Origin of the sequence: Microbacterium sp. Leaf161 (assembly GCF_001423645.1) — a bacterium.
Taxonomy (GTDB): Bacteria; Actinomycetota; Actinomycetes; order Actinomycetales; family Microbacteriaceae; genus Microbacterium; species Microbacterium forte.
In genome coordinates, this window is record NZ_LMOW01000001.1 from 2,596,636 (window position 1) to 2,677,831 (window position 81,196).

Below are 81,196 nucleotides of genomic sequence, written 5' to 3' on the forward strand. Positions count from 1 at the left end.
GATGGCGGCACCGGCATAGAAGTCCATCTTGCCGCCGGTGGTGTCGTTCAACAGGACGCCCACGTGGGTCTGAGTGTCGTCTTCCGGCAGCGCCCCACCGAGAGTGGACGCGGACAGGATCGCCTCCTCCTCCTCATGAGCGCTCCAGATACGGATGCGTCGCTCATCGGCTGACGCCGAGAGAGCGGCGACGAGATCCTTCGGATCCGCCTCGGTCAGCGCAGCGGAGAGAAGCGCTCCCGCCGCTTGCGAGAAGATCTCGTCCTGTGCGAGAGGATCGGGCACCGCGGCGTAGATCTCGGAGAGCAGCAGGTCGACCACGGTGTCTTCGGTGGCGGTGAACGGCCCGAACGCGAGCGGTCCTGTGGCTGCGACGAGGTTCTCGGTCATCACGGCGTCGACCGCGATGACACCGTCGACGGGCTGCCCGAAGCGGTCCTGCCATCGCTTCGCGATCGCGGGTCCCGCCTCGGTGAAGTCGGGGATGCTCGTCAGGTTCTGCATGTAGCGACCCGGACGATCCTCGAAGAGGGCGACGGTCGATTCGCTGAGCGGGATCGGAGTGTCGAGGGCGGGGAAGTCCGGGACGGAGGCCTGCTGCACGAGCGTGATTCGGCCGTCCTCAGCGTGAAGGAGCGCGATGGCACCGATGATGCCACCGGACGATCGCAGCTCGGCGTTGTTCTGCATGGCGAGCACGTAGTTCCGGGGTCCTTCGGCGCCGAGCATGCTCGGCAGCAGCGCGGATGCGCCGTGCAGCGCTCCGACCACCGTGGCGGCCTGCGTGACGGTCGATCTCATCTCGCGCACTGCATCGGCGAGCGGCGGCAGGGTCGCGTCGGCATCGATCCCTAGGGCCCGTGTCTCAGCCGACGTCAGCGTCGCGCTGGCCTCAGCGAGAGAGGGCTCGATCTGCGCGAAAGGCGTCAGATCGACTGCTCCGCCCGAGAGCCCCAGGCTCGCGAGGTCGAGTGAATCAGCGGCCTCCAGAACGGGGACGAGAGCATCCGAGGCGACGTCGTCGGCGATCTCGGCAACCTCGCTCACCGCCGAGAAGTTCGGACCGAGCCACGGCAGCAGTCCGAATCCGAGCCAGATCGGATCGGATGTCAGGTCGTGGGCCGACTCCGCATGGTGGGCGATGCGGGAGGACAGGGATGCTGCCTTCTCGAGGTCGCCCTGGCGGATCGCCTGCTTGAGCTTCGATGACGACGCCGCGACCTCCTGCAGGTTGTTCACGGCACCGATGCCGCGGATGGCGACCCAGCCGACCGCGAGCACGAGGAAGATCACGATCACGCCGATGGTCCACCGCAACCACCGACGACGTACAGGCAGGCGTCCGTCACTCACCCCTGCATTCAAGCACGAAGCGACATATCGGGGGTGCGGAGCTGTCCGATCCTCGTCGCTCGCGGTCACGCTCCCAGGTTCAGGGCGGTCGGGCGATTACTGTTGTCGCATGGGTGCTCGGCTGCGTGTGGTTCTGGATCAGCTGACGCATGTCGTGCACGCGGATCACGCATCAGCGGCATCCGACCTCACCGCGGCGCTGATCTCGACAGCCCCCTCCGGGTGCGATGTCGAGGCGATCGTCCCCTCCGGCGTCGAGGTGCCGATCCCCGGTCTTGCGGATGTGCGCAGACTGTCGCTCGCGCGCCGTGAGCTCGCGGCGTCGTGGCAGCTGGGGATCGTGCGGGGGGTCGGCGGAGGTCTCATCCATTCGCCGACGCTGATGGCCCCGTTGGTGCGGCACGATCGCCTGCACGACCACGATCAGACGACCGTGACGCTGTGGGATCTGCAGGCGTGGGAAGAGCCGGACTCTCTCTCGAAGACCGCCGTCGCCTGGCAGCGGGCGATGCTGAAGCGAGCCGTCAAGCACGCGGATGCCGTCGTCGTGCCCTCGCACGCCGTCGGCGCGCGCCTGGCGGAGATCGCGAAGCTGAGCGGACGGATCCGCGTCATCCCCGGTGCTGCCCCGTGCGGCCTCGTGGTCCCGTTCGACGCGACCGCACGACGAGCCTCCCTGTCTCTGCCCGCGGGCTATCTGGTGCTCACGGGCTCCGCCGATTCGCTCGAGCACGGTTTCCGGGCGGCGATCGCAGCGGGCAAGGAAGCCGTCGTGCTCGACGCGCCAGAAGGCTCCGAGCCGAGGTTGGCCGAGGTCGCAGCGGCCGCAGGACTGTCCGAATCGAAAGCGCACATCCGCGGATCGCTGTCGGTCGAAGATCGGGCAGCCGTCCTCGCAGGCGCGTCCGCTCTGGTGGCGACGAGCCCACGCGCCGAGTGGCCCTGGCGTGCTGTCGAGGCGATGACACTCGGCGTGCCCGTGGTCGCCGTCGAGAGCGGAGTACACCGCGACGTGATCGCCGACGGGGGAGTGATCGCCGAGCCGACGGACATCGCCGAGGCCGTGGCTGACGCGGTCGGTGACGGCTCGCGTCGCCTGAGCGTGCTCGGCGCCGACCGGTCGCGGTCTTTCTCGTGGCTCGGCGCGGCCGAACGCGTGTGGGGACTGCACGCGGACCTGTGATCCCCGAGAGCTCCGGCCTCGGGCGTCATGGTCTGCTCAGGAGCGCATGACCTCGACGGCCTCCGCGCTCGGGCCGTCGAAGCGCACCTTGCCCTTCTGAAGCAGGATGCCGCGATCGCACAGGTTCGAGACCATGTTGAGATCGTGGCTGACGACGACGAGAGTCTTGCCCTGGGCGTGCAGTTCGCGGACGCGGGCGAGGCATTTCTTCTGGAACGGCTCGTCGCCGACGGAGAGGATCTCGTCGATCAGCAGCACATCCATCTCGGTGTGGATCGCCACGGAGAAGGCGAGTCTGAGGAACATGCCGGATGAGTAGTGCTTCACCTCGGTGTCGATGAACTGCTCGATCTCGCTGAACGCGACGATCTCGTCGTACCGCGCCTCGGTCTCCTTCTTGGTCATGCCCAGGATCGCGGCATTGAGGAAGATGTTCTCTCGTCCGGACAGATCCGGGTGGAACCCCGCGCCGACCTCGATCAGGCCGGCGACGCGGCCGCGAGTGAGCACGGTGCCGGCATCCGGTTCGAGCACCCCGGAGATCAGCTTGAGCATCGTCGACTTTCCGGATCCGTTGAACCCGAGAAGAGCGACGGATTCGCCCTGCTGGATCTCGAACGAGACGCCGTCCAGGGCGTGGAAGTCCGTCGTCAGAGGCTTGCGGCGGATCGCCGCGAGAGCCGTCTCTTTGATCGAGTGCGTGTGCCGGAGCTTGAAGGTCTTGTGGACGTCGTCGATGATGATCCGCGGGAGAGGCTGCGTATCAGAGGTCTTGGGCAAAGCGGCCCTCCAGTCGGCGGAAGACGAGCTGGCCGATGACCAGCGCGATGAGTGACGTCACGAGTGCGATGAGCCCGTACATCCACACGTCGGGGATCGGGGAAGCGTCGGGTCCGAGCGGGAACCAGACTCCGTAGTGGAACAGCTCGACGGCGGCGGTGATCGGGTTCAGTCGATAGAGGACGAAGAGCCACTCGGGGACGACGCGTGCGACCTGGGTCCACTCGTACATCACCGGAGAGGCCCAGATCGCGATCATCACGATGATCTCGACGAAGCTCTGCGCATCGCGGAACGTCACGTTGATCGAACCGAAGAAGAGACCGAGCCCGCTGGCGAGAACGGCGATGATGACGAGCGCGAGAAGGATCGCACCGAGCGATGCGAACGTGGGCGCCCACCCGAAGAACAGCGAGATCCCGATCACGACGATGATCTGCGGCACCGTGTTCACGGCGGCGATCATCATGCTCGCGATCGGGAACATCTCGCGGGGCAGGTAGATCTTCTTGATCAGCGCCGCGTTGTCGACCAGCGAGCGGGTGCCGTTGGAGAACGCCTCGTTGAAGAAGGTCACCACCGTGATGCCCGAGAGCAGGTAGATCGGGAAGAAGTCGACCCGATCGTTCAGACCGAGGAAGACGCCGATCGCGACGAAGAACACGACGAACTGCACGAGGGGCTTCACATACGACCAGAGCCACCCGAAGATGGATCCCCGATAGCGGATCTGCACTTCCTTGCGCACGATGAGCGAGAGCAGATGCCTTTGCCGGAAGACCTCGAGGAGCCCTCGATTCGCGCCAGGAGTCGTCATTCTCTGGTCGTCGGCTGTGCGAGCCTGTTGCACCGCGATTCCACCTTCCGACGCGCCGACGGTCTCGGGCGCACCGAGAGCAATCATACGATCCCTGGCGCATCGTCCCTGGCAGATCGATGGGGAAGCCGCGAACGCACAGCACAGGCTCAACCCAGGGTCACAGGGACGGTCGCTGGTAGGATCGCGGAGGTCTCGTGCGTCCGTCGATCCGAAAGCAAACTGTATCCGTGACACCTCTTCAAGCTCTCGATCAGCCTGCACTCTTCCGATTCGAGGACCCGCAGACGGGTGCGAATCTGTCGGAGCGCGAACGTCGTCTTCTCGTCGGTGCGCTGAACTTCCACGCGCTGATGGCGCCTCAGCGGACGCTTCGGATCCATCTCTACGACGGCTCGGTGGAGACGACGCCTCGACTGACCGACGACAGCACGTTCGACGGACTCTCTCGGAACAACCGTCACCGGATCGAGAGCTTCGACATCGTCAGCTCGGTCTCCGTCGAAGAGCGCGAGCCCGAACGCACGGAGGCTGCCTCAGCCCGACTCGTGGCGTCGCCCACCAGGCATCTCCACGTGTCGTCCGACGGCGTTCTCGACTCCGATCCCTACCGCCCGCAGCGCCCTGGTCTCATCGGCGGGATCGCACGGAGTGTCAAGTCGCGCGCTCCGCTCCTCTATGACGATGCGCGCGATCTCTCGCTGCTCAGATTCCGACGCAAGCTCACGACCGCGATCGAGCCTCGCGACTATGAGGCGGAGTTCCGCCGTGGGGGTGCGCACGAGGACGAGGTGATCGTGCCGGCCGGCCCCGCCCCCGAAGGGGCGCAGAAGGCCGTGATCATCGGCCTCCACTGGTTCGAGCTCGGCGGCGCCGAGCTCTGGGCATTCGAGACCGTGCGTCTCGTGCGCGAGGCGGGTCTGCTCCCGATCGTGCTGACGAATCGGGACTCCCACCAGCCGTGGGTCACTCGTCCCGAGCTCGACGGGGCGCTGCTCATCCCCTTCTCAGAGCCCACCGTCCAGTCTCAGACGGCCGGCGTCGAACCGCTTCTCCGATCGCTGCTGCGCACCTTCGACGTGCGCGGTGTCGTCATCCATCACAATCAGTGGCTGTACGACCGGGTGGCGTGGATCGCGGCCTCGCGCCCCGGCATCCCGATCATCGACAGCACGCACATCGTCGAGTACACGGGCGGCGGCTATCCACTGAGCAGTGCGATCGCATCGAAGTCGATCACCACGCACCACGTGATCTCTCCGAGCCTCGCCCGCTGGATGACGGACGTGCAGCGGATCCCTGCCGATCGCGTGGTCATGGCACCGCTCGGCGGACTCACCGTGAAGCCGAAGGATGCCGTGTTCCGCCCGCGGGCCGCGGGGGAGCAGTTCACCGTCGCGTTCATCGGCCGGATGGCACGGCAGAAGGCGCCGGAGGTCTTCATCACGATGGCGCGAAGGCTGAAGCGGCAGGGGTACTCGCTGCGTTTCATCCTCCACGGTGGCGGGGAGTTGTCGAGCTGGGTCGATGACATCATCGAGGCCGAGGGGCTGGGGACCGACATCATCCGGCGCACCTCAGACACCCCCGTCTCTGAGACGCTCGACGAAGCCCACGTGCTCGTGGTCGCCTCCCACAACGAAGGCCTCACTCTCACGACGCTCGAGGCGATCGCTCACGGAGTGCCGGTGATCTCCACGGATGTCGGTGCCCAGAGAGACATCATTCCGGAGTCGGCTCTGGTTCCTCGTTATGCGCGCCTCGCCGCACGCAGGCTCGCCGACGCGGTTGCCCCGCTCGTCAACGACGAAGAGGCGAGAGAAGCGCTGTGGCGCAAGGAGCGCAAGGCTGAGAAGAAGCTGCTGTCTCAGCAGTCCGCGAGTTCATGGTTCAAGGAAGAGGTGGGCTCGTGGTGAGTGTCGCTGGAGTGGTCGTCACGTTCAATCGGCTCGAGAAGCTGAAGACCGTGATCGCATCGATCGAGGCGCAGACGCACCCGGTCGAGACGCTGTTCGTGATCGACAACGCCTCGACCGACGGCACGGCGGAGTACCTGGCCGCGCTCGAGACAGCGGTGCCCCTCGAAGTGGTGACCATGTCGACCAACTCCGGGGGAGCGGGCGGATTCTCGGAGGGGATGCTGCGCGGATACGCGTCCGGTGCGGATCACGTCTGGATCATGGACGACGACTGCTATCCGAAGCCGGAAGCCCTCGCGAGCCTCATCGCCGGTTTCGACGGGGCGGTCAAGGAGCTCGGCGGCGACGTGCCCTTCGCATGCTCGGTGGTCGAGTTCACCGACGGCAGCATCTGCGAGATGAACAACCCGGTGACCACGTGGGACTGGGGACGCCTGCTCGTCAAGGGGCAGAAGAACGTCATGGTGACCGCGTGCTCGTTCGTCTCGGTGCTCATCCCGCGGTGGGCCATCGCGGAGTATGGACTTCCCTATTCCGATTACTTCATCTGGTTCGACGACCGGGAGTACACGCTTCGCCTCACCGCGCGCTGCCCCGGTGTGCAGGTGCTCGACAGCGTCGTCGTCCATGACATGGGTGACAACCGAGGCGTGAACTTCGCGATGGTCGACCGCAAGAGCCTGTGGAAGTTCTCGTACGGCGTGCGCAACGAGGCTTCCTGGCAGCTGCACCACCGCGGGTTCCTCTACTTCGTGGAGTTCGGTGCGCGACTCTTCGTGAGCCTTCACCGCGGCCGCGTTCCGCTGGATCTGCGCGCGAAGCTGCTCGGCAAGTGGTTGAAGGGCATCACCTTCAACCCGAAGATCAAGTACCCAGAGGCGGAGGCGGCGTGAGCTGGATCTCTGCGCTTCTGCCATTGATCACGGCGGCCGCGCTGCTCGCAGCTCCGGGGTATCTCATCGCCCGGCTTCTCTCCCTGCGCGGCCTGTGGGCCTGGGCGTTCGCTGCGCCGGCGTCGGTCACCGTCATCGTCCTCGCCTCTCTGTGGACCCCGCTCGTCGGGATTCGATGGACGGTGCTCCCCGTCGCCGTGACGGCCGTCGTGGTGATGGTCATCGCTGGCATCCTCGGCAGGCTGCTGCGCAGCTCGGAGCCTGCGACTCCTTCTCCGCACACCCCCCGTGCGACGGTGTGGGCGCTGGTCGCAGCCGGTGTGCTCCTCTCGCTGCAGCTGATCCTGATCGTCGGCGATCCGAACAACATCTCGCAGACGTTCGACAACATCTTCCATCTGAATGCCGTGCGCTACATCATGGACACCGGCTCGGCCTCTCCTCTGACAGTCGGCGGAATGACAAGCCCCGAAGGAGGGCTGTGGTTCTATCCGGATGGGTGGCACGCCTTCGTCGCGCTGGTCGCCGAGACGACCGGCACTTCGATCATGATCGCGTCGAACGCCTCGATGATCGCGGTGGCAGCCCTCGTCTGGCCGGCGTCGGTGCTGCTGCTCACGCGAGTCATGGTCGGAGGCCACCCGCTCGTGACGCTGACCGCCGGGGTGGTCGCTGCCATCATCCCGGTGTTCCCGATCATGCTGATCGACTACGGCGTGCTCTATCCCTACTTCCTCGCGTTGAGCCTCCTTCCCGCTGTGCTGGCAGCGACGATCGAGCTGCTCGGTTTCGGATCTTCCGCGTCAGGACTCAGCAAGGGAACGCTCCTCATCGCGCTGCTGGGCGGGCTGCCCGGCGTCATCATCGCGCACCCCGGTGCTTTCGTCGCATGGATCGTCCTGGCGATCGTGACAGCGGGGTTCGCCTACGTGAAGTTCGTCCTCGGCTCTCCCGCACGCGGAGCGCTCATCCGCAACACTGTCTTCTTCGCGCTGGCGCTGGCTCTGGCGGCGGTCGCTTGGACGGTTTTGAAGCCCGCCGAAGAGGCTCGCGGATGGCCGGTGGATCAGACGATCGGACAGGCGATCGGGCAGGCGATCACACTGTCTCCGACCTACGGAAACGTGAGCTGGGTCGCTGTGGTTCTCCTCGTCATCGGCACGGCGGGTCTCATTCGAAGGCGCAGTCTGTCGTCGGCACTGCCGATCGCTCTGTATCTCGTGGTCGTCGTTCTCTACGTCGTGTCCAGTGCCATGGTGTGGCCGGAGCTGAGGGATCTGCTCACAGGGGCGTGGTACAACAACGCTCCCCGGCTTGCTGCGCTGCTGCCTATGCTCGTGGTGCCGATCGCGGCGTTCGGAGGCCTTATTCTGTTCCGCTGGATCCGCGGTCTGCTCGCCACCGAAGGAGCTCGCCGCAGAGTAGTAGCCGGGGGCATCGTCGGGGTCGGGGTCGTGCTCCTCGGCGGACAGCTCTATGCGAACCAGCAGGCGGTCAGATTCGTGGCAGCCGTCTATGCGTACGGCGACGAGTCCCGGCTGATCTCGTTCGATGAGCTCGAGCTGCTGGAACGACTGTCTGAGGAGACTCCTGAGGATGCCGTGATCGCAGGCAGCGCGTGGACGGGTGCCGGACTCGCCTACGCTTACGCCGACCGCCACGTCACGATGCCGCATACCCTCACCAGTCTCTCGGAGGATCAACAGCTCATCCTCGACGACCTGGCCGATGCGGAGCCCGGCTCGGCAGTGTGCGATGCGGTCGAACGAACCGGCACTAGCTACGTGTTGGACTTCGGTACCCAGGAGATCCACGGGGCGCGCCATGACTTCGCCGGTCTTCGACGTCTGGCCGCATCTGATGCGGTCACGCTCGTCGACGCCGAGGGGCGAGCGAAGCTCTACGAAGTGACAGGATGTTGACACGGTGACTCACGAGATCTTCGTCCCTTTCTGGGGCGAACCCGCACTCCTGTTCGAGACGATCGAATCCGTCCGAGTCCAGAGCGACCCGGACTGGCGGATGGTCGTCATCGACGACTGCTACCCGGATGAGAGCGTCGCCGAGTACTTCGCCACGCTCGGCGATCCGCGGATCGAGTATTCGAGAAATCAGACGAACCTGGGCATCACCGAGAACTACCGGGAGGCGATTCGGCGGGCGTCCAGCGATTTCGTCACAATCCTCGGGTGCGACGATCTCATGCACCCCGAGTACTTGCGAGTCGTGAAGGCAGCGGCGAACCGCGTACCGGGTGTCGACGTCATCCAGCCGGGAGTCCTTGTCATCGACGAGCACGGGCGCGAAGTCGTGCCTCTCGTCGACCGCGTCAAGCAGCGAGTCCTCGCCCCGAAGACCACAGGGGGGATCGCTGTCCTCACGGGAGCGCAGATGGCGACGAGTCTGATCCGGGGGGACTGGCTGTATTGGCCCTCGCTGACCTTCCGCACCTCGACTCTCAAGCGGATCGATTTCCGTGACGGTCTGCCGATCATCCAGGATCTCGCCCTACTGATGGACATCGCCTTCGATGGCGGCTCTCTCGCCTACGTGCCCGAGGTCGTCTTCTCCTACCGGCGACACGGTTCGAGCGCATCGCAGAAGACCCTCCTCGACGGTCGGCGTTTCCGGGACGAGCGCACGTACTACCGGCAAGCGTTCGCGCTGGCGAGAGCTGTCGGCTGGCACGCGACCGCACGTACGGCCCGTGTCCGGCTCATGTCGCGCCTGCACGCGGTCGCCGAGCTGCCCGGCGTCATCATGCACGGCAATCGTGCTGGACTACAATCGACGCTGGCGCACATCTTCACGATATGAGCGCCGGGCTGGCGTGAACTTCGCGCCGGCGAAGGATCCCCGGAGGCCCACTGATGCCTGAGCATGTATTGATCACTGGAGGAGCGGGCTTCATCGGCACGCGTCTCGCCGCCCGGTTCGCGCAGGACGGTCATGCGGTCACAGTGCTCGACTCGCTCATTCCCCAGGTGCATGGGGATGACCCGCAGCAGACATCACCCCTGCTGAGATCGCTGCGGGGTATCGCGGACGTGATCGAGGGCACCGTGACGTCGACCGACGACCTCCGCCGTGCGCTCGAAGGCGCCACTGTCGTGGTGCATCTCGCGGCCGAGACCGGCACGGGTCAGTCGATGTATGAGATCGACCGCTATGTCGAGACCAACGTGGGCGGAACGGCGAAGCTACTCGATGTGCTCGCGAACGAACCCAACTCCGTGCATCGCGTCGTCATCGCGTCGTCCCGATCCATTTACGGGGAGGGCGCGTACCGGACCGGAGACGGACGACTGGTGTATCCAGGTCACCGCGCAGACGCGGACATGGCGGCTGGAGACTTCGATGTGCACCACCCAGGAGAGGGAGTCCTCTCGCTCGTGCCCACCGACGAAGACGCCAAGCTTCATCCGTCGAGCGTGTACGGAATCACCAAGCAGATGCAGGAGTCGCTGGTGATGACCGTGGCGCCGACGATCGGCAAGGACAGCGTCTCTGTTCGATATCAGAACGTGTACGGACCCGGGCAGTCGCTCAAGAACCCCTACACGGGAATCCTGTCGATCTTCTCGACTCTGATCCGCCAGGGCAAAGAAATCAACATCTTCGAGGACGGCGAGGAGAGCCGAGACTTCGTGTACATCGACGATGTCGTCGAGGCGACATTCCTGGCGGCGACCGATCCACGAGCGGCCGGACAGACCTTCAATGTCGGATCCGGGGTCGCCACGACTGTCAACGAAGTCGTCGCCGCGCTCTTCGACGCCTTCGGACGGGACGTCCCGACACGAGTGTCCGGCAACTACCGCCTCGGTGACATACGACACAATGTCGCCGACACGAGTCGTCTCAAGGAGGTGCTCGGCTTCACTCCCCGGACGGAGTTCCGCGAGGGGCTGCGTGCATTCGTCGAATGGGTGCTGTCGGAGCCGATCGAGGTAGACGGATATCAGCGTTCGCTCGATGAGATGAGCAAGAGGAATCTCCTGAAGTGACGCATCCGCTCCTGCGGGCAGAGAAGTTCCCCTACCGTGACAACAGCCTCAATCTCTTTCGTCTGATTCTGGCGTTCCTGGTGCTCTTCGCGCACGCCTTCTACATCGTCGGCCGCTCGGACAGCCCCGGGTTCAACGGTGAGAACCTGGGCGGCTGGGCGGTGATCGGGTTCTTCGTGCTGAGCGGGTTCCTGATCACGCGCTCACGATTCCGATCGGATGCAGGGACCTTCCTCCTGCACCGCATCGCGCGGATTCTGCCCGCGTTCGTGGTCTGCCTGCTCGTGACGGCATTCGTCTTCGCACCGGTGGCTCTCCTGCTGACGAAAGGAACGTTCGACGGGTTCCTCACGACGGGCCCGACGCCCCTGGAGTACGTGTGGGGAAACCTGTTCCTTCACATCGACCAGTACCAGATCGGTGAGTCGCTTGCGACGGTGCCGTATCCGAACGCCTGGAACGGCTCGCTCTGGACGCTGTATTTCGAGTTCCTCTGCTACCTCGTCGTGTGGCTGCTGGGCGGGCTGGCGATCTACCGACGCTCGATCGCTCTCGTCGCGTCGCTCTGGCTGGTCTCGGTGGCACTTCGTGCGACCGTCGCGCTGGGTCATACCGGGGGCCTCGACGAGGACTTCTCGCTTTTCGTGCGCCTCGTCCCATACTTCCTCGGCGGCTCACTGATGTACCTCTTCGTCGAGCGCAGGGGGATCGTCCCCCTGGCCGGCATCCTCGCGATCCCCGCTGCAGCGGCGCTGATGGTCTTCGTGCCTGTGCTGGGCGGACCGTTGGCCGCGCCGCTCTTGGGATACGCGCTGCTCTATCTGTCGACGATCATCCCGCAGCCCTCCTGGATCGCGCACAACGACGTGTCCTACGGCTTCTACATCTACGCGTGGCCCGTCCAGCAACTGGTCCTGATACTGGGTGGCGCGCGTTGGGGACTCGCTGTCTACATCGTCATCACGACGGCCGTGACGTTCGCGCTGGGATGGTTGAGCTGGGTGCTGGTGGAGCGACACTTCATCCGGCTCGTGCGCGGACCACGAGATCGGGAGCGCGAGTCCGTCGAATCCACCTCATCGGTGCCGACGTCCGCGGAGACCACTACAGGCACCTGACCACGCTGCGGTCGACCGCGTGGTCGCGCTGGGACGTCTAGCGGGAGCCCCGCGTTGCGGCCAGTCGGCGTCCTGCCTCTCGCCACAGCCGGACGAGGAGAAGCCTGGAACGCAGGGCGGCGACCAGGCCGCGCGGCCGGGAGGTAGATGCATTGCTGTCGTGGACACGACGGAGCACAGTCGCCTGCTCGAGATGCGTGAGCATGCCGGCGCGGTTCGCGACGGTCGCGATCCACAGGTCATGCGATTCACGGAGGTAGTCCGGGAAGGGCGTGACGAGCGGGAGAAAGTCCCGACGAATCGCCATGGCGCATCCGAAGTACGGAGCATTGCCGGCGAGGATCATGAGCTCGGTGCGCAACGGCCGATGCTCGGCGCTGCCGTGAAGCAGCCACGGGCGACCGGTCAGAGGGGAGCGAAGCGGGGTTCCCGTATCGAGCAACAGCAGATTCGACGCCACGACGCCGAACTTCACCGCGGCGTCGGCGAGCGCGTCGCGTCGACCGGGTACCCAGACGTCGTCCTGATCGCTCAGCAGCAGGACATCTCCGCTGGCGAGGGACAGTGCACGCTCGAAAGAACTGACGTAGCCCAGGTTCTTGGCGTTTCGGAAGACCTCCACGCGCGCATCGCGGTAGGTCTCCAGAAGTGCGACGGTGTCGTCGGTGCTCGCGTCGTCGACTATCACGACCTGATCGTCCGGCCGCAACTCCGCGAGGATCGAATCGAGCTGCTCACGCAGGTACGCAGCGCCGTTGTACGTCGCCATGCAGACGCTCACCGATGGGATGTCCATCACGGAGTCTCCTCTTCGGTCGGGGACCGGGCGTCCCGCGTTGCGGTGGCATCGGATCGGGGAGCGAGGCCGACGCGAGTGGCGAGGGCGATGCACCCGAGCAACGTGGCGGTCTCGCTTGCAGCGAAGCCGATGGCGACGCCGGTCGTTCCAAGCCAGGATCCGAGAACAACCATCAGGGCCACGCCGACGATCGCGGCGAACATGCTGACGGCGAGGACGAAGCCGTCCTTGCGCGCGGGAATGAGGATGTTGCGGATGAGCGGCGTCGACATCGTCACGGCGATGAAGGCGATTCCGAGGAAGTGGAAGGCCGCGGGGTCACCCTGCTTGTCGGCACCGAACAGCAGGCCGCTGAGCAGGGGGCCGAAGATCGCGAGGACGACCCAACCGATTGCCGCGATCACACCCATGACGGCGAAGGCAGCGAGGTTGCGTGAGCGACGGCTCCGAGAATCCGTGGTCTCCAGGACCCACCCCTGAAGCGCGTTCCCGGCGGCGGACACCCCGAGCGTGCCGTAGCGATAGATGCGGTCGCTCGACGCGTAGGCGGCGACATCGACGGGCGAGGCGATGAGCCCGGCGACGGGAACAGGCGCATTCTGGTAGAGGCTGCCGATCGACTCGACGCCCCACGCCGCTTTCATGTCGCCGACGTCCGATCGCAGACGTGCGATTCCCGGCCAGGTCGGCCACAGACGATGCAACACGCGTCGATGGAACGCGAGCGTGCCCAGCACGATCGAGAGGCTCAGCAGTACTCCGTACCAGAGCACGTTCTGCGTCACGAGGACGACGACGATCGCGGCGGCAGTGGCGATGCCCCGTGGCACGACCTCATACCAGAGCGCTATGCGGGGCGATGAGACGCCGACGGCATACCAGCTGAGACCGATGCCGTTGAGGGCTCCCGCGACGGCGAAGGCAGCGGCTACAGCCCAGGACGACGTGGGAGAGATGAGCGAGGCCACGACCGCGCTCAGCAACGACGCCACGATCACGACCGCAGCCCGGATGTAGAAGGAACGGCCGTATAGGGCACGGCGGTCGTCGTCGGAGCTCGCCATTGCCACGAGCGGCGTTCCGAGGATGTTCCATCCGACGAGACCGATCGCGCCCGCGAAGGTTCCGACTCCGAGGCCGATATTGAGTGCGGTCCAGTCGTCGGTGCTCGACGCACGCGACATGAAGGGAAGCGCGATGAGAGGAAGGACCGAGGCGAGGAAGGGCAGCGTTGAGAATCCGATGAGTCGACGAGCCAGTGCGCTCGCCGGCGACGGTGTCGGCCGTGCTCCACTCATAGGGCGACACCGGTCGACGGTGCTGCGAACCGGGCAGTCGCCTCGATCGAGCACGGGTGAGGGAGGGCCCGGGACATGAAATCATCCTACGGCCTCCCGTGCACGACCACCTGGGAGCGCGAGTCGCAGCGGCTCGTTCGGGCATGCCCGTAGACTTGACGAGACCCGACGAGCTCTTGCGAGGAACGATGGCGCATACGCCTGGCCGTGGAGCGATTGTGCTCGCCGCATACGACCCCCACCCCGAGCTCTTCGCTCGGCAGATCCGCTCCCTGCGGTCTCAGACCGTGACTGACTGGGAGTGCATCATCTCGGTCGACGGCGATGATGCGACCGTGCGCAGGATTCTTGATGAGGTCGCCGCCGACGACCATCGCTTCCGCGTGCTCGCCGATGGTGATCGACTCGGGTTCTATCTCAACTTCGAGCGGGGGCTGCGAGCTGTTTCGCCCGGCACCGCCTGGGTCGCGCTGTGCGATCAGGACGACTCCTGGTACCCGGAGAAGCTCGAAGTGCTGCTCCCGCACCTCGAGGACGTCGACCTGGTGTCGGGCCAGGCCCGACTGATCACGTACCCGGACGAGATCGTGACCGGGCAGACGGACCGCCGAGATCTCGGACCGATCATGACGTTGCTCAACAATCAGTTCACCGGGTCGCTCTGCGTCCTCCGAGGCGACCTGATCGAGCCGTCGCTTCCGTTCCCGCGCATGTCCACGCGTGCGGCTGCTCACGATCACTGGCTCGCCGCACTCGCAGGAGCGACCAGGGGGACCCGTGTCATCGATGTCGTGGTTCAGGACTACGTCCAGCACGCGAACAACGTCTTCGGTGACCCGAGCCGCATGGGCGCTACGACGCGGCTCTCTGCGCTCAGAGTGGCTTGGCGCAACGCACGGGCGTTCACCGAGCGCTACGAGGGCTCTTCGAGCCTTCCCGCCATGCTCAGGATGCTCTTCCGGGTCTATGTCGGCTGGCGCCAGCTTCTCGCCGATACCGTGGCGGAGCGGACGGGCGATCCGAGGACTCCCGTCAGTGCCTTCGGCGTCGAGCGTCGGTTCTGGCCGACGGTCCGTTTGCTCCGCCGAGCGCGCAGACGCGGTTACGTTGCCAGTCGGTTCGTGCTCGAGTACCTCGCCAGCTGGATCGCTGGCGTCTTCGTCGACGGTCGCTCCTCCACGAGGATCACTTCGCGACCGACCAGCTGATGCGGGCGGCGGCCACCTGCGTCTTCGCGGGAGCACGTCCGCCACGGCCGAGGCAGCCGTCCACCGCTCCGCGGAAGAGCACGGCCGCCATGAGACGACGCGGTCTCGCGGACGCCGCGACCAGCGCGAAGTAAGCGAGGTCGATAGCCAGATCCGTGACCATGCGCAGCGGCGCGGTGCGCAGGTAGCGACGGGTGAGGATGAGTCGGTTGCGCATCCGGTAGTAATACCGGAAGGGTGTGCTCACCATCGTCGAGATCGTCGGGGGGAGTGGTGAGAAGGGGCGGAGAGGCGCCGGTCGCCCCAGTTCATGGTCGATGCGAGTGGGGGCGGCGATGATGCGGTACCCGAGGGTCATCGACCGCAACTCGTAGTCGGTGTCCACGAGATCGATGAACAGCGCCTCGTCAAACCCTCCGACAGAATCGAAGGCCTCGCGCGGAATCAGCATGCCCGATTGGATGACTCGTCGGGCCACGGGCAGGGCGTCGTCCGATCGGGTCTGTCGAACCTCCGCGAACTGTGCGGGCACCACTCCCGAGACCCGTTGTCCGGCGGAGGACGCCTGCTTCCACGTCGCATGCAGAACGCGGAGGGTGTCGGGCGACGGCGTCGAATCCTGATCGAAGGTGACGACAGCAGCAGCGCCGTCCTCGAACGCGACGGCGATGGCCGCGTTCAGCGCTGCGGCGATCCCGTCGTTCGTGGGCCGACGCAACACTCGGGCTCCCTCGTCGAGGAGCCGGGGGAAGACGTCGTGCGGATCACCACCACCGTCATCGACGACGACGATCGGATGCTGAGGCGCGACACCACGCACCGTCTCGATGAGGGACGGCGTCGGGTTGAAGGTGCTGAAGACGAGTGCGAGATCACTCATCGTCGGTGATCTGACGATCCCTGGCGAGAGCCTTGAGCTCGGCGACATCCGCCTCCAGCCGGCTCTGCGCCAACCGTGCAATGGCCGCCTCCTCCGCCAGGCGGCGGAGGCGTTCCTCGGTGCGAGTCAGCTCCCAGGAGAGGTGCAGTGAGGCGGCGAGCAGCAGCGTTATGGCGAGCGTGAAGATCAGATTCGCGGGCAGCTGGAACCCGAGCGCAAGCGTCAGCCACTGGAGTGCGGCCGGGAAGATCCCCAGCAGAAGGACCGCGAGTCCGATCACCAACCATACCACTGCGTACTTCTCGCGCAGCTGACGTCTGAGCAGCATCGCGGTCACGGCCCCGACGATGAGGAGGCCGAGTACGAGGGCGCCGATGGAGATCATGCGCGGCCTCGCATCGGACGTCGGACCACTGCGAGCGTCATGGCGAAGATCGACCTCGCGAGGTAGACGGCGGAGCCGATGAAACCCTGGCTCGGGTTGCCAGACATCCGCGGACGCATGGCGACGGCCACCTGCGTCACGGTGAGGTTCGCGTGGATCGCGGCGACCAGGCTGTCGATGGTGTCTCCGAGATACTCGGCAGGGTAGTAGGTGACGTACTGGTCGATCGCTCGCCGGTTCGCCGCCCGGAATCCGCTCGTGACGTCTGTGAGCTTCGTGCGCGCGATTCGAGAGATCGCTCCGGCGAGGAACACCATCGCCCATCTCCGCGGTCCGCTCGCCTGGTAGGTCCCGACTTCGGCGAAGCGCGCGCCGATCGAGATGTCGGCCGACTTCAGACCGGAGAGGATCCGTGCGATGTCCTCAGGGTTGTGCTGGCCGTCCGCGTCGACCTGGATCGCGACGTCGTAATCGTGACGCTGTGCGTACGCGTACCCCGTGCGCATGGCCCCGCCCACGCCCATGTTGTAGGGCAGTGTGAGTACATCCGCTCCCGCACTCCGAGCGACGAGACCCGTGTCGTCCGTGGATCCGTCGTCGACCACGACGATGTCGGCATCCGGAAGGGTGGCCCTGATCTCAGCCACCGTGGTTCCGACGTTGTTCGCCTCGTTCCACGCGGGCACGATTATCAACAGTCGTTCGCTAGCCGAGCCCATGGATCCCATTCTAGAGGCATCGCCCTCTCCGAATCCTGGAGCCGGACTCAAGGGATCGGCGTTCCGAACTGGTAGCTCGCGCGGTAGGCGGCGGGCAGCGCTTCTACCGACGGCCAGCGTGGTGCTGCCAGACGGATGAGGGTGGCTGAGGACTGCACGTGCCGCAGGACGCCCTTCTCGACGTAGTACGTCTCGGGAGTGCCGATCGTCACGAAGGTGCCGTCTGCGAGAAGCGGAGCACCCACGCCGAAACCGCCGCGGGTGTCAGCGGTCCACGTGAGGAAATACAGGGGGCGGCCCGCGTTGGCCTCGCTCAGCCGTTGCTGGCTGCGCACGTGTCGGAGCTGAGTGCCCTGGATGAGATAGACGGGGTCGGCGCCGGCGGCTTTTGCGAACACGGCCTCGCTGATGGTGCGTCCGGTCTTGGGGATGCGAGTGCAGAGGGAATCGGGAAGAGCTGTCACGGTCGCTCCAGCCGTCGCCTTCTGGATTCGAGTGAGACCACCACCATCGACGGCGTACTGAGAACCGGCGCAGGACACGAAGGCCGAGAACTTCGCATTCATGGGCTTGTTCTTCGCGAGGGTCCCGCTGGGCACGATCCCCGCGTCCTTGATCCCGGCGTCACGCGCGAGGCCCCAGGCAGGTAGATGGATGATCTCGGCGCCGGTGCCGGCGACGTAGACATCAGGCGAGCCGTTCTCGCGCACCGTCATGCCAGCCGGCAGGATCGCGAGGCCCACAGGGATCGCATTCGCGTTGGCCGTCGGGATCGTCGCGACGTACGCGCGGTCCGCCGCGCTGAGCTGGGCCCAGGCGAACTGGTTCACCACATGCCGCTTGGTCGCGTTCTCCCAGCGGAAGTACCTGTCGTCGTTCTCCGCCTTGAAGTAGGCGCCCACCGGCGTCCCCGTCCGGAATCCGTCGACCAGAGTCGCGGGCAGCGAGGTGTATGCAGACATGCTGAAGCCGAGGCGCGTGACGTGATCTGCAGACGCGAAGTGGTGCTTCGAGCCGTCCGGTTCGACGAGGAACATGCCGCCGTTCCTGCTGTCGCGGATGAACCGGGTGGCGGTGCCGCCGTTCGGGATCGCGGCGACGGCGGCCGCGCTCTCGGTGCGATACCAGCCGAGGACCGCCATGTACGCCGCCAGGTCGGTGCTGTTGGTCACGTGCAGCTTCTTCTGGTCGGCCACGAGATAGATCTCGTTGGCGTTGTTCGCCTTGATGAGGCGGATCGCCGGGACCTGCGTCGATCCGAACCAGTCAGTGAAGTACTGGTAGAAGTTGCGGTTGCCGTAGCTCGAGCAGCCGTCGCCCTTACCGTAGCCCGCCGCCAGTGACGCACGGTTCGGCTGGTACGGCGTGTAGTAGTAGAGCGCAGACGTGGCGACGTTCTCGATGTACACAGGGGCGCGGCCGCAGCTCGCGGTGGGGTGGTAGAGCACGTTCCACGTCTTGCCGGGGGCGTAGTACGTGAACCACCGGCCCTCCGCATAGATCTTCATCTGGCGTGCGGCGCCGTACACCTGATAGAAGAATCCCGCGTACGCGGGGTCGCACCCTGCGGTGTCCGGGCAGCCCTGCCCCATCGCGATGCGGAAGCGTGTGGCGTCCGGATACACGTGGGTGACGAGGCTCTGCTCCTTCTCCAGCATCGTGAGAAGGACCTGCGGGTTGATGCCGCAGGACTGCGCGACCTTGAAGATGATCGTCGACGCATACTCGCTGAGCCCCGCCGTGTACCCGTTGCAGTAAGCGTCGGGTGCCTTGTTCGGTGTGTGCTGCGAGTAGCTCTTCAGACACGCGTAGCTCGAGCGGCAGACCTTCACCTTGCTCTCGAGGAACGCGTTGATCTGTGCGACGTTCATCGTCGAGCTGTCGAAGAAGACGGCGTCCGAGATGATGTTCCCGGGGCGGAACTTCGAGAGGTCCGCCGTCTTGCGGATCGAGGTGTCCACGGGGGTCGCTGCCGCAGCCGATGACGTCAGCGCTGTCGCTGCGGCGGACAGACCGCCGGAGGATGAGGGCGAGACGGCGCTGGCCGGCGTCGCCACGAGCAGGGATGCGGCGAGGACGACAGCCGCTGCACTGGCGAGGAGGCCGAGCAGGTGGGGGGATTTTGAGCCGGTCACTTGCTCATTGTGACGGAAATGTACCCACGATGCCAGTGTGAACGATGTGACGCAAGTAAATCGTGTCTTTCTGAGTCCCAGCTGGGATGTGGCACGATATGGGGGTGAAAGGCATAATTCTCGCTGGCGGCTCAGGCACTCGACTGCACCCGATTACGATCGGCATATCCAAGCAGCTGATTCCTGTGTACGACAAGCCGATGGTCTACTACCCGCTGTCGACGCTGATGCTGGCGGGGATCCGGGACATCCTGATCATCACCACGCCCCACGACGCCGAACAGTTCGAGCGTCTGCTCGGTGACGGTTCGCAGTTCGGGGTGAATCTGACGTTCGCGCAGCAGCAGTCACCGGATGGTCTCGCACAGGCCTTCGTCATCGGCGCGGACTTCATCGGCGACGACAGGGTCGCCCTCGTGCTCGGCGACAACCTGCTCTACGGTCCGGGCCTCGGCACCCAGCTCAAGCGCTATACGGACGTCGAGGGCGGTGCGGTGTTCGCCTACTGGGTGGCAGAGCCCAACGCCTACGGCGTCGTCGAGTTCGATGCCGACGGTCGCGCCGTCTCCCTCGAGGAGAAGCCGGAGCACCCGAAGAGCAACTACGCCGTGCCCGGACTCTACTTCTACGACAACGACGTGGTCGAGATCGCCCGCAACCTGGAGCCGAGTGCTCGCGGCGAATACGAGATCACCGACATCAACCGCGCCTATCTCGAGCGCGGCGGACTGCAGGTCGAGGTGCTCCCTCGCGGAACGGCGTGGCTCGACACCGGGACTTTCGACCAGATGGCGGATGCCGGCGACTACGTGCGCACCATGGAGCGCCGCACCGGCCTGCGCATCGGCGTGCCGGAAGAGGTCGCCTGGCGTCAGGGTTTCCTCACCGACGACGACCTGCGTGAACGGGCCACGAAGCTCGTGAAGTCCGGCTACGGAACCTACCTGCTCGAGACCCTGGAAAGAGGTCGTTGATGTCGAACATCCTCGTCACCGGAGGCGCCGGTTTCATCGGCTCGAACTTCGTTCACTACGCGGTCGAGCACACCGACCACACGGTCACAGTCCTCGACGCACTGACCTACGCGGGCAACCGCGCTTCGCTCGCGGGGCTCCCCGAAGACCGTGTGCGGTTCGTGCACGGCGACATCACCGATGCCGAGCTCGTCGACGGGCTCACCGCCGAGGCGGATGCGGTGGTCCACTATGCGGCGGAGTCGCACAACGACAACTCGCTGCACAGCCCCCGTCCCTTCCTGGACACCAACATCATCGGCACGTACACGCTGCTCGAAGCGGCGCGCAAGCACGAGACGCGGTTCCACCACATCTCGACCGATGAGGTCTACGGCGACCTCGAGCTCGACGACCCCGAGCGGTTCACCGAACAGACCCCGTACAACCCGTCGTCGCCGTACTCGTCGACCAAGGCTGGCAGCGATCTGCTCGTCCGCGCCTGGGTCCGCTCGTTCGGTGTGCAGGCGACGATCTCGAACTGCTCGAACAACTACGGGCCGTATCAGCACGTCGAGAAGTTCATCCCGCGTCAGATCACCAACGTGATCCGCGGCATCCGGCCCAAGCTCTACGGGGCGGGTGAGAACGTCAGGGACTGGATCCACGCGAACGACCACTCGTCTGCGGTTCTGACGATCCTCGAGAAGGGGCAGATCGGCGAGACGTATCTGATCGGCGCTGACGGCGAGCGGAACAACAAGGACGTCGTCGAGCTGATCCTCGAAGAGATGGGCCAGCCGCGAGACGCGTACGACCACGTCACGGATCGGGCCGGTCACGACCTGCGGTACGCGATCGACTCCACGAAGCTCCGGACGGAGCTGGGCTGGAAGCCGGAGTTCGCCGACTTCGAGTCCGGGCTTGCGGCGACCATCGAGTGGTACCGCGACAACGAGTCGTGGTGGGCCCCTTCCAAGGATCAGACCGAGGCGTTCTACGCCTCGAAGGGACAGTGACCCGATGAGCGAGATCGACTTCGGCAAGTCCTTGCGCCGCACCGAGACGACGATTCCGGGTCTGGAGATCTTCGATCTGCCGGTCCACGGCGATTCTCGAGGGTGGTTCAAGGAGAACTGGCAGCGCGAGAAGATGACCGCGCTCGGCCTCGCCGATTTCGGCCCGGTCCAGAACAACGTCTCCTTCAACGATGCCGTGGGGACGACTCGCGGCATCCACGCCGAGCCATGGGACAAGTGGGTGTCGATCGCGACCGGCCGTATCTTCGGCGCCTGGGTCGACCTGCGCGAAGGCCCGACGTTCGGCGCCGTCTTCACCGCCGAGCTCGATCCCTCCAAGGCCATCTTCGTGCCACGAGGTGTCGGCAACTCGTACCAGACCCTCGAGCCCGATACGGCCTACACGTATCTGGTGAACGACCACTGGTCGCCGGACGCGTCCTATTCGTTCCTGAACCTCGCAGACGAGACTGCCGCGATCGAGTGGCCCATCCCGCTTGCGGATGCCGAGGTGTCTGCGAAGGATCTCGCGCACCCGCGCCTCGCCGACGTGCAACCGGTCGCTCCGCGGAAGACTCTCGTGATCGGCTCGGCAGGACAGCTGGGAACAGCGCTGCGGGCCGAATTCGACGGCGTGCGGAGCGTCGAATGGACGACGCGTGACGATTTCGATCTCGGGTCGACGACGCTCGCCGAGGCGCGCCGCTGGCGCGACTACGACACGATCATCAATGCGGCCGCATACACGGCCGTCGATCGCGCGGAGACGCCGGACGGCAGGCGCGACGCCTGGGCGGTCAACGCCGCAGGGCCGGCCGCCCTGGCTCGCATCGCCGCAGAGCACGGGATCACGCTCGTGCATGTGTCGAGCGACTACGTGTTCGATGGATCTGCCGATCTGCCGTACACCGAGGACGACCTCGTGTGTCCTCTCGGCGTCTATGGTCAGTCCAAGGCGGCCGGTGATCTCGCGGTCTCGACGGCGCCTCGTCACTACATAGTCCGCACCTCCTGGGTGATCGGGAGCGGAAACAACTTCGTCCGCACCATGGCCTCGCTGGCAGAGAAGGGCGTGGACCCGAAGGTCGTCGACGACCAGCGCGGGCGCCTCACGTTCGCGACCGAGATCGCCCGCCTCATCCGCACGCTGGTCGAGACCCGTCCGTCGTTCGGCGTCTACAACCTGACTTCCGAGGGCGAGGTCGTCACCTGGGCCGACGTCGCCCGCCGTGTGTTCGAGCTCGCAGGGCATGATCCGGCACGGGTCACAGGTGTCTCGACGGAACAGTACTTCGCCTCCGCGACGTCGCCTGTCGCCCCCCGCCCGCTGAACAGCGTGCTCGATCTGACGCGAGTGCACAGCATCGGCTTCACGCCTCGCACGGGAGACGAACTTCTTCGGGAGTATCTCTCGCCGTGAGCGCGTCGTTGCGGACCGCGGATACTCTCGTCGCGGCTCCGAAGGCGCGGGTCTTCCGCACCGACATCCAGGCGCTTCGCGCCGTGGCCATCGGCTTGGTCGTGCTCAACCACCTCTGGCCGGTTCGCCTCCCAGGCGGCTACGTCGGCGTCGACGTCTTCTTCGTGATCTCCGGCTTCCTCATCACAGGACACCTCGTGGGGGAGATGCGGCGGACCGGGGGAGTGCGACTCGGGGCATTCTACGCGCGACGGATCCGGCGACTGCTTCCGGCCGCGTTTCTCGTACTCGCAGTGTCACTCGTGCTCATGGTCGTGCTGCTTCCCTACCCTCGGTGGGAGCGGGGCGCCTGGGAGGTCGCGGCGAGTGCGGGGTACGTCGAGAACTGGTTCCTGGCATCGATGTCGGTCAACTACTCGGCGATCAACGATGCGGCGAGCGTCGTCCAGCACTATTGGTCGCTGTCGGTCGAGGAGCAGTTCTACATCGTCTGGCCGTTGCTGCTGTTGGCAGCGCTCGCCGTGTCGCGGCGGACCGCGGCCCCGGCCACGAGGCGAGGAACAAGGGCGAGGACCGGCAACGCCCTGATCGCGGTCGTGGCCGGGGTGGGACTGCTCTCCTTCGCCGCCAGCGTGGTCTACACGACCGTCGCGCCATCCCAGGCGTACTTCGCGACATTCACGCGTGGGTGGGAGTTCGCCGTCGGCGGGGCGATCGCGATTTTCGGAAGCCGGATTCCGCTCGGACGTGCGGCCGCTGAGATCGTCAGTCTGTTCGGGTTCGCCCTCATCGTCTTCGCCGCTCTCGTCTACGATCACACGACTGCTTTTCCCGGGTACACCGCGCTGGTGCCTGTGCTCGGCACCGCGGCGGTGATCCTCGCCGGAGGTGGATTCGCATCTCTGTGGCACGCGAAGGTGACGGCTCTGCGTCCCGTGCAGTGGGTCGGCGGGATCTCGTACTCTCTGTATCTGTGGCATTGGCCGCTCATCGTCGTCGCGCCGTTCGTGATCGGGGGCGAGGCGACCACGCTCTCCAAGCTCGCGGTGCTGGCGACCGCACTCGTTCTGGCGGCGCTGACGAAGCGGTTCGTCGAGGACGCGGGCCAGACATGGGGGTACTGGCGTGGCTCCTCGCGCCGGGCGTTCGGGCTCATGGTCACCGGGATGATCATCATCGCGGCTCTCGTGGCCGGCGTGCTCGCGTCGTACAACGGGCAGGTCGAGGGCGACCGCCCGCCCGACGATGTCATCGCATCGACCTGCGAAGGGCCTTCGGCGCTCGCACCGGGGGCCGAGTGCGCCGACCCGTTCGGGGCTGCGGACTACTCGGTGATGACGGAGAAGAATGAGTACTTCTACACCCCTGCCGAGTGCGGCGACTTCATGCCGATCCTCACCTACGGAGATCTGAAGACCACACACGAGTGCGACTTCTCGCGTGGCGTGCAGGATCCGACCCGGGTCTGGCTGGTCGGAGACTCGCACGCACAGCAGTGGCAGGGAGCCGTGTTCGACATGGCCGAGAAGAACGGCTGGATCGTTTACACGAGCTACTACGGGGGATGCCCGGTGGCCGACGTCGAGTTCACCGGATTCCGCAGCGAGTGGGGTGCCGCCGATGTCGAGAGGTGTCGCGAATGGTCCCGCGATCTGGTCGAGACCATCATCGAAGACGACCCCGATCTCGTCATCACCGCGATGGCTTCGCGGCTTCAGCTGGTGGATGACGGGAGCGATAGGCCTCAGATCGATCAGATGTCGCAAGGGCTGTCGGCGTACTGGGCGCGCTGGAACGAAGCGGGCATCAAGGTGCTCGCGATCGCGGATCCGCCGTTCAACGGCGAGGTCAGAAGCCCCGACTGCGTTCTCCTCAACACCGACGAGCCGCAGTCGTGTGCGCGACCGCGCGCTGTGGCGCACCCCGCCGACCCGATCGTCGCCGCCGGTGCAGCAGCCGGATCGGCGTCGATCAGCGTGCTGGATCTGACGGACCGCTTCTGCGACGCGACCTCGTGCTATGCCGTGGTGGGCGGTATCCCCGTCTACTACGACGCGGATCACCTCAACCTCGAGTACGTCAGGCTGCTCGGACCCGAGATCGACGCAGCGACCGAGCGGTTGCTGGCGGAGAACGGATAGGCTGAACGGGGCAGACGGTCGACCCGAGACGACTGCGGCGACACCCACCGCCGATGCGCCCACTCTCCATGAACCCGACGCGACCGATATGGCTTCGGCCTCCCGAGGCTGACTCCGTGCGCTCTGCGACATACCGCGCGGACATCGACGGTCTCCGCGCGCTCGCGATTCTGCTCGTCGTGGCCTACCACGTGTGGCTGGGCCGCGTCTCGGGCGGAGTCGACGTCTTCCTGATGGTGTCGGCGTTCTTCCTCACCGCGTCGTTCGTACGGCGGGTCGAGACCCGGCGCCCGCTCACACTCGGGTCGTTCTGGCTGCGCCGCTTCCGACGGCTGCTGCCCGCAGCCGCCGTGACGATCGTCGGTGTACTCGGCGTCGCGCTCGCGGCGTATCCGCAGACCGAGTGGCCGCGCGTCTGGCGTGAAGCCTGGTCGAGCCTCTTCTACGTCGAGAACTGGATGCTGGCGCTGTCGGAGGTCGACTACTACGCGCGCGAGTCCGTCACGCCCAGTCCGTTCCAGCACTTCTGGTCACTGTCGGTCCAAGGGCAGGTCTTCATCCTCTGGCCGCTGATCATCTCGGCGGTGTGGCTGGTGCTCCGCGGCCGACGCCGCATGATCGTCCCCGCCTTGACGGTGGTGTTCGGCGCCATCTTCATCGCCTCACTCGGGTTCTCGGTCGTCGAGACGATGCGAGCCCAGTCGTTCGCCTACTTCGACACGCGGACGCGATTGTGGGAGTTCGCGGCCGGCTCGCTCGTCGCACTCGCTCTTCCCTACGTCCGTGTCCGTCCGGCGATCGGGGCGATCCTCGGATGGATCGGCATCGTCGGCATCGTGATGTGCGGAATCGTGCTCGACGTGCAGGGCGGATTCCCCGGGTATCTCGCTCTGTGGCCGGTGATCTGCACGGCGCTCGTCATCGTCGCCGGGCGTGACCGCCCGCGAGGCGGCCCTGCGATGATCCTCGAGTCAGCGTCGTTGCGCTACGTCTCACGCGACGCGTATGCGCTCTATCTCGTGCATTGGCCCGTGCTCGTGACGTGGATGATGCTGACCGGCCGCAGCGAGCCGGGATGGCTCGCCGGCGTCGGAATCGTCCTCGTGTCCTTCGTGCTCGCGAGACTCGTGTCGATGCTGGTCGAGAGGCCGGTTCGAGACTCCGCCGTCCTCGATCGCTCGCATCGGCTCGGTGCGCTCGTTCTCGCCGCGTCCGTTCTCGCCGTCGCCGCACCGCTCACCGCGTGGCAGCTCACGATCGAGCAGCGTGAGGCAGCGCTGGTGACCGACCACACAGACGGATACCCGGGGGCTGCGCAGATCGATACGCCGATCGACCTCTCTGGCCAAGATCTACCGCTGATCCCGCTGGCGACGGCGCTCGATGAGGAGTGGGTGGATCTGAAGGGCAGCTGTGCGGGCGAGCTCGAGCCTCTGACGCCGGCGCTGCAGGGCAGCTGCGTTCAGACCGCGAATGCAGGGGCGTCGGATGCATGGCGGGTGCTCGTGATGGGGGACTCGCACGCCCAGCAGCTCATGTCGCCGCTCACGGTCGTCGCCGACGAGCAGGGGTGGGGCGTCGTCGCCCTGTTGAAGGGGGGATGCGCGATCGGCATCGGTGCACCGATCCGGTCCGATGCCGCACCTCCGTGCGAGGAGTGGCGCGCCGCTGCGATCGAGTACGCGACGAGGGTGCAGCCCGATGCTGTGTACCTCGTCGTGACTCGGGCTGATCCCGCGTCTCCCGAGGTGCTCGTGGAGGGAATCCGAGAGATCGCCGACGAGCTCACCGCGCACGGGATTCAGGTGATCGCCGTGCGTGACAATCCGCGCTTCGACTTCGACATGTACCAGTGCGCGCTGGAGGAGTCGGAGATCGCTCCCGGCGCTGATGCAGCATCGTGCGACGTTCCCGAGCCCGGGTTCGCCGTCGGGGAGAATCTCGACGATCTCGCGGCGGCCGAGGGGATCACCGCTGTGGACTTCCGCCCCTGGCTATGCCCCGAGGGCGTGTGTCGAGGATCCATCGGCAACATCGCCGTGTACATCGACGACAATCACATCTCCGACTCATACGGGCGCACTCTCGCTCCGATGCTGCGGGAGATGCTGGGGGTCGGGGAGCCCCGCGGCGCCGAGTCGCGCTGACAGGTTGCTCGGAGTCCGCTGCCGGTAGAGTTGTCTGCTGTGTGCCGCGCGATGCCGTGCGGATCTGAGCCTCGTGGGCAGAAAGCAGCAACATGGATCTTCTTGTCGTCGGGTCGGGCTTCTTCGGCCTCACCATCGCAGAACGTGCCGCCAACGCCGGCCGCAAGGTCACGGTCATCGACCGTCGCCACCACATCGGCGGGAACGCCTACAGTGAGGCGGAGCCCGAGACGGGCATCGAGGTCCATCGCTACGGCGCCCATCTCTTCCACACCTCGAACGCCACGGTGTGGGAGTACGTGAACCGGTTCACGAGCTTCACGAACTACGTGCATCGGGTCTACACGACGCACAAGGGAACGGTCTTCCCGATGCCGGTGAACCTCGGCACGATCAACCAGTTCTTCCAGTCGGCCTACACGCCCGACCAGGCGCGGGCCCTCGTGCGCGAGCAGGCGGGGGAGTTCGACGTCAAGACGGCCGCCAACTTCGAAGAGAAGGGCATCGCCCTCGTCGGGAGGCCGCTGTTCGAGGCGTTCTTCAGGGACTACACCGCCAAGCAGTGGCAGACCGACCCGCAGAAGCTCTCGGGCGACATCATCAGCCGGCTCCCCGTGCGCTACACCTACGACAACCGCTACTTCAACGACACGTGGGAGGGCCTGCCGACAGACGGCTACACCGCGTGGATCGAGCGGATGGCCGATCACCCCAACATCGAGGTGAAGCTGAACGTCGACTACTTCGACGAGAGTCAGCCGCTGAACAAGAAGGCGACGGTCGGGCAGCTGCCCATCATCTACACGGGTCCCGTGGACCGCTACTTCGACTACACGGCGGGCGCCCTCAGCTGGCGCACGCTCGACTTCGAGCAGGAGGTGCTGAACATCGGCGACTTCCAGGGCACCAGCGTGATGAACTACCCGGACATGGACGTGCCCTACACGCGCATCCACGAGTTCAAGCACTTCCACCCGGAGCGCAAGGACGTCTACGAATCCGACAAGACCGTCATCATGCGCGAGTTCTCTCGTTTCGCGAACCGCGAGGACGAGCCGTACTATCCCGTGAACACCCCGACGGACCGCGACGGCCTGCTCGCATACCGTGAGCTCGCGAAGGGGGAGCGGGACGTGCACTTCGGCGGACGCCTCGGCACTTATCAGTACCTCGACATGCACATGGCCATCGGCTCGGCGCTGTCGCTGTGGAACAACTCGCTCTCGTAGACTCGGCACTGTGAGTCACACTGCTGCCGGGGCCCCCGGAACGCCCCGGCGCTATCTCCATTCCCTGTGGCTGCTGTCAGCCAGGGACCTGAAGGTGCGGTACTCGACGAGCCTGCTCGGCTACCTGTGGTCGGTGCTCGATCCGCTCGTGATGAGCGTGATCTACTGGTTCGTCTTCACGCAGATCTTCAACCGTGATGTCGGTGAGGATCCGTACATCGTGTTCCTCATCAGCGCCCTGCTGCCCTGGGTCTGGTTCAACACGTCGGTCACGGATTTCACTCGCGCATTCAAGAAGGACGCGAAGCTGGTGCGCTCGACTGCGATCCCTCGCTCGATCTGGGTGAACCGCATCGTGTTGAGCAAGGGCGTCGAGTTCCTGTTCTCGCTCCCGGTGCTCGCGGCATTCGTGATCATCAACCTGCTGGTGGAACAGGACCCGGCGCACACGGTCCAGGTCGGCTGGGGAATCCTCTGGGTTCCCGTCGCCGTGTTCCTGCAGACCGTTCTGCTCGTGGGCCTGGGGCTCCTGATCGCTCCGCTCTGCGTCCTGTTCGTCGATCTGGAGCGCACGACCGCGCTGATCCTGCGCGCCATGTTCTACGCGACTCCGATCATCTACAACGTCACGGATCTTCCTGGCATCTTTCAGACTCTCGGTGCGTTCAATCCACTCGCCGGGATCTTCATGCTCTACCGGATGCCGTTCTTCCCCGACCAGTGGAACCTCTTCACGCTGCTCGTCAGCGTGGGGATGACCCTCGTCATTCTGGCGCTCGGCGTATGGACGTTCCGGTCCCTCGAGCGCACCGTGCTGAAGGAGTTGGGATGACCGTCGCGATCGAGGCCAGCGGGCTGGGCGTCCGCTTCCGCCGCAACCGCCGTGGGCGCCAGAACTTCAAAGACCTGTTCGCCCCTGCGGCGCGGCGGTCGCGCTCCGGAGAGTTCTGGGCGTTGCGCGACGTCTCGTTCACGGTGCAGCAGGGGGAGTCGATCGGCGTCGTCGGGCGCAACGGCCAAGGCAAGTCCACTCTGCTCCGCCTCGTCGCGAAGGTGCTGCTCCCCGATGAGGGGTCGGTGAAGGTGAAGGGCGGAGTCGCTCCGCTGATCGAGATCACCGGCGGGTTCGTCGGCGACCTGACCGTACGCGAGAACGTCGCATTGATGGCCGGACTGCACGGAATGCCTCGGGACGCGGTCGCAGAGCGCTACGACGGCATGATCGCCTTCGCAGAGCTGGCGGGCTTCGAGGACACCCCGTACAAGCACCTGTCGAACGGTATGAAGGTCCGACTGGCTTTCTCGGTGGTGTCGCAGCTCGACGAGCCGATCCTGCTCGTCGACGAGGTGCTCGCGGTCGGAGACAAGGCGTTCCGCGACAAGTGCTACAAGCGGATCGACGAGCTCCTCGCCGAGGGGCGCACGCTCTTCTTCGTCAGCCACAGCGAGCGCGACCTCCGCCGCTTCTGCACACGCGGTCTCTACCTCGACAAGGGCGGGCTCGTTCTCGACGGTCCGATCGCAGACGTCCTCGACAGGTACAACGCCGACTACAACCGCGGCTGACGCGGGCGGGCGGCCGTCCTCTCGGTCATTCGCCGAGTTTCTTCTGCTCCACGTGTGAGTTGATCGCGGCGAGCTCCGGATGAGAGTCGAGGACGGCCACGATCTCGGAGACGTCCAGCCCGGCAGCACCGTGGTCCTCGATGAGCGCCCGGATGACGGTGAGGTCCTCCGGAGTGTCCAGGGTCACCCGATAGTGCGAGGCATCGACCTGCTGGGTGATCGAGTGGATGCTCGAACGCGGCGATCGTCCTGTGTAGAGGTACGGGGTGACGTGTTCGCGCTCGGCCGGCTTGGTGGCGTTCCTGTCGGCCTCGGCGAGGGCGGACGCAGCGAAGACCTCGAAGTCGAACCCGCGCGGGTACGTCCGTTCGAGGACGTTGGAGACGTGGGCGTGAGGATCATCCAGCTCGACGAACCGGCGGACGCCATCGGAGATCAACGCGGCATCGATCAGAGGGCAGTCCGACGTCACTCTGACGACGACATCGAGCCCTGCGGAAGAGGCCGCCCCCGCGAACCTGCTCAGGACGTCACCCTCGCTGCCGCGGAAGACCTCGATCCCTCGCCGATGCCCCAGGTCCGCGAGAGGGTCGTCAGCGGCGTTCGTCGTCGTGGCGAGGACGACGGGCAGATCGGCGCTGCTGAGCCTGTCGATGTGGTGATCGAGCATCGAGCGGCCGCCAGCCGGGATCAGCACCTTTCCCGGAAGGCGACCGCTGGTCATCCGCGCCTGGGTGATGATCCCGATGCGTGTCAACGCAGAGCCCTGACGAGCGACTCGACGACCTGGTCGACCTGGTCGTCGGTCAGCTCCGGGTGGATGGGGAGCGAGAGCTCCTCGGCGTAGAAGGCTTCGGCGTTGGGGCACATGCCGCGGCGGTAGCCGGCATCCGCATAGACGGGGTGCCAGTACACGGGCATGTAGTTGACCTGTACACCGATGCCGTCTGCACGCATCCGGTCGAAGACCTCTCGACGGCGCTGATCGAGGATGCGCACCGGGTAGAGATGCCGGATCAGTTCGACGTCGTCGCGCTGGATCGGCGTGCGAACCCCGTCGATGCCTGCGAGGGCCGCGTCGTAGCGACGAGTGATCTCGGCGCGTCGCCGTCTGAAGGTGTCGAGCCGTGCCAGCTGGGAGAGGCCGAGTGCGCAGGCGATGTCGTCGAGGCGGTAGTTGAAGCCGAACTCGTGCACCTCCTGATGCCAGGCGCCTTCGGTCGTCACCGCGAAGCGGTCCGCGTCGCGCACGAGCCCGATGAAGTGGAACTCGTGCGCGCGCTGTGCGATCAGCGGATCTTTGGCGACGAGGGCGCCGCCCTCGCCGGTCGTGAGGTTCTTGGTGGGGAAGAACGAGAAGGTCGTCAGATCCGCGAGATCACCGACCGGTCGGCCCTTGTACGTGCTGCCGATCGAATGCGCGGCGTCATCGAGGACGAGCGCGTCGACCCGTGCGGCCGCAGCGGAGAGCCTGTCGTAGTCCGCAGGATGGCCCGCGTAGTCGACGGCGGCGATCACCTTGGTGCGCTCATCGATGAGCGTGTCGACCGCATCCGGGTCGATCAGCGCCGTGTCTTCCTCGACATCGGCGAAGACGATGTTCGCACCGAGGACCGACGCCATCGCCGTCGTTGCGATGAAGGTCATGGGCGTCGAGATCACGGTGTCACCGCGGGTGACCCCTGCGGCGCCGTACGCCATGTGGAGGGCTGCCGTGCCCGAGGTCGCGGTGATCGCCCGGTGCCCTCCGGCGATCTCGCCGAGCCGCGCCTCGAAGGCGGCGACCGCCGGACCCGTCGTGAGCCAGTCGCCGCGGAGCACGTCGACGACGGCCTGGATGTCGTCCTCCGAGATCGACTGACGTCCGTACGGCAGCACGGTCAGATCCCCGCCTCGATGATCTCCGCGATCTCCGCCTGCGAGTACCAGCGGTCGTTGCTGTCCGAGCGATAGGCGAAGCCCTCGGGCACAGGCACGGCGCTGGCGGGCATCTGGTAGCCCCACGAGGCGAGGTCGGGCTGGATGATGAAGTACTTGCCGTCGCTGACCGTCACCGCGCGGCGGCCCTCCTCCGGGCTGATCATCTCCTCGTGCAGCTTCTCGCCCGGGCGCAGACCCACGTCGACGAGCTCGGCTCCCGGCACGACGGCGTGGGCGAGGTCGGTGACCTTCATCGAGGGGATGCGGGGGACGAGCAGCTCGCCGCCCTGCATGAGCTCGAATGTGTCGACCACCATCTCGACGGCCTGGGGGAGTGTGATGAAGAACCGGGTGCACCGCAGATCGGTGATCGGAAGCGGCTTGCCCTCGGCGCCCAGACGGGAGAAGAAGGGGATGACCGAGCCGCGTGATCCCATGACGTTGCCGTAGCGCACCACCGCGAATCGCGTGTCGTAGGCGGCGGCGTAGTGGTTGCCGGTGATGAAGAGCTTGTCAGCGGTGAGCTTCGTCGCGCCGTACAGGTTGATCGGGCTCGAGGCCTTGTCGGTCGAGAGCGCCACGACGCGCTTCACTCCGGCGTCGATCGATGCCTCGATCACGTTCTGGCTGCCCAGGATGTTCGTCTTCACGAACTCGAACGGGTTGTACTCGGCGGTGTCCACCTGCTTGAGCGCCGCGGCATGCACCACGTAGTCGACGCCGTGCAGCGCACGAGCGAGACGTCGTTCGTCGCGGATGTCGCCGATGAACCATCGCAGCCGGGGGTCGTCGCCGAACTGCTGTCGCACCTCGTACTGCTTGAGCTCGTCACGCGAGAAGATGACCAGACGCCGGGGGTTGAGGTGGGCCAGGGCGTGCCGTATGAACGCCTTGCCGAACGACCCGGTGCCGCCTGTGATGAGGATGCTCGCGCCCTCGAGAACCGACACTCTGTCTCCTCAGCGTTGTCGTGATCGCATGGATGCTCGGGTTGTTCCATGCCCGGCCTATCCTATCGGGTGGGCGCAGGCGCGCCCTGGAGGAGAGGGACGAGCGATGAGCGGGCGACGGGTCCTCCTGCACTGCAACGCCGGTGTCGAGTCGGGCATGGGACACCTCATGCGCACGCTCACGGTGGCTCGCATCGCGCGCGACCGCGGGTGGTCGGCGACGGTGTTCGGCGATGTCGACGAGGCAGGTGCGGACACCCTGCGCCGGATGGATCCAGACCTGCCGCTCGTCACGACGCAGGGGGCCGAGGCGAGCATCGGCGACTTCGCCGATCTCGCGCGTGGCGTCGACGTGATCCATCTGGACAGCTACCGGGAGATCCCGGATCTCTCGTCGCTCGGACCGCTGATCAGCAACATGCAGGACGGTCCGTTCGGCGTGCGCGATGCCGATCTCGCGATCGATGCCAACCTGGCATCCGAGCGCACGTTCGTGGACCCGGAGCGCAGCCTGAGCCATCTGGCGGGCATCGACGCCGCGGTCGTGCGCGCGCAGGTGCTGGCGCAGCGCGATGTGCGGATGACACCCTCGGCCGTGCCTCGGGTGCTCGTCGTGATGGGCGGCACGGATCCCCACGGTGTGACCGCTCGTGTCGTCGCCGCCTTCGATCGTCTGCCCTCCGAGGTGCAGATCACCGTGATCGACCCCCGACGCCGCGATGAAGTCGTCTCAGCGGCCGAATCTTCGCGCCACGCCGTCGAGGTCCTGGGTTTCGTCGACGACCTCCCCGCGATCGCCCGAGACCACGATCTGGCCGTGACCGCGGCGGGAACCTCCGTCTGGGACTTCGCGTGCATGGGCCTTCCGATGGCACTGGTATGCGTGGCGGACAACCAGCGCGTCGGCTACCGCCAGGTCGTCGAGCGGGGGCTCGCCATCGGGCTGGGAGAGCCGCCCCATCAGAGCCTCGAGGAGCGTATCGGCCTGCTCGCCGATCTTCTCGAATCGCCGGAATCGCTCGCCGAGACGGCTGCCGCCCTGAAACGCATCGTCGACGGCCTCGGCAGCTGGCGCATCGTGACCTCCTGGGAGCAGCTGCTGAGCACGCCTCCTCGGGTCGGACCTCGGACTGCGCTGAGCGCTCGTCCGGCGATGATCGACGATGGCCAGAAGCTCTTCGAGTGGCGCAACGACCCCACAGTCCGCCTGAATTCCCGCTCGCGCGGCGAGATCGACCGAGGATCGCACGATGAGTGGCTCGCGAGAAGCCTCGAGGATCCCGATCGTCTGCTGCTCATGATCGAGTTGGACGGGATGCCGGTCGCCACGTGCCGCTGGGACAGGAGGTCGGCAGACGCATGGGAGATCTCGATCACGGTCGCCCCCGAGATGCGTGGTCGCGGTGTCGCTGCATCGGCGGTCGAGGCGGCAGAGAGCGCGCTCACTGAGCTGCCCCCGATCCGGCTGCTCGCTGTCGTGCATCGCGACAACGCGGCGTCTCGTCGCCTGTTCGAGCGCGCCGGCTATCTTCCGCATCTGCCTGCGGATGAAGACGGCTTCCTCACCGTGGCGAGATGGCGGCTGTCGTAGCGGCGTGACCTAGAGCACGTCCCAGGTCAGCGGCGTGCCGCGTTCGACGTCTCTCGTGAACGTGCGTCCGCTCACGAGGGCGAAGTCATCGGGGCGGAGTCCTCCGGCCGGGCGGATCGAGCGCACGTTCTCAGGACCCACGCTGTCGCCGGCACGCACGTCGGCGACGACGAACAGAGACCGGCGGAGGGCGAGAACCGCCTCTTCCTGGGCTGTCGGTCCGAACGATACGCCGCTCGCCGACGCGACACGCGCCTGCTCGGAGGCGATGACGAGGGCTTGGAACTCGTCGGGCGTGAGAGAGAAGTCCGCGTCGACGCCGCCATCCGTGCGGTCGAGCGTGACGTGCTTCTCGATCACGACCGCGCCGAGGGCTGCAGACGCGACTGCGACTCCGATGCCGAGCGTGTGGTCCGAGAGCCCCACCGGGACATCGAATGCGTTCCGCAGCGCCTCGATGTTGCCCAACCGCGCCTCCTCGGGAACCGCAGGGTAGGCGGCGGTGCAGGCCAGGAGCACCAGCTCCGTGCCGCCGGCGCCGCGGATCGCGGTGACGGCCGCGTCGATCTCCGAGAGCGTCGCCATGCCGGTGGAAACGATCATCGGCTTGCCGGTGCGGGCTACCTCGCGGAGCAACGGCAGGTCGATGATCTCGGCGGACGCCGTCTTGTACATCTCCACGCCCAGTTCCTCGAGGAACGAGACCGAGCTCGGGTCGAACGGGGTGGAGAATGGGATGAGTCCGTGGCTCCGTGCGCGCTCGAAGATCGGCGCGTGCCACTCCCACGGCGTGTGCGCCTCCTCATATAGGGAGTACAGGTTGCGGCCGCCCCACAGGCCGTGGTCGCTCGCGACCTGGAAGGCGGGCTTGTCCGAATCGATCGTGAGGGTGTCGGCCGTGTACGTCTGGATCTTGAGGGCATCGGCACCCGTGGCGGCGACGGCGTCGACGATGGCCAGCGCGCGATCGAGGTCGCCATTGTGGTTTCCCGACATCTCAGCGATAGTGAACACCGGCGAACCGGCGCCGATGCTCGCGGTGGAGAGCTGGATGGTCTGCGAAGAAGTCACGCCGATAACTCTAGACGCGTCCTGTGGCTGACTCACCGCCGTGCCGCGGGAGTCGCTCTTGGCGTGCCCTAAGCTGAGGTCTCATGGGGCGTGTGACGGAGCTTGTCGGTGATGACACGGCGATGGCCGGTGAGGCGGGGTTCTACGACCGCCTCCGTCCTCTCGTCAGCGCGTACGCCAGGACGGCCCCGGTGCGCCGGATCGCCGTCGTCGGCAATCAGCCGCTCGAGCCGTCCGACCACAGGGCCGAGATGATCGATACGGCGGATGTCGTGTTCCGAGTCAACGGCTTCCGCGTGGATGACGTCGACGGAGCACCGTCGGTCGGGCGCCGTGCCGACGTCGTGGTGTTCAACCGCGGTGTGCGGCCGACCCCCTGGTTCTTCGACGGGTATTCCGAGCGCCTCTATCTCATGATCGAACCGGGGCGCCTGCTCTGGGAGAATCCGAAGCTTCCCGCTTTCTGGCCTGCTGATCTCGGGATCGTGACGATGCCGAACCGCGAGGTGGTGCTGCCCCTCGGTGAGGCGATGGGCGCCGATCCGCGCAGCGGCGGCCAGTGGGCGACGACGGGAACCGTGATGCTGTGGATCGCGACGCGCCTGTTCCCTGAAGCTCGGGTCGATGCCGCCGGATTCTCATTCGTCGACGCCCCGGATCAGACATCCTGGAACCACGCCTACGGCGATCCCTCGGCTGTGGGCGCGGAGCACCGGATCGACTTGGAATCGGAACTCGTGCGAGGCTGGATCGAATCCGGCCGCGTCGGCTATCACCGCTGAACGTAACCGACCATCGACAATCACCCGAATGATTGAGGACTGAATGCTGAACCGACTCCGTCGCAGACTGGACGCCGTCGTCGAACGCCGTGTGGACGCGAGAGTGGACGCCAGGCTCGACCGAGCCGTCGAGCAGTTCGAGAACGCTCAGCGCGATTACGAGGCGCGCCTCGCCGGCACCCAGGCGGACTTCTCGTACATCAGATCCGAGTTCGATCGCATCGCCCCGCAGGTGGCGGCGCTCGAGCAGCGCTTCGAGTGGCTTCGAACACGGCTCGATGCGGGAGACCTGGATCCCGACGGCGCCCTCAGCCGTGCTCAGGCCGAACACGAGCGCGCGCGAATCCGACTCGAACTCGCCGCCCACTATGAGGAGCGCCTACGCCGCCTCGAGTCCGGCGTCGACTGAGCCCGTACCGAGCCGGACCCGGCCTCGCGGTCAGAGTCCGACGATGTCCCGGAGCGCATTCGCCGCGGATCGTGCGCTGTCGACATCCGTCGGCGTGCCCGCTGCCGCGTCCGAGCGCAGAGCGCTGAGCGTCTGGTTGTAGTCATTCACGGCGGCACCCCAGGCGGATTCGATCGAGCTGGGGGGAGCAGTCTCTCCGAGCCGCTGGGCGTCGGCCTGAAGATTCGCGATCACGGCCGTCGCATCCTGGCCGCTGGTCTCGCTCACGATCTGAAGCCCGGTCAGAGCGTCGTCGAGCCACCCGCGCACCTGTCCACGGAACGCATCGACCGAGGGGTCAGCGGCGGGCGGCGGGGTCGTGATCGGCGTCGTCGGTTCAGGCGCGGCGGTCGGCTGCGGAATCTCGGTCTGGATCGGCGTCGGCGAGGCCGAAGGCGACATCGACGGGGACGCCGACGGTGACGCGGAAGGGGACGGTGACCCGCTGGCGCCGGGAGTCGGAGACTCTCCGCGCGGCAGAAGGAAGAACAGCAGCACGCCCACGATGACGAGCGCGGCGACGACGAGTCCGACGATGAGCCAGACTCGACCACGATTGCGCGGCTTCGGCTCCAGAGGGGCCCAGCGGAGGTCCGGCTGCGGTTCGTCGGTCATGCTGTCAATCCTCCAGAGCGGGCATGGGCGTCCAGGAGCGATCGCGGCCGAGCTTGCCGCCCTCCTTGAGTCCCCGGAACAGATTGCTCGTTCCTCGCACCGTGCGCTCGACGAACAGCAGCCTGATGAGCTCTTTCGCGAACGTCATCGACGTCCCGAGTCCGAACAGCACAGGGTTGTAGTTGCCGTGCACGCGGTAGTAGTTCTTGATGTACGCCCGGTTGCGCATGATGTAGAAGCGGTATGCGTTGCTCGAGGCGTTCATGTGACGGATGCCCATGTCCCATTGCTTGATCTCGCGAGTGCGTCGCAGGACGAACTCGTCGACGATCACCGCGGTGGTCTTGCGCGAGGCGAGCCACCCGTACATCTGGTCATCCCAGTAGATGAAGAAGCGGTGGTCGGGCAGACCGATCTGCCTGACGATGGACCGATGGATGAACATCCCCTCGAAGCATCCGCTGTTCATCTCCTTGAAGCCCGAGGCGTCGAAGCCGGACGGAGCGAACGGGATCGGGATGCCCATTCGCTCGGCGATCCGGTACTGCCAGTAGAACTCACTGCCGTCGTAGTCGTAGCGTCGGCCCTGGATGCTCTTGAAGCGCGGAGCCCACTTGCCCATCTTGGCCAGACCGTCGGTGACGACCTCGACGTCGTCGTCCATCATCCAGATCCACTCGGAGCCGAGTTCGTACGCGGTGCGCATGCCCTCGCTGAAGCCTCCCGAGCCGCCGGTGTTCGTCTCGAGTCGGCGGTACACGACCTCCGTTCCGAGCTTCGGCCGGAAGGACTCCACGACGTCGGTGGTGTCGTCGGACGAGGCATTGTCGATGATCACGACATGGCCCGGCTTCGGGTCCATCGCGCTGATGCTCTCGAGGAGACCGGTCAGGAGGTGAGACCGGTTGTACGTGACGATGACGATCGTCGCGGACGCCGGGTCGAAGGGGGCGTGAGTCACGAGGTGCAATCTCCGGAGGCTGGGGGCCCGCAGGGCGCCGCGAGCAGCTCCACCCTACCTGGAGCAGTTCGGAATCCGCCGAGGGCGCGGCGAGTGGTCAGCGTTCGGGGCGCAGGGTCGGGATCGCGCCGGTGTGCGCGGCATCTATGCTTTCGCGCCACGACCTCGTCTGTCCGGCCCGCAGAGCGCACAGGACCAGCATGAACCACCCGGCACCGACCAGGGTGAAGCTCTCGAACATCGACTCCACAGCGAGAGTGACGAGCATGAGAGGCGTCCAGGCGTAGACCACCGAACGTCGTACGCTCGCGACGAGCCACGATCGGACGGTGGCGATGCCTCCGAACAGCAGGAAGAGCACCAGTCCTGCCGTGCCAAGCTGCAGCAGGACGTCGAAGTACGCGTTCAGCGCGCTCTGATGGTGGTCGTCGAGCAGGAAGTTGATGTACGTGAAGGGGAACTCGCCGCGGGCCCAAGACCCGAACCACCCCCATCCCTCCACCGGCTTGAGAGCGACGAAATCGAGGATCGTGTTCCACAGGGTCGCCCTGATCGAGAAGTCAGACCCCGCGTCGAGCAGTGCGATGATCACGTGGCGCAGAGCGAAGGCCGCAGCGAGGGCGAGGGCGACGAGAACGCCGAGCACCCATTGCACGAGGGTCCGTCTCTCCGCAGGTGCATGACGGACGATCGCGAGAGCGACGGCGACGACGCCGACCGCGGCCGCGAGCACCAGCACGGTGGGGGAGGATGAGAAGAACGCCAGCAGCGACGCGAGAGCGATCGACGGGACCGCGATGCGAGCCGTCAGCGATTGGGAGCGCCACTCGACCACGAATGTGATCAGTGCGATCACCGTGACGAATCCGAGCATGTTCCTGCTGCCGAAGATTCCCTGCACCGGGCCGCCGACGGCCAGGTCGCCCTGGATGCCGAGGAAGGTGAAGGGGGTGTCGAGCAGCACGCCGGACAGGATCTCCAGGCCGAGCGACACGAGCAGGAGGAACCTCAGCGAATCGCCGAGGGCGCGGACCGTCTGGAGCGTGTCACGGATGTGGCCGACCGTGACCGCCAGGAACGCGAATCCGAAGAGCTCCATCCACCCGAAAGCGGTGGACGACTTGTCGGTCGTCCACACAATGCTGACGAGCGCCCAGGCGAGGAAAGCCAGGAGCGATGACGGAGCGATGCGCAGCAGCGAGAGCTCTTCTCGACGCACCCACAGGACCCAGGCGCCGAGCACGCAGAGGACGGCGATGATCGTGGCGAGGGTGACGTGGGAGGCCGCGTGTTCGATCGTGAACGACGAGAAGACCGAGGTGAGGGCCACCACCGTGTACGCGCGAGCGAATTCGGCCGAGCCGAGCAGATCGCTCAGACGACGTCGCGTCGTCACGGAACCCGCCGGATTCGCTCGCCGCGCTCGATCACGCGCTCCCGTTCGCCCACGCCGACCAGGGGCACCACCTTGATCTTGAACGTCAGCATCACCAGCAGCATCCAACCCCAGAGCATGATGGGCGTCGACTCAGTGAGGCCCTGCACGAGCAGCACGACGGTGAAGAGACTCGGAAGCAATGTGATCGCCGAGAAGGTGCGGTCGGACTTCAGGTCCCATCGAGGTCTGTCGACCGCGAAGAACCACGAACGCCAGAGCAGGCTGAGATAGGCGAGCGCAACAAGGACGACACCGACGACGCCGAGCTGCATCAGGACGTCGAGCCACATGTTGTGCGCGTGGAAGACGGTGATGCCATGATCCTCGATCCACCCGGCGAAGGCGGGGTCGAAAGGCACCCAGGGGCTGGAGAAGCCGTTGCCGAAGATCGGGTGCTCGGCGGCGCGCGCGAGGACCTTGTCCCAGATCGTGTCGGAGCGACCGGTGAGGTCTGCACTGCGCCCGAGGAGGGCGAAGAGCGGTTCACGAAGCAGCCAGGCTGCGGCTCCTGCGATCGCGACGCCGCCGATGGACACCACGTAGAGCCTCGTTCGCGCGCCCGGCGTCTTCGTGCGGCGCATCAGCAGTGCGACGACGAGCACGAGGACCGCGGCCGCCGCGCATGCGTACGCTGTGGCGGATCCGGCTCGGAGGAAGAAGTACCCGGCCAGCAGAGTCCAGAGGGCCAGAGTCGTGCGCCACCGCGCACGGGCGGCGAGCAGCACACCGAACGTGAGGATCGCGAACAGGCAGACGATGGCGAGCACGTTGGAATTGCCCACGATCCCCTGGATGCGGCCGCCGTCGAGCAGGTTGCCCCTGACCCAGTACCAATGCGCATTCGTCTCGCCGTCGGGCCGGACGAAGAAGTTCGGCAGGATCGGAGCACGCACGACGAGCGCGACCCACAATTCGAGCGCGAGGGACAACCCGAGGATCCACTTGAAGGCGGAGGCGAGTGCTCGCACGATCTCCTGCCACGACAGCACGTGCACGATGAACAGCGCGTTCACTGTGACGGTCGCGAGCAGGAACCAGGTGATGATCGTCGCCCCCCGCCACTGCGACCACGCGACCGAGAGCAGAGCCAAGGCGGTGTAGGCGGTGGCCGCCCATGGCAGTCGCCGCCAGGCGAACGCGGCAGGACGGCGGCGGGCGACCATCGGAACGCCGATGGCGAGCGTGGAGATCAAGAAGACGATGAGGGTGACGAAGGCGCCGATCTCGCCGACGAGGTTGTAGACCGCCGAGTGAGCAAAGGTCGCGAAGAGGACGAGCCCGATGTATCCGCGCAGCAGAAGATGCCCCGTCGACTCGCGCTCTGGAGCGGTGGGCGGGGCGGCGACCGGGTGCTTCGTATATTGCGCCATCGCGTTCAGGCTACAGCGCGGACATCGCGACGAACCTGATGCAGTACGTCGTGGCACGGCGAGTTCGCATGCCAATACCCTGGTGACATGCTTCTCAGCCTCTCGAACGTGCCCCGTGACTACGCCTGGGGGTCGCCTACGCTTCTCGCCGACCTGGAGGGCCGCACCCCCACGGGTGGCCCCGAGGCCGAGGTGTGGTTCGGCGACCACCCTGGAGACCCTGCGGATGTGCAGGGCGACGGGACGCTCGACGACGTCACCGGCGGATCCCTGCCCTACCTGCTGAAACTGCTCGCGGCCGCATCGCCGCTGTCGATCCAGGTGCACCCCACCATCGAGCAGGCGAGAGCGGGGTGGGCGCGGGAGTCGGCGCTCGCTGCCACTGACCCGAACCGCAACTATCGCGACGACAATCACAAGCCGGAGCTGCTCGTCGCCTTGAGCGAGCGCTTCGAGTCGCTGAGCGGGCTGCGGCCCGTCGAAGATACGCTGCGCCTGCTCGACGTGCTGGGAGAGAGCACGGGGGTCGCGGAGCTCGCCTCTCGTCTCGACGGCCAGGGTGACGTGCTGCGCGACACGATCGGCTGGCTGCTGTCGGGTGACGCGCAGGCGGTGGTGGATGACATCGTGGACGCGGTGCACACGGCGGCAGGCTCCGCGTCGGGCGAGTGGGCCGCCACCCTTCGTGGAGTGGCTGCGATCGCGGAGACCTACCCGGGTGACCCGGGCGTGGTCGTCGCGCTCCTCATGAACCACGTGGTGCTGCGCAGGGGAGAGGGCGTCTTCCTGAGGGCCGGTCTGCTGCACGCCTACATCTCGGGGCTCGGGGTGGAGATCATGGCGGCCAGCGACAACGTGCTGCGCGGAGGCCTCACCCCCAAGCGCATCGATGTGCCTGAGCTGCTCTCGATCCTCGACACGACGACGGGTGAAGTGCCCGTGCTGCGTCCGGCGGCGGCGGATGCCGTCACCGTGTACCCGGTGCCCGTCGCCGACTTCTCGCTCAGACGGATCGAGCTCGACGATGCGAGTGTCGTGATCGACGTGGACGGACCCACCATGGTCCTCGCCACGGTCGGTCGTGTCGTGGTGAGCGGCGCAGACGGCGAGCGGCGTGAAGTCCCGGTCGGCACGGTCACGTTCGCGACGCCCGAGGAGGAGCGCGTGACGATCAGCGGTCGAGGCGAAGTGTTCGTCGCCGCTCCCGGCGATCCTGCCGCAGAAGGGTGACCCTCGGCGCGGGCGTGCGACACGCCGTGTGGTGGTCAAGAACCTTCAAGACCGGATTGAGGGTTTACGATCCGCGACTTGACCGATGCGAATGACACGGGTGTAATTAGTTGAGCACGGCCCGCCGAGGGGGCGGAATTTAGGGGTTGGAGAGCGAGATGACGGGTTACCGTTCAGACGTACCGGAGAACTGGTTCGTCGATCCGATCAACCTCGGTGTCCCCGGGGTTCGGAAGATCGAGACCGACGACGACAATGCTCTGGCATGGCAGAGCGATGCGCTCTGCTCGCAGACCGATCCCGAGGCCTTCTTCCCCGAGAAGGGCGGGTCCACCCGCGACGCCAAGCGGATCTGCACATCGTGCGACGTCCGCGGCGAATGCCTCGAATACGCGCTCAACAACGACGAGCGCTTCGGGATCTGGGGCGGCCTATCGGAGCGCGAGCGCCGCAAGCTCAAGCGTCGCGCCAGCTGATCCGGTATGCGACGGTCGTCGGGAGGCGCGCTCCGAGCCGCTCCCAGGGAGACGTCACCCGAGGCGACTCGCGATTCTCATAGCTTCGCGGCCACGCCGAAGCAGGTATGCCTCGGAGTCCTGCCGCGCGCATAGGCTGACCAGGTCATGCCAGCCCGAGTTCATGCAATCATCGTCGCGCGCCCCGGTTCTTCCGCCCGCGCGCAGCTGCTCCGCACACTCGATGCGTTGCGCTCCCAGACCACACCCCCAGCCGCGATCACCCTGGTGATGTGCGGCGATGCGGCCTCGGCTCGTGAGAGCGGGGCCATCGCCGGCGCTGTCGAAGGCATCATCCAGGCACGCGGCGGTACGTCCTTCGCCGACGCGGTCGAGCTGGCCAGACCTCGCATCCTCGAGGGGAGTGCGGTCTGGCTGCTCGCGCATGACACCGCGCCGCACGAGCGCGCTCTCGAGCGCCTGGTCGGAACCCTCGAGCGCTCGCCGTCTGCGGCGATCGTGGCACCCAAGCTCGTGCACACGGACAACGAGCGCGAGATCGTCTCCCTCGGTGTCAGCATGACGACCCTCGGACGCGCCGTAGAGCTGGCAGCCGGTGAGCTGGATCAGGGACAGCACGACGGCAGCGACGACGCGCTGGGTGCAGACATCCGCGGCATGCTGATCCGCGGCGAGGTCCGTGACGCGCTTAGGCCGGATCCGGCCCTCGCGGGAGCGGATCTGGGACTCGATCTCGGAGTCCGCGCCCGACTCGGCGGCGGACGTGTCGTGCTCGCGCCGTCGGCGAGAGTGTCGGTCTCGCCCGATGGACCAGCGGCACTGCCGACCCCACGAGGCAGGCGCGCCTTCGCGACCAGACTTGCGCAGCTGCACCGCCGGCTCGCCTACGCCCCGGCGATCGCCGTGCCGCTGCACTGGTTGAGCCTGCTCCCGCTCGCACTCTGGCGATCGATGACCGATCTGATCGGCAAGAGGCCGGAGGCGGTCGCTCCCGAGTGGGCAGCGGCAATCACGGCGATGTTCCGCTTCGGCGCGATCGCTCGCTCTCGTGCGCGCATCCGTTCGTTCCGGACATCGAGCTGGTCGAGCATCGCACCGCTGCGGGTGAGCAGCTCCGACCTGCGTCGACGGCTGGACGACGGCCATGGCAGCGAAGGCGGATCCGCCAGCGAACTTCGATTCTTCTCGGGCGGTGGCGCCTGGGCGGTGCTCGCCGCGCTCGTGGTCAGCCTCGCGACCTTCACCACGATCCTCGCGTGGCCGGTGCTCGGTGGCGGGGCCCTGCTTCCGCTGCGCGAAACGGTCGGAGCGCTCTGGAACGACGCCGCCTGGGGGCTGCGAGGTCTCGGAGTCGATGTGGTGGGTCCGGCCGATCCGTTCGCCGGTGTGCTCGCCGTGCTCGGCTCGCTCTGGCCGGGTGCCCCGTCGTTCTCCCTCGTGCTGCTCTGGGTGCTGGCGCTGCCGCTTGCGGTGCTCGGCGGCTGGTTCGCCGCAACGCGTGTGACGGATCGAGCGGGCCTGCGCATCTTCGCCGGAATCGTGTGGGCGCTCGCGCCGACCTTCCTCACTGCGCTGGTCGACGGTCGCCCAGCAGGAGTGCTGGTGCACCTTCTGCTGCCGTGGCTCTTCCACGCAGCGGCCGTGGCCCACCGTTCATGGGGCGCGGCGGGAGCCGCATCCCTCCTCTTCGCCGCGGTGGCGGCGTGCGCGCCGTCGCTGGCCCCGGCGCTCCTGCTGCTGTGGGTCGTGGCGCTCGGCATCACTCTGGCCGGGGCGCGGATCCGCGGGGCCGTCCGCCTGCTGTGGGTGCCTGTTCCTGCTGTCGCGCTCTTCGCTCCGCTCGTGCTCTGGCAGCTTCGCCACGGTGACATCCTCGCGGTGCTCGCCGATCCCGGTTCGGTCTGGAACGGTCCGCAGGCGACGGCCGATGCGGCAGGAAGGCTCGCCCTGGCCACGGGGTTCCCCACCGGAGACATGGCAGGATGGGCCTCCTGGCTCGGCGTCGAACTCGCGCCGTGGGTCGCGGTGCTGCTGGCCCCTCTGGCACTTCTCGCTCTCGCATCGTCGGTCGCTCCTCGCTGGCGGGCGGGGATCACCCTTCTGGTCGTCGCACTGTCCGGCCTCGCCACCGCATTCCTCGCGGTCGGCGTCGCAGTGTCCTTCGCCCAGGGGGAGCCTGTCGCGATCTGGCCGGGCTCCGGTCTCAGTCTCGCCTGGGTCGGCGTCACGGGAGCCGCCCTCGTGACCCTCGACACCGCGTTGTCGATGCCACGGGTGCGAGTCCTGAGCGCGGCGGTCGCCGGACTGTCGATCGCGGTGTGCGCGGTTCCGGCGCTCGCCGCATTCCACTCCGACTCCTCCGAACTGACCGACGGCCCTGCGTCGACGCTGCCGGCGTACGTCGCCGCACAGGCGGGCGCTGACCGTCAGATCGGCACCCTCGTGCTCACCCCCCAGAACGACGGAGGGCTCGCGACCGAGGTCGCGTGGGGCGGAAGTGAGACGCTGAGCGCCCAGACGACGATCCTGTCGACAGCGACGGAGCTGCGCGGTGCCGACCTCACGACGCTGGCGGTCGACCTGCTCTCGGCGCGCGATTTCGATGCCGCGGACGAACTGGGGATGACCGGGATCTCCTACGTCCTCGTCGCTGAGGTCTCCGGAGAAGAGTCCGATCGTGCCCGCTCCCTGCGCACGGCGGCCGTGACATCGCTCGATCAGCGGGCGGGATTCGTTCAGGCCGGTTCCACCGACCGCGGTGTGCTCTACCGGCTCGAGGCCGATGCCTCGCCGCGTGCCCCGCTCTCGTCAGCCGAGCAGGCGACGGCCCGGCTCGTGATCACGATCCAGCTCGTGCTCGTTCTCGCCGCCCTGCTGCTGTCGGTGCCGACGCGTGCGTCGCGACGGGCGGCGCGTGCCAGGTCGCGAATCGTGGGACGTGCACCGGAAGAGCCGCTCGTTCTGCCGCGACACCCCGAGGACCGCGAAGACTCCGATGATCGTGAAGATCCCGGCACGTCGCGCGAGGATGACGGGGTCCCTGCGGTCGCCGGGACGACGGACGATGGATCCTCCGAGACACCAGAACCCGATGCGTCCTCGGAGACCGGTTCTCCGAGCAGTCCGCATCAGGACGCGGAGACCGATCCCGGCGACGCCGTCGACGATGCCGACCACGACGCGGGCACGAAGGGTCATGGAGGCCCGGACTCCGAACAGGACGAGAGGGAGCGACGATGACCGGCAACCGTGCATTCCGGGTGGCGGCCACCGGCGCTCGAGTCCTGACTGGCGCGGTCGTGGCAGGGGCGTGCGTCGTCGGCGTCGCGTTCGGCGTCACGGCGACGTGGCCGACAGTCGTGCACGAGCCCGCTCAGGCACAGGTGACGCCTCTTCCGGGTGACACCGTGCTCGTGTGCAACGGCGACCTCCGCGCCGTCGGACGCGATCCGTCCAATCCGCTCGAGATGGTGTCGGCGGCAACACCCGCACTGACGGTCGAGGGCTCGTCGGGCCGACCGGAGTCGAGCCCCCTGCTTGCGAAGGACCTCGCCGACGGCGGAGCCGCCCTGCGCCTCGTCGGCATCGTCGACGGACGCCAAGCCCCCCTGCTCGGCGCGACCGAGTCCGCGAGTCTGGCAGAGGCGGATCTGTCCGGCCTCGCCGCGGCTCCCTGCCGCCCTCCGAGCATCGAGTCGTGGCTCGTGGGCGGAACGGTCGCCACAGGAACCGAGGATCTCATCGTCCTCACGAATCCGGGCGTCGTACCCTCGACAGTGGCGCTCGGCGTCTACGGGTCGGTGCGGGCATCGAGCACCGTGATCGTCCCCGCGGAGTCGCAGGTCGCGCTGCCGCTGACATCGATCGCCGCCGGCTCCGACTTCCCGATCGTCAAGGTGACAGCGACAGGCGCGCCGGTGCGTGCCGTGCTGCAGTCCTCGCTCACCCGAACGCTGGACCCAGCGGGAATCGATCTGCAGGATGCGGTTCCCGCTGCGCAGCGTCAGCCGGTGCTTCCGGGCATCGAGGTGTTCGAGAACCAGGGCGACAACGCCGACATGGCTGTTCTGCGTCTGATGTCGCCCGAGGTGGACTCCGATGCCGTGGTGAGGATCAGCGAGGTCGGGTCGTCGACGGTCGTCGACGAGTTCACGGTGCCGCTCACCGCTGATCTGCCGACGGAGCTCTCTCTGTCGGCGCTCTCGCCCGGCAGCTACACGATGAGCATCGAGTCCGACAACCCTGTCCTCGCCGGCGTGAGACAGCAGGACGGCGCAGGCCCGCAGGACGACTTCGCCTGGGTCACACCGGCCCCGGAACTCGAAGACGACATCTACATGGCTGTTCCTTCCGGGCCGAATCCCCGCCTCGTGCTCGTCAATCGTGAGGATGCCGATGCGGTGGTGCAGGTAGCAGCCGCCCCCGGGGGAGACCCGATCGAGGTCACCGTGCCCGCGGGCTCCTCCGTGTCGGTCGATGTGAAGCCGCGCACCGTCTACTCGATCTCGACCCCGACACCCGTGCACGCCTCGGTCACGATGGCCGCGGCCGGTGAGCTCGCGGTGTGGCCCATCTGGCCCGCGACGGGGGCGCAGCAGAGCATCACCGTCTACCCGTGACGATCGGGGCGGTGGGGGTCGATCCGCGACCTCAGTGGTCGTGACCGCCGAGGTCCCAGGGTTCACGGCCGACGTACTCCGCGGCGGCTCGGAACACGGCGCTCTCGATCGCCATACGCCGGTGAGCGCCGTCGTCGTGCCCTGGCGGCAGCAGGCGCTCGATCGGAAGACGGAAGAGCACGATCCGAGCCTTCTCGTGATCCAGGTGCCAGCGCGGCACCTCATCCGTCGCTTCGAACGCCGGCATGGCGCCGATCTCGAACCTGACCTCCTGCAGCTCCGGCCAGGTGCCACGGAGGAACTCCACCGCCGTGCCGACGGTCAGATCGAATCGGTCGATGCGCCCGTCGAGAGGGGCCAGCGGCGGACGCACGACCTCACTGCGTCCGAGTCGCCCATGCCGTCCGTGCCTCGCCCCGCGTCGGGGTGCTTCGGAGGTTCGGCGACGACGGGGCATAGCGAAAGTCTAGGCCGAGTCTGTCGGCCGGGGCGGCGCGGCATCCGCTCGACCGGAGAACCTGGACGTAGCCTGGCGTGAATGGACGGAAGACTCTGCTCGAAGGTCGGCTGCGCGCGTGAAGCCGTGGCGACGCTCACCTACGACTACGGCGATCAGATGGCGGCGCTCGGGCCACTGGGGACAGCACGGCACCCGAACGCTCACGATCTGTGCGCGCAGCACGCGGATCGGTTGTCAGTGCCCGCGGGGTGGCTCGTGATCCGGCATGAGGCGCTTCGCGCCTGAGTTCTTCACTTCGGTGGATGAGACACGCCGCCCCGCGGCGGTGAGTCCTCGGAGCACCCGGCTACGCTGACCGCGGATGCGCCAGGGCGGCGCCGCCGGAAAGGCAGCTGTGATCGTCTGGCGACGCTGGATCTTCCCTCTTCTTCTCGTGCTCGTCTTCGGAGCATGCGCCGCGGCTCTCGTGAAGATCGCGTTCTTCCCGGACAGCAGCGAGGCGATGGTCAGTCCTGAGGCGTCGATCGGCGACCCGGTCATCCCGGTCGAGCGAGGCTCCGTCGTGAATGCCCTCACCCTGAGCGGCAACGTCGCCCGCGACGAGGCCTTCCCGGTGCGCACAGAGGTCACCGGGACGGTCATCGCGGTGCACGTGCCGGAAGGGGCGACGGTCGCGGCAGGCCAGAAGCTCTTCACGATCAGGCAGGACGAGCCGAAGAAGGATGTGGATGTCGTCGCTTCCGAGGCGGGCGACGTCTCGGAGATCGCTCTCGTCAAGGGACAGGCGACGTCCGCGGGCACCGAGATCTTCACGCTCACGCCGGCGCGCTACCACCTGCTCGCGACGGTGGAACCGGTGCAGCTCTACCGGCTGGTGAACGCACCCTCCGAGGCATCGGTGACCATCACCGGCGGACCAGCGCCGTTCGCCTGCACGGGAGTACGCGTGCAGGTGAGCGCCGAGGGCACGGCGAGCGTCAGATGCGCGGTGCCGGGCGACCAGGTCGTCTTCGCGGGCCTGCCTGCGACGATGGATCTCGCGCTCGGACAGGTCGACGACGCCCTGGTGGTGCCGGTCACGGCCGTGCAGGGCGGGGCCGGCACCGGCAACGTGTGGGTCGACGCCGGCGACGGCGCCGAACCCGAGGAGCGCCCTGTCGAGCTCGGCGTGAACGACGGAACCATGGTCGAGGTCGTCTCCGGTCTCGAAGAGGGCGAGTCGATCAGACAGTTCGTTCCCGGGTTCGTCGCACCGGTGGAGGAGTTCTGCTACGAGATCGAGCCCGGCGTGGAGCAGTGCGACAGCGGGGTCAGCTGGTGACGCTCGTCGCACTCAGCGATGTGACGAAGAGCGTCCGGCTCGCCGATGACTCGGAACTGGAGATCCTTCGGGGCATCTCGTTGGAGGTGAGTGCCGGTGACCACGTGTCGATCGTCGGCAGGTCGGGCTCGGGCAAATCGACGCTGCTCAACATCCTCGGGATGCTCGACGCTCCGACCAGCGGGTCCGTGTCGTTCGAAGACCGCGAAGTGCGGCTCATGCGCTCAGGGCGGCTGGACAGGCTGCGCGGGGACAACGTCGGCTTCGTCTTCCAGCAGTTCAATCTGCTGCCTGGGCGCACGGCGCTCGACAACGTGATGATGCCGCTCGGGCACGCACGGGGGCGGATGTTCTGGAACAGGAGACAGATCGCCGCCGACATGCTCGAGCGGGTCGGCCTCGGCCACCGCATCGAGCAGGTCGCCGACCGCCTCTCCGGAGGCGAGCAGCAGCGGGTCGCGATAGCCCGGGCCCTCGTGCGCCGCCCCGTGCTGATCCTCGCGGACGAGCCGACCGGAGCTCTCGACATCGACACGGGTGCGTCCGTCATGTCATTGCTCGACCAGGTGGCGACCGAGACCGACGCCGCACTCGTCACGATCACGCACGACCTCCATGTGGCCGCCCGAGCCAGGCGGCACTACCGGCTCGACACCGGAGTGCTCGAGACGGCGGATCTCAGCCGCGCCTTCGAGGCCTCCACGCTCGCCGCCTCCGTCCCCTCCGCCGCATCAGCGGACTCGGAGGCATCCGCGCCCGCCACTGTGCCAGCCATGCCTTCCTCGCGTCGCGGAGCAGTGTCGTGACCGGCATCCTCGGCGCCCTCTCGGACGCCTGGTCGGAGATCCGTGTTCATAAACTGCGGGTGCTGCTCAGTCTGATCGGCATCGCGGTCTCGGTGGCGGCACTCACCGGGGTCGTGGCCATCTCCGAGTATCAGCGCCAGTTCCAGGCCGAGCAGTCGGACCGCTGGGGTGGTCGGGCAGCGACGCTGGTCGTCACGATCAGCAGCGACGACGGCGCACCCGTCGACTTCGACGCCTTCGACGAACGGTTCACCGGCGTCGCTGAGCGATTCGAGTTCAGCCACACCGCGCGGATCGCGCAGGGCATGGTCGTCCCCGTGCAGCTTCCTGACGGCATCGTCGACGTGAACTCGCGATTGATCGACCCTCTCTACTCGCAGATCCACCGCGAGCAGCTGCTCGAGGGGCGCTGGATGCGCGATGCGGATTCCGACGCGCTCTCACCGCCCGTCGTGATCACGGAGGCGCTGTGGGACCGCATCGGGCGGACACCCGTCGCTCAGCACCCGACGCTGACGCTCGCAGGGCCGGCAGGCGGCACGTACCAGGTCGTGGGCGTCGTGCCTCGCCAGGGGGTCGGCGACGAGGAGCTGCGCGTCGACATCCTCTACGACGCGTATCGTGCTCGCGTCGATGCCCTGCCGGAGGGAGCCTGGCCGCAGTATGAGATCTGGCTGGGCCTCGGTCAGGTCGATGAGATCGCACCCGTGCTCGCGATGGATCTTCGGGCGGGACTTCCGGAGGGGCAGACCGTGTCGGTCAGCCGCTCGGACTGGGCGGCCCAACCCGGTGCGCTGGACGCGCAGGCGACGTTCGAGATGGTCACCGGCGGCATCGCGGCGGTCATCCTCGCTCTCGGCGCGCTGAGCCTGATCAACATCCAGCTGGTCGCCATGCGGCAGCGGGTGCGTGAGATCGGTGTGCGTCGCGCGTTCGGGGCGACGTCGGGCCGGGTCTTCTTCTCGGTGTTCCTCGAGAGTCTTGTGGCGACAACCGTGGCCGGGCTCGTCGGCATCGCGATCGTGGTCGCGGTGCTCCGCTCCGATTGGGTGGTGACGTCGCTCTTCTACGGCATCCAGGACATCCCGCCGTTCCCGATGCGAGCGGCTTTCGTCGGTCTCGCGGCGTCGATCCTGGTCGGTGCCGTCGCCGGCTTCATCCCGGCGCTGGTCGCATTGCGGGTGAAGGTGATCGACGCGATCCGATTCTGACGTGGGCCCGGCGGCTTCCGCACCGGGCGAGTGCTCAGACGCCGACGTGACGACCGGTGAGCTTCTCCGCTCGGCGATCGGCGTTCTGCAGTGCCGTGCGCTCCCGCTCGCGACGAAGCACGGTGATGCCGATGAGCGCCACTTCGGGCGCGGCCTGGGGCAGGGGTGAGACGAACGGCGAGGCCTCGGAGAGCAGATCCTGCGCCACCCTCGCTCGTGCAGACGGCACCATTCGCGGAGCGCTCTGCAAGAACTGGGAGATGCGACGGGCGAGCCGGTCGGGCAGGCGGGCCACATCGGCGATCTGGGCCCAGCCGGCGAGCATCGGCGGCAGCACCGGGACGCTCGGGATCAGCTTCGGCGTGCGCACGCGCTGGCTGTAGGTGCCCGCGACCATGTCTCCGAGGCGCTGGGATCGGGCGCTGAACGCCCCGGCGAGCACCGCGACGCTGCCCAGCGTCATGTAGATCTCGAGAACGCCCAGAAGCGCCCGGATGAAGGCGTGCCGGAATCCGGTCGCGCCCCCGTCGAGGCGTACGATGCGACCACCCACCGCGAGCTTTCCGAGGCTGCGGCCCTTGAGAGCGACCTCCATCGTGATCGGCAGCACCACGAAGCTGATCACGATCGAAGCGATGAAGGCGATCGTGTCGGTCGCCTGGTCGAGAACTCCGATGTCGAGCAGCCAGATGCGCAGGAACAGGGTGAGCACGAAGACGGCGATGCCGACCAGGAGATCGATGATCGCCCCCGCGGCTCGCAGGACGAATCCGATCGGCTGCACGTCGATCGCGACGGCTTCGCCGGAGAGAACCTCATCGGATGCATCGAGCGGGACGGACATGGGTACAGTAAATCAGGTGGATGCCGATGCGTTGACAGATGCACGCCGCGCCGAGTGGGAGCGACTCGACCAGTTGAGCCGCGCCCGGCTCGACGGGGCGGGCGTCGACGAGCTGATCGTCCGATACCGCGCGGCATCCGCTGACCTCGCGGAGCTGAAGACCTCGGTGGGCGAATCTCCTCAGGGCGCGTATCTCTCGACGATCCTCGTGCGCGCACGGCTGCGACTCACGGGCGCATCCGACAACATCCTCACCCAGACCGGCCGCTTCTTCTCCCTGCAGCTGCCGGCTGCCCTCTATCGACTGCGCTGGACGACGCTCGTGGTCGCGGTGTCGTTCATCGCGGTCGTGGTCGGCACCGCCGCATGGATCTCGTCAGACCCGGCGCTTCTGGCCACCCTCGGCCCGCCCGACCTGCTCGAGCAGTATGCGGATGAGAGCTTCACCGGCTATTACACCGAGAACCCCGCGGCGGTCTTCATGGGCATGGTCTGGTGGAACAACGCCTGGATCGCCCTGCAGTGCGTTCTGTTCGGCATCACCGGCCTCTGGCCGATCAACGTGCTCGTACAGAATGCGATGGGTCTCGGGGTATCCGGCGCCGTCATGGCCGCCCACGATCAGGTCGATGTGATGATCCTCTACATCCTCCCGCACGGCCTTCTCGAGATGACGTCGATCTTCGTCGCCGCGGCCGGCGGACTCCACCTCTTCTGGTCGTGGGTCGCTCCGGGGCATCGATCGAGAGGCGAGTCTCTCGCCGCCGAGGGACGCTCGCTCGCGACGGTGGCGATCGGACTCGTCTTTGCGCTGTTCGTCTCGGGCCTGATCGAGGGTTTCGTGACCGGGTGGTCTCTGCCCTGGCCGATCAAGATCGGCATCGGCGTGGCCGCGCTCGCCGCGTTCCTGATCTACATGCTCGTCATCGGCGGTCGCGCGTATCGCCGAGGCGAGACCGGCGACCTCGTCGAGTATGAGGCAGGGACACCGCGACTTCTGGCCGGCTGAGGTCTCAGCGGTTCACAGCCGCCCTGAGGCTTTCAGCTCGAGGTATCGGTCGGCGATCCGAGGCGGCAGCGTCTCAGGATCGGCGGCGATGGCCTCGCCTCCGGCGCGACGCACCGCATCGGCCACGTTCTCCGCGTCGCGCATGGTGCGTTCAGCGGCGGCGGCGAGGTAGATCTCCTCGCGCGAACCACGCTGCATCGCGAGATCCGCGATGCCGTCGTCCGTGACGGATCCGACGAGGATGGACGTCGCCCTGCTCGCATCGGGGAAGGCACCGAGGAATCCGCGTGCCGACTCAGCGGCATCCTGTGCGGTCAGCACGACGATCAGCGCGGGGCGGGTCGTGAGTGTGCGAACCGCGGCGAACGCGCCCGGCCAGTCGGTGTCGACGAGGCGGGCGTGCACCGGGGCCATCGCATCCGTCAGGGCGGGCAGAAGCGCGGCGCCGTCGACGCCGGTGACTCGAGCCCGCACGACACGGTCGTACATGAGCAGATGCACGTGGTCACCCGCTCGCGCCGCGAGGGCAGCGAGCAGAAGCGATGCCTCGAGGGCGGCGTCCACTCTCGTTCCGTCGCCGACGCGCGCAGCCGCGGTGCGCCCCGTATCGATGATGATCACGACGTGGCGGTCGCGCTCGGGTCGCCACGTCCTCAGCATCGTGGTTCCCGCCCGGGCGGTCGCCCGCCAGTCGATGGACCGTACGTCGTCGCCCCGAACGTATTCGCGCAAAGAGTCGAACTCGGTCCCCTGACCGCGCACCTGGATGCTCGTGTTGCCGTCCAGCTCCCGCAGCCGTGCCAGCCGTGAAGGCAGGTGCTTGCGCGACGAGAAGGCAGGGAGCACCCGGACGGTTCCCCGCACCGTGTGGCGGGCCTGCCGTCCGGCGAGGCCGAGCGGACCCCGTGACCGGATCATCACGAACTCGCTTGCGAGCTCCCCTCGACGCCGGGGAAGCAGCGGCATCGAGACGCGTCGCCGTTCGCCCGGTGGGATGCTGAGTCGCTGACGCGCCTCGCCCGCGCCCGCCGTCGGCTGCCATGCATCACGGATCACCGCATGCAGGGTGCGGCTGCCCTGATTCTGCAGCGCGACGCTCACCGGAACCAGTTCTCCGATCCGGGCGCGGGCCGGCACGCGCCTCGTCACGACGACGGAGCGAGGGCTCGGTGCCAGCAGCACGTCGAGCACCACCAGCAGCACGCACAGCAGCACCCAGATGCCCAGCGCGGCATATGGCGGGAACTCCGCGAGCCCGGCGAGGACGAGCGGGACGATGCCGACGGCGACGGCAAGCGCGAGACGGCCGGTGACGAACACCTAGATCGGCACCCTGGTCTGCTGCACGACGGACGTGAGCACGGCATCCGCCGACACGCCCTCCATCTGCGCGTCTGGACGCAGCTGCAGTCGGTGTCGCCAGACCGGCACGAGCATGGTCTGCACGTGATCAGGGGTGACTGCGGTCGATGCGTTGAGCCACGCCCACGCCTTCGCAGCGGCCAGCAGACCCGTCGAGGCGCGAGGACTCGCGCCGAGCTCGACCGATGGCGACTGTCGCGTCGCCCTGGCGAGATCGACGACGTAGCCGAGGACGTCATCGGTGACCTCGACGCGCCCGGCGGCATCCTGCGCCGCCCGGATCTCGTCGGCGGAGACGGTGGCCTCGACGCCGGTGAGCTCGCGAGGCGAGAAACCCGATGCGTGCTTGCGGAGCACCGACACTTCGGCGTCCCGCTCAGGCATTCCGACGACGAGCTTCATGAGGAAGCGGTCGAGCTGCGCTTCCGGAAGCGAGTAGGTGCCCTCGTGTTCGATCGGGTTCTGCGTCGCCGCGACGAGGAACGGATCGGGCAGCGGTCGGCTGACGCCGTCGGCGGACACCTGCCGCTCCTCCATCGCCTCGAGCAGGGCGGCCTGCGTCTTCGGGGGTGTGCGGTTGATCTCGTCGGCGAGCAGGATGTTCGTGAACACCGGTCCCGGACGGAAGTCGAACTCGCCCGTCCTGGCGTCGTACACGAGCGAGCCGGTGACGTCTCCGGGCATGAGGTCGGGCGTGAACTGCACGCGCTTCGTGTCGAGACCCAGCGCACGTGCGAACGAGCGCACGACCAGTGTCTTCGCCACCCCGGGCACGCCCTCGAGCAGCACGTGTCCTCGTGCCAGCAGCGACACCAGCAGGCCGGTCACGGTGCCCGCCTGGCCGACGACAGCCTTGTCGACCTCCGTGCGCACACGGTGCATGGCCTGACGCAGTTCGGCGTCGTTGAATGTCTCAGCGGTCACGTGGTGTCCTCGGCTTCCGTTCGGATGGATGGACGGCGGTTCGGTGGCATCGGCGGATCACTCGGATCTCCGTTCGGTGAAGGAGGAGGCGTCGACCGCGCTCTCGAGCTCCTGCAGGCGCCGCGCGAGATCGATCAGCGAGGGATCGTCGGCAGGCGTCGCACCGCCGAGCAGGTCGTGCAGAGATCCGCGAGGGATGCGCAGCCGGTCGGCCGCGGCATCCGCGACCTCCTCGGCGCCCGCGGTGAGGGCGAGTCCGAGCCTGCGCGCGAGCCGACGCCTGCTGCCGTCGCGGATCGCCTCGGCCGCATGCGCGGCGTCACCTGCCTTCGCTGTCAAGCGTGCCCGTCCGTGCATCGTCTCCGAGGCGCGCACGGTCACCGGAAGGGTCTCGGCGACGAGAGGTCCGAAGCGCTGTCCGCGCCACAGCGCTGCTGCGACGACGGCGATCATGAGCAGCAGGATGGCGGGCGTCACCCATGCGGGCGTTAGCGAGCCGAGCGTGTCGTCGGTCTCACCTTCGATGTCGGTGTCGTCGAAGCTGGGCACGTACCAGACCACCCGCTCGGTCTGACCGAGCAGAGCGAGTCCGAGGGCGGCGTTCCCGTCTTCCGCGAGGTAGGCGTTGCTGAAGAGACGCGCGCCCTCGACGACGGCGTGCGTCTTGCCGTCGCCCTCGTCGATGAGCACGGCCGCCGCATCGCCGGCGCCGAAGCAGCCCTCCACGCCGTCGGCCGGCGTGAACAGCCGATCAGGGCGGATGGTGCCGACCTCCGCGAACTCGGGGGCGTCGCAGCCGGCCTGCACCGGAGCCGAGTCCGGCGCGGCGTTCTCGCCGATGCGCAGAAGGGTCAGCAGATGAGTGCTGCTCGAGAGGAACACGACTCGCTGGGCCGGTTCGATCAGCTCGGAGATCCCGTCGTCGGAGAGCGTATAGGGATTGGCCATCACGAGTGTGGCGTCGTCGTCGAGCGCAGCTCGTGCCTCGTTCCGCGAGCGGAACACCGAGACCTCGACGCCGTTGTCCTCCAGGATCCGGGCGATGGCCATGGCTCCGGAATCGCCCACGCTCTCCGGATCCAGTGAGCCGCGTTGATCGGGCATGCGCACGCCGACCTGTATCGCCACGAAGACGCCGCCGAGAACGAGCGCCACGACGATCGCCCACCCGAGCAGCGACCGCGATCTTCCGCCACGAGGCGCGCGTTCGGCCGTCGACGTCGGGGCATCGCGCTGCGTGACCACGCTCACGCGGGCACCGCCTCTGGGCGCAGCGCACTCAGACGGTCGTCGGTGGCCGCGAGCTCGGCATAGCGCTCAGCAGTCGCGGGATGCCGGAGGTAGCGCACGTCGTCGAAGGAGATCGCAGCCTGGCGCACCGGTGTCGTCTCCGCAGGGAACACGACCGAGACCTCGCGCGCGATCGCCTGCGCGGTCGCTCCCGGGGAAGGATCGATGAGGTCGCGCTCGAGGAGCCCTCGGGCGAGCGCGCGGAATCGCAGAATGGTGGCCTCGTCCCAGTCGCCTCCGCGTGCACAGCGATCGGCATCGGCTCGCAGCTGCGCGGCCGAGCGGTCGTCGTCCGCGCCGAGGAGGCCGGACCCGGGCCGACGGACAGCCTGGGCGCGGCGCGGGCGGCCCCAGATGATGAGCGCCGCCACGAGGGCTCCGAAGACGATGATGCTCACGATGATCAAGGCTGAGGGCCCCACGCTGGCGCCGTTGTCGGAGCTGAAGAGGTCGGCGAGGAATCGTCCGATGTCACGCGCGACGAGGTCGAACCAGGTGGGCTTCGCATCGGCGTAGCGCGGATCGGAGAGCTCCTGCTCGGCCCATTGCCGCGCATCGTCTCCGTCGGGGACCCACACGTCGTCGAGCGAGCGGATCATGCAGGTCCTTCGCTGCCGGCTCCGGGCGCGGCCCAGGTGGCTTCGTCGGGGGAAGCCGGCGAAGCCGCAGGAGCCGGGGGAGCAGCAGGGGGCGAGTACGCGGGTGGCGTCGAGGCGTCCGCGGGCGACTGAGGCGGGGCAGGTGTGACCGCTCCCGGATATGGCGGCTGCGCCGGGTATGGCTGTGCCGGGTACTGCTGTGCCGGGTACTGCTGTGCCGGGTACTGCTGGGCGTAGGGCGGCTGCGCCGGGTACTGCTGTGCCGGGTACTGCTGAGCGTAGGGCGGCTGCCCCGAGTGCTGCTGCGCCAGGTACTGCTGAACGTAGGGCGGCTGCCCTGAGTACTGCTGTGCCGGGTACTGCGGCACCTCATAACCGGCGGCCGTCATCGTGGCCCATTCCGGGATCTGCTTCGGCGGCGGAGCGCTCGAGACGGCGCGTGCCGGATCGACGGCGAACGGATCGCCGAGCTGCTCGTCCGTCCATCCGAGATCGCGTCTCTCGACGTGACTGATCAGTGCCTGATCGAGACCCTCGTACCGCATCCGGCTGTCGAGATACACCAGAGTCCCGGCGGTGCTCTGCACCACGAGGGTGATGGCCTGCAGCACGAGCAGCAGGATCTGCGGGGCGAGGAGCGCGAAGACGAACCCCATGATCGCCGCGGTGTCGGCAGAGCCGGTCGGAGCGATGGTCGACCCGAGCATCGAGCTCACCAGTGAGACGGGCAGATTCACGAGCTGCATCGCCACACCCATGATGGCGCCGATGAGGAAGGTGACTCCCCAGGCAATCCAGAAACGACCGCGGGTGAGGCGCCACGAGCGCACGAGCGCATCGCGGAACTTCGCTCGCTCGAGCACGAGGATCGACGGCACGAGGAGCAGTTTGGTCGTGAGCCAGACCATGAGGGGGACGATGGCGAGCAGCAGGACCACGATGAGGATGACGATGCCGCCGATGGCTTCGATGGAACCGCCGAGCCCACTCGCGACGAAGCCGGCGATGATGACGAAGAGGATCACGATCACGCCGAAGACGAAGATGACGGAGAGCGACGCGAACGCCGCGAGCCGCCAGAACGACGGGATCATCTTGCGCCAGAGGGTCTTGAGGCTCGCCTTCACCCCGATCGCGGCGAAGCCGACCTCGGCTGCGACGACGCCCTGCATCAGGGCGGTGAAGGCGACGGATGCGAGGCCCACGGCGATGCCGGCGACGATGTTCATCGCGATGGTGCCTGCGAACACGGCCTCGAAGTCCGCAGAGGAGGGCGACAGCGACTCGAGTCGCGTGAACGTGGTGACGAACACGAAGCCCATCACCGTGGCGCTCAGCACGACGACCGCCAGCTGGATCACGACCCCGAAGCCGAAGAGGACCTTGGGGTTGTGCCGCAGCGCGACGAACGACTTGCTCAGCAGCATCCCGAATGTCAGCGGATGCAGGGGGATGATGCCCTTCTTCGGGGCAGGGGTCCACGTCTGGCCGCTCACCGGCACTCCCTCCGTCGTGCGCTCCCATCGTGTCACAAGACCCGTCGGCGCGTAGACATGGGGGCTGTGGTACTGAGTGCCATAAGGTAACAGTTATGACCTCACGCATTCTTGTGGTCGACGACGACACCGCGCTCGCCGAGATGATCGGCATCGTGCTGCGCACCGAGGGCTTCGAGCCGGTGTTCTGCGCCGACGGTGCGCGGGCGGTCGATGAATGGCGCACACAGCGCCCGGACCTCGTGCTGCTCGACCTGATGCTTCCAGGCATGGACGGCATAGAGATCTGCTCCCGGATCCGCGCCGAATCCGGCGTCCCTGTCATCATGCTCACCGCCCGCAGCGACACGGCAGATGTGGTGCGAGGGCTCGAGGTCGGAGCCGACGACTACATCGTCAAGCCCTTCAACCCGAAGGAGCTCGTCGCGCGCATCCGTACGCGGTTGAGGCCTACGTCGCAGAACGTGGGGGAGCAGCTGCGAGTGGGAGACCTCACCGTCGACGTCGATGCCCATGAGGTGCGCCGTGGCACGGCGCCCATCGCCCTGACGCCTCTGGAGTTCCAGCTGCTCGTCGCGCTGGCTTCGAAGCCGCAGCAGGTGTTCTCGCGAGAGATGCTGCTCGAGCAGGTCTGGGGCTATCACTACAAGGCCGACACGCGCCTGGTGAACGTGCACGTGCAGCGCCTGCGGGCGAAGGTCGAGCTCGACCCGGACAACCCCAAGATCGTCATGACGGTGCGGGGCGTCGGCTACCGTGCCGGGGGCGCGGGCTAGGACCACGATGGCCGCGACCACAGCGACCACCACGGCGGTCGCTGTCATCCGCGACTGGCGTGGTTGGCCAACCGTCCTCCGGGCGCTGTGGCGCAGTTCCCTGCGGTTCCGAACGCTGACGATCACGCTTCTGCTGACGTCGACGGCGATCCTGATCACCTGCGTGACCATGGCGCTCGTGATCCAGAGCGATCTCTTCGAGTCGCGCAAGAACGAAGCGCTCGAAGATGCGGCGCGCTCGGTGAATCAGGCTCAGGCGACCCTCGACGCCACTGCGCTCGGCGACGATCCGGCCGCCCTCCCCGAACTCTGGGACAGCGTGCAGGAAGACCTGGGACGCAATTCGACGGCCGAGGGCCTCGCCGGATTCCGCATGGAGGTCGACCCGGACATCCCTCTCAACGGCTTCACCGCAGGGCTCAGCGACAATCTGATCAGCTCCGGCCTCAGAAACAGGGTGGTCGAGTTCGACGACTGGCAGTCGTGGCAGTCCGTGTCGCTCGAGGTCGGCGGTCGGGAGGTCCCAGGGATCATCGTCGGCCAGCAGCTGCGAGTGCCCGAGGCCGGTCCGTTCGCGATCTACTTCGCCTACGACCTGGCCGATGCCGACAACACCCTGCTGTTCGTGCAGCGCACCCTCTGGGTGGCCGGCATCGGCCTCGTCGCTATCGTCGCCGCGATCTCCTTCATCGTTCTCCGCACGGTGTCGACTCCCATCGTCGAGGCCGCCGAGACGAGCGCGCGACTGGCCTCGGGCGACCTCGGAGTCCGCATCGACGTGCACGGCGAAGACGAGATCGCCACGCTCGGACGCTCCTTCAACGCCATGGCCGACAGTATCGAGTCCCAGATCAAAGAATTGGGCGAGCTGTCGCTCGTGCAGCAGCGATTCGTGTCGGATGTGTCGCACGAGTTGCGGACTCCGCTCACCACGATCCGTCTCGCGGCCGACATGCTGAACGACCAGCGGGGTGCCTTCGACCCGACGACCGCACGCACCACCGAACTCCTCCACACGCAGGTGCAGCGGTTCGAGACTCTGCTGTCGGACCTGCTAGAGATCAGTCGCTACGACGCGGGCTCCGTGCAGCTCGAACTCGAGGCCACGAGTCTCGCGCACCTCGCCGAGGACATCATCGAGCAGATGCAGCCTCTCGCCGACGACCGGGGCAGCGAGCTGAGGCTCGTGGCACCGGGCGGGTACTCGCCGGTCGACATGGATCCGCGGCGAGTGCGCCGAGTGCTTCGCAACCTGATCGGCAACGCGATCGAGCACGGCGAGGGCAGGCCGATCGTGGTCACCGTCGACAGCAACCAGCACGCCGTGGCCGCCGGTGTCCGGGACTTCGGTCTCGGCATGGATCCGGCCGATGCGGAGCGGGTGTTCGACAGATTCTGGCGGGCGGACCCCTCTCGCCAGCGCACGCTGGGGGGCACGGGGCTCGGACTGTCGATCGCGCTCGGCGACGCGACTCTGCATGGTGGATCGCTCGATGTCTGGTCCGAGCTCGGTGTCGGCACGAACTTCGTGCTGACACTGCCTCGTCGGGGTGACGCGACGGAGGGCCCCTCGCCCATCCCCATCGAGCCTCAGGAGCGTCTCGGCGAACCCGGCGACGCCACGCAGCCGATCCAGCTCGCCGACGTGCCGGCCGAGCTCTTCGATCGAGGGAGCATCGAATGACGGCCAGGACCCGACGCGCGCTGCGCGGGCTCGCTATCGCGACAGCTGCGATTCTCCTGTCTGCGTGCACGGGCCTCCCGACGACCGGAGACGTGCAGAGGGGCAACCCGCTCGGGGCGTCTCCGGAGGGTCAGGACTTCCTTCCGCTCGCCTCAGATCCCGTCGACGGCGCAGGCCCGGAAGAGATCGTCGAGGGCTTCATGGAAGCGGCGATCACTCCCGCTGACAACTGGGACACCGCTCGCAGATTCCTCACCCCGGAACTCGCATCGACCTGGCGTCCGAACACCGGGGTGTCGATCGACGTGAGCGCCGCGACGCGTTCGTTCGTCTCGAACGTCGAGGACGACAGCGAGGCGGAGGACGGAGACACCGCCGACGTGCGAGTCGCCTTCGACCAGATAGCCAGCGTCGACGCGACCGGGGCGTACTCCGAGGCCTTCGGCGCCTCCAACTCCGCCTTCGTGGTCGAGCGCACGAAGGGCCAGTGGCGGATCGCCGAGGCTCCGGACGGTGTGGTGATCGACGAATCGAGGTTCGCGCGGGTCTATGACGACTATGCACTGCAGTACTTCGACCAGACATGGGAGCGTCTCGTGCCCGACGTGCGCTGGTTCCCCAGACGCGCCACGGTCGCCACGACCATCGCGCAGTCGCTGATCGGCGGGGCACCGCGGCCGTGGCTCGACCCCGCGGTGCAGAGCGCGTTCCCACAGGAAGTGCAGCTCGCCCGCGACGCCGTTCCGATCGACCAGGATCAGATCGCCGATGTCGCACTGAACCGAGCGGCCCTCGGTCTCGACCCCACGACCCTCGCACGCATGCGCACGCAGCTTCAGGCCACCCTCGTCGCTGCGGGGGTGCAGATCGACCAGGTGCGTTTCACGGTCGACGGGCGGGCGTTGGAAGCCGGAGTCGTCGAGGTCGTGACCGACACGGCGGATGCAGGCAGTCTCGTGATCAAGGACGGGACGTTCGGGATGCTGGTGGGTGGCGAGATCACCCCGATCCCGGGTGTGACGGATCAGATCCTCAACGCGGGTCAACCGGTCACAGCGATCGACGTGTCGGTCGACAGCTCTCGCGCGGCCGTGCAGTTGATCGACGGTCATGTGTGGCTCGCTGGAGACGGCGGCTTCGATGAACTGGATGCGCGCCCGTCGCTGGTGCGGCCGTCGCTGGACCCCTACGACTACACCTGGTCGGTGCCCTCGAATGCGCCTGCCGCTCTGCAGGCGATCGGGAGCGACGTCGCCCCGCAGACCATCGCGGGCGCGTGGCCCGAGGCGTCGACGGTCTCCGCCATCCGAGTCTCCGCCGATGGCGCCCGAGTGGCTGCAGTCGTCGTGATCGGAGGAGAGCGCTGGATCGTCGTCTCCTCGGTGATCCGCGACGAGACAGGACTGCCCACCGAACTCGGCCCGACCGAGCCGATCGCACAGCTCGACGGCAGCGCTGTGGGGCTCGTCTGGTTGGGGGCCGACCGTCTGGGCCTGCTGACCGACCCGGGCGACCGGATGGTCGTCACGCAGGTGGTCGGAGGGCCGGGCGAGACCGAGGTCGGCCCGACGGGCGCGGTCTCGATCGCGGGTGCGCGAGCCGCTACCGGCCTGCGGGTCCTCGGCGCCGAGGGTGCTGTGTTCGCGCGAACCGGGTCGGCGTGGAGCGAATCGGTCACGGGCGTCTCGCTTCTCGCCACCCGAGCAGGTCACTGAGCGCGACTGCCTCTGCACGCCGGGCCTGTGACGGCTGAGCACTCACAGCCGGCGGGTTCCGCACAGGGCTGCGGTCCAGAGGCCTCGGCCGGTGCGGCAGGATCGACGGATGCTCTCGCATCCGCTCGCCCGTGCCATCGGTGTCGAGGTGCTCGCTCTGCTGCTCGCAGCGACCTGCGCAGGCTGCGGCCGCCCTGAGACGATGCTGTGCGACGCGTGTCGAGAGGGCATCCGAGCAGCGCCCTTGATGCGACGCACGCCGAGCGGCCTGCTCGTCCGGGCCGCCATGCCGTTCGAGTCCATCGCGTCCCGGTGCATCCGCAGGCTCAAGGATGACGGCGAGACGATGCTCGCGCGCCCGCTCGGAGCGGCGTTGGGTGAGGTTCTCGCTGGCGTCGTCGATGCGCAGGCCGAGCTCGATGACCCGGTGCGCCTGGTGCCGATCCCCACGTCGCAGAGTGCGTTCCGACGACGGGGCTACCGGGTGCCCGATCTGCTGATCAGGCGGGCGGGTGCGGCGCCGGATCGCCTGCTCGCGCGGAGGGGGCGACGTGCGGATCAGCGCGGACTCGACTCGGCGAGCAGGGCGGAGAACGTTCGGGGGAGCATGCGATCACGACCGGCCATCGGGGGCGGGGCGATCGTGCTCGTGGACGACGTCGTGACCACGGGAGCGACTTTCGACGAAGCGGCTCGCACGCTGAGAGAGGCCGGCGCCCGGGTCGTCTCGGCGGTCGCGCTCGCCGCGACACCCCGTCTCGGCGAACGGAATGCGAACGCATCGGAGACACGCAGCAAATGACCCGTGACATCGGAGGTCCGGCGGACTACCGTTGGGGGTCACAAGGCGACCACGGTCCGCCCTTGGCCGGGAGGACCGGGACAAGGAGGCAGCAATGGAAACGAGCATCGTTGGCGTCGGGGTGGGTATCACCGACCGATTCCGCACCGTTGTCGAAGAGAAGATCGCCAAGATCCAGACGTTCGCGTCCCGTGCGCAGCGGCTGGATGTCAAAGTCACCCACCGGGTGTATCGCAACGGTCATGTGCCGGATGAGACCGTCGAGCTGACGCTCATCAGCAAGGGGCCCGTCGTTCGCGCCGAGGCCACGGACGGAGACAAGTTCGTCGCACTCGACATGGCCGTCGACAAGATGGCCGAACAGCTTCGTCGGGCCAAGGAGAAGCGAGTCGACGGACGCCAGCATCCGCGTGGGGCGCACTTCGAGAAGGAGAGCGGTGCGCTCGAGGGCATCGACGTCGAGCCGGCATCGGTGGAGGTCCTTCGCGCGGTCGCGACGGGCGCTGTGCCGATCCAGAACGACGACGACGAGGTCTACTCGCCGGTGGTCATCCGCACCAAGAACTTCGGAGCGGAATGGATGACCGTCGAAGAGGCCGTCGACCGGATGGAGCTGGTCGGGCACGACTTCTTCCTCTTCGTCGACGTGCGCACCGATCACCCGAGCGTCGTCTACCGACGCAAGGGCTGGGACTACGGTGTGATCGCGCTCGAGACGCAGGCTCCGCCCACTGAGGCACTCGCCTCCTGAGGCTGATACGACGACGGCCCGGCTCCAGAAGGAGTCGGGCCGTCGTCATGTGCTGAGGGTGCCGGTCAGTCGAAGATTCCGTCGAGAATGCTCCCGATGACCAGGCCGCCCAGAATTCCGGAGGCGACGTCGCTGCCCCCGCCGCGTCGGCCGCCGCCGCTCCAGCCGCCTCCGCCCCAGCCGTCGCCGCCGCCGCCCCAACCCTGGTCCTGCGGACGGGATGAATCGATGTCCCGCTGCGCGAGCTGCAGGGCTTCCGAGGCGAGGTGCGCGACGCGCCGAGCACTGGCCAGCGCTTCATCGCGGGTCTCTTCCGCCGGAAGCAGGTCTGAGAGATCGACGCGCAGCCTCTCGGCCTCTGCGAGGCGAGTGCGGGCATCCGCACCGATCCAGCCCCGGTGCCCTGCGATGAGTCCGCGAGCGACGCCCAGCTGACGATCCGCGTCGTCGATCGCGTGCTGCACCTGCTGGATGCTGGGCAGCGGGTGCGCTTCACGGTGGCGGGCGGTGGCGATCGCGTCGTCGAGCGCGGTGTTCGCCTCGCGCAGCCGCGACAGCTCCGCGAAGGGGTCGCCGGGTGAGCCTGCGGGCGACAGCGCGCTGAGTGCGTCCTGGAGGGCGGAGACCGCAGCGGTGACCGCCGGCACCTGCGGAGCGGTCCGGGCGGCGATGAGGTCGCTGCGCGAGTCAGCGACGACCTCCGCGAGGGTCGACTCCGCGCGCAGCGCCTCGATCTCGAAGTCCTCGACGGCATCCAGCAGAGCGGAGGCGCGGCGCGTCGCCTCGGTCGCGGTCTCGAGGGCGAGGTTCGCCTCCTCGTTCTGCTTCGCGGCGCGTCGACGCTCCGACACGGCGGCTCCATGAGTGGCGAAGGCGATCAGCTGCTCGGCTTCCGCGGCGCTGGCCGCGATCTGGTGCATCGCCGAATCCGCGTATCGCGAGGAGAGACGGGCGACGGTCTCGTTGGTCTGCGGGATCCGCGCGCTCAGCGTCTCGGCATCCGCTCGCACCTGGGCGATGACCTCGGGCGCTCGGCGCACCTTCGAGATCGATGTCGCGAGGTCCGACGTCTTCTCATCGAGCAGGTCCTGTGCCCAGTCGCACAGCTGCATGATCCGCGCGTTGCGGGTGCGGAGCTCCTCTGGAGTGTCGGGGATCTCGTCGTGGTTGAGCTGGTGGAGCTGAAAAGCCTCGCGCAGGTGAGTGCGCACCGCGCTCAGCGCCTTCTTCAGATCCCGAGTCAGCTGCTCGCCGAGCTCGGCCTCCGCAAAAGCCAACTCGTCGGAGGTGCTCCTGATGCGCTCGTCAGCGGAGACGAGTGCCTGCTCTGCGCGGCGAGCCAGGTCGGCGTCCTGTGCGGCCAGTTGTTCCTGCTCGCGCTTGCGTCTGCCCCATATTCCAGCCATAGGACTGATCCTAGTTTCCCGGGCGACGTCACTGGCTGTGCATACGCTTGAGGCGAACTGCGCTCAGGCGAGCGCCGACAGTTCGGTCCTCGACGGACGGCCGCGCTTCGGTCGCTCGGTCGTGAGCTCCAGAGCGAGCGCGTGCTGGGGATGCTGTGCGAGACGGGCCTGCACATGGTCGAGCCAGCGGAGCTCTGCCTGTGCGGTGAAGATCATCGAGTCAACGACGAGCGACCACGCGAGCCCCTGGGGACTGTCGTCCTCGCGTGACTCCCTCGCCGTGGCGAGTTGCTCGAGATGCTCTTCAGACGCCGCGCGCTGGGTCTCGATCACGCGAGTCGCATCCGCGCCGGGAAGCGTCGCCGCGACGGCCAGCTTGATCGCGAGCTCGTCGCGGGTGGCCTGGCTCCGCGCGACGGGGGAGGCCAGCCAACGGTCGACCTCGAACGACCCGGCGTCGGTGATCTCCCAGTACACATGCCCCTGCAGATCGGCGGCTCCACGCTCGACGAGTCCGTCGCGCTCGAGGCGCTCGAGCGTGTTGTAGATCTGACCGACGTTGAGCGGCCAGATCGAGCCGGTGCGTCGGTCGAACTCGTGACGGAGCTGGTAGCCGTAGCACGGGCCCTGCACGAGGATCGCGAGCAGACTCTGTCGGACCGACATGTGGACCTCCCGGTGTCGAGGAACAATATATACATACTCGGAAACGTCATGGCGGCGCGCCATGCGGACGACGTCCAGGTCACGGACGGGTAACATGACAAGGTATGCCTGGCACGCGCCCGACAAGCGGCGCCGCCGGAACCATCGACAGGGAGATGACATCTGTGGCGAATCCTCTTGAGAAGCTGCTGCGCGCTGGAGAAGGGCGGGTCATCCGTCGCCTGAACCAGGTGGTCAAGGCCGTGAACGCGCTGGAAGAGGACATCTCCAAGCTCACGGACGACGAACTGCGCAACGAGACCGCCGAGCTGCGCGAGCGGTTCGCGAAGGGCGAGTCGCTCGACCAGCTCATGCCTGAGGCGTTCGCCGCGGTGCGTGAGGCGGCGAAGCGTACGCTCGGCATGCGTGCATACGACGTGCAGATCATGGGTGGTGCCGCACTCCACCTCGGCAACATCGCCGAGATGAAGACCGGTGAGGGAAAGACCCTGGTCGCCACATTCCCGGCCTACCTGAATGCGATCGCGGGCGAGGGCGTCCACGTGATCACGGTCAACGACTTCCTCGCGAGCTACCAGGCCGAGCTCATGGGCCGCGTGTACCGGGCACTCGGCATGTCGACGGGCATCATCGTCTCCGGTCAGACGCCGGCTGTCCGCCGCGAGCAGTACGCGTCTGACATCACCTACGGCACGAACAACGAGTTCGGCTTCGATTACCTTCGCGACAACATGGCGTGGCGCAAGGAAGACCTCGTCCAGCGTGAGCACTACTTCGCGATCGTCGACGAGGTCGACTCGATCCTCATCGACGAGGCTCGGACGCCGTTGATCATCTCAGGCCCCTCGTCAGGTGAGGCCAACCGCTGGTTCGCCGAGTTCGCGAAGATCGCCCGCACCCTCGAAGCAGGCGTCGACTACGAGGTCGACGAGAAGAAGCGCACCGTCGGCGTGCTCGAACCCGGCATCGAGAAGGTCGAGGACTACCTCGGCATCGACAACCTCTACGAGTCCGCTAACACCCCGCTGATCTCGTTCCTCAACAACTCGATCAAGGCTCTCGCGCTCTTCAAGAAGGACACCGACTACGTCGTCATGAACGACGAGGTCATGATCGTCGACGAGCACACCGGCCGCATCCTGGTCGGCCGCCGCTACAACGAGGGCATCCATCAGGCCATCGAGGCGAAGGAGGCCGTGCCGGTCAAGGCCGAGAACCAGACTCTCGCCACCGTCACGCTGCAGAACTACTTCCGTCTCTACGACAAGCTCGCCGGCATGACCGGTACCGCCGAGACCGAGGCGGCCGAGTTCATGTCGACCTACAAGCTCGGCGTCATCCCGATTCCCACGAACCGGCCGATGATCCGCAAGGATCAGTCGGATCTGGTCTACAAGAACGAGACCGCCAAGTTCGCCCAGGTCGTCGAGGACATCGCCGAGCGCCACGCGAGCGGCCAGCCGGTGCTGGTCGGCACCGTCAGCGTGGAGAAGAGCGAGTACCTGTCGCGACTCCTCGCGAAGAAGGGCGTCAAGCACGAGGTGCTGAACGCGAAGAACCACGCGCGCGAGGCCGAGATCGTGGCACGCGCAGGACGACTCGGCGCCGTCACCGTCGCCACCAACATGGCCGGCCGTGGAACCGACATCATGCTCGGCGGCAACGCCGAGTTCCTCGCCGTGCAGGAACTCAAGGGCAAGGGGCTCGACCCGGTCGAGACGCCCGAGGAGTACGAGGTCGCGTGGGACGAGACCTACGAGTCGATGAAGGCGATCGTGGCCGAGGAGGCCGAGAAGGTCATCGAGGCCGGCGGCCTCTACGTCCTGGGCACCGAGCGCCACGAGTCGCGTCGGATCGACAATCAACTGCGGGGCCGTTCCGGTCGTCAGGGCGACCCGGGTGAGAGCCGCTTCTACCTGAGCCTCACCGACGACCTGATGCGTCTGTTCCAGTCGGGGGCCGCCGAGGCGATCCTGGCTCGCACCAACTTCCCCGACGACGTCCCGATCGAGTCGGGTCTCGTGTCGCGGGCCATCCGCAGCGCCCAGTCGCAGGTCGAGTCCCGCAACGCCGAGATGCGAAAGAACGTCCTCAAGTACGACGACGTCCTGAATCGTCAGCGTGAGGCGATCTACGCCGACCGTCGCCACATCCTGCAGGGCGACGACATCGCCGACCGGGTGCAGCACTTCATCGAAGACGCGATCAGCGGCGTGGTGCGGGATCACACAGGCGAGGGGCACAACGAGAGCTGGGACTTCGACGCACTCTGGACGGAGCTCAAAACGCTCTACCCGGTCAGCGTGACGATCGACGAGGTCGTGTCCGAGGCCGCCGGCCGCAAGGGCGGGATCACTGCGGACGGCCTGACCCGCGAACTGCTCTCGGACGCGAAGATCGCCTACGAGACCCGCGAAGAGTCGCTCGGAGAGGCGGCCACCCGTGAGCTCGAGCGTCGTGTCGTGCTCCAGGTCCTCGACCGTCGCTGGCGCGATCACCTCTACGAGATGGACTATCTCAAAGACGGCATCGGTCTTCGCGCGATGGCGCAGCGCGACCCGCTCATCGAGTACCAGCGCGAGGGCTACGCGATGTTCCAGTCGATGATGGGTCAGATCAAGGAGGAGTCCGTCGGGTACCTCTACAACCTCGAGGTCGAGGTCCGCCGGGCGGGCGACTCGCAGACTGCCGAGGTCGAGGCCAAGGGCCTCGCCGAAGGCGGCGGAGACCAGCGCCTCGAGTACTCAGCGGCGAACGATGCCGGCGAGGTCGAGGTCCGAGACGACCGAGGACAGGTTCAGCAGGCTGCGACCGAGAAGCTCCGTCAGGCGGCTGCCGCGCGTCAGGCGCCGGCCGAGCCGGCCGAGGCCGAGGATGCTCCGCGCGGTGCGTTCGGCCAGCGCACGGAGGCCCCCGCAGCACCTGCCGGCAACCGTGAGCAGCGCCGGGCGCAGAGCAAGAAGAAGAAGTAGCCAGGAGGTTCGATGAGGGGCCGGTCCGTATGGATCGGCCCCTCTTCGCGTCATTGTAGGCTTGCGCAATGACACCAACGCGCCACTTCGACCAGTCGTCGAAGCTCAAGAACGTCCTGTACGAGATCCGTGGAAACACGCTCGTCGAGGCGGCGCGGCTCGAGGCCGAGGGACACCGGATCCTCAAGCTCAACACGGGAAACCCCGCCATCTTCGGCTTCGAGGCACCCCACCAGATCGTGCACGACATGCTCGCGGCGCTTCCGACCGCGCACGGATACAGCGACAGCAAGGGGATCATCTCGGCACGCCGCGCCGTGGTCAGCCGGTATGAAGAGATCCCCGGGTTCCCCCGGTTCGATCCCGAGGACGTCTTCCTCGGAAACGGCGTGTCCGAGCTCATCACGATGACGATGCAGGCGCTCCTCGACGAGGGCGATGAGGTGCTCATCCCGGCCCCCGACTATCCGCTGTGGACTGCCATGACGAGTCTGGCTGACGGCACTCCCGTGCATTACCTCTGCGACGAGGACAACGGCTGGCAGCCCGACCTCGAGGACATCCGATCGAAGATCACTCCTCGCACCAAAGCACTCGTGATCATCAACCCCAACAACCCGACCGGCGTGGTCTACTCTCGCGAGGTCCTCGAGGGGATGGTTCAGATCGCGAGGGAGAACCAGCTGCTGCTGCTGTCCGATGAGATCTACGACCGCATCCTGTTCGACGGTGCGGTGCACATCCCGACAGCCACGCTCGCGCCTGATCTCCTGTGCCTGACGTTCAACGGGCTCTCGAAGACCTATCGAGTCGCCGGATTCCGGTCCGGATGGCTTGTGATCACCGGGCCGCAGGACCACGCGAAGGGGTTCCTCGAGGGGATCAACCTCCTCGCGTCCACGCGCCTCTGCCCGAACGTCCCGGCTCAGTACGCGGTGCAGGCGGCTCTCGGGGGAGTTCAGTCGATCGATGCGTTGATCGCTCCGACCGGACGCCTGCACGAGCAGCGCGACATCGCGTGGGAGGGGCTCGAGTCGATTCCCGGTGTCTCCTGCGTCAAGCCGGTCGGAGCCCTGTACGCCTTCCCTCGTCTCGACCCGAATGTCCACGAGATCAGGGACGATGCGAAGCTGGTCTACGACCTGTTGGTCTCCGAGCACATCCTTCTCGTGCAGGGGACCGGCTTCAACTGGCCGACGCCCGACCACCTCAGGCTGGTCACGCTCCCCGAGCCTCGCGGGTCACGCTCCCCGAGCCTCGCGTGCTCGCAGAAGCCGTCGAGCGCCTCGGGAACTTCCTCTCGAGCTACCGCCAGTAGACGTGTGCAACGTCGCCGAGGTGTACGTCTCGGCGATCCGACGCACGCCGGCGACCAGGGTCGAACGCGGGGTGAGGTCTGCCATCGGGCGGGCGTGCAGCAGAGCGGAGTCAGCGGCGCGCTGATCGAACGGCAGGAACGCGATGTCGGTGATGCCTGCGAATCTCTCGAGAGTGCGCCGGATCTGACCACGCGCGTCGATGCCCAGGGGGCCGGGTCGGACGCGGTTCACCACGACCCTGATGGGCGTGGGGGCCGTGAGCCGTCGGAGCTCGGCATGCTCCCTCACGAAGCGACTGATGCCGAGCGGGTCGGCCGACGCGACCGCGATGATCGCATCCGCCTCCTGCAGCGCTGCGACCGTGGCCGCGTGACGGCGCGGTCCGGCGAGGTCGTAGGTCGCTTCGTCGTCTGCATCGAAGGCGCTCGCCACGTCGACGACGGTCTCCTCCGCCCAGCTGCGGCAGGCGCGCAGAGTGGTCTGCAGACGACTCGCTCCGAGTTCCGGCCAGCGCCCTGGCCGATTGATGCCGCCGAGGACCTCGATCTCGCCTGCGCTCGTCGCGAGGATCGTCGCCAGCCTCGTGAGCTCGGCTGAGTCGAGTGCGCCGAGTTCTGCGCGTCGGCACGCGGCGGCGATGCCGGGTGCATCGTCGCTGAGCCCCAGAAGCAGCGCAAGCGACGGAGCGACGGTGTCGGCATCGACCAGGGCGGCGCGCCGACCCGTCCGGCAGAGTTCGACGGCGAGTTGGATCGCGATGGTCGACCTTCCAGGGGCGCCGGAGGGGCCCCACACGACCGAGACGCGATGCGGAGGTGGTGCTTCATGCCCGGTGATGTGCGGGATATCAGCGGTGAGTGCTGCCGCGACTTCCCAGCCGCTCGCATCCGCCGGAAGCGCGGTGGTGAGTCCGTAGCGTCCGAGCAGCCTGCTGTCGCTGTCGCCGAGCGGGATGATCCGGACGCCAGCCCTGTCGCACTCGGCGACGAGCTCGGATGTCAGAACGGCACGGGTGGCGACGACGATGGCCGCATCGACGCCTTCGGGCAGAGGAAGGACTCTGTTCGGCGGCACTACGGAGACCACAGTGATCCCCTCCATCTCGAGCTCGTCGGCCAGACCTCGCGCGCGGGCTTCCGGAACAGCGACGATGACCGAGGTCATGAGGTCGAACCGATCGGCACGACCGAGAGGACAGAGCCGCCGGTGATCGCGGCCAGCACCTCGGCGACATCCGCTCGGTCGATCACGACCTCGGCGGTCGTGCCGTCGGCCGAGAGCATCCCCTCCGCCTTCGTGACCGATGTGACGATGGCGTCGGCCACGAGGATACGAGGGGGACCCTGACTGCCACCATCGTCGACCGGTGGCGAATGCCAGAGCTCGATGACACTCCCGGCGGCGACATCGGCCGGGATCCCCGTGCTGCTCTCGACGACAATCGTGGTCGTCCTGTTGGCATCGGCGCTCTCAGCCGCAGAGGTGGCCAGGAGCTCTCCTTCGAAGACCGTGCGGGACGCGACCTGGCCGGCGTGCAGCTCTTGCGGTGCCAGGTAGCGGTCCGACACCGTGCCGAGTCCGACTTCGACCACTTGGAAGTCTTCCGAGACGAGCGCTTCACCGAGAGCGATCGTGCGCGTCGCCTGGAGCACCGGCGTCGTGGTGCCCGAGGAGGAGACGACGGCCCACACGCCGCCGATCGACAACGCGACGACCGCGATGCCGATCAGAAAGCGGGCGTCGCCCCAGACGGCGCGGCGGGAACGGACGAACTTGCTCATGTCGACATGGTCACAGAAATCGATGAGCCCGCTCGAGACTTATCCACAGCATCGGATCGGCGCTGGTGCTCCGGCACGGCAGGAGGACAATGGGAGCATGCCTCATTCCTCTCAGCCCGCGCAGGGCTTCCTCGCGCCGGCCCAGGTGGCGGAGCTGCTGAGCATCGAGGTCGACGAAGTCGTCGAGCTCGTCTACGAGGGGCGTCTGCGCGGATCCAAGCTCGGCGCACCGGCCAGATGGCGCATCGAGGAGTCGAGCCTTTCGGAGTATCTCGATGAGCAGTCGGAAGAGGCCAGACGGATGGCCCTGTGGCGTCAGGCCAACGAGGCGAGCTTCCCGGAGGTCTGGGGTACATCCCGCCGTCACGGCATCTGATCTCCGACGGTCTGCACCGAGGACACCGCGGCGAACGGGATGATCTGAAAGCTGCGGACGGCCGAGGCGATCCGCGCCTCGCCCGGATCATGCAGAGCGAGGTCGAGATGATCCGCTCCCGCCCTGTCGATCGTTCCGTGCATGTCGGAGTCGTCGACGCTGACTATTCGCACCGGCACCCGCCGCCTGGCGAGATCACGCAGAACGAAGCCGAGTGACATGCGCTCGCGGAGCACAGGCGCGGAGCCGTCATGCTCGTCCAGACTGGACAGCAGCAGGCCATGATCGACGGTCAGCCCGCGCACCGCGTGCAACGGAACGATCAGGGTCGACCGCGTCGTGGTCGATTCCTCGGCCTGCGCGATCGTCGCGGCGATCCAATCCGAGCCGAGCGCGTCGAGCCGGGCCCGCACACGAGTTCCGCCGGGCAGGTCGATGGTTGTCGGAGCTGCTGCGGCGCAGAGAACCCTGAGACGGCTGCGAAGCTCGAGTCGCGAGATGCGCAATCGTTCGGATTCGGCATCCAGCGCCGCGCGCTCGCTCTCCCACTCCGAGGCGAGCTGGCCTTCGAGGTCTTCGAACAGTCGATCCCAGTGCACGCGCCCCACCGTAAGCGATGTCCGGGAAGGCATGTACGAGTTATCCACATAGATCCCGAACGCGACCCGAACGGCTACTGGACGCATGCTCTACTTGGCGCAGTCTTCCCGATGGAGAGTGCCTCAGATGATGCTTCACGAGTACTTCGCACCGCAGCCGACGCCTCGCGCCGAGCTGCCGGATCCGCATCCACTGCTGCGGAGCCTGACACAGGGCGTGCTCGAGGTGCTCGCGGGAGTCAGAGAAGTCGATCAGCTCGCCCGCTGGTTCAATGAAGACGCGTACCGGAGCCTGGTGACGCGGGCGAACCTCTCGGCGAGGGCGCGCAGCGCGAGGGGGGTCTCGCCTGCGCGCCCGACTTTCGAGATCCTCTCGATCCGCGTGACAGAACCCGTCGACGGCAAGGTCGAAGCAGTCGTCGTCGTCGCGGGTCCGGGCCGCACCCGGGCGGTGGCGATCCGTCTCGAAGGACTCGACCGTCGTTGGCGTGCGACGTCGCTGGCCGTTCTCTGAGGCTGCGCGCTCTAGGCTGGTGGGGTGTCAACGCTCAGCGACCTCGCCAATGCCCAGGGCCGTCTTGCCGACAACGATGTCGAGTGGCTGCACCGACTCGCCGGTGACGGTCAGCTTCTCGCGGACCTCGCCTCGGCGGACATCGTGGTCTGGATCGAGACCGACGACGGATCGTTCGTTGCCGTCGCGCACGCGCGTCCGAGTGGAGCAGCCACCCTTTTCTATCGGGACATCGTCGGCGAGCGGGTGCGCCCTCAGTGGCGTACGCAGGTGCAGGGGGCGTTCGAATCCGCGGAGATCGTCGACTCGTCGTCGCCGGACTGGTTCGAAGAGACCCCGACGCGTGTTCGAGCTGTGCCGATCGTCAACGAACGTCGCGGCGGAGAGCACCGGGCCGTGGTGATCGGCGTCGTCACCCGGCACACGAACCTCGGCGAGGCCCGGACCCCGTCTCGGCAGCAGATCACGTTCGACGAGTGCGCCAACGACCTCTTCCGCATGATCGCCGACGGAAGCTTCCCGGATCCGGCGGCTCCGACCTCCCCTCGCCGCGGCGCGCCGCGCGCGTCCGACGGCCTGATCCGCATCGATGTCGACGGGATCACGACGTTCGCCAGCCCGAACGCACTCTCGGCGTTCAATCGCATGGGGTTCGATGACGAGCTCGAGGGCGAATCCCTCGCAGAGGTCACCACAAGGCTCGTGCCGCCGTCCCGACAGGTCGACGAGTCGCTGCCCGTCGTCGTGACCGGACGCGCCCCGTGGCGGACCGACATCGAAGCGCGCGGTGTCACCGTGTCGCTGCGCGCGATCCCGCTCAAGGATCACGGAACCCGCATCGGCGCCATCCTGCTGTGCCGCGATGTCTCGGAGCTGCGCCACCAGGAGCAGGAGCTGATCACCAAGGACGCGACGATCCGCGAGATCCACCACCGAGTCAAGAACAATCTGCAGACTGTCGCGTCGCTGCTTCGGATCCAGGCACGACGCACGCACTCCGACGAGGCGCGCGATGCGCTGACCCAGGCGATGAGACGCGTCGACTCGATCGCCGTCGTGCACGACACGCTCGCCCAGGGCCTGACCCAGAAGGTCGACTTCGACGAGGTGTTCCATCGCGTCCTCAAGCTCGTGGCCGAGGTCGCATCGGCACCGAACACCCGCGCGCGCACACGGTCGACCGGCCGCTTCGGCGTCCTGCCGAGCGAGTACGCCACGCCGCTGGCTCTCGCTCTCACCGAGGTCGTCACGAATGCCGTGGAGCACGGTCTCGCAGGGCAAGAGGGCATGGTCACGATCGATGCGGCGCGCACCGAGGAGAATCTGCGCGTCACGGTGCATGACACCGGCAAGGGCCTGCCGGAGGGGCGGATCGGTCAGGGGCTGGGAACGCAGATCATCCGCACCCTCATCCAGGGCGAGCTCAGCGGCTCGATCGAATGGCGGGGGAGCGAAGGCGAGGGCACCGAGGTCGTCATAGACATCCCGCTTCGCTGGCTGACGAAATAGGCGGAGAATCGGCCGCAGCGTCGAGCGGAGACACAGAAGCGGCCCGAGACATCGTCTCGGGCCGCTTCTCGATGTTCAGGAGGCGCGGCGGGCGCGAGCGGCGCGGCGCTTGAGCGCACGGCGCTCGTCTTCGGAGAGGCCTCCCCACACGCCCGAGTCCTGGCTGGACTCGAGGGCGTACTGCAGGCAGATCTCGGTCACCGTGCAGGTGGCGCAGACGGTCTTCGCCTTCTCGATCTGGTCGACGGCCGGACCGGTGTTCCCGACAGGGAAGAACAGCTCGGGGTCGACAGTCAGGCAGGCGGCCTTATCGCGCCAGTCCATGGGGGCTCCTCGGTGTGGTGTTTCAGAAATCGTCGCATTGCGACGACTCGGATTTCGGGTGCAGATCGGGTTCAGCTACCCTGTATGAGATACGGACGGATGCCCGCTTTCTGTGATGCGAGCGCGAAGCCCGCCCCACGCCGCTGTGGGAGCACATGACGCTGTCTATTCTGTTACATGAAACCGGCGAAATCAAGGGTTTCCGCCGTTCTCATTCGATTCTCAGGAGACAACTGTGCGCTCACCCGGCCTCGCTCTGGCGGCTTCCGCGGTTCTCGCGGCAGAGGGCGCCGCATTGATCGTGTTCGCCCTCATCGAGCTCGTCGGTCTCGGCGCAGGTGATGCCGCGTCGCTGCCGACCGCGCTCGCCCTCATCGTGCTGACGCTCATCGGCGCTGTCGCTCTCATCGCGTTCGCCATCGGAACCAGGACGGGCCATTCGTGGGCGCGCTCGGGCGGCGTCGTCTTCCAGGTGCTCGCCGTGGCGCTCGCGCTCGCCTCGCTGACGCTGCAGCCGGTCGCCTGGGCGTTCACCATCGGAGTCGGGCTGCCGGCGCTGCTGTGCTTCGCGCTGCTGATCGCGAGCACGCGCGCCGAGAACGAGCGCCCGGCGGAGTGACTCTCAGGCGTCGATGCCGAGCAGCTTGCGCAGTCGGGCGACGTGCCCTGTCGCCTTGACGTTGTACTGAGCGAGGGTGATCGTTCCCTGCTCATCGAGAACGAAGGTCGAGCGGATGACTCCTTCTACGACCTTGCCGTAGTTCATCTTCTCGCCCCAGGCTCCGTATGCGATGTGCACGGCGTGGTCCGGGTCGCTGAGAAGGGTGAAGGTGAGGCCGTCGCGCTCGCGGAATTCGGCGAGCTTCGCAGGCTCGTCACGCGAGACCCCGATCACGCGGTACCCGGCGCCCTCGAGCGAGGAGATGCTGTCGCGGAAGTCGCAGGCCTGCGTCGTGCATCCTGGCGTCATCGCGGCCGGATAGAAATAGAGCACCGTCTTCTGGCCGCGCAGATCGTCGAGTCGGACGGTCGCGCCGTCTTGGTCGAGAAGAGCGAAGTCGGGGGCAGCGGATCCGGAGTCGAGGCGCGCAGTCACACGTCCAGCCTACCGGCCGGGCGTCTGCTCGGCCTTGTCAGCGAACGTCTGCAGAAGCCTCTGCAGCGAGTCCAGACGCGCTCGCCCGGTCTCGCTCAGCTCGCCGCTCTCGGCCGCTTCGATGAGTGCGCAATCCGGAGCATCCGCGAGGTGCGTGCATCCGCGCGGGCACTTCTCGGCGATCTCCGCCAGCTCGGTGAAGGCGGCGAGGATGTTCGCGGGGTTCACATGCCCGAGACCGAAGGAGCGGACGCCGGGGGTGTCGATCACCCAGCCGTTGCCCTCCGGGCTGACGTATCGCAGCGATACGGTCGACGAAGAGGTGTGCCGGCCACGTCCGGTGACCTGGTTGACGTGCCCCGTCGCGCGCAGAGCGCTGGGCACCAGAGCGTTCACGAGCGTCGACTTGCCCACACCCGAATGCCCGACGAAGACCGTGGAGTGCCCGACGAGGGCAGCGCCGATCTCGTCGACGGGCATCTCGTCCTGCGCACTGGCGAAGACGCGCAGGTCGTCGAGTCCGTCGAAATGCGACAGGAACGCGCTGGGGTCGGCCAGGTCCGTCTTCGTGACGACGAGGAGCGGGCGCACGCCGGCATCCAACGCGGCCACGAGGTAGCGGTCGACGAGGCGGGCACGCGGCTCGGGGTCGGCGGCGGCGACGACGACGAGCATCTGATCGGCGTTCGCGACGATCACCCGCTCGACCTGGTCGGTATCGTCGGCGCTGCGCCGAAGCAGGGACGTGCGGTCGGCGATGCCGATGATCCGCGCCAGGGTGCCGTCTTCGCCTGAGATGTCGCCGACGACCTTGGCGTGATCACCGGTGACGATCGGGTTCCTGCGAAGCTCACGCGCCCGTGCGGCGGTGATCATGCGCTCGTCAGGCGTGTCCTCGTCGATCAGCACGGAGTAGCGACCACGGTCCACCCCGAGGACGCGGCCGATCTGAGCGTCGTCATGCGCAGGCCGTCGCTTGGTGCGAGGGCGGTTGGCCTTCGGGTTAGGGCGCGTGCGGATGCTGCTCTCGTCATAGTCCTCGAAGTCGTCGTCGAGGTCGTCGGAGTCGTCGAGCCAGCTCACGAGGATGCGCCTCGCAGCATTCGCTCCCAGAGGAGAGTGAACTCCGGAAGCGTCTTGGAGGTGGTGCCGATGTCATCGATCTCGACCCCGGGCACGCGCAGACCGATCAGGGCGCCCGTCGTCGCCATCCGATGGTCGTGGTGCGCCGCCCATCGGCCACCGTGCAGCTGTCGGGGAATGATGCGCAGGCCGTCGGAGAGCTCTTCCGCCTCGCCGCCGAGGGCGCGGATGTTGCCGACGAGTGCCGCGATGCGATCGGTCTCGTGGAGTCGGATGTGACCGATACCGCGGATCGTGGTGGGGCCGGACGCGAACGCCGCCAGTCCGACGAGCGTCGGGGTCAGCTCGCTCGCAGCCGAGAGATCCATGTCGAGCCCGCGGATCTCGGCCCCGGCCCGGACCGTCAGCGTTCCGCTGTGACGGCCGACATGCGCACCCATGGCCTGCAGGATCTCGGGAAGCAGAGCGCCGGGCTGGGTGGAGTGCACAGGCCACCCGGGCACCGACACCGCGCCCCCCGTGACCAGTGCAGCGGCGAGGAACGGCGCCGCGTTCGAGAGATCGGGCTCGATCGCGATCTCCTTGGCGCGTGGCACGCCCGCCTCTACGAGCCACTCACCTGTGGCTGGTCGCTCGATCCGGATGCCGCGACGGCTCAGCGCCTCGATCGTCATGTCGATGTGAGGCAGGCTCGGCAGATGATCGCCGGTGTGCACGAGGTGCAGGCCCACGTCGAAGCGCGGGGCGGCGAGCAGGAGTCCCGAGACGAACTGGCTGGATGCCGAGGCGTCGATCTCGACGCGCCCGCCTCGGATGCGACCGTGGCCGCGGACAGTGAACGGCAGGGCCCACGTGCCCTCATCGTCGATGTCGACTCCGAGGTCGCGCAGCGCGCTGATGAGACCACCCATCGGTCGGTGCAGGGCCGTCTCGTGGGCAGTGAGGTGCACGTCGCGCTGGGCGAGCCCGGCCAGCGGCGCGATGAAGCGCATCACCGTGCCGGCCTGGCCGCAGTCGATCGTCGTGCCGCCCATGAGCTTGGCCGGAGTGATCGCGAGGTCGGGCCCGAACTCTCCGTTGCCGTCGATCTCTTCGATGCCGACGCCCAGGGCGCGCAGGGCCTCGATCATGCGGCGGGAGTCGTCGGAGTGCAGTGGAGCGATGAGTCTGCCGGGTCCGTCTGCGATGGCGGCGATGATGAGTTCGCGATTGGTGAGCGATTTCGAGCCGGGGATCGTCACGGTCGCATGAACGGCTCCGGTGCTGATCGGCGCGACATAGACGCCCTGGACAGGGGAGGGGGAATACCTGTTGGCGCTCATCGGTTCCCACCTTAGTAAACGCGAGTGTCCGAACGATCGAATATGGGCGCACGCCGACAAGGAGAGAGCATGCTCGCAACGCTGGAACGCGAGTCGGTGGACCTCACCCGCCTAGACTGGCCGGTGATGGATGACACGGCAACCGCAGAGACGGTCAGCGACCCTCGGCGCGAATTCGAGGAACAGGCGATCCCGTTCATGGATCAGCTCTATGCCGCGGCGATGCGCATGACGCGCAACCCGGCGGACGCTGCTGACCTCGTGCAGGAGACCTTCGTCAAGGCATACGGGTCCTGGGCGACGTTCTCGCAGGGCACGAACCTGAAGGCGTGGCTGTACCGCATCCTCACCAACACGTACATCAACATCTACCGCAAGAAGCAGCGCGAGCCGTTCCAGGGCACGATCGACGAGCTCGAGGACTGGCAGATGGGCGGTGCGGAGTCGACCACCGCGTCGCACAGCCGTTCGGCCGAGGCGGAAGCCATCGACCACATGCCCGCATCGGTCGTCAAGGACGCGTTGCAGGCCGTTCCCGAGGACTTCAGGTTGGCGGTGTACCTCGCTGATGTCGAGGGCTTCGCCTATCAGGAGATCGCGGACATCATGAAGACACCCATCGGCACCGTGATGAGCCGCCTGCACCGAGGCAGGCGCATGCTGCGGGAGCTGCTGGCTGAGTACGCCGCGGAGCGGGGAATCTCCACGGCCGACCCGAGGAGCAAGAAATGACCGACTGCGGCTGCGACAAGGCCCGCAAGGACCTCGAGGAGTACCTCCGCAACGAGGTGTGCAACACCGAGCACACCGAGATCCGTGAGCATCTCGAGAACTGCCCGTCCTGCCGGGATGAGGCGCTAGTGGCGACGACCCTCACCGAGGTCGTGGCGCGCGCGTGCAAGGAGACGGCACCCGAAGAGCTGCGTGACCAGGTGTTCGCTCGACTGCGTGAGGTGCAGGCCTCGCAGCACTGAGGCGGGATGCGGTCCGTCGCGCCTCCCATAGGGTGGAGGAATGACCGACGCGCTTACCGTCCCCGTTGATCCCGTGTCCGCTGGGCGCCTGGCCGCGAAGAACCTCGTCTACCGACTCGTCGACAACGGCTCGGATGTTGATACCGAGGCCTTTCTGCGGGCGGAGGCACGGGGGTTCCTCGATGCCGATCCCACGCCAGAGCAGATCGTCGCAGACCGCGCACTTCTCGCGACTCGGCGCAACGTCGGCGTGTTCGAAGAGAACGCCCCTGACGGCGCCTTCCCGGTCGCCACGGTCAACTCGTGGGTGACTCCGCTGACCGTGCCCGGCGGCGAGGTGGGGATGTGGGCGATCAGCGCTGTCACGGTCTCGGGCACTCATCGTCGCCGCGGCATCGCGCGGAACCTGCTCGAAGGCGAGCTGCGTGCCGCCGCAGGCGCGGGTGTCGCTATCGCAGGCCTCACCGTCTCCGAGGCGACGATCTACGAGCGGTATGGGTTCGCTTCGGCGATCCCCGCAGCCAAGGTGTCGATCGATGCGCCGAGGGCGGGATGGAACGGTCCGGCGACCGATGGCCGCGTCGAGTACGTCGAGCGCGAGACGCTTCAGAAGGACCTGTCCGCTCTGCATGAGCAGGCGCGAACCCAGCGTTCGGGGCAGATCGCCGGGTGGGACGCGCGCTGGGAGCGGATCGCCGGGCTGTCGGTGGGACACACCGCTCCACGGGCCGTCCGAGGCGTGCGTTACGTCGACGCCGACGGGGC

The 81,196-nt window shown here is 67.1% G+C and carries 74 protein-coding genes and 1 pseudogene (1 of these 75 cut by a window edge); 42 read left to right on the forward strand and 33 right to left on the reverse strand.

The window, feature by feature from the left end; translation table 11 throughout:
- A protein-coding gene (locus tag ASF87_RS12330; protein WP_056376207.1) for a DUF4012 domain-containing protein crosses the window boundary here: on the reverse strand, positions 1-1,353 show its 5' portion. Its footprint begins 408 nt before the window's first position; only the first 1,353 of its 1,761 coding nucleotides appear in the window; the start codon lies at positions 1,351-1,353; its stop codon lies off the left edge, out of view.
- A 109-nt stretch (positions 1,354-1,462) separates the two neighbouring features.
- Between ASF87_RS12330 and ASF87_RS12335 the strand changes: the two genes are divergently transcribed.
- Entirely contained in the window at positions 1,463-2,536 is a 1,074-nt protein-coding gene (locus ASF87_RS12335; protein WP_056376208.1) for a glycosyltransferase, read from the forward strand.
- 36 nt (positions 2,537-2,572) lie between these two features.
- Here ASF87_RS12335 and ASF87_RS12340 read toward each other — a convergent pair whose 3' ends face one another.
- Positions 2,573-3,316, reverse strand: a complete 744-nt coding sequence (locus ASF87_RS12340; protein ID WP_056376209.1) for an ABC transporter ATP-binding protein — start codon at positions 3,314-3,316, stop codon at positions 2,573-2,575.
- Positions 3,300-4,133: an ABC transporter permease gene (locus ASF87_RS12345; protein WP_056376501.1), complete on the reverse strand. Its 834-nt coding sequence runs from the start codon at positions 4,131-4,133 to the stop codon at positions 3,300-3,302. Before ASF87_RS12345 ends, ASF87_RS12340 begins: the two co-directional genes overlap by 17 nt.
- Positions 4,134-4,363: 230 nt before the next feature.
- Here ASF87_RS12345 and ASF87_RS12350 point away from each other — a divergent pair, with 230 nt between their 5' ends.
- The 6 genes from ASF87_RS12350 to ASF87_RS12375 are packed head-to-tail and all read left to right on the forward strand — an operon-like array spanning position 4,364 to position 12,070.
- Positions 4,364-6,049 (forward strand): glycosyltransferase, encoded by a 1,686-nt coding sequence (locus ASF87_RS12350; RefSeq protein ID WP_056376210.1) that lies wholly within the window; start codon positions 4,364-4,366, stop codon positions 6,047-6,049.
- A complete protein-coding gene (locus tag ASF87_RS12355) occupies positions 6,046-6,945 on the forward strand; it encodes a glycosyltransferase family 2 protein (protein ID WP_235558941.1) in 900 nt (299 codons plus the stop codon). Before ASF87_RS12350 ends, ASF87_RS12355 begins: the two co-directional genes overlap by 4 nt.
- Positions 6,942-8,867 (forward strand): DUF6541 family protein, encoded by a 1,926-nt coding sequence (locus ASF87_RS12360; protein WP_056376212.1) that lies wholly within the window; start codon positions 6,942-6,944, stop codon positions 8,865-8,867. Before ASF87_RS12355 ends, ASF87_RS12360 begins: the two co-directional genes overlap by 4 nt.
- Before the next feature lie 4 nt (positions 8,868-8,871).
- On the forward strand, positions 8,872-9,762 hold the full coding sequence (locus ASF87_RS12365) for a glycosyltransferase family 2 protein (protein WP_056376213.1): 891 nt from the start codon (positions 8,872-8,874) through the stop codon (positions 9,760-9,762).
- 53 nt (positions 9,763-9,815) lie between these two features.
- Positions 9,816-10,952, forward strand: a complete 1,137-nt coding sequence (locus ASF87_RS12370; RefSeq protein ID WP_056376214.1) for an NAD-dependent epimerase/dehydratase family protein — start codon at positions 9,816-9,818, stop codon at positions 10,950-10,952.
- Entirely contained in the window at positions 10,949-12,070 is a 1,122-nt protein-coding gene (locus ASF87_RS12375) for an acyltransferase family protein (protein WP_056376215.1), read from the forward strand. Before ASF87_RS12370 ends, ASF87_RS12375 begins: the two co-directional genes overlap by 4 nt.
- Before the next feature lie 37 nt (positions 12,071-12,107).
- Here ASF87_RS12375 and ASF87_RS12380 read toward each other — a convergent pair whose 3' ends face one another.
- Together ASF87_RS12380 and ASF87_RS12385 are read right to left on the reverse strand one after the other, a co-directional pair.
- Positions 12,108-12,866, reverse strand: coding sequence for a glycosyltransferase (locus ASF87_RS12380; RefSeq protein WP_056376216.1), 759 nt, complete (start codon positions 12,864-12,866; stop codon positions 12,108-12,110).
- Entirely contained in the window at positions 12,866-14,167 is a 1,302-nt protein-coding gene (locus ASF87_RS12385) for a lipopolysaccharide biosynthesis protein (protein ID WP_056376217.1), read from the reverse strand. Before ASF87_RS12385 ends, ASF87_RS12380 begins: the two co-directional genes overlap by 1 nt.
- Before the next feature lie 188 nt (positions 14,168-14,355).
- Here ASF87_RS12385 and ASF87_RS12390 point away from each other — a divergent pair, with 188 nt between their 5' ends.
- On the forward strand, positions 14,356-15,375 hold the full coding sequence (locus ASF87_RS12390) for a glycosyltransferase (RefSeq protein WP_162238690.1): 1,020 nt from the start codon (positions 14,356-14,358) through the stop codon (positions 15,373-15,375).
- Here the strand turns inward: ASF87_RS12390 and ASF87_RS12395 are convergent.
- Genes ASF87_RS12395 through ASF87_RS12410 form a run of 4 tightly spaced genes read right to left on the reverse strand, consistent with a single transcriptional unit; the run spans position 15,353 to position 19,494 of the window.
- On the reverse strand, positions 15,353-16,255 hold the full coding sequence (locus ASF87_RS12395; RefSeq protein ID WP_056376219.1) for a glycosyltransferase: 903 nt from the start codon (positions 16,253-16,255) through the stop codon (positions 15,353-15,355). The genes ASF87_RS12390 and ASF87_RS12395 overlap by 23 nt on opposite strands.
- Complete coding sequence (locus tag ASF87_RS12400; protein ID WP_056376220.1) at positions 16,248-16,640, reverse strand: DUF2304 domain-containing protein; 393 nt, start codon at positions 16,638-16,640, stop codon at positions 16,248-16,250. The genes ASF87_RS12395 and ASF87_RS12400 overlap by 8 nt, the downstream gene beginning before the upstream one ends.
- Positions 16,637-17,359 (reverse strand): glycosyltransferase family 2 protein, encoded by a 723-nt coding sequence (locus ASF87_RS12405; protein ID WP_056376221.1) that lies wholly within the window; start codon positions 17,357-17,359, stop codon positions 16,637-16,639. The genes ASF87_RS12400 and ASF87_RS12405 overlap by 4 nt, the downstream gene beginning before the upstream one ends.
- A gap of 47 nt (positions 17,360-17,406) precedes the next feature.
- The gene (locus ASF87_RS12410) at positions 17,407-19,494 is read right to left on the reverse strand and encodes a hypothetical protein (RefSeq protein WP_056376222.1); all 2,088 of its coding nucleotides are present in this window, start codon (positions 19,492-19,494) and stop codon (positions 17,407-17,409) included.
- A gap of 104 nt (positions 19,495-19,598) precedes the next feature.
- Here ASF87_RS12410 and rfbA point away from each other — a divergent pair, with 104 nt between their 5' ends.
- The 8 genes from rfbA to ASF87_RS12450 all read left to right on the forward strand — a co-directional run bounded on the left by rfbA (position 19,599) and on the right by ASF87_RS12450 (position 29,969).
- Positions 19,599-20,468 (forward strand): glucose-1-phosphate thymidylyltransferase RfbA, encoded by an 870-nt coding sequence (gene rfbA / locus ASF87_RS12415; RefSeq protein ID WP_056376223.1) that lies wholly within the window; start codon positions 19,599-19,601, stop codon positions 20,466-20,468.
- Complete coding sequence (gene rfbB, locus ASF87_RS12420) at positions 20,468-21,466, forward strand: dTDP-glucose 4,6-dehydratase (RefSeq protein WP_056376224.1); 999 nt, start codon at positions 20,468-20,470, stop codon at positions 21,464-21,466. Before rfbA ends, rfbB begins: the two co-directional genes overlap by 1 nt.
- 4 nt (positions 21,467-21,470) lie before the next feature.
- The gene (locus ASF87_RS12425) at positions 21,471-22,886 is read left to right on the forward strand and encodes a sugar nucleotide-binding protein (protein ID WP_056376225.1); all 1,416 of its coding nucleotides are present in this window, start codon (positions 21,471-21,473) and stop codon (positions 22,884-22,886) included.
- Positions 22,883-25,027: an acyltransferase family protein gene (locus ASF87_RS12430; protein ID WP_082508862.1), complete on the forward strand. Its 2,145-nt coding sequence runs from the start codon at positions 22,883-22,885 to the stop codon at positions 25,025-25,027. The genes ASF87_RS12425 and ASF87_RS12430 overlap by 4 nt, the downstream gene beginning before the upstream one ends.
- Positions 25,028-25,143: 116 nt before the next feature.
- Positions 25,144-27,174 carry an acyltransferase family protein gene (locus ASF87_RS12435; RefSeq protein WP_162238691.1) on the forward strand — a complete coding sequence of 677 codons (2,031 nt, stop codon included), beginning with the start codon at positions 25,144-25,146 and terminating at the stop codon, positions 27,172-27,174.
- Positions 27,175-27,266: 92 nt separating this feature from the next.
- Positions 27,267-28,403: a UDP-galactopyranose mutase gene (gene glf / locus ASF87_RS12440; RefSeq protein ID WP_042541949.1), complete on the forward strand. Its 1,137-nt coding sequence runs from the start codon at positions 27,267-27,269 to the stop codon at positions 28,401-28,403.
- Positions 28,404-28,413: 10 nt separating this feature from the next.
- Positions 28,414-29,235 carry an ABC transporter permease gene (locus tag ASF87_RS12445; protein WP_042541948.1) on the forward strand — a complete coding sequence of 274 codons (822 nt, stop codon included), beginning with the start codon at positions 28,414-28,416 and terminating at the stop codon, positions 29,233-29,235.
- Positions 29,232-29,969 carry an ABC transporter ATP-binding protein gene (locus ASF87_RS12450; protein WP_042541947.1) on the forward strand — a complete coding sequence of 246 codons (738 nt, stop codon included), beginning with the start codon at positions 29,232-29,234 and terminating at the stop codon, positions 29,967-29,969. The genes ASF87_RS12445 and ASF87_RS12450 overlap by 4 nt, the downstream gene beginning before the upstream one ends.
- A 25-nt stretch (positions 29,970-29,994) precedes the next feature.
- Here ASF87_RS12450 and ASF87_RS12455 read toward each other — a convergent pair whose 3' ends face one another.
- Genes ASF87_RS12455 through pseB form a run of 3 tightly spaced genes read right to left on the reverse strand, consistent with a single transcriptional unit; the run spans position 29,995 to position 32,839 of the window.
- Positions 29,995-30,726 (reverse strand): cytidylyltransferase domain-containing protein, encoded by a 732-nt coding sequence (locus ASF87_RS12455; RefSeq protein WP_082508864.1) that lies wholly within the window; start codon positions 30,724-30,726, stop codon positions 29,995-29,997.
- Positions 30,723-31,847, reverse strand: a complete 1,125-nt coding sequence (locus tag ASF87_RS12460; protein ID WP_056376227.1) for a DegT/DnrJ/EryC1/StrS family aminotransferase — start codon at positions 31,845-31,847, stop codon at positions 30,723-30,725. Before ASF87_RS12460 ends, ASF87_RS12455 begins: the two co-directional genes overlap by 4 nt.
- Positions 31,848-31,849: 2 nt before the next feature.
- Complete coding sequence (gene pseB, locus ASF87_RS12465) at positions 31,850-32,839, reverse strand: UDP-N-acetylglucosamine 4,6-dehydratase (inverting) (protein ID WP_056376228.1); 990 nt, start codon at positions 32,837-32,839, stop codon at positions 31,850-31,852.
- A 106-nt stretch (positions 32,840-32,945) separates the two neighbouring features.
- Between pseB and ASF87_RS12470 the strand changes: the two genes are divergently transcribed.
- Positions 32,946-34,430 carry a bifunctional UDP-2,4-diacetamido-2,4,6-trideoxy-beta-L-altropyranose hydrolase/GNAT family N-acetyltransferase gene (locus ASF87_RS12470; RefSeq protein WP_056376229.1) on the forward strand — a complete coding sequence of 495 codons (1,485 nt, stop codon included), beginning with the start codon at positions 32,946-32,948 and terminating at the stop codon, positions 34,428-34,430.
- 9 nt (positions 34,431-34,439) lie between these two features.
- Here the strand turns inward: ASF87_RS12470 and pseI are convergent, their stop codons facing one another.
- The gene (gene pseI, locus ASF87_RS12475) at positions 34,440-35,501 is read right to left on the reverse strand and encodes a pseudaminic acid synthase (RefSeq protein WP_235558942.1); all 1,062 of its coding nucleotides are present in this window, start codon (positions 35,499-35,501) and stop codon (positions 34,440-34,442) included.
- A gap of 92 nt (positions 35,502-35,593) precedes the next feature.
- On the opposite strand from pseI, the gene ASF87_RS12480 reads away from it, so the two are divergent.
- Together ASF87_RS12480 and ASF87_RS12485 are read left to right on the forward strand one after the other, a co-directional pair.
- The gene (locus tag ASF87_RS12480) at positions 35,594-36,283 is read left to right on the forward strand and encodes a hypothetical protein (RefSeq protein ID WP_197066099.1); all 690 of its coding nucleotides are present in this window, start codon (positions 35,594-35,596) and stop codon (positions 36,281-36,283) included.
- A 43-nt stretch (positions 36,284-36,326) separates the two neighbouring features.
- Positions 36,327-36,692 (forward strand): hypothetical protein, encoded by a 366-nt coding sequence (locus ASF87_RS12485; RefSeq protein WP_056376230.1) that lies wholly within the window; start codon positions 36,327-36,329, stop codon positions 36,690-36,692.
- Positions 36,693-36,722: 30 nt separating this feature from the next.
- Here the strand turns inward: ASF87_RS12485 and ASF87_RS12490 are convergent, their stop codons facing one another.
- From ASF87_RS12490 to ASF87_RS12505, 4 genes are all read right to left on the reverse strand, one after another.
- The gene (locus ASF87_RS12490; RefSeq protein WP_056376231.1) at positions 36,723-37,346 is read right to left on the reverse strand and encodes a hypothetical protein; all 624 of its coding nucleotides are present in this window, start codon (positions 37,344-37,346) and stop codon (positions 36,723-36,725) included.
- 4 nt (positions 37,347-37,350) lie between these two features.
- On the reverse strand, positions 37,351-38,307 hold the full coding sequence (locus tag ASF87_RS12495) for a glycosyltransferase family 2 protein (RefSeq protein WP_042541941.1): 957 nt from the start codon (positions 38,305-38,307) through the stop codon (positions 37,351-37,353).
- 97 nt (positions 38,308-38,404) lie between these two features.
- Positions 38,405-39,703 (reverse strand): O-antigen ligase family protein, encoded by a 1,299-nt coding sequence (locus tag ASF87_RS12500; protein WP_056376232.1) that lies wholly within the window; start codon positions 39,701-39,703, stop codon positions 38,405-38,407.
- Entirely contained in the window at positions 39,700-41,115 is a 1,416-nt protein-coding gene (locus ASF87_RS12505) for an O-antigen ligase family protein (protein WP_056376233.1), read from the reverse strand. Before ASF87_RS12505 ends, ASF87_RS12500 begins: the two co-directional genes overlap by 4 nt.
- A gap of 87 nt (positions 41,116-41,202) precedes the next feature.
- Between ASF87_RS12505 and manA the strand changes: the two genes are divergently transcribed.
- From manA to ASF87_RS12525, 4 genes are all read left to right on the forward strand, one after another.
- On the forward strand, positions 41,203-42,345 hold the full coding sequence (gene manA, locus ASF87_RS12510) for a mannose-6-phosphate isomerase, class I (RefSeq protein WP_056376234.1): 1,143 nt from the start codon (positions 41,203-41,205) through the stop codon (positions 42,343-42,345).
- Between the two features lie 158 nt (positions 42,346-42,503).
- A complete protein-coding gene (locus ASF87_RS12515; RefSeq protein WP_079112584.1) occupies positions 42,504-42,821 on the forward strand; it encodes a WhiB family transcriptional regulator in 318 nt (105 codons plus the stop codon).
- Positions 42,822-42,968: 147 nt separating this feature from the next.
- Positions 42,969-46,061 (forward strand): glycosyltransferase, encoded by a 3,093-nt coding sequence (locus ASF87_RS12520; RefSeq protein ID WP_157550067.1) that lies wholly within the window; start codon positions 42,969-42,971, stop codon positions 46,059-46,061.
- Positions 46,058-47,440, forward strand: coding sequence for a DUF5719 family protein (locus tag ASF87_RS12525; RefSeq protein ID WP_056376235.1), 1,383 nt, complete (start codon positions 46,058-46,060; stop codon positions 47,438-47,440). The genes ASF87_RS12520 and ASF87_RS12525 overlap by 4 nt, the downstream gene beginning before the upstream one ends.
- Positions 47,441-47,471: 31 nt before the next feature.
- Here ASF87_RS12525 and ASF87_RS12530 read toward each other — a convergent pair whose 3' ends face one another.
- On the reverse strand, positions 47,472-47,813 hold the full coding sequence (locus tag ASF87_RS12530) for a metallopeptidase family protein (protein ID WP_056376236.1): 342 nt from the start codon (positions 47,811-47,813) through the stop codon (positions 47,472-47,474).
- A 165-nt stretch (positions 47,814-47,978) separates the two neighbouring features.
- Between ASF87_RS12530 and ASF87_RS12535 the strand changes: the two genes are divergently transcribed.
- The 4 genes from ASF87_RS12535 (at position 47,979) to ASF87_RS12550 (ending at position 51,238) form a co-directional block, all read left to right on the forward strand.
- Positions 47,979-48,185 carry a DUF3499 family protein gene (locus ASF87_RS12535; RefSeq protein WP_056376237.1) on the forward strand — a complete coding sequence of 69 codons (207 nt, stop codon included), beginning with the start codon at positions 47,979-47,981 and terminating at the stop codon, positions 48,183-48,185.
- Between the two features lie 76 nt (positions 48,186-48,261).
- Positions 48,262-49,221 (forward strand): efflux RND transporter periplasmic adaptor subunit, encoded by a 960-nt coding sequence (locus ASF87_RS12540; RefSeq protein WP_235558943.1) that lies wholly within the window; start codon positions 48,262-48,264, stop codon positions 49,219-49,221.
- Positions 49,218-50,027, forward strand: coding sequence for an ABC transporter ATP-binding protein (locus ASF87_RS12545; RefSeq protein WP_082508910.1), 810 nt, complete (start codon positions 49,218-49,220; stop codon positions 50,025-50,027). Before ASF87_RS12540 ends, ASF87_RS12545 begins: the two co-directional genes overlap by 4 nt.
- Positions 50,024-51,238 (forward strand): ABC transporter permease, encoded by a 1,215-nt coding sequence (locus ASF87_RS12550; protein WP_056376238.1) that lies wholly within the window; start codon positions 50,024-50,026, stop codon positions 51,236-51,238. Before ASF87_RS12545 ends, ASF87_RS12550 begins: the two co-directional genes overlap by 4 nt.
- Positions 51,239-51,272: 34 nt before the next feature.
- Here the strand turns inward: ASF87_RS12550 and ASF87_RS12555 are convergent, their stop codons facing one another.
- The gene (locus ASF87_RS12555) at positions 51,273-52,082 is read right to left on the reverse strand and encodes an RDD family protein (RefSeq protein WP_056376239.1); all 810 of its coding nucleotides are present in this window, start codon (positions 52,080-52,082) and stop codon (positions 51,273-51,275) included.
- Between the two features lie 16 nt (positions 52,083-52,098).
- On the opposite strand from ASF87_RS12555, the gene ASF87_RS12560 reads away from it, so the two are divergent.
- On the forward strand, positions 52,099-53,091 hold the full coding sequence (locus tag ASF87_RS12560; RefSeq protein ID WP_056376240.1) for a stage II sporulation protein M: 993 nt from the start codon (positions 52,099-52,101) through the stop codon (positions 53,089-53,091).
- 12 nt (positions 53,092-53,103) lie between these two features.
- On the opposite strand, the gene ASF87_RS12565 is transcribed toward ASF87_RS12560, so the two are convergent.
- From ASF87_RS12565 to ASF87_RS12585, 5 genes are all read right to left on the reverse strand, one after another.
- On the reverse strand, positions 53,104-54,411 hold the full coding sequence (locus ASF87_RS12565; RefSeq protein ID WP_042541931.1) for a DUF58 domain-containing protein: 1,308 nt from the start codon (positions 54,409-54,411) through the stop codon (positions 53,104-53,106).
- Complete coding sequence (locus ASF87_RS12570) at positions 54,412-55,335, reverse strand: AAA family ATPase (RefSeq protein ID WP_056376505.1); 924 nt, start codon at positions 55,333-55,335, stop codon at positions 54,412-54,414.
- A 99-nt stretch (positions 55,336-55,434) separates the two neighbouring features.
- Complete coding sequence (locus tag ASF87_RS12575) at positions 55,435-56,628, reverse strand: DUF4350 domain-containing protein (protein ID WP_157550068.1); 1,194 nt, start codon at positions 56,626-56,628, stop codon at positions 55,435-55,437.
- On the reverse strand, positions 56,625-57,266 hold the full coding sequence (locus ASF87_RS12580) for a DUF4129 domain-containing protein (protein WP_042541930.1): 642 nt from the start codon (positions 57,264-57,266) through the stop codon (positions 56,625-56,627). Before ASF87_RS12580 ends, ASF87_RS12575 begins: the two co-directional genes overlap by 4 nt.
- A complete protein-coding gene (locus ASF87_RS12585; RefSeq protein ID WP_056376506.1) occupies positions 57,263-58,762 on the reverse strand; it encodes a glycerophosphoryl diester phosphodiesterase membrane domain-containing protein in 1,500 nt (499 codons plus the stop codon). The genes ASF87_RS12580 and ASF87_RS12585 overlap by 4 nt, the downstream gene beginning before the upstream one ends.
- Positions 58,763-58,857: 95 nt before the next feature.
- Here ASF87_RS12585 and mtrA point away from each other — a divergent pair, with 95 nt between their 5' ends.
- From mtrA to hpf, 5 genes are all read left to right on the forward strand, one after another.
- The gene (gene mtrA / locus ASF87_RS12590; protein ID WP_056376242.1) at positions 58,858-59,538 is read left to right on the forward strand and encodes an MtrAB system response regulator MtrA; all 681 of its coding nucleotides are present in this window, start codon (positions 58,858-58,860) and stop codon (positions 59,536-59,538) included.
- Between the two features lie 7 nt (positions 59,539-59,545).
- Positions 59,546-61,222, forward strand: coding sequence for an MtrAB system histidine kinase MtrB (mtrB, locus tag ASF87_RS12595; RefSeq protein ID WP_042541928.1), 1,677 nt, complete (start codon positions 59,546-59,548; stop codon positions 61,220-61,222).
- Positions 61,219-62,937: an LpqB family beta-propeller domain-containing protein gene (locus ASF87_RS12600; RefSeq protein ID WP_056376243.1), complete on the forward strand. Its 1,719-nt coding sequence runs from the start codon at positions 61,219-61,221 to the stop codon at positions 62,935-62,937. Before mtrB ends, ASF87_RS12600 begins: the two co-directional genes overlap by 4 nt.
- Before the next feature lie 109 nt (positions 62,938-63,046).
- The gene (locus ASF87_RS12605; RefSeq protein WP_056376244.1) at positions 63,047-63,739 is read left to right on the forward strand and encodes a ComF family protein; all 693 of its coding nucleotides are present in this window, start codon (positions 63,047-63,049) and stop codon (positions 63,737-63,739) included.
- Between the two features lie 94 nt (positions 63,740-63,833).
- Positions 63,834-64,490, forward strand: a complete 657-nt coding sequence (gene hpf / locus ASF87_RS12610; protein WP_056376245.1) for a ribosome hibernation-promoting factor, HPF/YfiA family — start codon at positions 63,834-63,836, stop codon at positions 64,488-64,490.
- A gap of 65 nt (positions 64,491-64,555) precedes the next feature.
- On the opposite strand, the gene ASF87_RS12615 is transcribed toward hpf, so the two are convergent.
- Complete coding sequence (locus ASF87_RS12615; protein WP_056376246.1) at positions 64,556-65,896, reverse strand: hypothetical protein; 1,341 nt, start codon at positions 65,894-65,896, stop codon at positions 64,556-64,558.
- Positions 65,897-65,959: 63 nt separating this feature from the next.
- Positions 65,960-66,562 carry a PadR family transcriptional regulator gene (locus tag ASF87_RS12620; RefSeq protein ID WP_056376247.1) on the reverse strand — a complete coding sequence of 201 codons (603 nt, stop codon included), beginning with the start codon at positions 66,560-66,562 and terminating at the stop codon, positions 65,960-65,962.
- Positions 66,563-66,726: 164 nt separating this feature from the next.
- On the opposite strand from ASF87_RS12620, the gene secA reads away from it, so the two are divergent.
- Together secA and ASF87_RS18055 are read left to right on the forward strand one after the other, a co-directional pair.
- Complete coding sequence (gene secA / locus ASF87_RS12625) at positions 66,727-69,534, forward strand: preprotein translocase subunit SecA (RefSeq protein ID WP_056376507.1); 2,808 nt, start codon at positions 66,727-66,729, stop codon at positions 69,532-69,534.
- A 68-nt stretch (positions 69,535-69,602) separates the two neighbouring features.
- A pseudogene (locus ASF87_RS18055) lies at positions 69,603-70,852 on the forward strand (pyridoxal phosphate-dependent aminotransferase).
- On the opposite strand, the gene ASF87_RS18060 reads toward ASF87_RS18055, so the two are convergent.
- Both ASF87_RS18060 and ASF87_RS12640 read right to left on the reverse strand, forming a co-directional pair.
- Entirely contained in the window at positions 70,776-72,017 is a 1,242-nt protein-coding gene (locus ASF87_RS18060) for an AAA family ATPase (protein WP_056376248.1), read from the reverse strand. The pseudogene ASF87_RS18055 and the gene ASF87_RS18060 sit on opposite strands and share 77 nt — an antisense overlap.
- Positions 72,014-72,634 (reverse strand): SAF domain-containing protein, encoded by a 621-nt coding sequence (locus ASF87_RS12640; protein ID WP_056376249.1) that lies wholly within the window; start codon positions 72,632-72,634, stop codon positions 72,014-72,016. The genes ASF87_RS18060 and ASF87_RS12640 overlap by 4 nt, the downstream gene beginning before the upstream one ends.
- 97 nt (positions 72,635-72,731) lie before the next feature.
- On the opposite strand from ASF87_RS12640, the gene ASF87_RS12645 reads away from it, so the two are divergent.
- Entirely contained in the window at positions 72,732-73,010 is a 279-nt protein-coding gene (locus tag ASF87_RS12645) for a helix-turn-helix domain-containing protein (protein WP_056376250.1), read from the forward strand.
- On the opposite strand, the gene ASF87_RS12650 is transcribed toward ASF87_RS12645, so the two are convergent.
- Positions 72,998-73,609 carry a hypothetical protein gene (locus ASF87_RS12650; protein ID WP_056376508.1) on the reverse strand — a complete coding sequence of 204 codons (612 nt, stop codon included), beginning with the start codon at positions 73,607-73,609 and terminating at the stop codon, positions 72,998-73,000. The two genes, ASF87_RS12645 and ASF87_RS12650, sit on opposite strands and share 13 nt — an antisense overlap.
- A gap of 127 nt (positions 73,610-73,736) precedes the next feature.
- Here ASF87_RS12650 and ASF87_RS12655 point away from each other — a divergent pair, with 127 nt between their 5' ends.
- Positions 73,737-74,123: an Rv3235 family protein gene (locus ASF87_RS12655; protein ID WP_181164351.1), complete on the forward strand. Its 387-nt coding sequence runs from the start codon at positions 73,737-73,739 to the stop codon at positions 74,121-74,123.
- A 24-nt stretch (positions 74,124-74,147) separates the two neighbouring features.
- Positions 74,148-75,632, forward strand: coding sequence for a sensor histidine kinase (locus ASF87_RS12660; protein ID WP_056376251.1), 1,485 nt, complete (start codon positions 74,148-74,150; stop codon positions 75,630-75,632).
- A 75-nt stretch (positions 75,633-75,707) separates the two neighbouring features.
- Here the strand turns inward: ASF87_RS12660 and ASF87_RS12665 are convergent, their stop codons facing one another.
- Complete coding sequence (locus ASF87_RS12665) at positions 75,708-75,956, reverse strand: WhiB family transcriptional regulator (RefSeq protein ID WP_028503730.1); 249 nt, start codon at positions 75,954-75,956, stop codon at positions 75,708-75,710.
- A gap of 235 nt (positions 75,957-76,191) precedes the next feature.
- Here ASF87_RS12665 and ASF87_RS12670 point away from each other — a divergent pair, with 235 nt between their 5' ends.
- Entirely contained in the window at positions 76,192-76,575 is a 384-nt protein-coding gene (locus ASF87_RS12670; protein WP_056376252.1) for a hypothetical protein, read from the forward strand.
- Between the two features lie 3 nt (positions 76,576-76,578).
- Here the strand turns inward: ASF87_RS12670 and bcp are convergent, their stop codons facing one another.
- Genes bcp through aroA form a run of 3 tightly spaced genes read right to left on the reverse strand, consistent with a single transcriptional unit; the run spans position 76,579 to position 79,457 of the window.
- Positions 76,579-77,052, reverse strand: a complete 474-nt coding sequence (bcp, locus tag ASF87_RS12675) for a thioredoxin-dependent thiol peroxidase (protein WP_056376253.1) — start codon at positions 77,050-77,052, stop codon at positions 76,579-76,581.
- A 9-nt stretch (positions 77,053-77,061) separates the two neighbouring features.
- The gene (gene rsgA / locus ASF87_RS12680; RefSeq protein ID WP_056376254.1) at positions 77,062-78,135 is read right to left on the reverse strand and encodes a ribosome small subunit-dependent GTPase A; all 1,074 of its coding nucleotides are present in this window, start codon (positions 78,133-78,135) and stop codon (positions 77,062-77,064) included.
- Positions 78,132-79,457, reverse strand: coding sequence for a 3-phosphoshikimate 1-carboxyvinyltransferase (gene aroA / locus ASF87_RS12685; protein WP_042541913.1), 1,326 nt, complete (start codon positions 79,455-79,457; stop codon positions 78,132-78,134). The genes rsgA and aroA overlap by 4 nt, the downstream gene beginning before the upstream one ends.
- A 69-nt stretch (positions 79,458-79,526) precedes the next feature.
- Here aroA and ASF87_RS12690 point away from each other — a divergent pair, with 69 nt between their 5' ends.
- The 3 genes from ASF87_RS12690 to ASF87_RS12700 form a co-directional block, all read left to right on the forward strand.
- The gene (locus ASF87_RS12690) at positions 79,527-80,189 is read left to right on the forward strand and encodes a sigma-70 family RNA polymerase sigma factor (protein WP_042541912.1); all 663 of its coding nucleotides are present in this window, start codon (positions 79,527-79,529) and stop codon (positions 80,187-80,189) included.
- The gene (locus ASF87_RS12695) at positions 80,186-80,431 is read left to right on the forward strand and encodes a zf-HC2 domain-containing protein (protein ID WP_056376255.1); all 246 of its coding nucleotides are present in this window, start codon (positions 80,186-80,188) and stop codon (positions 80,429-80,431) included. The genes ASF87_RS12690 and ASF87_RS12695 overlap by 4 nt, the downstream gene beginning before the upstream one ends.
- A 40-nt stretch (positions 80,432-80,471) precedes the next feature.
- Positions 80,472-81,196: GNAT family N-acetyltransferase (locus tag ASF87_RS12700; protein WP_157550069.1), on the forward strand; the 725-nt coding region annotated here is incomplete at its 3' end.

What these genes read in the sequence shown, in the direction of transcription:
- ASF87_RS12485 (WP_056376230.1), top strand. Translation starts at nt 36,327, where the DNA reads ATGCTGAACCGACTCCGTCGCAGACTGGACGCCGTCGTCGAACGCCGT.
- ASF87_RS12450 (WP_042541947.1), top strand. Translation starts at nt 29,232, where the DNA reads ATGACCGTCGCGATCGAGGCCAGCGGGCTGGGCGTCCGCTTCCGCCGC.
- ASF87_RS12525 (WP_056376235.1), top strand. Translation starts at nt 46,058, where the DNA reads ATGACCGGCAACCGTGCATTCCGGGTGGCGGCCACCGGCGCTCGAGTC.
- ASF87_RS12405 (WP_056376221.1), bottom strand. Translation starts at nt 17,359, where the DNA reads ATGGGCTCGGCTAGCGAACGACTGTTGATAATCGTGCCCGCGTGGAAC.
- ASF87_RS12655 (WP_181164351.1), top strand. Translation starts at nt 73,737, where the DNA reads ATGATGCTTCACGAGTACTTCGCACCGCAGCCGACGCCTCGCGCCGAG.
- mtrB (WP_042541928.1), top strand. Translation starts at nt 59,546, where the DNA reads ATGGCCGCGACCACAGCGACCACCACGGCGGTCGCTGTCATCCGCGAC.
- ASF87_RS12605 (WP_056376244.1), top strand. Translation starts at nt 63,047, where the DNA reads ATGCTCTCGCATCCGCTCGCCCGTGCCATCGGTGTCGAGGTGCTCGCT.
- ASF87_RS12665 (WP_028503730.1), bottom strand. Translation starts at nt 75,956, where the DNA reads ATGGACTGGCGCGATAAGGCCGCCTGCCTGACTGTCGACCCCGAGCTG.
- ASF87_RS12505 (WP_056376233.1), bottom strand. Translation starts at nt 41,115, where the DNA reads ATGGCGCAATATACGAAGCACCCGGTCGCCGCCCCGCCCACCGCTCCA.
- ASF87_RS12380 (WP_056376216.1), bottom strand. Translation starts at nt 12,866, where the DNA reads ATGGACATCCCATCGGTGAGCGTCTGCATGGCGACGTACAACGGCGCT.
- ASF87_RS12335 (WP_056376208.1), top strand. Translation starts at nt 1,463, where the DNA reads ATGGGTGCTCGGCTGCGTGTGGTTCTGGATCAGCTGACGCATGTCGTG.
- ASF87_RS12555 (WP_056376239.1), bottom strand. Translation starts at nt 52,082, where the DNA reads ATGTCCGTCCCGCTCGATGCATCCGATGAGGTTCTCTCCGGCGAAGCC.
- aroA (WP_042541913.1), bottom strand. Translation starts at nt 79,457, where the DNA reads ATGAGCGCCAACAGGTATTCCCCCTCCCCTGTCCAGGGCGTCTATGTC.
- hpf (WP_056376245.1), top strand. Translation starts at nt 63,834, where the DNA reads ATGGAAACGAGCATCGTTGGCGTCGGGGTGGGTATCACCGACCGATTC.
- ASF87_RS12490 (WP_056376231.1), bottom strand. Translation starts at nt 37,346, where the DNA reads ATGACCGACGAACCGCAGCCGGACCTCCGCTGGGCCCCTCTGGAGCCG.
- ASF87_RS12535 (WP_056376237.1), top strand. Translation starts at nt 47,979, where the DNA reads ATGGACGGAAGACTCTGCTCGAAGGTCGGCTGCGCGCGTGAAGCCGTG.
- ASF87_RS12570 (WP_056376505.1), bottom strand. Translation starts at nt 55,335, where the DNA reads ATGCACCGTGTGCGCACGGAGGTCGACAAGGCTGTCGTCGGCCAGGCG.
- ASF87_RS12540 (WP_235558943.1), top strand. Translation starts at nt 48,262, where the DNA reads ATGCGCCAGGGCGGCGCCGCCGGAAAGGCAGCTGTGATCGTCTGGCGA.
- ASF87_RS12425 (WP_056376225.1), top strand. Translation starts at nt 21,471, where the DNA reads ATGAGCGAGATCGACTTCGGCAAGTCCTTGCGCCGCACCGAGACGACG.
- ASF87_RS12600 (WP_056376243.1), top strand. Translation starts at nt 61,219, where the DNA reads ATGACGGCCAGGACCCGACGCGCGCTGCGCGGGCTCGCTATCGCGACA.
- ASF87_RS12620 (WP_056376247.1), bottom strand. Translation starts at nt 66,562, where the DNA reads ATGTCGGTCCGACAGAGTCTGCTCGCGATCCTCGTGCAGGGCCCGTGC.
- ASF87_RS12580 (WP_042541930.1), bottom strand. Translation starts at nt 57,266, where the DNA reads ATGATCCGCTCGCTCGACGACGTGTGGGTCCCCGACGGAGACGATGCG.
- ASF87_RS12690 (WP_042541912.1), top strand. Translation starts at nt 79,527, where the DNA reads ATGCTCGCAACGCTGGAACGCGAGTCGGTGGACCTCACCCGCCTAGAC.
- ASF87_RS12345 (WP_056376501.1), bottom strand. Translation starts at nt 4,133, where the DNA reads ATGACGACTCCTGGCGCGAATCGAGGGCTCCTCGAGGTCTTCCGGCAA.
- ASF87_RS12395 (WP_056376219.1), bottom strand. Translation starts at nt 16,255, where the DNA reads ATGAGTGATCTCGCACTCGTCTTCAGCACCTTCAACCCGACGCCGTCC.
- ASF87_RS12370 (WP_056376214.1), top strand. Translation starts at nt 9,816, where the DNA reads ATGCCTGAGCATGTATTGATCACTGGAGGAGCGGGCTTCATCGGCACG.
- rfbB (WP_056376224.1), top strand. Translation starts at nt 20,468, where the DNA reads ATGTCGAACATCCTCGTCACCGGAGGCGCCGGTTTCATCGGCTCGAAC.
- ASF87_RS12390 (WP_162238690.1), top strand. Translation starts at nt 14,356, where the DNA reads ATGGCGCATACGCCTGGCCGTGGAGCGATTGTGCTCGCCGCATACGAC.
- mtrA (WP_056376242.1), top strand. Translation starts at nt 58,858, where the DNA reads ATGACCTCACGCATTCTTGTGGTCGACGACGACACCGCGCTCGCCGAG.
- ASF87_RS12470 (WP_056376229.1), top strand. Translation starts at nt 32,946, where the DNA reads ATGAGCGGGCGACGGGTCCTCCTGCACTGCAACGCCGGTGTCGAGTCG.
- glf (WP_042541949.1), top strand. Translation starts at nt 27,267, where the DNA reads ATGGATCTTCTTGTCGTCGGGTCGGGCTTCTTCGGCCTCACCATCGCA.
- ASF87_RS12400 (WP_056376220.1), bottom strand. Translation starts at nt 16,640, where the DNA reads ATGATCTCCATCGGCGCCCTCGTACTCGGCCTCCTCATCGTCGGGGCC.
- ASF87_RS18060 (WP_056376248.1), bottom strand. Translation starts at nt 72,017, where the DNA reads ATGACCTCGGTCATCGTCGCTGTTCCGGAAGCCCGCGCGCGAGGTCTG.
- ASF87_RS12640 (WP_056376249.1), bottom strand. Translation starts at nt 72,634, where the DNA reads ATGAGCAAGTTCGTCCGTTCCCGCCGCGCCGTCTGGGGCGACGCCCGC.
- ASF87_RS12645 (WP_056376250.1), top strand. Translation starts at nt 72,732, where the DNA reads ATGCCTCATTCCTCTCAGCCCGCGCAGGGCTTCCTCGCGCCGGCCCAG.
- ASF87_RS12695 (WP_056376255.1), top strand. Translation starts at nt 80,186, where the DNA reads ATGACCGACTGCGGCTGCGACAAGGCCCGCAAGGACCTCGAGGAGTAC.
- ASF87_RS12520 (WP_157550067.1), top strand. Translation starts at nt 42,969, where the DNA reads ATGCCAGCCCGAGTTCATGCAATCATCGTCGCGCGCCCCGGTTCTTCC.
- manA (WP_056376234.1), top strand. Translation starts at nt 41,203, where the DNA reads ATGCTTCTCAGCCTCTCGAACGTGCCCCGTGACTACGCCTGGGGGTCG.
- ASF87_RS12615 (WP_056376246.1), bottom strand. Translation starts at nt 65,896, where the DNA reads ATGGCTGGAATATGGGGCAGACGCAAGCGCGAGCAGGAACAACTGGCC.
- ASF87_RS12515 (WP_079112584.1), top strand. Translation starts at nt 42,504, where the DNA reads ATGACGGGTTACCGTTCAGACGTACCGGAGAACTGGTTCGTCGATCCG.
- ASF87_RS12385 (WP_056376217.1), bottom strand. Translation starts at nt 14,167, where the DNA reads ATGAGTGGAGCACGGCCGACACCGTCGCCGGCGAGCGCACTGGCTCGT.